Consider the following 111,817-nt stretch of genomic DNA (forward strand, 5'->3'; position numbering starts at 1 on the left):
ATCCGGCATGACGCGAAGGATGTTCTGCGCATGTTCATACTGGCCATTATAGGCAAGCTCCCGCACGGCCTGATACAATTCTTCATCGGTGAAGTTGCTTTTCGACGGTTTCACACATTTCTTGGCGTTGGCGTCCCAGACGCGGCCAAAGAGGCATTTCTTGGTCGTATTGGTCGTTTTCGGCGGGCTTGATCCTCCGCCTCCGGCGGCGTCAACATTCGCGGGAGCCATGGACAGGCTCATGGCGGCAATTGCGGCTGAAATCAAAAGGCGCATCGAAAAACTCCATCGACTATCGGGCACCCGTGATCATAGTGCATCCAAGAGAAAAGCGAGCCTTTTTCGGCCCGCTTCTCTACAAAACTCGGTGAACGGTGCTTTAGCTGTTTACAGCCTTCACACAGCTTTGGCTTTCGCTGTCCCAGACGGTGCCGGGGGCGCAGGACTGGGTTTGCTTGTGCAATTCGCAGGCCGACGCTGCGGTCGCAAACAACCCGACAGCCACGGCGCAAGCCAGAGTTCTCAGCGTCATCGCGTTTCTCCTGTCTCGCCTTGTCCGGCCATCATAGACGTTTTCGCGGATTCGGGCAAAAAACGAGGCCCGGACCGTTTGCCTGCGGTCCGGGCCTTGCATTCGGTCAGGCGAGGTTTTTCCGGTTACTCGCCGAAAACACGCGAGAAAATGGTATCGACGTGCTTGGTGTGATAGCCGAGATCGAATTTTTCCTCGATCTCCTCGCGGCTCAGGGCGGCGGTCACCTCGGGGTCGCCCAGCAGCTCGGTCTTGAAGTCCTTGCCTTCTTCCCAGACCTTCATCGCGTTGCGCTGAACCAGGCGATAGGCGTCCTCGCGGCTGACACCGGCCAGCGTCAGGGCCAGCAACACGCGCTGCGACATGACGAGGCCGCGGAACTTGTTCATGTTGGCCAGCATGTTCTCGGGGTAGACGACGAGGTTCTCGATCACGCCCGCCAGACGGTTCAGCGCGAAATCCAGCGTAACGGTCGCGTCCGGGCCGATGCCGCGCTCGACAGAACTGTGCGAGATGTCGCGCTCGTGCCAGAGCGCCACGTTTTCCATCGCCGGGATGACCGCCATGCGCACCAGCCGAGCGAGGCCGGTCAGGTTCTCGGTCAGGACCGGGTTGCGCTTGTGCGGCATCGCCGAGGAACCCTTCTGGCCCTTCGAGAAGAACTCTTCGGCCTCCAGCACCTCGGTGCGCTGCATATGGCGGATCTCGACGGCGATGTTCTCGATCGACGATGCGATGACGCCCAGCGTGGCAAAGAACATCGCGTGGCGGTCACGCGGGATGACCTGGGTCGAGATCGGCTCGGGGCGCAGGCCGAGTTTCTCGCAGACATGTTCCTCGACGCGGGGGTCGATGTTGGCGAAGGTGCCCACGGCGCCGCTGATCGCGCCGGTGGCGACTTCCCAGCGGGCTTTTTCCAGACGGTTCTTGTTGCGGTCCATTTCCGCGTAGAAGCGGGCGAAGGTCAGTCCCATCGTCGTCGGCTCGGCGTGAATGCCGTGGCTGCGGCCGATGCGGACGGTTTCCTTGTGCTCGTAAGCGCGTTTCTTGAGCGCGGCCAGCACCTTGTCCATGTCGGCCAGCAGGATGTCTGCGGCGCGCACCAGCTGCACGTTCAGCGTGGTGTCCAGCACGTCCGAACTGGTCATGCCCTGATGGACAAAGCGGGCCTCTTCGCTGCCGATGTGCTCGGCTAGGTGAGTAAGGAAGGCGATCACGTCATGCTTGGTGACGGCCTCGATCTCGTCGATGCGGGCCACGTCGAATTCCACATCCTTCGCTTTCCAGACAGCTTCGGCGTTCTCGCGCGGGATCACGCCCAGATCGGCCATCGCGTCGCAGGCATGGGCTTCGATTTCATACCAGATACGGAACTTGGTCTCGGGCGACCAGATGGCGACCATTTCGGGGCGGGAGTAACGAGGGATCATGGGCAGCGGCACCTTTTTTCGGTTGGCAAGGAGGGTTGGCGGGGTCATAGCTGCGCCAGACGCCATCGACAAGCCGGGAGCGCCCATTTGACACGGTTTGCCCGCCACCAGACACTTGTTGCCAGGATGGGAGGATGCCGATGACGCGGACAGCCGCGCTAGCCGATTTCGTCGGAGACTGGCGGCTGACCCGCCGGATCGACGATGCACGCACCGGGCAGGTGGCGTTGGCCGAAGGGCTGGCGCGGTTCGTGCCATCAGCGACCGGCCTGATCTATGACGAGACCCTGCGTCTGAAGTTGCCGGGACAGGCGCCGATGACCGCGACGCGGCGCTATCTGTGGCAGGCCGACGGCGACGGGATCGCGGTGCTGTTCGACGATGGCCGACCGTTCCACCGCATCGCGCTGGGCGAGGAGGCTTGGGAGGATACGCATTGGTGCGCCCCCGACAACTATAGGGGCAGCTACGATTTCGGCGACTGGCCACGATGGATATCACGCTGGGCCGTGACCGGCCCGCGCAAAGAATATTTCATGGTGACGACCTACGACAGGCCGTGAGCCGGCCTCAGGCCTCGCACAGGGCTTCCAGATCGGCCTTGTTGACGCAATAGTTTGGCGCCTCGTCCAGCCGGTCGTTTGCCTCGAGCAGGCTTTTGCACCCTTCCGGGTTGCGGCAGCCGGTGCATTTCATCACCATGCTGCGGTAATGTGCGGCCTCGGTATCGGGGTTGCGCAGGATCATCTCGCCCAGATCGGCGCCCAGACGCGAGGCCATCCCCGTGACCAGATCGGTGTGCGAGGTCAGTTTCGAAAAGAGCTTCATATATGTTACTCCAGAGGCGTTGATTCGGATTTCGTGTAACATTTGCCACGTCGCCGACCCCGGCGGTTTGATTTCGGTCAAACGGGAGGCGGCGGGCGCCGCCAAAACCTATTCGCCCATCAAGGCAGGATCGAAGGGGTAGGTGGTCAGGTTTTCATAGCCGTCTTCGGTGATCAGCACCTGATCCTCGAGCTTGATCGAGAAATCGCCGCCGACCTCTCCGACACAGGCCTCGACGCACAACACCATGCCGGGCTCGAGCGGATAGTCATAGGCGCCTTCGACCGCCTTGTCGGGATAGGCCACCAAGGGCCACTCGTCGCACAGGCCGACCCCATGCATCAGGCAGCCGTATTTCTGCGCCTGGAACTTGTCGTCCAGCTTGTGCGCGTTGGCCGTCAACTCGGGTATCATCACGCCGGGTTTGAGCATCTCCATGTTGGTCATGATATGTTCATGCGCGTGACGCATGGCATAGATCATGTCGGGACGCGGTTTCTCGTCGCCGATCCACCAGGTGCGCGAGATGTCGATGCAGATGCCGTAGGAACCGATCAGGTCGGTATCAAAGGCGATGATCTCGTTCTTCTGCGTGATCCGGGGGCCGCATTCCTGGAACCAAGGGTTCGTGCGCTGCCCCGAGGCCAGCAGGCGCGTCTCGATCCATTCGCCGCCGCGCTTGATGTTCTCGGCATGCAGAACGGCCCAGATGTCATCCTCGCTGGTCTTGCCATCGCCCACGTTTGCACGGGCGAACGTCTCCATCTCGGCCACGGCGGTTTCGCAGGCGTGATGGGCGCAGCGCATGGCCAGGATCTCGTCGGGGCCCTTGATGGCGCGGGTCTTTTCGGTGACTTCCTCGCCTTCCATGATCTCGAAGCCCTGCGCCTCGAGCGCGCGGAGGCCGTGCAGCATGATCTTGTCCACCGCCAGACGCTTGTTGCCGGGGGCATGTTCCTGCATCAGTACGCGCACCTCGTTCGAGAAGACATCGGCCTGCACATCCACCTTGTCGCCCCGGTCGAAATAGAACAGGTCGGCGCCCGAGCGTTGTTCCCGCACCAGCGGGTTGAACTTGGACAGGAAGGGCGAGTTCTTGTAGTCCCAGATCACCATGTAGCCATCGGCGCACAGCAGAACCGCGCGGAACGGATTGTGGGTGTTCCACAACTGCATGTTGGTGCTGTCGGTCGCATAGCGGATGTTGAGAGGGTCGAACATCAGCAGCCCGCCATAGCCCCGATCGACGATCGCCTGGGTCAACCGTTTCCAGCGATACTCGCGCATCCGTTCAAGGTTCGGCAGCCGCAAACCTGCTGCTTCCCATTCGGCAAAGGCCAGCTGTGTGGGGCCGATCTCGATCCGGTCGTTGTCATTCGGCGTGCCGTCGCCCAGCGTCTTGCCGCGGGTGGGGTCGATCTTGCGGGTGTCGCGATAGTGTGTGTTCACGGATTGGCCTCCCTGCTGTTCCGTTCAGGGTGCAGGCCGGGTGACGCAGGGTCGCACAGATTTGCGACTGAATTTTCGTCGTTTTTGGTCTTACTCGGCAAACCGGCCATGCTAATCGCGACATGATGACGGAAATTCTGCAGAAATCGATTCCCTATGACCCGCTGGCCGAACGGCCTCTGCCGGGTATCCAGCCGCTTTCCATCGAGGACTGGCTGCTGCGGGACGACGCATTTGCCGAACAGATGGCTGAACGCGAGCGCCTGCTGGCCGAGCGGCGCGCGGACGTGCTGGCCATGGATGAAAGCGCCATGCCCGCGGCGCAGGAGTTGCTGGACCTCGTGCTTGCCCAATCCTATCCCGGCGCCACAGGGCGGGTGACGCGGCCTGACGGCGTTGAGGTCCAGATAGACCGTGCGCAACCGCTGGATACCTTGTGCCGGCTGGTTCAGGAGGATCTCTGCATCCTGCAGAAGCGCGGCGACGAGCATGTTCTGATGGCGGCGAACCTGTGTTTTCCGGCCAGTTGGAAACTGTCCGAGAAATTCATGCGGCCGCTGATCGCGATTCATGATCCCGTCGTCAGCTATGATGACAATATTGCCCGGCGCGTGCAGCGGCTGTTCGATGGTATTCAGCCGGGTAGGCCGCTGTGGCGATACAACGCCTTGTGGTATGAGGACGCCACTCTGTTCCAGCCGCGCAGCGCCAGCGCGCCGAGGCCGGTGCGCGACCGGGAAGGGGCACACTATCTGCGCAGTGAAAGACAGAGCCTGCTGCGGTTGCCGGAAAGCCGGGCCGTGGTGTTTTCGATCCACACATTCGTTCTGGAGGCCGCGTCACTGAACCGGGGATAGAAAAAGCCCCGCCGATTGGCGGGGCTGCGCAAGGGGGTCGAATGCGCTATAGGTATCAGAGACCCAATGCCGCTGTGACCTCGGTTATCGCGCCGCTGCTTTGCAGCAGAACCAGCGCGGCCGTATAGGACAGTACGTGGGTGTTTAGCCGGAAATCTTCTCCTCTGATCAGGTTCACGGCCGCCATCGAGGCCGCGACCGGAGCGCAGAGAAATGCAACAGCGCCGGTCATGCCCCAACTCGACAGGCGTTGGAGATCGCGTCTCAGCCGGTCTTCGCGCGACAGTTCCTGCTCTGGTTCCTCGTCTTCGCGGAAGGCGAGCGTCAGAAGCACCTGATCCGTGACCTCGATCGGTCGGGTCCCATCGGTGGGCACTGCCGGGGCCGTATGCTGATCGGCGGCCGGCCCCTCTTGGTGCGCGTCGCTTTCCGATCCAGAGAACGGCCCGCTGACCGAGGCGAAAATCTGCTTGCAGCCACGCTGGCGGCCTGGCGTCAGCGTGTCAAACGCGCTCATGAACTGTTCGATGGTCAGAACCGTGTTCGGCGAAAGCCACTCAACCCGCAGAGACGTGCAGATGTCGACCATGCGATAGAGCATGACGACCAGCATCAGTTCCGAAACCTCGTTGTCGTCCAGAAGCTCGGACACCGGAGACATCGTGATGACGAGCCGTTTCTTGCCACGCAGGACCGGCTTTCTGGCAATCGCTCTGAAGCCACCCGCGCTGTTGTTGCCGTCGTCACGGTTTTCCGGCGCAAGAGCCTCGGTTTCGAGGCTCAGTTGCACGAGGTACTGGCTGGAGACAACGCTCGCTTCGGTTTCGGACAGGACGGTCCGGCGTTCGACGAGATGTCCATAATCCTGAAGAGTTGCCGCAACGATCTGGCTGAAGCGCTCCAGCGTTCCGTCATCGTTGCCCAGAAATACCAAGCCGCCATGGTATCTGCTCTTCGAAGTCACAGCGCGAATCCTCCATTGCGTGTGTTTGCAAAACCAACTCTATTTTCGGATATGGGAAAAAATTTGACAGATTTGGAGAATTCCTAACTTTTCCCGAGTCTGGTTACGTATTGGAAACCAAGGAAGAAAAGTCGTTTGAAGTGGATGTCGGCGGTTTTGTGGCGAAATTGCGGCGCGAGGTTGTGCAGGCTGCTTCAAGCGTCAATGCGACTCGCCATGATCGCGATGGCCTTCTGATAGACCGTTGCGCCGTTCCATTGCTGGATGACGGCAAAGTTCGGTTCGCCGGGTTGATAGCCGCGCCCCGGTTTCCACCCCTTTTTGCGCAGGAAATTCGCAGTCGAGGCCAGTGCATCGGTGATGTTGTAGAAATCGACGCGGCCATCCCCGGTTGCATCGACCCCATAGGTCAGCGCGTTGCCGGGCAGGAACTGGGTGTGCCCAAGCTCGCCGTGTTTCGCGCCTTTGGTCGCCATGGTGATGCTGCCTTTGTCCACCAGTTTCAGGGCGCCGATTGCGTGGGGGATGAAGAATTCCGAGCGTCGGCAATCATAGGCCAATGTCGTGATTGCCGAGACGACCTGGCTGTCGCCCATGAAGCGGCCGAAGCCGGTTTCCATCCCGTGAATCGCGATCAGAATACCGGCTGGCACACCATATTGCCGTTCGAGCGCGGCATAGAATTGCGGGTTCGCCGCCTTGCGCTTGCGGCCCTGCGCGACGATGACATCGGCGCCCCGCACCTGCATGAATTTTTCCAGAGAATATCTGAAGCTTTTCTGGTTGCGGTCGGCCGATATCGTGCCGGTCGCATAGCGGGTCTGGGCCAGCGCCTGCAGCCCCTTTTTCTTGACGCCCGACCGCTTGGCGACCTGCGCGAAATCCTTTTTCCAGGCTTCGAACCCCGCGCCGGTATTGCCGCAGGGGGCCGCAAACAACGCTGCGGGGGTCAAAACGAGGGCGAAGGCGAGAACAGTGGAATGAATGCGCATGAAACCGGTCCAGAAAATATGCCCAATCGTATCGGGGCGTGCGCAACGGATAAAGGGAAATCGGACAAGGCGCCTGCCAACGAAAAAGGGCGCCCCAAGGGACGCCCTTCGCATTATTCACGTTTGCCGATCAGCAGCTGTAGTACATTGCGTATTCGACCGGGTGCGGGGTGTGCTCGTAGGTTTCGACCTCTTCCATCTTCAGTGCGATGTAGCCGTCGATCTGGTCCTTGGTGAACACGTCGCCCTGCAGCAGGAAGTCGTGATCGGCGGCCAAGGCCTCGAGCGCCTCGCGCAGCGAGCCGCAGACCGTCGGGATGCCGGCCAGTTCTTCGGCGGGCAGATCGTAGAGGTTCTTGTCCATCGCCTCGCCCGGATCGATCTTGTTCTTGATGCCGTCCAAGCCGGCCATCAGCAGGGCCGCAAAGCACAGGTAGGGGTTGGCCGACGGGTCGGGGAAGCGGGCCTCGACGCGCTTGGCTTTCGGCGATTCAGTCCACGGAATACGGACGCAGCCCGAACGGTTGCGGGCCGAATAGGCGCGCAGAACCGGGGCTTCGAAGCCCGGGATGAGGCGCTTGTAGCTGTTGGTCGACGGGTTGGTGAAGGCGTTCAGGGTCTTGGCGTGCTTGAGGATGCCGCCGATGAACCACAGCGCCTCGTCCGACAGGTCAGCATATTTGTCGCCGGCAAACAGCGGCTTGCCGTCTTTCCAGATCGACATGTTGACGTGCATGCCGGTGCCGTTGTCGCCCGCGATCGGTTTCGGCATGAAGGTGGCCGATTTACCGTAGGCGTGCGCGACGTTGTGGATGACGTACTTGTATTTCTGCAGTTCGTCCGCCTGTTTGGTCAGGCTGTCGAAGATCAGGCCCAGCTCGTGCTGGCACGAGGCCACCTCGTGGTGGTGCTTGTCCACCTTCATGCCCAGACGCTTCATGGTCGAGAGCATTTCCGAACGCAGGTCCTGGGCTTCGTCGATCGGGTTGACCGGGAAGTAGCCGCCCTTGACGCCCGGACGATGGCCCATGTTGCCCATCTCGTACTCGGTGTCGGTGTTCCAGGACGCGTCGGTTGCATCGACTTCGTAGGATACCTTGTTGATGCTGTTCGAGAAACGAACGTCGTCGAACAGAAAGAACTCGGCCTCGGGGCCCATGTAGGCCACGTCGCCGATGCCCGACGCCTTCAGATAGGCTTCGGCCTTCTGCGCGGTGCCGCGCGGGTCACGCTCGTAGGGTTCGCCGGTGTCGGGCTCGACGACCGAGCAGTGGATGCAGATGGTCTTTTCCGCGTAGAACGGATCGACATAGGCGCTCTCGGTGTCGGGCATCAGTTTCATGTCCGATGCTTCGATCGACTTCCAGCCGGCGATCGACGATCCGTCGAACATGAAGCCTTCCTCCAGGAAGTCCTCATCGACCTGATCGGCCATCACGGTCACATGCTGCAGCTTGCCGCGCGGGTCGGTGAAGCGGATGTCGACATATTCGGCCCCCTCTTCCTTGATCAGCTGAAGAACTGCGTCCTTGCTCATACTCTTGGTCCTCTGTTTGAGTTCTCGGTTGTTTCGTTACAGCGCGTCCGAGCCGGATTCACCGGTGCGGATGCGGATGGCTTGTTCGATGGGCGAGACGAAGATCTTCCCGTCGCCGATCTTGTCGGTTCTGGCAGCGCCGATGATGGCTTCGACGGCGGCGTCGACCTGGTCGTCGTCCAGAACAACCTCGATCTTCACCTTGGGCAGGAAATCGACCACGTATTCCGCGCCGCGATACAGTTCGGTATGGCCCTTCTGGCGACCAAACCCCTTGACCTCGATCACGCTCAGGCCCTGGATTCCCACGTCCTGAAGCGCCTCCTTCACTTCGTCCAGTTTGAACGGCTTGATGATCGCTTCGATCTTCTTCATCGGGAGATACCTCACATGCTTGTCAGGCGAGTGCAGATCACGTCTAAGCTGGTGCAGCAACGTGATTGAAAAAAAGCGCTGGCTGCGGCGCGGCGAAAAAAGCTGAATGGTCAAGGAATGGGCGTTTTGCACAAAAAATGCGCAAAAGTGAATCGCTGGGAGGGGTGAGATGGTGGAATTGCTGACAGCCGCGCAGATGCGGGCGATCGAGCAGGCGGCAATCGAGTCCGATCAGGCCAGCGGTCTGGACCTGATGGAGAAGGCCGGGCGAGGTATTTTCGAGGCGATTTTCGAAGAGTGGCCCGAACTCGCCCGTGAACCGCAGCGCGCGGTTGTCTTGTGTGGCCCGGGCAACAATGGCGGCGATGGATTCGTGGTGGCGAGGCTGCTCAGGGAATGGGGCTGGGGGGTTGATGTTTTTCTCTACGGCAACCCGGAAAAGCTGCCGCCGGATGCGAAGGTCAATCACGACAGGTGGAAGGCGCTGGGCGGTGCGGTCCAGCCCATAGAAGCCTTCCAGGACGCGCCCGCGGAACGCCCCGCCTTGGCCCTTGATGCGCTGTTTGGAACGGGGCTGACGCGGGGCCTGGATGAGGTGGCCGCGCAGGCGATCGGGCTGCTGGGGCTCATGCGCAAGTGGACACCGCCCGTTCGGGTGGTCGCAGTGGATATGCCTTCGGGCTATTGCTCGGACAGTGGCCGCCGCCTGTTTGAAGAGCAAACGATCAAGGGCGCCGATCTGACGGTGACGTTCGAGCGCCCCCGGCTGGGGCACCGTCTGGACGAGGCGGCCATCGTCTCGGGCAAGGTGGTCGTCAAGCCGCTGGGGATACGTCACCCGGAAGATGGGGCGCTTCTGGACAGCATAACTCCGGTCGCCCAAGAATGCCGGGTAAATCCGCACTGGCTGGCCAAGAGGGATGACGACCACAAATATTCGCATGGCCACGCCCTGATCCTGTCGGGTGGTTCGGGTAAAACCGGGGCGGCACGGCTGGCGGCGCGCGGTGCGTTGCGGATCGGGGCCGGTCTGGTGACCCTCGGGGTTCCACCTTCGGCTCAGATGGAGGTGGCAAGCCAGATCACGGCGCTGATGCTGCGGCGGATCGACGGGGCGGACGGCCTGACCGAGGTGCTCGGGGACGAGCGCCTGAATGCGGTATGCATGGGGCCGGGGTTGGGGCTGGAGCGCGCGCGGGAACTGGTGCCGGTGGTTCTGGGGCAGGGTGGTGTCACGCCTCGCCCGACGGTTCTGGATGCGGACGCTCTGACGGCCTTTGCCGACGCGCCCGAAAATCTGTTCGGCCTGCTTCACGAGGAATGTGTCCTGACCCCGCATGGCGGCGAGTTCGCCCGCCTGTTCCCGGACGTTGCACGCAAGCTGGCCGAGCTCCCTGTGAAAGGCCCTGCCTATTCCAAGGTCGATGCGGCCCGCGAGGCAGCGGAACGGGCGGGATGCACGGTTCTGTTCAAAGGGCCGGATACCGTCATTGCCGCGCCCGATGGCCGCTGTTTCGTCAACTCGGCGCATCACGACAGGGCGGCTCCCTGGTTGGCGACGGCGGGGGCCGGAGACGTGCTGGCCGGTTTCATCGCCGGCCTTCTGGCACGCGGGCTTTCTGCGCAGGTCGCGGCGGAAATGGCGGCCTGGTTGCATGTGGAATGCGCGCGAGAGTTCGGGTCCGGACTGATCGCCGAGGATCTGCCCGAACAATTGCCAGCCGTTTTCAAACGGCTCACCATATGATTGTTGCGCCAAGACCAGAAGCCTTGAAGGGGCGCCGTTTCGGCGGATTGTCGCCGTCAAGTGTTCCTCGGCGCATAGCGGGTGTTTGCCATATGCATGGCCAAATGGCAGAATTTGCTTGGGGCCTGTGACTGGCTTCCCACAAACGCGCGAACAAGTTCTTGAAAATACGTCTATTTGTCGCCTCCTGGCGGTTTCGGTTGTGGCGAATTTGCAATGCTTGATCAGGATGGATATGGGGCCTCTGGAACCGCATGGTTCCCCTGAACATCTGAGTAGTACCTGAAACCCGAACCTTTCATGGTGAAAGAAATGTCGTTTGATATCAAACTCTCCTCGGCCGCAGCCCTGCTGGCGGCCACCACGGCAATCCCCGCCGCGGCCGAACTGAAATACGAAAACAACTCGGGTGGCTACGTCCTGCTGTATGGACAGCTAAACCCCGCGATCATCTCGGTTGACGATGGTCAGGACAGCGATACCCGCTTGCTGGACAACGACCTGTCCAACAGCCGTGTTGGCTTGTTCCTGATGCAGCCCTATGGGCAGAACGAGTTCACCTTCCGGTTCGAGACCGCCCTGGGCCTGCCGAATTCGACCGAGTGGAACCAGAACGGCACCGACTTCAGCGGCTGGACCCGGTCCGACATCCGTCACGTCGATTTCGCCCTGAAAGGCGACTGGGGCAAAGTTTCGGCCGGTCAGGGCAGCATGGCCTCGGACGGGGCCGCCGAAACCGACCTGTCCTATGTGGGCACCGCGCTGTATTCCTATACGGCCGATGAAAACTCGGGCTTCTTCTACCGCGGAACCAGCGGGGCCCTGAGTGGGATCGCCGTGGGCGACACCACCAGCAACTTCGACGGCGCACGCCGTGGCCGTGTGCGCTATGACACGCCCGTGTACAACGGGTTCTCGGCCAGCTTCGCCTATGGTCAGAACATCCTGTCCAGCAGCGATGACGACGACTATTACGATCTGGCCGTGAATTACGAGAACACCTTCGGCGGTGGCATCGAATTTGCAGCCAGCGTCGCATATGCCGTGCGCGATTTTGACGACGGCTCCGGCGAGCGTGAAGACGTGATCGGTTCGGCGTCGGTCCTGCTGCCCAGCGGGTTCAGCTTCACCGCTGCTGCCGGTTCCCGCGACAATGTCAGCGGCTCGAGCGATCCCAGCTTCTGGTACACCAAGATCGCCTATGAGGGCGAATGGGTGTCCTGGGGCAAGACTGGCGTGGGCCTGGATTACTATGACGGCTCCGACTTCGACAGCGACGGCTCCAGCACCGAGTCCTGGGGCATCGCAGTGGTGCAGCGCATCGACAGCATCAATACCGACGCCTATCTGAAGTATCGCAACCACGACTTCGACGATGGCTCGTCCTTTGAAAAGAACGAAGCATGGGTGCTGGGCGCCCGTTGGAAGTTCTGAGGGCAGTCACCCTGAATGAACAAGCGCCCCGGCACGGTCCGGGGCGTTTTTTTGTGGGCAGGAGAGGTAAAACCGGGCTGATCGGGCACCTTGCCCCTTGCCCTCGGTCGGCTGGGCAAATAGAAGGCCTCAAATTTGCCCGGCGCGCGATTTTGCGCGCCCCGAATCCTATGGGGACTACCATAATGCAGGTTACCGAGACGCTGAACGAAGGTCTGAAACGCGGCTACAACATCGTTGTCACCGCCGCCGAGCTGGACGCGAAGGTCAACGAAAAGCTGGCCGAGGCTCAGCCGGAAATCGAGATGAAGGGCTTCCGCAAGGGCAAGGTCCCGATGGCCCTGCTGAAAAAGCAGTTCGGTCAGCGCCTGCTGGGCGAGGCGATGCAGGAAACCATCGACGGCGCCATGAACAAGCATTTCGAGGAAAGCGGCGACCGTCCGGCGCTGCAGCCTCAGGTCAAGATGACCAACGAGGACTGGAAAGAGGGCGACGACGTTCACGTCGAGATGTCCTACGAGGCGCTGCCGGAAATCCCCGAGGTCGATCTGAAGTCGATCAAGCTGGAAAAGATGGTCGTCAAGGCCGACGACGCAGCCGTTGAAGAGGCTCTGAAGAACCTCGCCGAAACCGCGCAGGACTTCAAACCGCGCCGCAAGGGGTCGAAGGCGAAAGAGGGCGATCAGGTCGTGATCGACTTTGTCGGCAAGGTCGACGGCGAAGCCTTTGATGGTGGCTCGGCCGAAGACTACCCGCTGGTTCTGGGCTCGAACAGCTTCATCCCCGGTTTCGAGGATCAGCTGGTCGGCGTGAAAGCCGGCGAAGAAAAAGACGTCAACGTGACCTTCCCCGAGGAATACGGTGCCGAGCATCTGGCCGGCAAGGAAGCCGTGTTCACCTGCACCGTGAAAGAGGTGAAAGAGCCCGTCGCGGCCGAGATCAACGACGAGCTGGCCCAGAAATTCGGTGCCGAGGATCTGGAAGCGCTGAAAAAGCAGATCGCCGAGCGCCTGGAGGCCGAATATGCTGGCGCCTCGCGCGCAGTCATGAAGCGCGCCCTGCTGGACGCGCTGGACGAGAAAGTCACGTTTGACCTGCCGCCCTCGCTGGTCGAGGCCGAAGCCAAGCAGATCGCACACCAGCTGTGGCATGAAGAGCACCCCGAGGTGCACGATCACAACCACGACGAGATCGAGCCGACCGAAGAGCACACCAAACTGGCCGAGCGCCGCGTGCGTCTGGGCCTGCTGCTGGCCGAGCTGGGCCAGAAGGCCGAGGTCGAGGTGACCGATGCCGAGATGACCCAGGCGATCATGAACCAGGCCCGTCAGTATCCGGGTCAGGAGCGCCAGTTCTTCGAGTTCGTCCAGCAGAACGCCCAGATGCAGCAGCAGCTGCGCGCGCCGATCTTCGAAGACAAGGTCATCGACTACGTGTTCGAACTGGCCGAGATCGCCGAAAAGGAAGTCAGCAAGGACGACCTGCAGAAAGCCGTCGAGGCGCTGGAAGAGGAGTAATTCTCTTCCCGGCTGCCAGGCCGGATTCCGCGTGCGTGCGGGTCCGGCCAACGGATGGTTTTCAGAACCGACGTTGGGGCGCAGCCCCCTTCGGCCCTCTCCGGAGGGCCTTTTTTTGACCCTTTGGCCCTCGGATTGGAAAACCTGCAGGACTGCCTTTGGGTGGGGCAGGCGATCCGGCAGGCCGGCAAGGTTCTCGCCGCAAGAAAAAAACGAGGCGGAGCCGTCGAAAATGCGACGGCTCCGCTTGGGTGGCTTTCTTTCAAAAGGTGAGGGGGTCAGGCCTCTTGAGCAAAAGCACGGGGGGTGTTGAGAAGAGCGTCTTTCTGTTCAGGTGTGAACGTATCCGACAGAGATTCGATCAGCCTTAGAACGTCCTGAACCTCGCTCTCGGTCCTTGCGTCGCGCATCTGCTCGACGAAATACCGTTCCAGGGTGCTGAGAGGCTTGTGGTCCTGGTTCGCCACACTCGGCTTTGGCATCGGCGACTTGGCTTCCTGCCGTTGCGCCATTAATCTCAGTGCGTCTGCCTCGGACAGGAACACGTCGTGCTGGATGCCGGCAAACTCCCGGATCGAGGCGATGCGTTCGTCCGAACAGTCCATCAATGCGGCCATGGCCGTGACCTTGCCCATCGGTTTCGCCGTGCCCAGATAGTCGCACGGCGCGTTGCCCGACCGCTTGAGAACCCGGTTCATGACCGGGTCGATCACCGCGACGGCGTCCAGAACGCCCGCTTTCTGCGCGTATTCGAACGAGCCGATCATCACTTCGCTGGTGACATAAGAGATCGAGTTCTTGGCGCGCCCCTGGCCCAACCGCGAGGTGTCGACGCAAAAGCGGGTGGCTTCCCAGATCTGGGTGCTGCGCAACGGTGGCTCCCCATCCAGAATGCTGCTGAAGACGTCGGCGAGCATGTGCGGTCCAGTAGTCTGCAGCAGGCGCATGCAGCTGACCACTTCGCCCTCATCGTCGATGCTGACGACATGCGCTGGATCGAGGTCATCGAATTGATCGCGTTCGCGGCCGTTGACAACGTTGACCTCCCAACCCAGGCGGCCTTCGAAGACGCGCGCACGCAGCTTGAAAACCTCATCCAAAACGTCGCCGAAAAGGTGCTTGTTAAGTCCGTCGATGACGATAATCATGCCATCCCCCTAAAGTCTTGTTACCGTTATTCGAGGATTAACCAAGATTTGGAACAAGACTATTAGGGGTTTCCCGTAATTTCGGAGATTTCGTAGTATTAACCGGGATGTATGAGGCCAAGTCCGATGGCTCTGCCGATCGCCTGAGGGGTGGTCAGTGCGCCAAGTTTCTCTCGGCCGGACCGCACATGGACCTCGACGGTTCGATGCGAGATGCACAGGATGTCGCCGATGTCCTGCTGAGATTTGCCTTCGGCAACCCACTGAAGAATCTCTTTTTCCCGTGAAGACAACGGCGGGAGATAGAGAGCTTTTCCCAACAGCCCCGATCGCATGACGGAGTCATGCAGATGCACGGCGGCCATTTGCAGTTCACCCATGAAGTTCTTTTTCTGAGCTTCCCATTCGTTATCAGAGCAATCGCGGGTCAGGCTCAAAAGCCCGCACTCGCCGTAGGGGCCCCGGATCGGGATCGTCAGCCCCCGGTCGGTGATGCCGAAATCGCTGGCGTCCCTGAAAACCGCATTGAACTTGTTGTCGTGGTTGAACCGGCCCCAGTCGACCGGCGCCACGCTCTGTGACGAACGATAGAGCGTCGGGTCCACATTGTGAAAACCCTGCCGAGCATAGTGGAGTTTCCATTCATCGGGATAGTTTGCATAGCCCTGGACGTCGCCCTGAACAGAGTTCATGACGGCGTACGATGCGTAGTCAAACCCCAGTTGATCGCAAATCGTATCCAGAAACTCTCCTGCCGAGGTTTCCTGTTGGTCGACTGCGGCCAAGTCGATGAGTTTCACCGCCTCTCCTTCTCGTTCGGACAGCCTCTTTCAGTCAGCATTTCGAATGCAATCAAGGACGCGCCATCCCACAGCGTCAAGCCAACATTGCGACAATTACGCGGATATGTGCAAGTGATTTTGGAAAAGGCCGCTCTACGACGTGCGCTCGGCATGCAACAATGTGGCGCTACCGGCAGGGTTGTCAGCTCTTTGGTTTGGCCAGACCGGTCTCGACCAGCATTCCACGCTTCTTCGCCTCGTAATAGTAGCCCTTGGCGTAGAGATGGATGGCGCGCTGCTGGTCGCCGTCGGACAGAAGCCATGCCCCGCGCAGGTATTTGCCTGCGTATTTCAGGTTGGTGTCCGCGTCCAGCAACCCCTCTGGAGAGCCCTGGTAACCCATCGACCGGGCCGTCGCGGGCAGGATCTGGAGCAAGCCATAGTAGGGGCGGTTCACGGCCCAGGGGCGGTGCGTGCTTTCCCGGATCGCCAGCTTGTGCACCAGTTCCCTGGGCAGGCTGTAGAAGTCGGCCCACTTGTTGATCAACGCCCTCAGTTCCGGCGTTTCGTTCGGATAGAGCGGCGGATCGAAGGGTTCGTTTCGGCTGCTCAGCCGATCATCTGTTTTGGCGCACGCAACAAGCGGTGCGGCCGCAAGCAGCGCGAGTGCAGATCGGCGGGGTAGTTTACGCATTTCAAGCCTCCGTTCTTGCGCGCATGATAGGCGGCTTGTCGGCCGCCGCAAGCCGCGGTGCGCCGTTGTGCCGTTTCCTGCCGAGTGGGTAAGGTGGCCGGCAAGAAAAAGGCCGCACAAGATCGTGCGGCCTTTCCAAGTCTTCAAATCGTAGCCAATCAGGCTTTGGCTTCACCTTCTTCTTCGGCGGCCGGAGTTGCCAGCTCTTCGTCTTCCGAAGCGGCCGAGCCGATGTCGTCGAACAGTTCGGCAATCTCGAAATCGGCGGCTGCCTCTTCCTCGGCTGCCAGTTCCTGAATCGACTTGCCCGAGGCCTGCAGTTCGGCTTCTTCTTGCGAACGGGCCACGTTCAGCTTGATCTCGACCTCGACTTCGGGGTGCAGCTTCACGGCGACGGTGTGCAGGCCCAGTTCCTTGATCGGAGCGACCAGGGCGACCTGTTTCTTGTCGATCGAGAAGCCTGCCTCGGTTGCGGCCTCGGCAGCGTCACGCGGAGTGACCGAGCCATACAGCGCGCCGGCATCCGATGCCGAGCGAATCACGATGAACTGCTGGCCGTCCAGTCTCTCGGCCAGAGCCTCGGCTTCCTTGCGGGTTTCCAGATTGCGTGCTTCCAGCTGCGCTTTCTGGGCTTCGAAGGATGCGATGTTGGCTTCCGATGCGCTCAGGGCCTTGCCCTGGGGCAGCAGGTAGTTGCGGGCAAAGCCAGGCTTGACGTCCACGACGTCGCCCATCTGACCCAGCTTCGCAACGCGTTCCAGAAGGATAACTTGCATGTCAGTCTCTCCTTACTTCACGGCGTAGGGCAGCAGGGCGAGGAAGCGGGCGCGCTTGATGGCGCGGGCCAGTTCACGCTGCTTCTTGGCCGAGACGGCGGTGATGCGCGAAGGAACGATCTTGCCGCGCTCGGAAATGTAGCGTTGCAGCAGGCGGGTGTCCTTGTAGTCGATCTTGGGCGCGTTTTCACCCGAGAACGGGCAGACCTTGCGGCGGCGGAAAAACGGTTTTGCAGCCATGGTTTGGTGTCCTTTCTTCAGGCGGTGATCAACGGCGCTCGCGGCGGTCGCCGCGTTCGTCGCGCTTCTGCATCTGAACCGACGGGCCTTCTTCGTGCTCGTCGACCTTGATGGTCAGAACACGCATCACGTCGTCATGCAGGCGCATCAGGCGCTCCATTTCCTGAACGGCGCCGGCGGGGGCGTCGGTCTTGAGGAAGGCATAGTGGCCCTTGCGGTTCTTGTTGATCTTGTAGGCCATCGTCTTGACGCCCCAGTACTCGCTGTCGACGAGCTTGCCGCCGTTGTCCGCGAGGACGGTGCCGAAATGTTCGATGAGGCCTTCGGCCTGCGCGTTGGACAGGTCCTGACGCGCGATCATGACATGCTCATAAAGTGGCATGTGCTCTCCTGTTTCTATCAAGGCGCATTTCAAAGGCGGGCCATCAGACCTTTCGCGACCCGGCCACGAGAGACTGCGCGGTTCACAAAGCTTTGCGAAAGGATGGCCTCATATACACGCCTGAGCGGCGTGGGCAAGCCCCCTGTCCGAAATCCACGCCTGTGCCGCCCAATTACCATGTGCCTGCCCAAATGCTGACGCTTTTTGGCTAAAAGTTGAACAAGAGCCGGGACTATCCCGAGCGTCAGGCAATCTTGTTTCGGGGTGGGAAGACAGATGACCCTTACTAACGCCAAGACAATCGCGCAACCGATTGCGGAGCCAGCCCAGGGGACGCCGGTACCCGTGAAAATCACGTTCGCGGCAAACTGGCGCGCGCGCCTTATCCTGTTCAGGGCATTGGGGGCCTTTCTGGTCATGAGTGCCTTTGCAATGTGGGTCCTTCCCGGTTCGGTATTCAGCGCCGAGGTGCTGCCGATCAAGGCAGGCGCATCTCTGTTGTATCTCGTGTTCGGGGTCGTTCTGTTGACGCTCGAATTCGTCGGAGAGCGGCCGGACGCCTATTTCGATCCGATCCGCCGCGAAGTGCGTGTCCTGCAGAAGAACGAAAACGGGCGTCCGCAAACCGTCCTGCGCCGCAGCTACGACACCTTGGGCAGCGCCCGGTTCTCGGAGCGGCAGGTAGAACTCTATGACGTGGATGGCAGCCTGTTGATGAAACTGCCACTGCCCTCTCCGGAAGTCAGCCATGCCCTCAAGGGGCAGCTGAGCGGGTCAGTTCCGATTTCCCACTGAATTCGGGATGTTCGCCAGATCACAGACCCTGTGAAGTTTTGAAGATTGCGTGCCGCCCTCGGGCGGCACATTTCGTTTGCGTGTTCCCACAACAGGGGGCGCGCACATTCAGTTCATGGAGCACATCTGATGAAAACCATCCTCGTCGCAGCCGCGTTGGCGGCCGCCTCTTCCGCAGCACTGGCCGCGCCGGTCAAATATGTTCTGGACCCCAGCCACAGCCAGGTGGTGTTCGAATACAACCACCTGGGTTTCTCGAACACGACCGGCATGTTCTCGGGCTTTGAGGGCGAGATCCTGTTCGACCAGGAAAACCCGGCTGCCTCGAGCGTTTCGGTTTCCATGCCGGTCACGTCGATGTTCACCGGCTGGGAGGCGCGCGAGCAGCACTTCATGTCCGAGGATTTCTTTGGCGCCAAAGACGGCGATCTCGTGACCTTCACTTCGACCTCTATCGAGGTGACCGGCGAGAACACGGCCAAGATCACCGGCGATCTGAGCATGAACGGCGTCACCAAGCCTGTCGTACTGGATGCCAAGCTGAACCAGATGGGCGATCACCCGATGGCGGGCAAGCCCTGGGCCGGTTTCGACGCAACCACCACGCTGCTGCGTTCGGATTTCGAGGTTGGCAAATTCGCGCCTTACGTGGGTGATGAGGTCGAAGTCAGGATCTCGGTCGAGGCGATGAAGGCCGAATAAGACGGCCTTCCGAAACAGCTTGATGCCGGCCCCGGGAAGGGCCGGCTTTTGTTTCTTTCGCCGAATATCAAAAAATAGCGTGCTGGCGGGCGGACCGCGCCCGCCAGTTGCTTGTCACGACCCGGTGTGCTCGGGCTGCCGGATCGCGGTCAGTTCGACGCCGACTTCGACGGCAAAGGCCAGCGAGCTTTCATCCGGCATGTTCTGACCGATGCCGAAGTCGAGGCGGTCAAGGACCAGATTGCCCGACATGGTGGCCGTGCCGTCCGCGAGGTCGAGGGTGAACGGCAGCACGATATCCACGCTGCGGTCGCGGATGGTCAGGGGGCCTCGGGCCTCATATCCGGACTCGGTCTTGACGATTTCGCCCTTGAAGGTGGCGGTCGGAAACTCCGAGACGGCAAAGAAATCCGCGCTCATGGCCTGATCCGTCACGGTCCCCAGCGTCAGCGAGCCGATGGCAACGGTCACTTCGACATGGCCCGCCGGGCCGGGAGCGTCAGGCTCGTCAAAGGTGATTGCCGCCGTCCAGTCCGCGAACTGACCGGTGACCGGGGTGCCAAGCTGGCCAACGGTGATCGAGAGCGAGCCGTCTTGAACCTGCCAGTCCGATTGCACCATTTTCAGCGCAACGGTGGCCGGGCTCGAGGTCTGGTGCGTCGCAAAGGTTCCGGCATAAGCCCCGGCGCCCAGGGCCAGACCCCAAACTGCGAGAGCCGCAAGGGCGGGCCCGGCACCGTGCTGTTGCGCGGGCGGCTCGGGTGCGTTCGCATGGCCCGGAAGCATCCGGCGCAGCGTGGCGTCGCGGTCGATCACATGGTGCTTGATGGCGCCGAGGATATGCAGGGCCAGCGAGGCGACGAGCACCCATTGAAACACCCAGTGCAGCCCTGCGGTGATGTCCGCAAGGTTCTGTGACTTGGGCACCAGCGGCAGGTCTTGCCCGATGGGCAGCAGGATCGGCGCGAAGCCTTCGGTTGCGGCGTGGTGCACCCAGCCCGTCAGCGGCACGAGAACCAGCGAACCGTAGAGCAGCCAGTGCACGGCCTCTGCCGCAAGTGCCTCGGGTTTGTTTTCAGCATTCAGCAGGCCGGGCTTGGCCTGCGTCATCGCCCACAGTATTCGGGCCAGCGCGACGAAAAAGATGAGAACGCCCACGGTCTTGTGCAGGGAAAAGACCAGTGCCGTGCGCGAGATTTCCCCAGCCGTTGCCGTGACCGACGGATCGTTGACGGCTTCGGCCATGTTGGTCGCGGCCCAGCCCAGAGGAATCACGGTGAGAATGAGCAGGGCAGTCAGCCAATGAAAGGTCTTGGTGACGCTTCCATAGCTGCTGGCGGTATTGGCAAACGACATTCTGCGGGGCTCCTGTCTGTCTGGTTGTCGTTGCAACCTAGTCGCGCGGGATGACTGCACAATCGCAACGGCTGCACAGGGGACGTGCCCACATGCAGACCTTGTGCCGCGCGCGCGGGCGGTTTACACCGCGCCGCAACCCAACGTCACCTAAGAGGTCGCAATGACAATCGCATTCGTTTTCCCGGGGCAGGGCGCCCAGACGATCGGAATGGGCAAGGCGCTGGCCGATGCCTATCCGGCAGCAAAGGCCGTGTTCGACGAAGTGGATGAGGCATTGGGCGAAAAGCTCAGCGCGCTGATCTGGGAAGGCGAGATCGAGGAACTGACCCTGACCCAGAACGCGCAGCCGGCGCTGATGGCGACCTCGCTGGCGGCCATGCGCGCGCTCGAGGCCGAGGGTGTTTCGATCGACAAGGCGTCCTTCGTGGCCGGGCACTCGCTGGGCGAGTATTCGGCGCTTGCGGCGGCGGGTTCGCTGTCGGTGGCGGATACGGCACGTCTGCTGCGCACCCGTGGCCAGGCGATGCAGAGCGCCGTGCCCGTCGGTAAAGGCGCGATGGCGGCCATTCTGGGCCTTGACCTTGACGCCGTGCGGGCCGTTGCCGAAGAGGCCGCGCAGGGCGAGGTCTGTCAGGCCGCCAATGACAACGACCCGACGCAGGTCGTCGTGTCGGGGGCCAAGGCCGCGGTCGAGCGGGCCGCCGAGATCGCCAAGGAAAAGGGCGCGAAACGCGCGGTCATGCTGCCCGTCAGCGCCCCGTTCCATTGCGCACTGATGCAGCCGGCGGCGGATGTGATGGCCGAGGCGCTCGCGGGCGTCGAGATCAAGACCCCGGCCGTTCCTCTGGTCGCCAATGTGCGCGCCGAGGCGGTGACGGATCCCGACCTGATCCGGCAGTTGCTGGTGGAGCAGGTGACCGGCTCGGTCCGCTGGCGCGAAAGCGTGCAATACATGGCGGCGCATGGCGTGACCGAGGCATGGGAGATCGGCGCGGGCAAGGCTCTGTCGGGCATGATCCGCAAGATCGACCGTTCGATCACCTCCAAGGCGGTCGGCACGCCGGAGGATGTGACGAAAGTCACTGAGGGTGACGCCTGAATTTCGCTAGGAGGTTTGGGCGCGAGGCAATGAAGCAGCGCCCGGAAAGGGAAAGACGATGTTTGACTTGACTGGAAAGAACGCGCTGATCACCGGCGCATCAGGTGGAATTGGCGGCGAGATCGCCCGCGCCCTGCATGCGGCGGGTGCAACGGTCGCGCTGTCGGGCACCCGCGTGGAGCCATTGCAGGCCCTGGCCGACGAGCTGGGCGAGCGCGCCCATGTGCTGCCGTGCAACCTGAGCGACCCGGAGGCGGTCGAGGCGCTGCCGAAACAGGCGGCCGAGGCGATGGGCTCGGTGGACATCCTGGTGAACAACGCGGGCATCACGCGCGACAACCTGTTCATGCGGATGTCGGACGAAGAATGGCAGAGCGTGATCGACGTGAACCTGACCTCGACATTCAAGCTCTGCAAGGGCGTGCTGCGTGGCATGATGAAGGCGCGCTGGGGCCGGATCATCAACATCTCGTCGGTCGTCGGGGCCACCGGCAACCCGGGGCAGGGTAACTATGCGGCCTCGAAGGCGGGGATGATCGGCATGTCCAAGTCGCTGGCCTACGAGGTCGCCAGCCGGGGAATCACCGTCAACGCGGTTGCGCCGGGCTTCATCACCACGGCGATGACCGACAAGCTGACCGAGGATCAGAAGGCAGGTATTCTGCAGCAGGTGCCGGCAGGCCGCATGGGCGAGCCCGCCGAGATCGCGGCGGCGGTTCTGTATCTTGCAAGCCCCGAAGCCGGTTATGTGACCGGTACTACCTTGCATGTGAATGGTGGTATGGCCATGTTGTAGGCGGCGTTCGGGGCAGATGCGAAAGCGTTTGCCTCGCGCGTTCTGTGTGCTATAGGCGGCACATGTTTGAGGAGAGTTTCCCAGTGGGGCGGCTCTCGACTTCCCGGCGATCCGGGACCCAAACCGCCCGGAACGGGCAAAACAAAGCCACCCCGAGCGGGCAAGGGCAGAACCGGGCTCAGCGCCCTGAAGGAATGAGGAAAAGATATGAGCGACGTCGCAGATCGCGTGAAAAAGATCGTTGTTGAACACCTGGGTGTTGAAGAGGGCAAAGTGACCGAGAACGCGTCCTTCATCGACGATCTGGGCGCAGACAGCCTGGACACCGTTGAACTGGTCATGGCTTTCGAAGAAGAGTTCGGCATCGAGATTCCGGACGATGCGGCCGAAACCATCCAGACTTTCGGCGACGCAGTGAAGTTCATCACCGAAGCTTCCTGAGCTTTGACGTGAGAAAAAATGCGGCGCTTCCGGGCAACGGAGGCGCCCATTTTTTTTGTCCAACGGAAATCCGGCTTGCGTAACAGCCGGTTGTTTTGCACCCTGCATGTCGAGGCAGAAATATCGACGCGGGCAGGGCATGATACGATCCACCCCGATATTGAACACGGCGCGGCTGACGTTATGCGCCATGCGCCCCGAGGATTTCACGCGGTTCGCTGAAATCTGGGCGGATCCACGAGTCGTGCGCCAGACCAGGGGCAGGCCGCTGACGCGGGGCGAAGCGTGGGGTGAATTTCTGCGCAATGCGGGCCATTGGAACATGACAGGGTTCGGCCATTGGGCGGTGGTGCAGCAATCGAACCGGCAGATGGTTGGCCAGGCCGGCTTTCTGTATGGGAACCGCTGCCTGGGTGAGGATTTCGACGCATTCCCGGAAGCCGGTTGTGTGCTGGCGCCCGAGGTGCAGGGGGGCGGGCTGGGCTTCGAAGCCGCGCAAGCCGCCCATGACTGGTTTGACCGGGTGATTCCCGGCCCGTTGGTGGCCCTGACGGACGTCTTGAACACGGTTTCGATCAATCTGGCGAACAAGCTGGGCTACAGGCCCATGCGCGAAACCGAGCACGACGGAAGGACCGTGCTTTTGCTTCGACGGGATGGGCCGCCGGTCAGGAATTGAATCACTTTTTTCTCTGCCGCGCCGCAAATGGTGCCGCTCATGCCGAAACCGTGCAATGAGCCCGAATCTGGCCGCTATATGCTAAGCTGAACATCCATGGCGATTGGCGGAGGACCGGGCTCATGATCATTTACCCCACGATGGAACTGCAGAAAGGGCGGTGCGTGTCTCTGGAGATGGGACGGCTGGATTCACCCAATCTGTGGCATGTGGATCCGATCGAAACCGTTCGCGGCTGGGCTGCGGCAGGTGCCGAGTGGATGCACCTGACGGACCTGGATGCCGTCGTCGGATCGAGCGAGAACGAGGAGTTGGTCGAACAGATCATTCGGGCCGCCGAAATCCCGGTGCAACTGGGCGGCGGCATGCGCAGCAGAGAGCATGTCGAATACTGGATCGACAAGGGAGCAGGCCGTGTCGTCATCGGCACGCTTGCGGCGCTCGAGCCGATGTTGGTCAAGGAACTTGCCAAGCTGTATCCAGACCAGATCGTACTTTCGGTCGATGTGTGGGAAGGTTACGTCATGACCGAAGGGTGGCAGAATCAGAGCGCTTACACGCCGGATGCCTTTATCGAAGCCTTTGCCGATACACCGTTCGCCGCAATCATCGTGACGGATATCGAGAGTGACACGGTCCATGTCGAAGCGCAGCTTGGGTTGATCTCGGGGCTGGCGGAGAAGTCGCGTACCCCGATCATCGCCAGCGGTGTCGTGCGGAGCGTCGATGATATTTCACGCATTGCCTACATTCCCAACATCTCCGGGGTCATGGCCGGGCGCGCGCTGTTCCGCAAGACGCTTGATCTGGCCGAGGCGATCGAGGTTGCCAAGGGAGCGCACGAAAGGGTCGCGCAACTGCAATAGGGTTTGGTTTTGCCTGCTACCTTCGGCGAACCAATTCATTCGCCGAGGCGAGGGGGCTTGGTCCTGATCGAGGGGCTCCGTTCCGCGGGCGGGAGCCCCTTGCAATTTTCTGTCCCGGTCTTCCGCAAGGCAGGAAGGAAAAGAGCTGTGCCTGCGGGCGTGGGCTTGGCCCTCGTGGGTTTCGCAACCCGCGTTTCATGGCAAGTCGCCGGCCAAGCGGTCGCATGGCGCTGAGATTGAATGCCCCCTGCTCTTGCCCCCGCACCCTTGGCCGGGGTAAGAGCGGTTCTTGAACAGCAAGCAGGCAAGAGGCACTTCATGCGCAGAGTCGTTGTAACCGGTCTTGGATTGGTCACTCCACTGGCCAGCGGGGTCGAGGAAACCTGGTCGCGGCTGCTGGCCGGAGAGTCAGGTGCCGGCCCCATCACCTTGTTCGATGCCGAGGCCGCAGGCGTCACCACGACCTATGCCTGCGAAGTACCGCGTGGCGACGGAAGCGATGGCACCTTCAATCCAGATGACTGGATGCCGCCCAAGGAACAGCGCAAGATCGAGGATTTCATCCTGTATTCGATCGCCGCGGCCGAGATGGCCTGCAAGGATGCCAACTGGCTGCCCGAAGACGAGGAAGAGCGTCTGCGCACCGGCGTTCTGATCGGGTCGGGCATCGGCGGTCTGGGCTCGATCGCCGACACCGCCAACCTGATCCGCGACAAGGGTCCGCGTCGGGTGTCGCCGTTCTTCATCCCCGGCGCACTGATCAACCTGGCCTCGGGTCAGGTCTCGATCCGCTTCGGCTTCAAGGGGCCGAACCATTCGGTCGTGACCGCTTGTTCGACCGGCGCGCACGCGATCGGGGATGCCAGCCGCATCATCCGGTCGGGCGACGCCGACGTGATGATCGCCGGCGGCGGAGAGGGCTGCATCTGCGAGATCGGCATTGCCGGCTTCAACGCCTGCAAGGCGCTGTCGACCAAATTCGCCGACAACCCCAAGGCCGCCAGCCGCCCCTATGACGCCGACCGAGACGGTTTCGTGATGGGCGAGGGCGCCGGCATCGTGGTGCTGGAAGAATACGAGCATGCCGTGGCCCGTGGCGCCAAGATCTATGCCGAGGTTCTGGGCTATGGCATGTCGGGCGACGCCTATCACATCACTGCCCCCTCCGAGGACGGTGACGGGGCCGAACGCTCGATGAAGGCCGCGCTGCGCAATGCCGGGCTTGAACCCAAGGACATTGACTACATCAATGCGCATGGCACCTCGACCATGGCCGACACGATCGAACTGGGCGCGGTCGAGCGGCTGTTGGGCGAGCATGCCAGCAAGGCGACGATGAGTTCGACCAAATCCGCCACCGGCCACCTACTGGGCGCGGCGGGCGCGATCGAGGCCATCTTCTCGATCCTGGCGATCCGCGACCAGGTGGCGCCGCCGACGATCAACCTGGACAACCCGGCGGTTGAAACGCCGGTGGACCTGGCGCCGAACGCCAAGCGCGAGCGAGAGATCAACGTGGCGCTGTCGAACTCGTTCGGATTTGGCGGCACCAATGCGAGCGTGATCTTCGGAAAGGCGCGCTAGATGTTTCGGGCCTTTGCCTCGAACATGCTGACCATTCTGGTGGTGGGCCTGTTCCTTGTGGGCGGACTCATCCTGTGGGGCAAGTCGCAATACACGGCTGAGGGTCCGCTGGAAACGGCGATCTGCCTGCAGGTCAAACCCGGCGCCACCATGACACGCGTCAGCCGCGATCTGGAAGAGCAGGGCGCGATCAGCAGCAGCACGATCTTCCGGCTGGGCGCGCAATATGCCGACAAGACGCAGGCCCTCAAGGCGGGGAGCTTTCTGATCGAGGAAGGCGCCTCGATGGAGCAGATCGTCGAGGACATCACCAGCAGCGGGGCCAGCACCTGCGGGACCGAAGTCGTGTATCGCATCGGCGTGACCCGCAACCAGACGCAGGTTCGCGAGTTGAACCCGGCGACGCTGGAGTTCGAAGAAGTCGCCTCGTTCAACCCGGACGAGGACGCGGTGCCTGACGCCTATACCGAGGTGCGCGGGCAGGCCGACACCCGTTATCGTATTGCTTTGGCCGAGGGTGTTACCAACTGGCAGGTCGTGGAAGCCCTTGAAAACATGGACTTTCTGATCGGTGAGATCGGAGAGATTCCGCCCGAGGGAATGCTGGCGCCGGACAGTTACGAAGTGCGCGCGGGCACCCCGAGATCGGAGGTCTTGGCGACCATGCAGGAGCGCCAGTTGCAGCGCGTCAGCGCCGTGTGGGAGAAACGCCAGGAAGGGTTGCCGCTGAACAGTCCCGAAGAGATGCTGATCCTGGCCTCGATCATCGAGAAGGAAACCGGGATTCCCGACGAGCGTGGCACCGTGGCCAGTGTGTTCATCAACCGTCTTGAGCGCGGGATGAAGCTGCAGACGGACCCGACGGTGATCTACGGCATCACCAAGGGGCAAGGGGTGCTGGGGCGCGGCCTTCGCCGGAGTGAGCTTCGCCGGGCAACGCCTTACAATACATACCTGATCGACGGCTTGCCGCCGACGCCGATCGCCAATCCCGGGCTTGCCAGCCTGGAGGCCGCCGTGGCGCCGGAAGATACGGATTACGTGTTCTTCGTCGCGGATGGATCGGGTGGGCATGCCTTTGCCGAGACCTTGCAGGAGCACAACCGCAACGTCGCCAAGTGGCGTCAGGTCGAGGCGGAACGGCAAAACTCAGGCGACTGAGCTGTTCGGACGGATGGTCCGTTTTGTACTGGCCGGACGACGCGGTTCGTCCGGATTGTACAAACTGAAATCGGCGGTTCAGGGTTGAATTGACCCGGCAAGGGCGCGTGGGCACCTTGCCGGGTCAGTGCTCAGGCCGCCGTCTTTCGGCGCGGGCGGCGTTTCTTGTTCATGGGCTTGGGGGCGTCCGCTTTCCTCTGCGGTCCACGCCCGCGCTGCGAACGGTTGCCAGACCGCCGTGCCGGCTTCTTGGGCTCGGCAAATTCCGGCGCGGTTCCGCCGGCCACGGGGATCTCGATCTTCATCAGCTTCTGGATCTGGCGCAGCAGGTCGAACTCGTCAGAGGCGCAGAACGCGATCGCTTCGCCCTCGCGCCCGGCGCGGGCGGTGCGGCCGATGCGGTGGACGTAGTTGTCGGGCACGTTCGGCAGGTCGTAGTTGATGACATAGGCCACGCCGGGAATGTCGATGCCGCGCGCGGCCACGTCAGTGGCGACCAGCACGGTGATCTCGCCCTCGCGGAAGGCCTTGATGGCGCGGTCGCGCTGGCCCTGGCTTTTGTTGCCGTGGATCGAAGCAGCGTTGTAGCCATCGGCCACCAGCCCCTTCATCAGCTTTTCCGCGCCGTGCTTGGTGCGCGAAAACACCAGCGTCAGGGCGTCGGTGTCGCGCGAAAGGATCTCGCGCAGCTTGGCGGGTTTGTCCGGCTTTTCAACGAAATGCACCGACTGGGTGATCTTGTCGGCTGCCTTGCCCGGGGGCGAGACCTGCACCCGTTGCGGATTGGTCAGGTAGGCGCGGCTGAGTTCCTCCATCTGTTTCGGCATGGTGGCCGAGAACAGCATGGTCTGGCGCGGGGTGCCCAGTTCGGGCGCGATCCGGCGCAGGGCGTGGATGAAGCCCATGTCGAGCATCTGGTCGGCCTCGTCCAGCACCAGATGCCGGACCTGGCCGAGATCGACCGCGCCGCGCTCCATCAGGTCGATGAGGCGGCCGGGGGTGGCCACAAGGATGTCGGTGCCACGCGACAGGAACATGACCTGCTTGTTGATCGACTGCCCGCCGACGACGGTGGCCACGCGCAGTTTCGTCTTTTTGGTGAGCGTGCGCAGGCTGTCGGCGATCTGGTTCACCAGTTCGCGTGTTGGGGCGAGGATCAGCGCCTTGGCGGTTTTCGGCGCCGGTTTGCCGGGCTGCGCCAGCAGGTGGTCGGTCAGCGGCAGGCCGAAGGCCAGCGTCTTGCCGGTGCCGGTCTGGGCCAGGCCCAGGATGTCATGACCTTCCATGGCCAGCGGGATGGCCTGGTTCTGGATCGGGGTCGGTTGGGTGAAATTGGCGCGTTCAAGCGCATCGTTCAGGGCTGGCGCAAGGCCAAGCATGTCGAAATCGAACAAGTAGTCTTCCTTTGTGGTCCGCGCCTGCGTCTGCAATGCGCGAACGAGAGTCACTGATCGCGCGGGATGCGCGACCGGCAGGGGTTGTGCGTGGCCTCGGGAGCAGCAGGCGAATCCTGCGGCATCCGGCCGACGCGTCAAGAACCCTGCGTGAATGGGAACTGGAGATATGGGGCGCTGTCGGACCTCGGTTCTGGTCCGTGTGCTCACGCGGCAGCGCTGGAGGGACACATGAGGGCTGCGGCGTGGAATGTCAAGCCACCTCGGCAGATTGGTGCGGAACGGCGGCTTGTGCGGTATCCGGGCCGGGCCGTGTGAGTGGGTGGAAATTGAGATTTTATTAACCTCGACAGTGCGTTGCCCGTTGCGCGCTGTTGCGCGGAGCCTTGACTTGGCGCACGGTTTCGCGTATAAGTTGTGTCATGCTAGAAGAAGTGGGCAACGGCCCCGGGGCGACCCGGTGGCCGTTTTTCGTTTCTCTCGTGCGGAGATCACTCACGCATGAGGTCAAAAGGCAAACATGACTTTGATTACCCCGGAAGAGCGGGTGTCCCGGACGGCCGAGCTGTTGCAGTCGTTGGAGGTGTCCATTCGCGGTTTGCGGCAAGCGGCGGAAGACCTGCGCAGGCGGATCGAGACCGGGGAGGATGCAGACCTGGCGGGTTCAGCCAGACAACTCGGGCAGCTAGAGGGGCTGATCCGAAGTTGCCAGAAAGTGGAGACTAGCTTTGTCGAAAAATGTCACAGACAAGCGGGAATCGCCCAGGGGGGCTATGCGCTCGACCTGGAACGCGCCCGATCTGAGATCGGGTGCCGATTGGCTCGCCTCCGCGCCTGCTGCGGTGCGGGACAGGTTCCTGAGTGAAATCGGGGAGGGGGGGCTGTGTGCCCTCCCTTTCCTGTTCGAGTTCTGGGCGCTGCCGCATCAGTTGCCGCCCGAGGGCGACTGGCGGTCCTGGGTCATCATGGGCGGGCGCGGCGCGGGCAAGACGCGAGCCGGGGCCGAATGGGTGCGGTCGATGGTCGAAGGGGCCAAGCCGTTTGATGAGGGCGAGGCCCGGCGCGTGGCGCTGGTGGGCGAGACCTTTGACCAGGTGCGCGACGTGATGATCTTTGGCGACAGCGGGATCATGCAGTGCTCGCCCCCCGACCGGCGGCCACAGTGGAAGGCATCGGAACGCAAGCTGGTCTGGCCCAACGGGGCCGAGGCGCAGGCCTTTTCGGCGCATGATCCCGAGGGGCTGCGAGGGCCGCAGTTCGATGCGGCCTGGGTGGATGAACTGGCCAAGTGGAAGAAGGCGGGCGAGACCTGGGACATGCTGCAATTCGCGTTGCGGCTGGGCGAGCGGCCGCGGGTCTGCGTCACGACCACGCCGCGGAACGTGAAGGTTCTGAAGGATCTGCTGGCGGCGCCGTCCACGGTGATGACCCATGCGCCGACCGAGGCGAACCGGGCCAACCTGGCGGAGTCCTTTTTGCAGGAGGTGCGCGCGCGCTATGCGGGCACGCGGCTGGGGCGGCAGGAGTTGGACGGGGTGCTGCTGGCCGATGCCGAGGGGGCGCTGTGGACCGGCTCGATGCTGGATGCGGCGCGGGTCGAGGCGGTGCCCGAGCTGGACCGTGTTGTGGTGGCGCTGGACCCGGCGGTGACGGGCGGATCGGGCGCGGATGCCTGCGGGATCGTGGTGGTCGGCGCGCAGGTGCAGGGGCCGCCCGAGGCGTGGCGGGCCTATCTGCTGGCCGACCGGACCGTGCAGGGCGTTGGCCCGGCGGGCTGGGCGCGGGCGGCGATCGACGCGATGGACGAATTCGGGGCCGAGCGGCTGGTGGCCGAGGTCAACCAAGGCGGGCAGTTGGTGGAAGAGGTGGTGCGGCAGGTGGACCCTCTGGTCCCGTTCCGGGCGGTGCGGGCCTCGCGCGGCAAGGTGGCGCGGGCCGAGCCGGTGGCGGCGCTGTATGAGCAGGGTCGGGTGTTCCATGTGGCCGGGCTGGACGCGCTGGAGGAGCAGATGTGCCAGATGACCGCGCGCGGGTTCGAGGAGCAGGGCTCGCCCGACCGGGTCGATGCGCTGGTCTGGGCGCTGCATGAGCTGGTGGTGGGGCCGGCGGCGGCCTACCGGCGGCCGAGGGTGCGGGTTTTGTGATCAGTCGTCCGGCTTTTCGAACTTCGCGAAGGCCTCGGCATAATCGGGGTGCCAGCGCGAGAGGGCGGGGCGGTTGTGGATGATGTCCTCGGCAGCCCATTGAACGCGCCGGCGATCGCGTTCGGCGTCGACGTCGTTGTCGGGGCAGAGGATGTAGAAATCGCCTTGGGCCATGTGGCCCAGGAAATAGTCGACGGTCTGTTCGCTGGTCCAGGCGGCGGCTGGTTTTTCCGGCAGGAATGACGCGACCATGCCGGTATAGGTAAAGCCCGGAACGAACAGATGCGCCGAGATTGGCGCGCCGGCTTCGCGCAGCTCGTGCGCGAGCTGCTCGGTCAGCGTTTTGACGGCGGCTTTTGAGACATTGTAGCCGGGGTTTCCGGGCGGGGTGGTGATCCCCTGCTTTGACCCTGTGTTGATGACGACGGCCGGGCGGTCAGCCTCGATCATGCGGGGTAGGAAGGCGTGGACGCCGCGAAGAACCCCCAGAAAGTTCACGTCGAGAATTTTCTGCCAGTTGTCGAATGACTCCCATGTCTTCGTCGGCAGGCTGATCCCTGCGTTGTTCATCAACACGGCAACCTGCCCGGCAGCGAAAGCGGTGTCGGCGAGGTTTTCGATGTCGCCAAGAGAGGTGACATCCGTCGGCACCGCGGTGATGTTCACCGTGTCAAAGCCTGCTTTGAGGTCTTCCGTTGTCGCGTCAAGCGCCGGTCCCGGCAGATCGGCCAGTATCACGTCCAGCCCGGCTTGGGCAAAACGCAGGGCTGCGGTGCGCCCGACTCCGCTGGCGGCTCCGGTCACGACGGCGATGCCGCCGGTTTTCACTGCGCGTTCATACATGGCTGGTTCCTCCTGACACTCAAATCCAGAGGGTAGCGCATTTCGGTCGGATGCCGAGGTTTATCCTAAGGGCACACTTTCCAAAGCCGTTGCGCAACCGCCGTACGCCCCATTCCGGGGGCTTAAAGACCTTTCCGTCATAACTCCTTTCAACAAGCCGGGCAGAGCGGCGGCAGAAAGGAGCATCTGGACATGGTATTCGATTTCTTGCGTCGTGGAGCGGCTGAGAAAGCCCCCGAGGCCAAGGCGAGCGCCGCCGGGAAGGTGGTCGCCTGGCAGACTGGCGGGCGCGTGGCCTGGAGCCCGCGGGACACCGCCTCGCTGACACGCACGGGGTTTTCGGGCAACCCGGTGGGGTTCCGGTCGGTCAAGCTGATTGCCGAGGCGGCGGCGGCGCTGCCCCTGGTTCTGCAGGACGACGCGCAGCGGTACGAGACGCACCCGGTTCTGCGCCTGATGCGCCGCCCGAACGCGGCGCAGGGCAAGGCCGAGCTGCTGGAGGCTTTGTTCGGGCAGCTGCTGCTTTCAGGCAACGCCTATGTCGAGGCGGTGCAGGCCGAGGGCGGGCTGCCGGTGGAGCTGCATGTGCTGCGCTCGGACCGGATGAGCGTGGTGCCGGGGGCGGATGGCTGGCCCAGGGCCTATGACTATACCGCCGGGGGCAAGACGCACCGATTCCCGGCCGAAGCCATCTGCCACATCAAGTCGTTCCACCCGCAGGATGACCATTACGGGTTCTCGCCCCTGCAGGCGGCGGCCATGGCGATCGACGTGCACAACAGCGCCTCGCGCTGGTCGAAATCGCTGTTGGACAATGCCGCGCGGCCCTCGGGCGCGCTGGTGTGGAAGGGCGGCGACGGGCAGGGTGTGATGGCCGAGGAGCAGTTCCGCCGCCTGAGCGACGAGATCGAGGCGAACTATCGCGGGGCGCGCAATGCCGGGCGTCCGATGGTTCTGGAAGGGGGGCTGGATTGGAAGCCGATGGGCTTTTCCCCCTCGGACATGGAGTTTCAGAAGACCAAGGAAGCCGCCGCCCGCGAGATCGCGCTGGCCTTCGGTGTCCCGCCGATGCTGCTGGGGATCCAGGGTGACGCGACCTATTCGAACTACCAGGAGGCCAACCGGGCGTTCTATCGCCTGACCGTTCTGCCCCTGGTGACGCGGGTGGCGGCGGCGTTGTCGGACTGGCTGTCGGGCTTTATCGGCGAGAACCTGGTGCTGAAGCCCGATCTGGACCAGGTGCCGGCGCTGGCGGCAGAGCGTGACGCGCAATGGGCGCGGGTGGCCAATGCCGATTTCCTGACCGATGCCGAGAAGCGTGCTCTGCTGGGCCTGCCGGCGCTGGCGGAGACGGCGGATGGCTGACACGCCGGGATATCCGCCCTTTGACTGCGCGCCGGGCCTGCGTCTGGCCGCGCATGAGAGGGTGGCCGAGATCCAGCACGCGCATCTGTGCCGACGGCTGGATCAGATCGAAGAGATGATGGAACGGCTGGAGCGCCGGTTGTGGCTGACGGTCTATGGCGTGGCGGCGGTGATCCTGGCGCAGGCGTTCCAGTCTTTTCTGACGGTGACGCCATGAATTCAGTGGCTTACGAGGAGTTGTTCATGGATTTGGAACGCAAGTTCGCGCGGTTCGGCGATGGGCTGTCGGTGACCGAGGACGCGGTGATCGAGGGCTATGCCAGCCTGTTCGGCCAGGTCGATCAGGGCCGCGACGTGGTGCAGAAAGGCGCCTATGCCGCCTCGCTGGCCGGGCTGAAGGCGGCCGGACAGCGGGTCAAGATGCTGTGGCAGCACGACCCGGCCCAGCCCATCGGCGTGTGGGACGAGGTGCGCGAGGACGAGCGCGGGCTGTGGGTCAAGGGGCGGTTGCTGGAAAGCACCCAGAAGGGCCGCGAGGCGGCCGAGTTGATCCGCGCGGGTGCTCTCGACGGGCTGTCGATCGGCTATCGCACCAGGCGGGCCGTTAAGGATGACAAGGGCCGGCGGCTCTTGACGGAACTGGAGCTGTGGGAGGTGTCGCTGGTGACCTTCCCGATGCTGCCCAGTGCGCGGGTGGCGGCAAAGGGGACGGACCCTGATGCCGAGAATACCTGGCGCAGTATCGCCGAGGTGTTCCAGAGCGCCCGGCTGGAGCTGGCGCGAAGGTAGCGCGCCGAAATCTCACCCCAAGAAGGATGTGCTGATGAGCAAGACCGAGACCGCGGCCTTGACCGGAGAAGGTGTGCCCCTGGTTCAGGAGGTGAAGCGGGCGATGACTGACTTCGTGAATGAATACAAGGGCCTGAAGGCTGAAGTTCAACAGAAACTGCAACAGACAGAAGAGCGACTGACCATGCTGGATCGTAAATCAACCATCGCGGCGCGCCCGCATCTTGCGGCCTCGACCCTAGAGGAGGCGCCGCACCAGAAGGCCTTTGACGCCTATGTACGCTCGGGCGACGACGATGCCCTGCGCGGGCTGGAGATGGAGGCCAAGTCGCTGTCGACCGCCGTCAACAGCGATGGCGGCTACCTGGTCGATCCGCAGACCGCCGAGATGATCAAGTCGGTGCTGAAATCCACCGCCTCGATCCGCTCGATCGCGTCGGTCGTGAATGTCGAGGCGAACTCGTTCGACGTGCTGATCGACCATACCGACGTGGGCGCGGGCTGGGCCGACGAAAACGCGGCCGCCACCGAGACGGGCACCCCGTCGATCGACCGCATCTCGATCCCGCTGCACGAGCTGAGCGCCCTGCCCAAGGCCTCGCAGCGGCTGCTGGATGACAGTGCCTTCGACGTCGAGGGCTGGCTTGCCGGCCGTATCGCAGACAAGTTCGCCCGCGCCGAGGCTGCGGCCTTCATCAACGGCGACGGAATCGACAAGCCGAAGGGCATTCTGAACCATGCCAAGGTGGACAACGACGTCTGGACCTGGGGCAATCTGGGCTATGTGCCCACCGGTGTCGCGGGCGGCGTCGATGCCGATGCGATCGTGGACGTGGTCTATGCGCTGGGCGCGCAGTACCGCGTGAACGGCACCTTCGTGATGAATTCGAAAACCGCGGGCGTGATCCGCAAGCTCAAGGACAGCGACGGCCGCTTCCTGTGGTCGGACGGCCTGGCCGCAGGCGAGCCCGCGCGCCTGATGGGCTATCCGGTGCTGATCGCCGAGGACATGCCCGACCCGGGCACCGACAGCTACTCGATCGCCTTCGGTGACTTCTCGGCCGGCTACACCATTGCCGAGCGCCCCGACCTGCGCGTGCTGCGCGATCCGTTCAGCGCCAAGCCGCATGTGCTGTTCTACGCCACCAAACGCGTGGGGGGCGATGTCAGCGACTTTGCCGCCATCAAGCTGGTGAAATTCGGCACCGCCTAATCGGTGCCGGATCCGGGGCGGGCAGACCGCCTCGGGTCGCGGGCGCGGGCCGGGCTGAGATCCCCCGCGTTGTCTAGCTGCTCCCCTCCGTCCGAGCAACGTGGGGCGGCGCGCGCCCGCATTTTCTGAAGAAACGGCTCTGACGGGGCCGAGCTTGCGGAGTGAGTTGATGATGCTGATGGAAGAAACCTCGGTTCCGGACGCCGCGCTGCCGGTGGAGCAGTTCAAGGCGCATTTGCGATTGGGCTCCGGGTTTGCCGAGGACAATGTTCAGGACGAGGTGTTGAAGGGGTTTCTGCGGGCCGCCATCGCGGCGATCGAAGCGCGGACCGGCAAAGTCCTGATCGAGCGGATGTTCTCCTGGAGCCTGAACGGGTGGCGGAACCGGAGCGGCGAGGTGCTGCCCGTCGCGCCGGTGCAGAGCGTGGCTTCGGTGACGCTGACGGACGCGGCCGGCCAGGAGGTCGTCGTGGATGCGGCCGCCTACCGGCTGGAGCGCGACGGGCAGCGCCCGCGATTGCGCCCGACGGCGACGTGCCTGCCGGCGGTGACGACCGGAGGGTCGGTCAAGATCACCTTTTTCGCCGGGATGGCCGCCGACTGGGGCGGGCTGCCGGCGGATCTGGGGCAAGCGGTGCTGCTGCTGGCGGCGCATTACTACGAATACCGCGACGAGACGGCGCTTGGGGATGGCTGCATGCCCTTCGGCGTGACCAGCCTGATCCAGCGGTATCGCATGGTGCGCTTTGGCGCGGGGGTGGTGCAATGAAGGCCCCGCGACTGAGCCGCAGGCTGGTTCTGGAGGCGCCGGTACGGATTGCCGACGGTGGAGGGGGCTTTGCCGAAGACTGGCAGGCCGTCGGCACGCTCTGGGCCGAGGTGACCGCCCGCAGCGGGTCCGAGCGGCAGGTGGCCGGCGTGCCGGTTTCGCGCGTCAGTCACCGCATCGTGGTGCGGGGCGCGCCCGAGGGGTCGCCGATGCGCCCGACGCCAAACCAGAGGTTTCGGGACGGATCCCGGATCTTTGCGGTTCGCGCGGTGAGCGAGCGCGACCCGGCTGGGCGTTACTTGGTCTGTTTCGCCGACGAGGAGGTGGCGGCATGAGTTACGCGGTTTCGGCGGCGCTTCAGGAAGCGGTGTTCCAGTGTTTGTCGGCAAATGCCGAAGTCCAGGCCCTGTCGGGCGGCGCGATACATGATGCCGTGCCCTCGGGGGCGGTGCCCCGGACCTATGTGGCGCTGGGGCCGGAAGAGGCGCGCGAGGCGTCCGACGGGACCGGCACCGGTGCGCTGCACCGGTTCACGATTTCCGTGGTCACGGATGCGGCGGGCTTTTCGACGGCCAAGACGCTGGCCGGGGCGGTATGCGACGCGCTGCTGGCGGCGCCGCTGATCCTGTCGCGGGGCCGGCTGGTGGGGCTGTGGTTCGAGCGGGCCTCGGCCCGGCGCACCGGAACGGGCGGCGCGATCCGCCAGATCGACCTGAGATTCCGCGCCCGCGTGGAAGACGACTGAGCAATCAATATTCGGAGAAAAGACATGGGTGCCCAGAACGGTAAGGACCTGCTGGTCAAAGTGGACATGAATGGCAGCGGTCTGTTCGAGACCATCGCGGGGCTGCGCGCCACGCGGATCAGCTTCAACGCGGAAAGCGTGGACGTGACCAGCCTGGAAAGCCAGGGCGGCTGGCGCGAGCTGCTGTCGGGGGCGGGGGTCAAGTCGGCCTCGATTTCCGGATCGGGCGTGTTCAAGGACGCCGGCACGGATGAACGCGCGCGGCAGCTGTTCTTTGACGGCGAAACGCCCGCCTTCCAGGTGATCATCCCCGATTTCGGCATCGTCGAGGGCCCGTTCCAGGTCACGGGGATCGAGTATGCCGGCTCGCACAACGGCGAGGCGACCTATGAGATGAGCCTGGCCAGCGCCGGCGCCCTGACCTTCGTGGCGTTGTGATGGCCAATCCGTGGGCGGGTGAGGTGGCGCTGACCATCGACGGTCAGCGCCGGGTGCTCAAGCTGACGCTGGGGGCGTTGGCCGAGTTGGAGCAGGACCTGGGTGCGGGGTCGCTGGTGGAACTGGTGCAGCGGTTCGAGGGCGGTGCCTATTCCAGCGGCGACGTGCTGGCGCTGATCGTGGCGGGCCTGCGGGGCGGCGGAGCGGATGTGACCCGCGCCGAGATGCTGCGGGCCGAGATCGAGGGCGGGCCGATGGCCGCGGCACGGGCGGCGGCGGAATTGCTGGCGCGGGCCTTCATGGTGCCGGGCGAGCCATGAGCGGGTTCGACTGGCCCGCGCTGATGCGGGCGGGGCTGTCGGGGCTGCGGCTGACGCCGGATCAGTTCTGGAACCTGACCCCGGCGGAGTTCCGACTAATGCTGGGGCAGGGGGCGGGTTCCGTGCCGATGGACCGGGCGGGGCTGGATGCGCTTCTGGCCGCGTATCCCGACAGGACGAAAGGAGAGAGCGATGGCGGAGCATGACGGGTTCGATGACCTGCAATACAGGGGAGAGGCGCTTGGAGATGCCCTGGGGGACGCGGCGGCCATGGCAGCGGGGTTCGACGCCGAATTGCGGCGCGTCCGGGCGGCCTTCGCCGAAACCGGCAAGGATGTCGCGACGTTGGAGCGGGGGTTGTCCAAGGGGCTGCGGCGGGCCTTTGACGGTGTGGTCTTTGACGGGATGAAACTGTCGGACGCGCTGGAAACCGTTGCGCGCTCGATGATCCAGACCACCTATTCGGCTGCGATCAAGCCCGTGACGGATCATTTCGGCGGGGTGCTGGCCAAGGGTGTGGGCTCTCTTGTCCAGGGCATTTTGCCCTTTGCCGACGGCGGCAGCTTTTCCCAGGGGCGGGTGATGCCCTTTGCCAATGGCGGTGTCATCAGCGGGCCCACGACCTTTCCCATGCGGGGCGGGATCGGGTTGATGGGCGAGGCGGGCCCCGAGGCGATCATGCCGCTGGCGCGCGGGCCGGACGGCAAGCTGGGGGTGCGCAACTCGGGCGGGGGGCGCGCGGTCAACGTGGTGATGAACATCACGACGCCGGACGTGCAGGGCTTCCGCCGCAGCCAGGGGCAGATCGCCGCCCAGATGAGCCGTGCCCTGGGGCGCGGCAGCCGCAACCGATAAATCAGAGAGAAAGCCATGAATTTTCACGAGGTGAGGTTTCCCGCCAATCTGAGCTTTGGGTCGGTGGGTGGGCCCGAGAGGCATACCGACATCGTCACGCTGGCCAATGGCTATGAAGAGCGCAACACGCCCTGGGCCCATTCGCGCCGGCGCTATGACGCGGGGCTGGGGATGCGGTCTCTGGACGATGTGGAGACCCTGATTTCGTTCTTCGAGGCGCGGCGCGGGCAGATGTTCGGGTTCCGCTGGAAGGACTGGTCGGATTTCAAATCGGGCGCGGCTTCGGCCGAGATACGCTTTGACGATCAGGTAATCGCGCGGGGCGACGGGGCCACGACGGTGTTCCAGCTGATCAAGACCTATGCCTCGGGCGGGTTCAGCTATGAGCGGCCCATCGTGAAGCCGGTCTTGGGCACGGTCCGCGTGGGCGTCGAGCAGGACGAGATGAAGGAGGGCGTGGATTACGAGGTGGACCTGACCAAGGGGTTGATCACCTTTGCCAATCCGCCCGTCGAAGACGCTCAGATCACCGCCGGGTTCGAGTTCGACGTGCCGGTGCGCTTTGACACCGACCGGATCCAGGTCAGCGTGGCCAGTTTCCAGGCCGGCGACGTGCCCAATGTTCCGGTCGTGGAGGTGCGGGTCTGATGGCGGGGATGAGCGAGGCGTTTCGCGCCCATGTGGAAACCGGGCTGACCACGATCTGCCGCTGCTGGGCGATCACGCGGGCCGATGGCGTGACCTATGGTTTCACGGATCATGATCTGGACATGGCCTTCGAGGGGGTGACCTTCAGGGCGAATACGGGGCTGACGGCCATGGCGCTGGAACAATCGACGGGTCTGTCGATCGACAACAGCGAGGCCATGGGCGTGCTGTCGGACGCGGCCGTGACCGAGGAAGACATCGAGGCCGGCCGTTTCGACGGCGCCGAGGTGCGCGCCTGGCTGGTCAACTGGGCCAAGCCGGATGAGCGGTGGTTGCAGTTCCGGGGCTCGATCGGGGAATTGCGCAGGTCCGGTGGAGCGTTTCACGCCGAGATCCGCGGGTTGACGGATGCCCTGAACCAGCCGCAGGGGCGGATCTATCAGAAGCCCTGCACGGCGGTTCTGGGGGATGGGAACTGCCGGTTCGACCTGTCTCGGCCGGGATACTCGGCCGAGATCGATCTGCTTTGGTCCGAGGATGGTCGTGCGTTCTATTTCGAAGGGCTCCAGGGGTTTGAGCCGGGGTGGTTCCAGCGCGGGCGCCTGACGGTCGAGGGCGGCAAGGCCCAGGGGCTGTGGGGTGTCATCAAGGACGATTTTTTCGAAGGCGATTACAGGGTCGTCGAGCTGTGGCAAGCCATTCCCGGCGGGATCGCCGGAGGCGACCGGATCAAGCTGGAAGCCGGTTGCGACAAGCGGACGGAAACCTGTCGGCTGAAGTTCAACAACTTCCTCAACTTCCAGGGCTTTCCCGATCTGCCCAGCGAAGACTGGGCAATGGCCGTGCCGAAGAAGAGCGGCGCGAACAAGGGGGGCAGTCGGAGATGACGATAGCCCGTGAGCAAATCGTGGAGGCGGCCCGGGCATGGCTGGGAACGCCCTATAGGCATCAGGCGTCGGTGCGTGGCGCGGGGGCTGATTGCCTGGGCCTGTTGCGGGGCGTGTGGCGCGAGCTGGTCGGCGATGAGCCCGAGGCAGTACCGGCCTACAGCATGGACTGGTCCGAGCCTCAGGGTGAGGAACGGATGTGGGCGGCGGCGCGGCGGCATCTGGTCGAGAAGGACCTGACCGGCCTCGCACCGGGCGACGTGCTGCTGTTCAGGATGCGGGCACACGCGGTGGCCAAGCATGTGGGGATCGTCTCGGCGGTCGGAGAGGCCCCGCGCTTCATCCATGCCTATTCCGGGCGCGGCGTGGTCGAGAACTCGCTGAGCGAGCCCTGGAGACAGCGCATCGTCGCGCGGTTCGAATTTCCCTTGGAGGTGATCTGATGGCAACCATACTCTTGTCGGCGGCGGGCGCGGCAATCGGAGGCTCGATCGGCGGAACGGTGGCCGGGCTGTCCACCGCCGTCATCGGACGGGCGGTCGGCGCGACGCTGGGCAGTGTCATCGACCGGAAACTGCTGGACCAGCGGGTGATGGGCGGCGGCAGTGAGGTCGTCGAAACCGGCAAGATGGACCGGTTCCGCCTGACAGAAACGGGTGAGGGCGCGCCGGTCGCGACGGTCTATGGGCGGATGCGCGTGGGCGGGCAGGTCATCTGGGCCTCGGATTTTCTGGAAACCACGACGACCACGGTCAGCGAAACCGGCGGTGGCGGCGGTGGCGGAAAGGGCGCGCCGCGTCAGCCGACGGTCACGACGACCACCACGAGCCACAGCTACTCGATTTCGCTGGCCATCGCGGTCGGCGCGGGTGAGATCGCGGGGGTCACCCGCGTCTGGGCGGATGGCGAGGAAATCCCCTATGCCGATCTGAACATGCGCGTCTATCGCGGCACCGCGACCCAGCTGCCCGATCCTCTGATCGAGGCGATCGAGGGGGCGGGGACCGTTCCGGCCTATCGCGGGACGGCCTATGTGGTGATCGAGGATCTGCAGTTGGAGCGGTTCGGCAACCGGGTGCCGCAGTTTTCCTTCGAGGTCGTCCGGCCGGAGCAGAAGGGCCTGCCGGATTATTCCGAGCGTCTGCCGAAGATCGTCAAGGGCGTCGCCCTGATGCCGGGAACGGGGGAGTATTCGCTGGCGACGACGCAGGTGAACTATTCCAACGGCCCCGGCAGCCATTGGGCGGCGAACTCGAACGCGCCGTCGGGCAAGACGGATTTCCTGACCTCGATGGATCAGCTGGAGACCGAGCTGCCCGGTGTCGGCGCGGCCTCGTTGATCGTGTCGTGGTTCGGCAGCGATCTGCGCTGCAACACGTGCCAGATCCGGCCCAAGGTCGAGCGGGCCAATGTCGATGGCGCGAACATGCCTTGGCGCGTAGCGGGGCAGACGCGGGCCACCGCGCCTGAAATCGCCCGGGTCGATGGCCGCCCGATCTACGGGGGCACCCCGGCAGACGCGGCGGTGGTCGAGGCGATCCGGCATCTGAAGACATCGGGCAAGCGGGTGATGTTCTATCCGTTCATCCTGATGGAGCAGCTGGAGGGCAACGGGCTGCCCGACCCCTGGTCGGACGCGGACAGCCAGCCGCATCTGCCGTGGCGGGGCCGGATCACCCTGAGCGTCGCGCCGGGGCGCAGCGGCTCTCCGGACGGGACGGCAACGGCCGATGCGCAGGTGGCGAGTTTCTTTGGCACGGCCTCGGCCTCGGATTTCCAGGTGGGTGATGGGGTCGTCACCTACAACGGCCCCGATGAGTGGGGTCTGCGAAGGTTCATCCTGCACTATGCCGCGCTGTGCGCTGCGGCGGGCGGGGTCTCGGCCTTTTGCATCAGTTCCGAGATGCGCTCGCTGACGCAGATCCGGGGCGCCTCGGGCTTTCCGGCTGTGGCGCAGCTGCGGGCGTTGGCGGCCGAGGTGCGGGCGCTGCTGGGGCCGCAGACCAGGATCGGCTATGCGGCCGACTGGTCGGAATATTTCGGCTATCAGCCGCAGGACGGCAGCAACGACCGGTATTTCCACCTCGACCCGCTTTGGGCCGACGACAATATCGACTTCGTGGGCATCGACAACTACATGCCTCTGTCCGACTGGCGCGATGGGGACGAACATCTGGACGCCAAGTCCGGGGCCGAGTCGATCTATGACCTGTCCTATCTGCGTGGAAACATCGAAGGCGGCGAGGGGTATGACTGGTACTACCATTCGCAGGAGGCGGCGGATGCGCAGATCCGCACGCCGATCGAGGATCGCGAGCACGGCGAACACTGGATCTGGCGCTACAAGGACCTGCGCAACTGGTGGTCAAAGACCCATCACGAGAGGATCGGTGGGATCCGTCAGCCCGACCCCACCGCGTGGGTGCCCAGGTCAAAGCCGATCTGGTTCACCGAACTGGGATGCGCGGCGATCGACAAGGGCACCAACCAGCCGAACAAGTTTCTCGATCCGAAATCCTCGGAATCGACCCTGCCGAAATACTCGGACGGATCGCGCGACGACCTGATCCAGGCGCAGTATCTCAAGGCGGTGCTGGGGTATTGGGACGACCCTGAAAACAACCCGGTCTCGCCGCTTTACGGCGGGCGGATGATCGATATGTCCAACGCCTATGTCTGGGCGTGGGACGCGCGCCCGTTCCCGGACTTTCCGAACCGCCGTGGATTGTGGAGCGACGGTGTGAACCAGGCGCGTGGTCACTGGCTGAACGGGCGCTCGGGCAGCCGTTCGCTGGCCTCGGTCGTCACCGAGATCTGCCATCGGTCCGGGGTGACGGCGCTGGACGTGTCGCAGCTGTGGGGCACGGTGCGGGGCTATGCGGTCGAGGACGTCTCGGACGCCCGGTCGCAGCTGCAACCGCTGATGCTGCGCTATGGGTTCGACGCTATCGAGCGGGACGGGGTGCTGCAGTTCCGGATGAGGGACGGACGCCGCGAGACTGTTCTGGAACCTGACCAGTTCGCCAGAAGCACCGAGATGGAGGGCACGGTCGAATACCGCCGCGAGGCCGAAGCGGAAATGACCGGGCGGGTTCGGCTACGCTTCGTGCAGTCGGATGCCGACCACGACATCGTGGCCGAAGAGGCGGTTCTGGGCGACACCGAGACACATGCGGTCGCCGGAAACGAGATGCCGCTGTCGATGACGCGGGCCGAAGGCCGACAGACGGTGGAACGCTGGCTGAGCGAGGCGCGCGTTTCGCGCGAGACGGCCCGCTTTGCCCTGCCGCCCTCGTTGATGGCGCTGGGCGCGGGGGATGTGGTGCGCCTGCCGGGGGCCGATGGCGCTGCCGGTCAGCTCTACCGCATCGACAGGATCGAGCAGGCCGAGATGCAGATCGCCGAGGCGGTGCGGATCGAGCCGAATGTCTACCAGCCGGTGGATATTCCTCTGGATCAGGTCAGCGTGAAGCCATTCGTCGCGCCGACGCCCGTCTTGCCGGTGTTTCTGGACCTGCCGCTGATCACCGGCGACGAGGCCCCACACGCCCCTTACCTTGCAGTTTCGGCCGAGCCCTGGCCGGGGACCGTCGCGGTTTACCGCTCGGACAACGACGAGGACTACGCGCTGGGCGAGATCATCGCGGAGCGCGCGGTGATCGGGTTTACCGAGACCGCCCTGCCGCGCGCGTCCGCGGGGCTGTGGGACGAGGGGCCGGCCTTGCAGGTCAAGCTGATTTCGGGGGCGCTGGAATCCCGCACGCGGGATGCGGTTCTGAACGGGGCCAACCTGGCCGCGATCGGGGACGGGACGCCCGGAAACTGGGAGCTGTTCCAGTTTAGCGTGGCCGATCTGGTGGCGCCGGAGGTCTACGCCCTTTCCGGACGTTTGCGCGGACAGCTGGGAAGCGACGCGCTGATGCCCGATGTCTGGCCTGCGGGCTCGATGTTCGTTCTGCTGGATGCGCGGGTCGTCCAGACCGGCCTGACGCGATCGGAGCGCCGGGTGGCCAAGCATTATCGCATCGGTCCGGCAAGGCGTGGTTATGACGACCCGTCCTATACCCATTTGATCGAGGCATTCGATGGCAACGGCTTGCGACCGTATTCCCCGGTGCATCTGACGGCCAAGACGGATGCGAGCGGGACCGTGTTTTCCTGGGTCCGGCGCACGCGGATTGACGGGGACGGCTGGGGCGGTCTGGACGTTCCGCTGGGCGAGGAAAGCGAGACCTACCTTCTGCGCGTCCGGCAGGGCGGCAGCATCCTCCGCGAGGTGGCGCTGGCCGCGCCGAATTGGACATATGCGGCCAGCGCGCAGGCAGCGGACGGGATCGTCGGGGCCTACGAGGTCGAAGTGGCGCAGGTTTCGGCGGCCTACGGGCCGGGGCCGTTTGCCTCCGTCGCGGTCGGGTAATCGCCCCATGCGTCCGGTTCTGCACGGAGATGTCAGCTCGGCGGCGCGGGCCCTGCTATGGGCACCGCCCGACGAGCGCGAGGGCCTGTGCCTGCGCATGATCGAAGAGGCCGAGGCTGCCGACCGTCATGTGATCGCGACGGGCAGGGTGCATCCGCAGTTCGGAAACGGCTCGCTGATGTCGGCGGCCCGCAAGCGGCCGCTGGCGGACGAGCCGAGTTTCGACGATCTGCACTATTGCAGTTGCTTCGAAATGGTTCTGCGCCTGCTGATCCAGTCCAGGCTCAGCCCGATGCGCAGCTGACGCAGCGGCTGGCGGCGAGGTCGAGTTCCAGGCGACCACGCGCGATTTCCTCGCCGCAATCCTCGCAATAGCCGTATTCGCCCTCGGCGATGCGGTCCAGCGCGGCCCTCAGGCGTCTTGCCTCGAGGTCGCGTCGGGCCTGCTGCGCCTGTGCCATGGCCTGGTTCTGCAGCGCGTCCATCCTGCTGAGACGGCCCACGGCCTGTTGATCCAGCTCGACAATGGAACGGGCCTCGCGCCCGGCCTCGGACCCCTGTTCCAGTTCGGCCAGTTTCGCGCGGATCAAGTGCTCGAAATGGTTCAGTGCAGTCTCATTCATTCCCGTTGTGTCGCGTATCAGGGGTTTGCGTTTGGCAATTTGAGGTCTAGATGGGTATTCTATGCCCAGCAAAGGACGAAACGCCATGGCTGAAACGCGCAGAAAACTGAGTACCGTGGACCCCGTGTGGGATCGGATCACCATCGAGGCCCAGGCGGCCGTCGAGACAGAGCCGCTGATGGGGGGGCTGGTCCATGCCTGCATCCTGCATCACAAGAGCCTCGAGCGGGCGCTGTCCTACCGCATTTCTGCCAAGCTGTGTTCGAACGAGATGTCGATGATGGTCCTGCGGGAGATCGTCGAAGAGGCCTATGCCAAGGATTCAAGCCTGATCGAGGCGGCGCGGGCCGATCTGATGGCCGTTTACGAACGCGATCCGGCCTGCCACCGGCTGCTGCAGCCGATTCTCTATTTCAAGGGCTACCAGGCGATGCAGGCCTATCGAGTCGCGCATTGGCTGTGGACGCAAGGCCGCCACGACCTGGCCTATTTCTTCCAGATGCGCAGTTCCGAGATCTTCGGAATCGACATCCATCCGGCGGCGCGGATCGGCAAGGGCATCATGATCGACCACGCCCATTCCATCGTGATCGGTGAAACGGCGGTCGTGGGCGACAATGTCTCGATGCTGCATTCGGTGACGCTGGGCGGCACCGGCAAGGAAGAAGAGGACCGCCACCCCAAGATCGGCGATGGCGTGCTGATCGGGGCGGGGGCCAAGGTTCTGGGCAACATCAAGGTTGGCAATTGCAGCCGGATCGCGGCCGGATCGGTGGTTCTGTCCGAAGTGCCGCCCTGCAAGACGGTAGCCGGCATCCCGGCAAAGGTCGTCGGCGAAGCCGGATGTGATCAGCCTTCGGTTCAGATGGACCAGACCCTCCGGAGCTGAGCCGGTATTTTCTGCGGACAACTTTCAAGGAAATCCTTGCTCTGGCGCGAGCAGGGATTTTCTGTCATATTCTAGGCATTGAATATTACCGGCTTTTGCCGGATCGTTTTGACAGGAGAACATGATGAAAGCACTTTCCGTTCTGACCGCAGCGGCGCTGGCTGTGTCAGGAAATCTTGCGATGGCGCAGGACAAGGCTGCGCTGGCCGAAGAGGGCAAGGCCCTGATGCAGGAGTTTGGCGGAGCGTTGAAGGCCGAGCTGCAGGCGGCGATGAAGTCGGGCGGGCCGGTTGACGCGATTGCCGTGTGCAACGTGAAGGCCCCGATGATCGCGGAAAAGGTTTCCAAGGAAAGCGGCTGGACCGTGGCCCGGTCCAGCCACAAGCTGCGCAATCCCAAGAATGCGCCGGATGATTACACGGCGGCTGCCATCGAGGAATTCCTGAAACGGCAGGAAAGCGGCGAAAAGGCAGACCAACTGGTCAAGGCCGAGATCGTGGAAGAGGACGGCCAGCAGGTCTTTCGCATGGTCAAGGCCATTCCGACCGGCGAGGTTTGTCTTGCCTGTCACGGCGGAGACAACGTGGAGCCGCCGGTCGTCGAGGCGCTGGCCGAGCTTTACCCAGAGGACAAGGCGCGCGGGTTCGAAATGGGTCAGATGCGGGGTGTGTTCACGCTCCGCAAGCCACTGAATTGATTTATGAAAAAAAAGGGGCGCTGGACGGCGCCCCTTTTCCGTTGGTTGATTTCGAGATCAGGCCAGCATGACCATCGGGTTTTCAAGGTTGTCCACGATGGCCTGCAGTAACTGAGCCCCAAGCGCGCCGTCGATCACCCGGTGATCCACCGACATCGTGACGGACATGACGGTGGCCACGGTCAGTTCTCCGTCCTCGCCCACGACCGGCTTCTTGGCGCCGGTGCCGACGGCCAGGATGCCCGCGTGCGGCGGGTTCACGATGGCGTCGAAATTGTCGATGCCATACATGCCCAGGTTCGAGATCGCGAAGGTGCCGCCCTGGTATTCATGCGGGGCCAGCTTGCGCTCGCGGGCGCGGGCGGCGAGATCCTTCATCTCGGTCGAGAGCGCGGACAGCGACTTGCTGTCGGCATCCTGCAGGACCGGGGTGAACAGGCCGCCTTCGATCGCCACGGCCACGGCCACGTCCGAGGGTTTCAGCTGCAGCACCCGGTCGCCCGCCCAGACGGCGTTGCACTCGGGCACCTGCTGCAGCGCGTTGGCGACGGCCTTGATGATGAAGTCGTTGACGCTCAGCTTCACGCCGCGGGATTCCAGCTGCTTGTTCAGCTGGCTGCGGAACTTCAGCAGCGCGTCCAGCTTGATGTCGCGGCGCAGGTAGAAATGCGGGATGGTCTGTTTGGCCTCGGCCAGACGGGCGGCGATGGTCTTGCGCATGCCATCCAGCTTGACCTCCTCGTACGCGCGGCCTTCATACATGCGGGCCACCATGTCGGCCGAGGGGCCGGCGGGGGCTGCGACAGGGGCCGGTGCGGCGGTTGCCGCAGCGGCCGGTGCCGGTGCCATGGCCGGAGTTGCGGTCGCACCTTCGACATCCGCCTTGACGATACGGCCATGCGGACCCGAGCCCTTGATCTGCGCCAGGTCCAGTCCTTTCTGCGCGGCGATCCGGCGCGCCAGCGGCGAGGCGAAGATGCGCCCGCCATCGGCCTTGACCGGTGCCGCCGGTGCCGGGGCAGGGGCGGGCGCCTCGGATGCCGCGGGGGCGGCAGCCTCGTTGCCCGCGTCGGCTGCGGGGGCAGCCTCGGGCGCCTTGGCCGGGGTTGCGGCGATGTCGTCGGCGCTTTCGCCTTCTTCCAGCAGCACGGCGATGGGGGTGTTGACCTTGACCCCCTCGGTGCCCTCGGGGATCAGGATCTTGCCGACGATGCCTTCATCGACGGCTTCGAACTCCATCGTGGCCTTGTCGGTCTCGATCTCGGCCAGCAGGTCACCCGAGGAGACGGTGTCGCCTTCCTTGACCAGCCATTTGGCGAGCGTGCCTTCCTCCATGGTCGGCGAAAGGGCGGGCATCAGGATTTCGGTGGGCATCTGTCAGTCGCTCCTTACCGATAGGTCACTTGTTTGACGGCGGCGATCACCTCGTCGGTGGTTACCAGCGCCAGTTTTTCCAGGTTCGCGGCATAGGGCATGGGCACATCCTTGCCGGTGCAGTTGATGACGGGCGCGTCGAGATAGTCGAACGCTTCTTGCATCACCACCGAGCTGATGTAGCTGCCGACCGAGCCCTGCGGCCAGCCTTCCTCGACCGTGACAAGGCGGTTGGTCTTCATCACAGAGTTGATGATGGTGCCGGTGTCCATCGGGCGCAGGGTGCGCAGGTCGATCACTTCGGCGCTGATGCCGTCCTCGGCCAGCTTGTCGGCGGCTTCGAGCGCGTATTGCATGCCGATGCCGAAGCTGACGATGGTCACGTCGGTGCCTTCGCGCCAGATGCGGGCCTTGCCCAGCGGCACGGTCAGGTCATCGACCTGCGGCACGTCAAAGGACCGGCCGTAGAGGATTTCGTTTTCCAGGAAGATCACCGGGTTGGGATCGCGGATCGCTGATTTCAGCAGGCCCTTGGCGTCTGCGGCCGAGTAGGGCATCGCCACCTTCAGGCCGGGGATCTGCATGTACCAGGCGGCATAGTCCTGGCTGTGCTGTGCGGCCACGCGCGCCGCTGCGCCGTTGGGGCCGCGGAACACGATCGGACAGCCCATCTGACCGCCGGACATGTAAAGCGTCTTGGCGGCCGAGTTTATGATCTGGTCGATTGCCTGCATCGCGAAGTTGAAGGTCATGAACTCGACGATCGGCTTCAGCCCGCCAAAGGCAGACCCCACGGCGATGCCGGCAAAGCCGTGCTCGGTGATCGGCGTGTCGATCACGCGCTGGGCGCCGAATTCGTCCAGCAGACCCTGAGAGACCTTGTAGGCGCCCTGATACTCGGCGACTTCCTCGCCCATCAGGTAGACGTCCTCGTCGCTGCGCATCTCTTCGGCCATCGCGTCGCGCAAGGCTTCGCGGACGGTCTGTTGTTTCATCGGCGCGTCGGCCGGCCAGTCGGGCGAGAGATCCACCACGGGCGCGGCCGGTGCCGCCGCAGGGGTGGGTGCGGGTGCCTCAACCGCCGCCGGCGCGGCGGCCTCGTTGCCCGCGTCGGCCGCGGGCGCAGCCGACGGCAGGGCGGAGACGTCTTCGCCCTCTTCGACCAGCACGGCGATGGGGGTGTTCACCCGGACCCCTTCGGTGCCCTCGGGGATCAGGATCTTGCCGATGATGCCCTCATCAACGGCCTCGAACTCCATCGTCGCCTTGTCGGTTTCGATCTCGGCCAGAATGTCGCCGGAGTTTACGGTGTCGCCTTCCTTGACCAGCCACTTGGCAAGGGTGCCCTCTTCCATCGTGGGCGAGAGTGCAGGCATCAGAATTTCGGTTGCCATGTCTTGTTCGTCCTCTCAGGCGTAAATGTCGGTCCAGAGCTCTTCGACGGGCGGCTCGGGGCTTTCCTTGGCGAAATCGGCGGCCTTGTTGACGATCTCCTTGATCTCCTTGTCGATCGCCTTGAGGTCGTCCTCGGACGCGTGCTTGCCGGACAGCAGCAGTTCGCGCACATGTTCGATCGGGTCGCTCTGTTCGCGCACCTTCTGCACCTCTTCGCGGGTGCGGTACTTGGCCGGGTCCGACATCGAGTGGCCGCGATAGCGGTAGGTCTTGACCTCGAGGATGTAGGGGCCCTTGCCTGCGCGGCAGTGCGCCACGGCCTTTTCGCCGGCCTCCTTCACCGCCAGCACGTCCATGCCGTTGACGATTTCGCCGGGGATGCCGAACGCCTCGCCGCGGTGGTAGATGTCCTTGGTCGAGGTCGAGCGCGACTGCGCCGTGCCCATGGCGTACTGGTTGTTCTCGATGACGAAAACGACGGGCAGGTTCCACAGGGCGGCCATGTTGAAGGTTTCATAGACCTGGCCCTGGTTGGCCGCGCCATCGCCGAAATAGGTGAAGGTCACGCGGCCGTTGTCCTTGTACTTGTCGGCAAAGGCCAGACCCGCGCCCAGCGGCACCTGCGCGCCCACGATGCCGTGGCCGCCATAGAAATGCTTTTCCTTCGAGAACATGTGCATCGAGCCGCCCTTGCCCTTGGACAGGCCGCCGATGCGCCCGGTGAGTTCGGCCATCACGCCGCCCGGGTCCATGCCGCAGGCCAGCATGTGGCCGTGGTCGCGATACGAGGTGATGCGCTTGTCGCCGTCCTCGGCAGCGGCCTCGAGCCCGACGACGACGGCCTCTTGCCCGATATAGAGGTGGCAGAAGCCGCCGATCAGACCCATGCCATAGAGCTGACCTGCCTTTTCCTCGAATCGGCGGATCAGCAGCATTTCGCGGTAGTAATGTTTCAGCTCATCGGCCGAAACATTTGGTTTCTTTGAACTCTTTCGCGTGGCCATTGCGGCGCTCTCCCCCTTTCGGCAAGATAGTTTAGCGTTAAACTATCTCATAAACCATTTGCGCCGATCTGGCGAGAGGAAATGTGACGCAGCGTCGGGAGGGGCTGTTTCCGGCTCAGCGGATGACGATTTCGTCGGCGCGCAGCAGGCCTAGGACCGAGCGGGCCTGCTGGTCGAGAAGATCCAGATCCAGATAGGTATCGGACAGGCGAAGGGTCAGGTTTTCCATTTCGGCGATTTCGGCCTGCAGTTTTGCCAGGTCGCGCTCCAGGATGTCCCGTTCCGCTGCGATCTCGACCCTGCGGAACAGGCCGTAGTCGCCCTGCACGGCTGCGAAGGTGAAATACACACCCAGCATGAAAGCCACCGCAAAGAAGAGAATTGAGCCCACACCGGGCCGGTTGGAACGGGACACCTGGTTACTGCCGTATGAATACTGCCTCAATGAACGTGCCCTTGGCGGGCATCTGAAATCACTATGTCACAGGTGATTCGGCTTGTGAATCCCCAAAAGACACGCGGCGGGAAATTCCTTGCAATGAAACAGAAACGCCCCGTCGGAGGGGCGTTTCAAAGTGCCGTGACAGAGCGGCAGCCTTATTGTTCAAGCGCCGCGACGCCGGGCAGGGTCTTGCCTTCCATCCATTCCAGAAAGGCGCCGCCCGCGGTCGAGATATACGAGAAGTCACCGGCCGCACCCGAGGCGTTCAGCGCCGCGACGGTATCGCCGCCACCGGCGACCGAGGTCAGCTTGCCGGCGCGGGTCAGCGCGGCCGCCTTGAGGGCCGCGGCATTGGTGGCGGCGTCGAACGGCTCCAGCTCGAAAGCGCCCAGCGGGCCGTTCCAGATCAGCGTCTGGCTTTGTTCAAAGATCTTGACGATCTCGGCCACGCTTTCGGGGCCGGCGTCCAGGATCAGCCCGTCCTCGGGGCACTGGTCGGCGGGCAGGATCTCGTGCGGGGCGTGGGATTCGAACTTTTTCGCCACCACGATGTCCTTGGGCAGGACTATCTTGCAGCCCTTGCCCTCGGCCTTTTCCATGATCTCGGCGGCGGTGTCCTTCATGATGCGCTCGGCCAGCGACTTGCCGACCGGATAGCCCTTGGCCGCCAGGAAGGTGTTGGCCATTCCGCCACCGATCACGAGGTAGTCAACCTTCTCGATCAGGTTGCCCAGCAGTTCCAGCTTGGTCGAAACCTTGGCGCCACCGACAAGGGCGGTCACCGGGCGTTTCGGGTTGCCGAGCGCGCTTTCCAGCGCCTCGAGCTCGGCCTGCATCAGGCGGCCCGCGCAGGAGGGCAGCAGGTGGGCAATCGCCTCGGTCGAGCTGTGCGCCCGGTGCGCAGCGGAAAAGGCATCGTTGCAGTAGATGTCGCCCAAACGCGCCATTCCGGCGGCCAGTTCGGGGTCGTTCTTGGTTTCAGCGGCGTGGAAGCGGGTGTTCTCCAGCAGCAGAACCTCGCCCGGTTGCAGGGATTCCGCGGCCAGTTCCGCCGCCGGGCCGACGCAGTCGGCTGCAAACTGGACGGTGGTTTCGAAGGCGCGCTCCAGCGTGGGAATCAATTGTTTCAGCGACAGGTTCTCGCGGCGCTCGCCGCCGGGGCGGCCGAAATGCGCCAGCAGGATCGGCTTGCCGCCCGCGGCCAGAATGTCGCGAACGGTGGGCGCAATCCGCCGGATGCGGGTCGAGTCCGTTACCACGCCATCCACGATCGGCACGTTGATGTCCACGCGAACCAGCACCCGTTTGCCGTTCAGGTCCATGTCGTCCAGTGTTTTCCAGCCCATGCGCTTCGCTCCGCCGCTATTATTGGATTTGGGCGGTTCTTTTCCTGCATTTTGCCCTCAGGTCAATGCGTCACTTGGCATTCGCGCGGCCGCGGCATAGGTATTTGCGCAATATCCAACGACAGGAGGGCCAAATGGCCGAGATCAAGGATCCCGAAAACACCATCATCATCGAACTCAAGGACGGCCCCGTCGTCATCGAGCTGCTGCCCGACGTGGCACCCCAGCATTGCGAGCGCATGAAGGAACTGGCGCGCGCAGGCGAGTATGACAACGTGTGCTTTCACCGCGTGATCGACGGCTTCATGGCCCAGACCGGCGACGTGCAGCACGGCGACATGGAGGACGGCTTCAACATCCGCATGGCGGGCACCGGCGGGTCGTCGCTGCCGAACCTGCCGGCCGAGTTTTCCAAGCTGCCGCATGACCGCGGCACGCTGGGCGCGGCGCGGTCGGCCAACCCGAACTCGGCCAACTCGCAGTTCTTCATCAACTTCAAGGACAACCACTTCCTCAACGGCCAATACACCGTCTACGGCCGCGTGATCTCGGGGATGGAGCATATCGATGCCATCACCCGCGGTGAGCCGCCCGCGAACCCCGACCGCATGATCAGCGTCAAGGTGGCCGCCGATGTATAAGCTGGCCGCCGCTTTTGCCCTGCTGGCCAGCCCCGCGCTGGCCACGGGCCTGCAGATCGAGGTCGAGGGCGAGGCCAACGGCACCATCACCATCGACCTGTTCGAGGACGTGGCGCCGAAGCATGTCGAGCAGATCACCGCTCTGGCCGACGAAGGCCAGTATGACGGGGTGGTCTTTCACCGCGTGATCGACGGCTTCATGGCACAGACCGGCGACGTGCAGTTCGGCAAGCTGGGCGGCGACATGCGCTATGCGGGCAGGGGTGGGTCCGATCGGCCCGACCTGCCGGCCGAGTTCTCGGATATCACCTATGACCGTGGCATCGTCGGGATGGCGCGCTCGCAGGATCCCGACAGCGCGAACTCGCAGTTCTTCATCATGTTCGCGCCGGGCCCCTTCCTTGACGGGAAATATACCGTGGTCGGCAAGGTGACCGGCGGCATGGACGTGGTTGACGCGATCAAGCGCGGCACCGGTCCGAATGGCGCGGTGATCGGCCAGCCGGACGTGATGAAAAAGGTCACCGTTACCGACTGACGGCCTGCCCGGCGCCGTCACTCGGCGCCGGGCCAGCATTGGGCGCACGCGGCTTCACGACTGCGTGCAGGGGGCTGTTGCGGCGGCCCGCATCGCTCCATCATCTGCGCGTTGGATACGAAACGGATGATCCATGCGTCTACTCTCGTTTCTTTTGTTGCTGGTCACGGCCACCGCGCTGCAGGCGAATCCGGATTTCTGGCGCCACGAGTGGCCCGAGACCGATTTCAGCCGCACGAGCGTAGAAAACTGGGCCGAGATCCTGTCCGGCGGGCCGCCCAAGGATGGCATCCCGGCGCTGGACGATCCGCAATTCATTGCCGTGAGGGACGAAACGCGCATCGGGAAACGCGAACCGGTCATCACGGTGGAAATCGGCGGGCAGCAGCCGCGCGCCTATCCGATCCGCTACCTGATGTGGCATGAGATCGTGAATGACAGCGTTGGAGACGTCCCGATCGCGGTGACCTATTGTCCGCTGTGCAACTCGGCCATCACCTTTGACAGGCGCACCCGCCGCGGCGTGCTGAGTTTCGGCGTCAGCGGCAAGCTGCGCCATTCGGACATGGTGATGTATGACCGTGAGACCCAAAGCTGGTGGCAGCAGGCGCTTGGCGAGGCCATTGTCGGGGAACTGACGGGAACGCAACTCGGGATGTTGCCCTCGTGGATGGAGAGCTGGCAGCAATTCACCGCGCGAAACCCCGACGGGCTGGTCATGGCCGAACCCGCCTACAACCGGTCCTACGGGCGCAACCCTTACCGGGGCTATGACAGCTCGCGCAGACCGTTCCTCTATTCCGGAGAGATGCCTCCGCATGGAATTCACCCGCTGGAACGTGTCGTCCGTGTGGGCGACAGGGCGTGGCCGCTGACACGGCTGGCGCAGGCGGGCGAGGTCAACGAGGCTGGCGTGAGGATCAGCTGGGTTGCAGGACAGGCCTCGGCCCTGGACAGCGGGCAGATCAGCAAGGGCAGGGACGTGGGCTCGATCCGCGTGCGCGACAGCCAGGGGCGCGACGTGGTGCATGACGTGATGTTCGCCTTTGCCTTTCACGCCTTCTGGCCGGACGGCATCTGGATGACCGGGAACTGAGGCCGGCCCGGTCACGCCGCTGGATGTTCAAGCGAAATGTGCAATCCGGTTGCTTCGCGCCGGATTCCGCGAAAATCGCCTGTGGCCCTGAAGAAACGTGTTTGTCCAATTGAAAACGCCGCCGGGCCGGCGGCGCTTCGTTTCGGCTGAACCGCGGTTTCGGTCAGTCGTCGGGCGAAACCAGTTTCCAGACGATGCCGCCGATGGCTCCTCCGATCAGCGGGGCCACCCAGAACAGCCATAGCTGCGCCAGCGCAGGACCGTCTGCAAAAAGCGCCACGCCGGTCGAACGCGCCGGGTTCACCGAGGTGTTGGTCACCGGGATCGAAATCAGGTGGATCAACGTCAGCCCCAGTCCGATGGCGATCGGCGCAAATCCCGGCGGTGCGCCCGCAGAGGTGGCGCCGAGGATGATGAACAGGAAAAAGGCTGTCAGAACAATCTCGGTTACCAGGCCGGCCGTCATCGAATAGCCGCCCGGTGACGCGCTGCCATAGCCGTTCGAGGCGAACCCGCCCACGCCCGAGAAATCCGGCGCGCCGGAAACGATGACATAGAGCACCGCGGCGGCGGCGATCGCACCCACCACCTGCGCGACCCAATAGGGGATCAGCTCTTTGGCCTCGAACCGCCCGGCGATCATCAGGCCCAGGCTGACGGCGGGGTTGAAATGGCCGCCGGAAATATGTCCGACGGTATAGGCCATGGTCAGGACCGTCAGGCCAAAGGCGAAACTGACGCCCAGCCAGCCGATCCCGACATCGGCCACACCGGCCGCGAGAACGGCGCTGCCGCATCCCCCCAGCACCAGCAAGAACGTCCCCAGAAATTCCGCTAAAAGCTTTGAAGTCATCTATTCTCCTCCCGAAATGGATATGGAAATGTAAGCGCCACATGCATGTTTTGAAAAGAAATTTCGGATCGGGCCTTTTGGGTGGGTGCTCGGCGTCAGGCACGACCGCCGATCCGAGGCGCAGTCGGCGCAAAGAAAACGCGCCGCAGAAGGGACCGCGGCGCGCTTTCGATTTGAATGGCCCGTCGTGACCGGTGTCAGGCTTACTGGCTGACGTCGGCCTTGGCCGCGGCGGGGTTGCCGGCGGGCTTGGCTGCCGCACGGCCGGGGTTGAGCGGGTCGTCCTGACGCTGCACCGAACCCTCGAAATGGGCGCCGCTTTCGATCGCGATGGTCTTGTGGATGATGTCGCCTTCGACGCGGGCGGTCGAGGTCAGACGCACCTTCAGTCCACGGACCCGGCCCACGATGCGGCCGTTGATCACGACATCGTCAGCGGTGACTTCGCCCTTGATGGTGGCGGTTTCGCCGATGGTCAGAAGATGCGCGCGGATGTCGCCTTCGACGGTGCCCTCGACCTGGATGTCGCCAGTGGTCTTGATGTTGCCGGTGATGTGCAGATCCGACGACAGGACGGATGCCGGCGGCTTGGGCTTGGGCGCGGCGGCCTTGCTTTCTGCCGGGGCAGGGCTTGCCGGTGCTGCCGGGGCGGCAGGCTTGGCGGTTTCAGGTGCCTTGGATGCGGGCTCGTTGATTTTGCTCTTAGAAAACATTTTTCGCAGCCTTGATGTAAGTCATTGGATTCACGGGTTTTCCATTCACGCGCACCTCGTAGTGCAGATGCGTTCCGGTCGACCGTCCGGTGCTACCCATATCAGCAATATGATCTCCGCGCGAGACCCTTTGGCCGACCTTGACGCGGATCTTGGTGTTATGGGCGTAATAGGTCTCGATCCCGAAGGCATGCTTGATCTTCACGAGGCGCCCGAAACCCGACTGCCACCCGGCATGGGTGACGACGCCGTCCGCCGTCGCAAAGATGTCGGTGCCATGTGCGCCGGCAAAATCCGACCCGTTATGCATGCGCCGTCCACCGGTCTTGGGATCGCGGCGGTAGCCGAAGCCGCTGGTATAGCGGACGGCCGCCCTGACGGGGCTGGCAAAGGGCGCCTTCTCGGCGGCGATCCGATACAGGTTCAGCTGATCCATCTGCTGCAGCAACTTGTTCGCGCGGATCTCGTCCGGGGTCGGTTCCTCGCCACGCGTGCTGAAGGAAATGGGGGTCAGAGGCCCGCCGATACCGCTGTAGCCACGGCGCACTTCCTCGATGATCCGGTCAGTCGGCATCCCGGCCTGGCGGAACATCTTGTCCAGCGGTTCGACCGAGATCGCCATTGCCTCTTCCAACTGGCGGAAGATCTGGTCGTTGCGCTCACGCATCAGCTGGATTTCGAGTTCCAGCTCGGCGCGCTGATCCAATGCCGCCCGCGCGTCGCTTTTGATCGCATCGCGTTGCTCGGCCGTTCGCAACAGCGCCTCGGACATGAAGGCCAGTTGCACGGGGGTAGACGCCGCCGACTCTTTCGCGGCGGCGTCTTCGCCCGTGTCCTGCTCGAGTTTTGCCAACAGCGCCCGGGCGTCTTCGCGCTGCTTCATTGTTTCGCGCAAGGTTTTCTGGATGACCTCGATGCCGGTTTCCAACTCGCGGCGGCGGTTCTCGGACTTGAGCAACTCGGACTGCATTGCCGAAATCTGCGCCAGCGCGGCGTTGAAGCGCGCCTGTGCCGCCAATGCCTCTTCTGCACGGGCATCGCGTTCCTGGGACAGCAGGTTCAGGCGCTCTTGATAAATGGCCTGATCCCGCCGGGCCTGCTCGCGGAAATTCCCCGAGCCGATGCTGTCCATGAGAAGAATCGCCGTGGCGACGATGGTCCAGACGACCATGACCGCAACGCCTGCCACCGCGGCAATCTGGGTTTCGGATCGAAGCCGAATGAACCGTGTGTCAGTGTCGGATTTGAGAAAAACCCTGCGTTCGGGAAACTGTTTCTCGAGCAGAGCGTGAATTCTGATCCCCAGACGTGTTCGCACGCGTCTATCCTTTACTGTCATCCCCGTCCAAGGCCAGTTTCGAGTGGTCGGCTGGCCCTTGGGCCGTTTGAATAGCGGCGAGGTGGCATTTGGGCAAGTTTGTTAACCATTCGGTCCAAAACTGGAGTGATTTCACGCTCATGCTGAGCAAAAATCCGCCGATCGCCCGGAGGTTTCGGTCGACTTTCGGAGGGCTCAGGCTTTCCCCGGCAGCGGCATGTCCTCGGCCAGGGGCCAATAGAAATCCGGCGGCAGTCCTGCTTCGGCGCGTTTTTCCTCGTTGAACGGGGGTTTGAGCGCGCCGTGGAAGTATTTCCGCACAAGCTGATGGAACACGTCCTTGGGGTCGGCGTTCTCGCGGCCGCAGAGGAAGTGGAACCATTTCGAACCATAGGCGACGTGGCCGACCTCTTCGGCATAGATCACCTCGAGCGACTCGACGGCCTTTTGCGCCCCGGCCTTGCGGAAAATCTCGATCATGCCGGGGGTTACGTCCAGGCCACGGGCCTCGAGCACCATCGGCACGACCGCCAGCCGGCCCATCAGGTCCTCGGCCGTGTCCTCGGCCGCGCGCCACATGCCCGCGTGGGCGGGCAGGGCGCCGTAATGGCTGCCCATCGACTCGAGGCAGTCGCAGATCATCTCGAAATGGCGCGATTCTTCCTCGGCGCATTTCACCCAGTCGTCGTAGAAGCCAACCGGCATCGGCACATGCCCGAACCGTGCGACGATGTCCCAGTGCAGGTCCACCGCGTTCAGCTCGATATGCGCCACGGCATGCAGCAAGGCGATCCGGCCGGCCTCGGAGCCGGGGCGGCGTTTCGGCACGTCACGCGGCGACAGGAGTTCCGGCTTGTCCGGGCGGGCCGGGTGCATCGGGGGATTGGCGGTGCCGATCTCGATCTCGGGGGCCTCGCCATTCCGCGAGGCAAACCACTCGGCGGCGTATTTGCGCGACAAGGCGGTCTTGGCGCGGCCGTCCCCGGTCGTCAGCACTTCGGTCGCCATCTGGGTCAGGGTCTTGGGCACGCGCAGGCTCCGTTCCTTGTATCCGTTGCCGCCTGATAGCGCGGACGGGCGGCCGGGTCGAGAGAACCCGCGGTCAGCCCAGCTCGCGCACCGCCGCCAGCACCTCGTCCACATGGCCGGGCACCTTGACCTTGCGCCAGATGCGCGCGATCCGGCCCTCGGGGTCGATCAGGAAGGTCGACCGCTCGATCCCCATGGATTTCCGGCCATACATGTTCTTTTCCACCCACACCCCGTAATCCTCGCAGACGGTGGAATTCTCGTCGGACAGCAGCGGCGTGGTCAGCCCGTGCTTGGCCACGAATTTGTCATGCCTGGCGACGCTGTCGCGAGAGATGCCGAACACCTTGGCGCCGGATTCGGCAAATGCGTCAAGCTGTTCCGAGAAACCGATGGATTCCTTCGTGCAGCCCGGGGTATCATCGCGGGGATAGAAGAACAGGACGACGGCATGACCACGCAGGTCCGACAGGGTCACTTCTCCGCCGCCGTCGCGGGGAAGGGTGAAATCAGGGGCGAGGTCGGAAATTTCGGGCATTGGTTTTCTCCGGCGGAATCATGATTTTGGTTGCTGCGCATATTAGGCCGGGGCCTGCGAGTTGAAAGGCGCGGGAAGGAAATTTCTTCGGCGTGACAAGCTCAAGGCCAAGCCGGCGCGCGACAGGCCGGTCCGCAGATCGCGCCGCCGCACCGCGGGGCTGTGGGCCATGCGTGGCGTGTTCATCCTGTTGTTCCTCGGAGCCGTCACCGCCCTGATGGTGATCGGGCAGACGATGCATGCCCCCGACTGGCTGCGCGATCGGGTCGAGGCCCGGCTCGAGCAGGTTCTCGGAGGGCTGCAACTGCGCTTTGGCGATGTCAGTTTCGTCATACACGAAGGCTGGCGCCCACGGCTGCGGTTGCAGGACGTGACCATCAGCGATGCCGAAGGGCGGCAGATCGCGCAGGTGTCGGACATGCGGGCCAGCCTGGCGATGCGGCCGCTTCTGCGGGGCGAGGTCCGGCCCAAGCGCATTTTCCTCAGCGGGGCCAATGTGTTCCTGCTGCGGGATGAAGAGGGCACGGTCTCGCTGACGGTCGGCACCGACAGTGCACCGGTGAACCGGGCGCCGAACCTTGCGGGGCTGATCGAGCAATCCGACAACCTGTTTCTGTCACCGGCCCTGTCGGCGTTGACCGCCTTTGAGCTTGATGGCGTCACGCTCGATTACCGGGATCTGCGGCAGGGGCGGTCGTGGACGCTGGACAGTGGCCGGGTGCAGGTGACCCGCAGCGGGGGCGACATCCGGGTCGCCACCGGATTCTCATTGCTCGGCGGCCGTGACTATGTCAGCGAGATCGAAGCGAATTATTCGAGCACACTCGGATCTCCCGAGGCGCGGTTCGGCATTACCGTGACCGATCTGGCGGCCGAGGATATCGCGGGCCAGAGCCCGGCGCTGGCCTGGCTCGAGGTGCTGCGCGCCCCGATTTCCGGGGCCCTGCGGGGCAGCATCGACGAGGACAGGGCCCTGGGGCCGCTCTTTGCCACTTTGCAGATCGGCGAAGGCGTGTTGCAACCCAACGCCGAAACCCGGCCGATCCCGTTCGAATCCGCCCGGACCTATTTCACCTATGATCCGTCCGCGCAGGCGCTGCTTTTCGATGAGGTTTCCATCGTTTCGGCCTGGGGCTCGGCGCTGGCCGAAGGGCGGGCGTCGCTGGAAGGGGTCGAGGCGGGGGCGTTGCAGTCCCTCACGGCACAGTTCCGTTTGTCGGGCATCCGGGTGAATCCCGCCGATGTCTTTCCCGAGCCGCTGGAACTGTCCGGCGCCGAGGTCGATTTCCAGATGAAGCTGGCGCCGTTCCGGTTGCAACTTGGTCAGATGGTCGTCGAACACGAAGGGCGCCGGTTGAGAGCGACGGGGAGCCTGACGGGTGCCGCCGACGGCTGGGACGTGAGGGTGGATGCCGGAATGGACCGGATGACGCCGGAACAATTGCTTGGATACTGGCCCGAAGCGGTGGCGAAGAAACCGCGCAAATGGGTCAGCGAGAACCTGGCCGAGGGGCTGCTGAAGGATCTGGACCTTGCCCTCCGGCTGCGGCCCGGGGAGGCGCCAAACATCTATGCCGACTTTGATTTCGAAAGGGCGCGGATCAGGTTCGCGCGCACCCTGCCGCCGCTGGTCGATGCGCGGGGACAGGCCAGTCTGGTCGACCGCCGCTTCTCGGTCACGGCACAGCGCGGATGGGTCGTGCCGGATCAAGGCGGGGCGGTGAATGCGGCTGGCACGTCCTTCATCATTCCCGACATCTCCATCAAGGGCTTGACGCCCGCCATCGCGCGCATTCGCGCAAGCGGCAGCGTGACGGCGGCGCTTTCGCTGCTGGATCGCCCGCCGCTCGCGCTGATGACCAAGGCCAACCAGCCAGTGGACCTGGCCGAAGGGTTCGCTCGCCTTGAGGGGACGTTGGCCCTGCCGCTGAAGAAGGGCCTCAAGCTCGAGGATACCGAGTTTCACTTTGCCGGCAGCGTGGAAGATGTGCGCAGCGACAAGCTGGTGCCGGGCACCACCGTCAGCGCCGACCGGTTGCAACTGCAGGGGGACCACACGCAGGTCGTTCTGTCTGGCTACGGCCTGTTCGGCGAGGTTCCGATGACGGCGACATGGCGCCAGCCGGTGGGCAAGAAAAGCGCACGCAGCCGGCTGACGGGGCAGATAGAACTGTCGCCGCGTCTGATGGAGGAAATCCGGGCCAACCTGCCCGACGGCATGTTGACTGGAGAGGGCCTCGCCGATGTGACGGTGGACATCGGGGGCGGCCAGGAGCCTTACCTGTCCGCCCGGTCCGACCTCGTGGGCGTTGGCTTGTCCGTCCCGGAACTCGGCTGGAGTAAATCCCCCGACAGCGCGGGCGAGATGGCGATCGAAGTGGCCCTCGGGGAGGACATGCAAGTCGATGACCTGCGGATCACTGCGGCCGGACTGCGCGCCAACGGGGAAATAACCTTTTCGGACGACCGGCAGATGGAGCGCATCTCGTTCTCATCGCTCGAAGTGGGCAACTGGCTGGCGGTTCCGGTCGATCTGGTGGCGCGGGGGCGGCCGGTGCCGGATATTCGGGTTCTGGGCGGCGTCCTTGACATGCGCGGCGCGACGTTCGGTTCGGGAGGCAGCGGCGGTGGCGGGGCCGGGCCATTGCTGCAGGTGCGGCTCGACCGTTTGCAGGTCACCGACACGATAGCGATGACCGGTTTCCGGGGCGAGTTCACGACGACGGGCGGGATTCAGGGTGGTTTTACCGCGCAGGTGAACGGTGGGGCCTCGGTCGCGGGCGAGGTATCGCCGCGCGGAGGGCGCAGCGCCGTTGTCCTGCAGTCGTCGGACGCGGGCGGCGTCGTGCGGTCCGCCGGTATTCTGAACCAGGCGCATGGCGGCGATTTCTGGCTGGCGCTGGAGCCGGTGATCGGGCCGGGCCACTATGATGCGGTTCTGAAAGTCTCGAACACACGGATCAAGGATGCGCCGGCGATGGCCGCGCTGCTCAACGCCATCAGCGTCGTCGGGCTGCTGGATGAAATGGCTGGGCAGGGCATTTTCTTCAACACGATCGACAGCAAGATGCGGCTGTCTCCGAACGAGGTCACGGTTCTGAGCGGCAGCGCGGTGGGCCCGTCGATCGGCCTGTCCTTCGATGGCCGGATCGACACCGAGCAGGGGTGGCTGGACATGCAGGGCGCGATTTCACCGATCTACCTGGTGAACGCGATCGGCAGCGTGCTGACGCGCAAGGGCGAAGGGGTCTTCGCGTTCAACTACACACTCCAGGGGCCGCTGGACGATCCACAGGTCGCTGTGAACCCGCTGTCGGGCCTGGCGCCGGTCTTTCTGAGGGATCTGATGCGCGCGCCGCCACCCAACGTGCCCGAAGGCGGATCGGGCATCACTGCGCCGGAGGCACCCGAAAACGAACGTTCCTTCGAACTCGGCAATGGCGATCGTTAAAGCCGGTGTGGCCGAATCTCTCGGCTCGGGGTAATGCGCGCCCATGAAACTCAGCGATTTCGATTTCGACCTGCCCGAAGACCTGATCGCCACCCGCCCGGCAAGCCCGCGCTCGTCGGCGCGGTTGTTGGTGGCACAGGGCGATGCGATCACGGATGCCACCGTCATCGACCTGCCGGACTGGCTGCGCCCGGGCGACCGGCTGGTTCTCAATGACACCCGCGTGATTCCGGCGCGGCTGAGCGGGCGGCGTCATCGGCAAAGCGCGCAGGGTCCGGTTTCCGCCGCGATCGAGGCAACCTTGCTGGACCCACAGGCCGACGGCACATGGGCTGCGCTACTCAAGCCGCTGAAAAAGGTGAAAACGGGTGAAGAGATCGTGTTTTCGGATCAACTGAGCGCGACGCTCGAGCGGGTCGAGGACGGGCAGGCCTATCTGCGCTTCAACCTGTCCGGAGAGGATTTCGACAGCGCGCTGGAAGCGGCAGGCGCGATGCCGCTGCCACCCTATATCGCGGCCAAACGCCCGGCGGACGAGCGCGACAAAACCGACTATCAAACTATTTGGGCGCGCCATTCGGGTGCCGTCGCGGCCCCGACCGCCTCTCTGCATTTCGACGAGGCGCTGCTGGCGAAACTGGCCGAGCGCGGTGTCGCGTTCACGCATGTCACCCTTCATGTGGGGGCAGGCACGTTCCTGCCGGTCAAGGTCGAGGACGTGACCACCCACAAGATGCATGCCGAGTGGGGGCGGGTGAGCGAGCAGGCCGCCGAAGAAATCCGCGCGACAAGGGCGGCGGGCGGGCGCGTGATCCCGGTCGGAACCACCGCGCTGCGCCTGATCGAAAGCGCCGCGCGCGGGGGCGAGATCGAGGCTTGGGAGGGAGAGACCGACATCTTCATCTATCCCGGTTTCGAGTTCCACGTCACCGATGCCCTGATGACGAATTTCCACCTGCCCAAGTCCACGCTGCTGATGCTGGTGTCGGCCCTGATGGGGCAGGATCGCGTGCGGCGCATCTATGCCCATGCCGTCGCCGAACGGTACCGCTTCTTCTCCTACGGGGACGCGTCGCTTTTGATCCCCTGAATGGCGCGTTTTCAGGATCGAATCCCTCAAATGTAATGGACAAGCGCGACCAAGCCGGTGTCAGATCGTTTCTGACGCCGAATTCTGACACCCGGTTGCGGAGGCCCATATGCTTCAGGTTCTTTCCAGCGCTTGGGCGCTTCTTCTCGGGATGGGGTTCCTGATGGTGGGCAATGGCCTGCAGGGGACGCTGCTGGGCGTTCGCGGCGAGATCGAAGGCTTTTCCACCTTCCAGATGTCCTTCGTGATGTCGGCCTATTTCGTGGGCTTTCTGGGTGGGTCCAAGCTGACCCCGGAAATGATCCGGCGCGTGGGGCATGTGCGGGTCTTCGCGGCTCTGGCGTCGTTCATTTCGGCGGTGATGATCATGTATCCGATGCTGACCGACCCGATCGCCTGGTCGATCGGGCGGGTCGTGATCGGCTTCTGTTTCTCGGGCGTCTATGTGACCGCCGAGAGCTGGCTGAACAACGCGGCCAGCAACGAGAACCGGGGGCAGGCCCTGTCGCTCTACATGATCGTGCAGATGATGGGGATCGTGAGCGCGCAGGCGTTGATGCTGGTCGGAGATCCCGCAGGTTATGAAACCTTCGTGATCGCCTCGATTCTTGTTTCGGTGTCCTTCGCACCGATCCTGCTGTCGATCTCACCAACCCCTGCCTTCGACACCACCCAGCCGATGTCGCTGAAAGAGTTGATGAACACCTCGCCCCTGGGTTGCGTCGGCATGTTCCTGCTGGGCGGCATTTTTTCGGCGCAGTTCGGCATGAGCGCGGTCTATGGCGCGAAGGCCGGACTGTCTCTGAAAGAGCTGTCGCTGTTCGTTGCGACTTTTTATGTCGGCGCATTGCTTCTGCAATATCCGATCGGATGGTTGTCGGACCGCATGGATCGGCGAATCCTGATCCTGTTGGTGTCGGTCCTCGGTGGTGCGGGCGCCCTGATGGGCATGGTCGTGGGGTGGAAATACGAGTTTCTTTTGATCGCGGCCTTTGCCATCGGCGGAATGTCGAACCCCCTCTATTCGCTGCTGATTGCCTATACCAACGACTATCTTGATCACGAAGACATGGCCGCGGCGTCGGGCGGGTTGATCTTCATCAACGGGTTGGGCGCGATCGCAGGGCCGCTGGTTACTGGCTGGTTGATGGGAGATGAGATTTTCGGCCCGGCGGGATTTTTCCTTATTATTGCGGCACTTCTGCTGGTTTTGGCGGTTTATGCGCTCTACCGGATGACCCAGCGCGCGTCGATCCCGGTGGACGAAACCGGGCACATGTCGCCGATTTATCCCACGGTATCTCCTGTAGCGGTCGAGGTCGCGCAGGAATACGTCATCGAGACCGAGCAGGAAGAGCAGGAAGCTCAAGATGTCGTGTAGAGGTTAATTTTATGTCGCCAATGTAGTAAGATGTTACTGTTATAGATCTTAAAATCGGATTTTAATGACGTTACGTCCCTTGGGGGGGAGTTTAGACGGAGTAAAGGACAATGGTTGGTCCTGAAGAAGTATTGAGTTTCTGGTTGGAAGAAGTCGGTCCCGAGGGCTGGTATCTGCAGGACGAAGAACTGGACGCGCAGATCCGCAATCGTTTCCTGAGAACCTGGGAAGCTGCTCGTGAAGGCAAGTTGTCGCTCTGGTTGACCTGCCCGAGCGGATCGCTTGCCTACATCATCCTGACGGATCAGTTCCCGCGCAACATGTTCCGGGGCGACGCACGCGCCTTCGAGACGGATCGCGCGGCGCTGGCGGCGGCGAAGCGGGCGGTGGACCGGGGCTGGGATCTCAAGATCGACGAACCGGCGCGGCAGTTCTTCTATCTGCCGATGATGCATTCGGAAAATCTGTGCGACCAGGAGCGCTGCGTGCGTCTGATGTGCCAGAGGATGCCGAATTCCGGCGCCGGCAATCTGCTGCATGCGCGGGCGCATCGCGAGGTGATCCGCAAGTTCGGCCGGTTCCCGTACCGAAACGAGGCGTTGCGCCGCGAGATGACCGAGCAGGAAGCGGACTACGTCAGCGGTGGCGGCTACGGTCAGACCGTTCGTGAAATGCAGGCCGCCGGCTAGGACGTCGGCGTACAGCCCCGGATTTCCATGACGCTATCGGCGATGGCGTCGGTCGAAGTTTCGATGGCGTGCTCGATCAGTTTTTCCGGCGCCTCTGACAGGTCAGAGATGCCTGCCTGCGCCGTTTCGAGCCTCTGCTCGGCAGCCTCCAAGCGCGTCAGGATCGCCTGAATGCGCTGCTGCGAAGCTTCGGACAACTGCTCGCCTTTCTCTTGCAGCGCATCGCCGAGATCACTTCTCATCGCTTGCAACTCGCTGCGCAACCCGGCCGCTTCGTCGCGCAACGGCGCAACAAGTTCCAGGTTCTGGGCGAAAGTGGCGGCCAGCCCGTCTACGGTCGAGGCTACTTTCCAGGCCAGAAACAGACATAAAGCCATCAGCAGCAGCGTGGCGTTCAAGAGGGCAAGCAGAAGATCCTTGAGCGTTCTGGCCATGGCAAGTCTTTCAATTCATTGATGCGAAACAGGATATCTTACGCCGAAAGGGCGGCGATGCCATAGTTTTAGACATTCCCTCGGGTCGCGTATAGGCTGAAACCCGCGCAAAGTCCGCTGTATTACCTGGCGTCAAATTTGTCGCGGAACGCCGTGGTTGATGCGCGGAAGGAGTTAGTTTAATGGTAAACTAGTTTTCCAATCCACCGGCGCCGAGGGGTACTCATGGCTGCACAATCCTTTGATCTGATCGTTATCGGCGCGGGCCCCGGCGGCTATGTCGCCGCCATTCGCGGGGCGCAGCTGGGCCTCAGGACGGCAGTGGTCGAGCGCGAGCATCTGGGCGGCATCTGCCTGAACTGGGGCTGCATCCCGACCAAGGCGCTGCTGAGGTCCTCCGAGGTGTTCCATCTGATGGAACGCGCCAAGGAATTCGGCCTCAGCGCGGACAAGATCGGCTACGATCTGGATGCAGTGGTCAAGCGCTCGCGCGGGGTAGCGAAGCAACTGGCCAGCGGTGTCGGGCATCTGCTGAAAAAGAACAAGGTCACCGTGGTGATGGGCGAGGCGACGATCCCCGCCAAGGGCAAGGTCAGTGTCAAGACGGACAAGGGTACCGAGGAACTCACGGCCAAGAACATCATCCTGGCCACCGGTGCACGCGCACGCGAGCTGCCCGGTCTCGAGGCCGACGGAGACCTGGTCTGGACCTACAAGCACGCGCTGCAGCCCCCTCGGATGCCCAAGAAGCTGCTGGTCATCGGTTCGGGCGCGATCGGCATCGAGTTTGCCAGCTTCTACAACACGTTGGGTGCGGACACGACCGTTGTCGAGGTCATGGACCGGGTCCTGCCGGTCGAAGATGCTGAAATCAGCGCCTTTGCCAAGAAAGCGTTCGTCAAGCAGGGCATGAAGATCATGGAGAAGTCCATGGTCAAGCAGCTGGACCGTGGCAAGGGCAAGGTGACGGCCCATATCGAGACCGGCGGCAAGGTCGAAAAGCTTGAGTTCGACACGGTGATCTCGGCCGTGGGCATCGTCGGCAATGTGGAGAACCTCGGGCTCGAAGCTCTGGGAGTCAAGATCGACCGCAGCCATGTCGTTACAGATGAATTCTGCCGCACCGGTGTCGATGGTCTCTATGCCATCGGCGACATCGCCGGTGCGCCCTGGCTGGCACACAAGGCCAGCCACGAAGGCGTCATGGTCGCCGAGCTGATTGCGGGCAAGCACGCACACCCGGTCAAGCCCGAAAGCATCGCCGGCTGCACCTATTGCCACCCGCAGGTGGCCTCGGTCGGCTATACGGAAGCCAAGGCAAGGGAACTGGGCCATGAGGTCAAGGTCGGCCGCTTCCCCTTCATTGGCAACGGCAAGGCGATTGCCTTGGGTGAGCCGGAAGGCATGATCAAGACGGTCTTCGATGCCAAAACGGGCGAGTTGCTGGGAGCTCATATGGTGGGCGCCGAGGTGACCGAGTTGATACAAGGCTATGTGGTGGGCCGCCAGTTGGAAACCACCGAGGAAGACCTCATGAATACAGTCTTCCCGCATCCGACCTTGTCCGAAATGATGCATGAGAGTGTATTGGACGCATATGGCCGCGTCATACACATGTAAGCGCGTATCACATATTGGCTGATCGCGGGCGGGGGCTCTGCCCCCACCGCGCTGCGCGCGGCTCCCCCGGGATATTTTGGGCCAGATGAAGTGCGGACGTGTCCTTCATCTGGCTGCAAATATCCCGGAGCGCGAGGCAGAGCCTCGCAAAATACTCTGATCAGCGGGTCAGAGCATCCAGAATCCGGGCCCAGGATCGGATGCCTTTGTGGAAGCTTTTCACGTCGTATTTTTCGTTGGGCGAGTGGATCGCGTCGTCATCGTTGGCAAAGCCGACCAGCATGGAATCCAACCCCAACACGGTAGTGAAGTAACCCACGACCGGGATCGAACCGCCCATGCCGGTGAATACTGCCTCGCGGTTCCATTCGTCGGACAGCGCGCCCCGCGCGGCCTCGAATTCCGGGCGGTCCAGGTTCATCACGGATGCGGGTGAGCCTTCCAAGTCATTGTCCCATACGACCTTGGCGTCCGGTGACAGGCGGTCCTCGACGTGCTTGCGGATCTTGTCCCGCAGTTTGTCGGGGTCCATGTCGCCGACCAGTCGGCAGGTGATCTTGCAATGGGCTTCGCTGGGGATCACCGTCTTTGAGCCGGCACCGTTGTAGCCGCCCCACAGCCCGTTGATTTCCAGCGTCGGCCGGGCCCATTGCTGTTCGAGCGTGGAGTAGCCCTTTTCGCCATGCGGCTGTGTGTAGCCGACGGAATTGAGGTATTCGGCTTCGTCGAAACCGCAGTTTTCCCATTGCCGCAGCTGGTCGGCGGGAACCTCGTGCACGCCCTCGTAGAATCCTTCGACGGCCACGCGGCCGGTCTCATCGTCATAGAACGAGGCGACGATACGGGACATCTCGCGCAGCGGGTTCAGGCCGGGGCCGCCGTAGTGGCCCGAATGCAGGTCGATCCGCGGACCGATGATGGTGAACTCGTCCTTGAGCATGCCACGCAGCTGCGACGCGATCGACGGCACGCCGCGCGATACCATCGACGTGTCGCAGACCAGCGCCAGGTCGGCCTTCAACTCGTCTTTGTGGGCCTCGAGGAACGGGACCAGCGAGGGGGAACCGGATTCCTCTTCACCCTCGAAGAAGAAGGTGATCCGGCAGGGCAGTTTGCCATGCACGGCCTTCCAGGCGCGGCAGGCCTCGACGAAGGTCATCAGCTGCCCCTTGTCGTCGGACGCACCGCGGCCACGGATGACCTGACCGTTTTCGGTCTCTTCGAGAGCCGGATCGAAGGGGTCGCGGTTCCACAGTTCCAGCGGGTCGACGGGCTGGACGTCGTAGTGGCCATAGAACAGCAGATGCGGTGCGTCGGCGTCCTCGCCAACACGGCCAACGACCATGGGGTGGCCGGGGGTCGGGCGTTTCTCTGCAGAAATCCCCATGCTTTGAAGGTCGGCGACCAGCCAGTCGGCGGCGTTGTCCACGTTCTCCTTGTAGGCCGGGTCGGTCGAGATCGAAGGAATTCGCAGAAACTCCATCAACCTGTCAATGGCGGTGGGAAGACCGCTGTCGATCTTGTTCAGAACGGCGTCGAGTGACATTGGGGGCTCCTGAGTGGGTCTGGGTTTCTCGCGAAACCTATCAGCGGCGGCGGGACAGTCCAGTGTGCCCGGGCAAGAAAAAGTGATATTATCGGAAACAACTGCCGCGACGTGATGCGCCCTGCGTCGTTTACTCGCGTCCGTTGGCCGGAACTATGCTTGAGGGGCGGTGCCTAAATAGATATTTGATGCAAATCAATGCCGCCGCGTCGGGCGTGGATATAGGCAGTTGATCTGAAGGCACACAGAAGTTATTCATTCAGGAATGTGAATTTATTCACATCGACGAATGGGGTCCTGCCGCCGCAGGGAAAGATGGCGGAGGGACGATAAAGGAGGACCCGGTGGACTACACTGCTCAGCTCGATTCCGCGATTGCCAAGCTGCATGAAGAAGGACGTTACCGGACCTTCATCGATATCGAACGCCGCAAGGGGCATTTCCCGCATGCAGTCTGGACCCAGCCAGACGGAACCGAACGGGATATCACCGTATGGTGCGGCAACGACTATCTGGGCATGGGCCAGCACCCGTTGGTGCTCGAGGCCATGCATGAGGCGATCGAGGCGGCTGGGGCAGGATCGGGCGGCACCCGCAACATCTCGGGCACGACCATCTATCACAAGCGGCTCGAGGCCGAACTGGCCGACCTGCACGGCAAAGAGGCTGCGCTGCTGTTCACCAGCGCCTATATCGCCAATGACGCCACGCTCAGCACGCTGCCCAAGCTGTTTCCGGGGCTGATCATCTATTCCGACGAGTTGAACCACGCTTCGATGATCGAAGGCGTGCGCCGCAACGGGGGCGCCAAGCGCATCTTCCGCCACAATGACGTGGCCCACCTGCGCGAACTGCTGCAGGCTGACGACCCGGCCGCGCCCAAGCTGATCGCCTTTGAATCGGTCTATTCGATGGATGGCGATTTCGGCCCGATCGAGGAGATCTGTGACTTGGCCGACGAATTCGGCGCACTGACCTATATCGACGAGGTGCACGCGGTCGGCATGTACGGCCCTCGCGGTGGCGGCGTGACCGAGCGTGACCGTCTGGCGCACCGGATCGACATCATCAACGGCACGCTGGCCAAGGCCTATGGCGTGATGGGCGGCTATATCGCGGCCAGCGCGAAAATGTGTGATGCAGTGCGCTCTTATGCGCCGGGCTTCATCTTCACCACCTCGCTGCCGCCGGCGGTTGCGGCGGGGGCGGCGGCCTCGGTCGCCTTCCTCAAGCGCGCGCCGGAGCTGCGCGAGCAGCATCAGACACAGGCCAGCATCCTCAAACTGCGCCTGAAAGGGCTGGGCTTGCCGCTGATCGATCACGGCAGCCACATCGTGCCGGTGATCGTGGGCGACCCGGTGCACACCAAAAAGTTGAGCGACATGCTGCTGGAAAACTACGGCATCTATGTCCAGCCGATCAATTTCCCGACCGTTCCGCGCGGAACCGAACGCCTGCGGTTCACTCCGTCGCCCGTCCACGGACCGGACGAGATGAACCGCCTGGTCCAGGCGATGGACGAACTTTGGTCACATTGTGCGCTGAATCGCGCCGAACTTGCGGGGTAACGTAAGGCCTTGGTGTGCAACTCGCTTGCAGCGTGTTAAGCTTTTTCTAACAAAAGAGGCGGGCGAGTCGGGAATGAAACGATTCGCCGCATCGCGGAACACACGCGGCGGGCAGAATGGGACGGCAGGCATGATTAGGCGCAAGGCACAGCGCGAATCCGAAGAGGCGGATAAGGTCAGGCCAAAAGGATTCGACGATTTCGAACTTCGGCTCGGAGACATCATGCGAGGCGAGCGGGCGACGATGGGCAAGTCGCTGCTGGATGTTCAGAGAGAGTTGCGGATCAAGGCCAACTACATCGCCGCCATCGAAAATTGCGACCCCAGCGCGTTTGACACACCCGGTTTCATTGCCGGGTATGTTCGTTCTTACGCCCGCTACCTGGGCATGAATCCCGACGAAACCTTTGCCACATTCTGCAAGGAAAGCGGCTTTCAGGTCGCGCATGGCATGTCGTCCGAGGCCTCGGTGGTCAAGAAGTCGGAAAGTGGCCTGCCGGCGCAGGGCCCCATGGGGCGGGATCCGTTCATTTCCCCCCACACGCCTTTCGTGCCCGGTCGGGAGTCGGTCCTCAACCAGATCGAACCGAGGGCCATCGGGTCGTCGCTGGTTCTGCTGGCCCTGATCGCCGGTATCGGCTACGGCGGCTGGACCGTGTTGAAAGAGGTGCAGCAGGTTCAGGTCGCTCCGGTCGAGCAAGCACCTCTTGTCCTGTCGGATCTCGACCCTCTGGACGAGGCGCGCAACCGGGAGGCCGATGTTCAGACCGCCGGAATGACAAGCCCGGATGCCGATGCGCTGGACCGGTTGTACCGGCCGCAGGCTCTGGACGTTCCGGTTCTGGTGGCCCGCGATGCGCCGATATCGACTCTGGATCCGAGAACCGTGGGGGCATTCCGCGCCCCGGCCTTGCCCGAGGTCCAGATCGCGGAAACCCAGCGCGAGCCCGAGCCCATGCCGCCGCAGGTGCTGGAGGAAGTCGCGCCTTCGCTGGTGATGGTGGCGGTACGGCCGTCTTGGGTGCGCGTGACGGCCGCCGATGGATCGACGATCTTCGAAAAGATCATGGAATCGGGTGAAACCTACGAAGTGCCGCTGACGGAAGAGCCGCCCTTGCTGCGCGCCGGCGAAAGCGGCGCGATCTATTTCGCCACGAATGGCGAACACTACGGCCCGGTCGGGGAACGCGGTGTCGTGACCAAGAACGTACCGCTTTCGATCGACGCGGTGACCGGGACTTATCAGGTTGCCGATCTCGAACAGGATGACGATCTGGCACGGATGGTGGCCGAGGCTCGGGCAGAGATCGAGTCGCCCGAAACCCCGGTCGAGTAAGACCGGCATTGAAGGGCCTGCGCGACCGGCCTATGTATCGGGCAGAACCGGAACCCACGCGGACCTGACCTTCATGTCTCTCAATCACGTGCGCCCGTGGCGCGATATCTACCGCCGGAAATCCCGTCAGATCATGGTCGGCAACGTGCCCGTGGGCGGCGACGCCCCGATTGCGGTGCAGACCATGACCAACACGCCGACGACCGATGTCGCCGCGACCGTGGCACAGGTGCAGGCCGCGGCCGAGGCGGGGGCGGATATCGTGCGTGTCTCGGTTCCTGACGAGGCCTCGTCAAAGGCGCTGAAAGAGATCGTCAAGGAAAGCCCGGTGCCGATCGTGGCCGACATCCATTTCCACTACCGCCGCGGTATCGAGGCTGCCGAGGCCGGCGCCGCCTGCCTGCGCATCAACCCGGGCAATATCGGTGACGAGAAGCGGGTGAAAGAGGTCATCCAGGCGGCGCGCGATCACAACTGCTCGATCCGGATCGGCGTGAACGCGGGCAGCCTGGAAAAGCACCTGCTGGAGAAATACGGCGAACCGTGCCCCGAGGCGATGGTGGAAAGCGGGTTGGAACATATCCGCATCCTGCAGGACAACGATTTCCACGAGTTCAAGATCAGCGTTAAGGCCAGCGACGTATTCCTGTCTGCCGCCGCCTATCAGGGTATTGCCGAGGCCACGGACGCGCCGATCCATCTGGGCATTACCGAGGCCGGCGGGCTGGTCAGCGGCACGATCAAATCGGCCATCGGGCTGGGCAACCTGCTGTGGATGGGCATCGGGGACACGATCCGCGTCAGCCTGTCCGCCGATCCGGTGGAAGAGGTGAAGGTCGGCTATGAAATCCTCAAGTCGCTGGGCCTGCGCCATCGCGGGGTCAACATCATCTCGTGCCCGTCCTGCGCGCGGCAGGGGTTCGACGTGATCAAGACGGTCGAGACGCTGGAAAAGAGGCTGGAACACATCAAGACGCCCATGAGCCTGTCGATCATCGGCTGCGTCGTGAACGGCCCGGGCGAGGCGCTGATGACCGATGTCGGCTTTACCGGCGGTGGTGCCGGCTCGGGCATGGTCTATCTGGCGGGCAAGGCCAGCCACAAGATGTCGAACGACCAGATGATTGACCACATCGTCGAGCAGGTCGAGAAGAAGGCCGCCCAGATCGAGGCCGCAGCCGAGGCGGCCGAGTAGCGGTCGTGGAAGGGCTGCGGATATCCCGGGCAACGCCGGAAGACTTGGCGCCGGTTCAGGCCATCGCGCGCGAGACGCTGCGGAAAACCGCGTCGGTCTTTCTGGGAGAGGAGACGGTCGCCGGTTTCATCGAAAGCGGGCAGTCAGACGCCGAGATTGCCGACCATATCTCGAACCTTTACGTGGCGCGGCTGAACGGCCGGATCGTCGGGTTCGCGATCTATTGGGAGGGGTTCATCCACCTGATGATGGTGGACGTGACCCTGCACCGCGAGGGCGTGGGCACTGCCATACTGGACTGGTGTGAGAACCAGATGCGGGCCGAGGGCCATGAGCAGGCGCGGCTTGAAACCTTTGTCGGCAATGCGCAGGCGATCGGGTTCTATCTTGCGAACGGCTGGACCGAGGTTCACCGCGACGGTCCCGAGGCCGGGGATTTCGCCAAGGCGACCTTCGAAAAATCCCTGGTCTGAAGAAAAAGGGGCGGATCACCGCCCCTTGATCATTCAGCTTTTTCCGTCGCGAAGGCTGTCGGCGATATGAAGCAGTTGCTCAGCCGGCAGGTAACCGCGCAGAAGTTCGGTTTCGAATACGAAGGTCGGCGTGCCCGAAATCTGCAGCCGCTGCGCCAGCGCGCGGTTTTCCGCGATCTGCCGGGTCACTTCGTCACTGTTCATCTCGCTCAGGATGGCGTCGCTATCCAAGCCAAGCCCGTCAGCGATGCGGCGCAGGGTGACCTCGGTGACATCGCCGCCAAACTCGATCAGGGCATCGTGCGCCTGCTTGTAGGCATCATCCCCGGCCACGATCTTGGTGGCCACCGCGAACCGCGACGACAGAACCGACGCTTCGCCGAGAATGGGGAACTCCTTGATGATGAGCCGGATGTTGCCGTCTTCTTCCAGCAGCTTCGCCACCTCGGGCACCGCCTTGCGGCAATAGCCACAGCGATAATCCATGAATTCGACCAGCGTGATGTCGCCATCCGGGTTGCCGCCCACCCAGCTGTAGCCGTCATCGAACAGGGCGTCGGCGTTGGAGGCGACCAGTTCCAGGTCCGCCTGCGCCTGCGCCTCGGCCTGTTTCTGTTCGAGCACCTCCACCGCTTCGAGGATCACCTCGGGGTTTTCCATGAGGTATGCGCGCACCTGCGCACCAAAGGCGGCCTTCTCTTCGGCGCTCATCGCGTCGAGGTCCAGCGCCGAAGCGGGGCCAGAGGCCAGTGTCAGGCCCAACAGGGCAGGGGCGGCAAATCGGAGCATCATCTCTTCCTTTTCTGCATTCGTTCCGAGGCAATCAACACATCCTGGGCCCGTTGCCAACCCGGAGATCCCTCGGGCAGCAGGCCGATGGCCCGTTTGGCGTGGATTCCGGCATCCGCAAAGCGGGCCTGCATGGCGTATCTTTCGGCGGTGACGACCGAGGCCATGCCGTTGTTTCCTGTCTGCGCATAGGCCAGCCCGAGATCCTGCATCAGGCGCGCGTTGCGATAATCGCGGGCGCGGGCCGCTTCCAGCACCTCGAGCGCCTCTTTCGCCCGACCGGCACCCAGCAGCGCGCGTCCGTATCCCGCAAGGATCAGGGAATCGCGCGGGGCCAGTTCTACCGCTCGCTTGTAAGCGGCGACAGCCTGCTCGACCCTGCGGTTTTCCAGCAGGATCTGCCCTTTCAGTTCATGGTAGAACGGGTCGTCGGGGCGGATTTCCAATGCGCCGTTGATCGCGGCCAGAGACTTTTCAAGGTTTCGGTTCTGGTGATGGGCGGCGGCTTCGCGCATCAGGCGGATGTCGCGCTCTTTTTCTTCGGGTGCGCGGCGGAACGTCCAGGACGGCGCGCGGGTAAAGGCCGACAGCTTGCCCTTGACGCGTGCGAACCAGTAATCGGCGTTGGGGTTCGGGGGTGATGGATCCCCGTTTGCCTTCAGAAAGGCCTCGGCCGCCCGCAGCCGATCCCGGCTCATGGGGTGGGTGCGCATGTAGGGGTCCTGCAGGCTGTGGCTCAGCAATTCCTGCCCGGCAAAGGACCGCTGCAGATCGACCATCCCCTTCGGAGAGATGTCGGCCCATCGCAGGTAGCTGGCGGCAGACTGGTCGGCCGAGGATTCCTCGGCCCGGGTGTGGCTGAGAAAGCTGCGCAGCGCCGAGCTGCTGGTTCCGGCCGCGATCCCTCCGGCAGCCTCTCCGGCGCCGGCTGCGGCGGCAACTATGGCCAGGGCCGTCCCAAGCGTTGCAAATCGTTGCGCACTTTGAAAATTCGCGGCGCGACGGGCCAGATGGCCATTGGCGATATGGGCGGCCTCGTGGGCGATGACGGCCTGCAGCATGTCGGCGCGCTCGACCTGCAGGATCAGGCCGTAGTTGATGAAGATCGTGTTGTAGTCGATGACGAACGCGTTGAAGCTGCTGTCGTTGACCACCAGAACCTTGACGCGGTTGGTGTTCAGCCCGGCCGCACGCAGGATGGGGAAGGCCAGTTCGCGCAACCCATGCTCGATATCCGGATCCCGCAACAGCCCGACCGCGGCGGCGGGCAGGGCCGTCACGAGCCATGCTGCCGTCGCAAGAATGAGTGCCGGGATTGACGCCAGCCGGGATACGCGCTCAAAGGCCATGATCGCAACATGGGAGATGGTCATGCGAAACTCAAGCCGGTCCAACGTAGATCCCTTTATCGTGATGGACGTGATGGAGGCCGCGCGCAAAGCCGAGGAATCCGGTCGCCGCATCATTCACATGGAGGTCGGCCAACCGGGTACTGGCGCGCCGAAAGGGGCGATCAAGGCCTTGCAAAAGGCGATGGAGCAGGGTGCGTTGGGGTACACCGTTGCGCTGGGCCTGCCCGAGTTGCGGCAGCGCATCGCGCGGCTTTATGGCGAGTGGTACAACGTGGATCTGAATCCCGAGCGCGTCGTCGTCACTTCCGGGTCCTCCGGCGGTTTTCTGCTGACCTTCACAGCCCTGTTCGACACCGGCGACCGTATCGGCATCGGCGCGCCGGGTTATCCCTCTTACCGGCAGATCCTCAAGGCGCTGGATCTGGTGCCGGTGGACCTGCCCACCGCGCCCGAAAACCGGCTGCAACCGGTGCCGGCGGATATCGCGGGGATGGATCTTGCGGGGCTGATGGTGGCCTCTCCTGCCAACCCCACCGGCACGATGCTGGATCACGCCTCGATGGGGGCGCTGATCGAGGCGGCGCAGGCGCAGGGGGCCGCGTTCATCAGCGACGAGATCTATCACGGGCTGGAATACGAGGCCAAGGCCGTGACCGCGCTGGAACTGACCGACGAGTGCTATGTCATCAACTCGTTCTCCAAGTATTTCTCGATGACCGGCTGGCGCGTCGGCTGGATGGTGGTGCCCGAGGATCAGGTGCGCGTGGTCGAGCGCATCGCCCAGAACATGTTCATCTGCGCGCCCCATGCCAGCCAGGTCGCGGCGCTGGCCGCGATGGACTGCAAGGACGAGTTGCAGGCCAATCTGGACGTCTATCGCGCCAACCGCGCGCTGATGCTCAAGGGGCTGCCCGAGGCCGGGTTCACCAACATCGCGCCGCCCGATGGGGCGTTTTACGTCTATGCCGATGTCTCGGACCTGACCGATGACAGCCTCGCCTTCGCGGCCGAGATACTGGACAAGGCCGGGGTTGCGGCCACCCCGGGGCTCGATTTCGACCCCGCGCGCGGCCACAAGACGCTGCGGTTCTCCTATGCCCGTTCGACCGAGGACATCGAAGAGGGCCTCGCAAGGCTCAAGGCATTCATGCGCGAGCGTGGGGCACAGAACCGTTGACCCCGCGGAGGGCAAAGCCCTGCGTTCACAAGGAGGCCGGTGTGGTGTAGGGTTCTGCCAAACGATCTCGGGCTATCTGAGGCAATGAGCAGGATCTTCATCATTTTTACGCTCCTGTGGGCGTGGACTTCTGGCGTGATCGCGCAAGAGTTCGGTGGCCTTGCGCGGATCGACGCGGAAAAGAGCCATATCACCGATGCGGGGCGCGACGGCGTTCAGCTGCAACTGGCGCTGAGCCAGGGGGTGCCCTACCGCCTGTTCACTTTGTCAGACCCGCCTCGTCTGGTTCTGGATTTTCAGGAGGTGGAGTGGAGCGGCCTGACCTCCGAGGCGTTGTTGCGGACCGACCGGATCGCCGGCGTGTCCTATGGGGCCTACGTGCCCGGATGGTCCCGGATGGTGTTGGATCTGGGCCGCCCCCGGGCCATCGAGCAGGCGGGGCTCGATATTGATCAGGCGACCGGCGTCGCGACACTGGCTGTTCAGCTTCGGCCGGTCGGCGCCGAGCAGTTTCGGGCACAAGCCGGTGCGCCACATGATCCCCGCTGGGATTTGCCCGAACCCGCCGCCGTTCCGGCCGCGCGCGGGGGCGGCGCCCCGTTGCATGTGGTGCTCGACCCCGGGCATGGCGGCATTGATCCGGGGGCCGAGACGGAACGCACCAACGAGAAAACCCTGATGCTGACCTTCGCCCGTGAACTGCGCGAAGTTCTGCTTCGGTCGGGCGACTTCAAGGTGACGCTGACACGGAACGAGGACCGGTTCGTCTCGCTCGAACGGCGCGTGGCGCTTGCGCATCGGGCTGGCGCGGATGTTTTCATTTCGCTGCACGCAGACGCGCTGGCCGAGGGGCTGGCCCACGGCGCCACGATCTATACCCTCTCGGAAGAGGCCTCGGACGCGGCCAGTGCCAAACTCGCCGAACGCCATGACCGCAGCGACATCATCGCCGGGGTCGATCTGAGCCACTCGGACGATCAGGTGGCGGATGTTCTGTTGGACCTTGCCCGGCAGGAAACGCAGCCCCGAACGGCGGCCCTGGCGCAGGCCCTGGCCGAGGGCATGGCCGCGCAGGGTGGGCCGATGCACCGCAGGCCCCTGCGGGAAGCCGCGTTTTCGGTTCTGAAGGCGGCCGATATTCCGTCGGTGCTGGTGGAACTGGGGTTCCTGTCCAGTCCGCGCGACCTGAAGAACATTGAGAATCCTGAGTGGCGAGCCGGCATGGCGCGCGGAATCCTGACTGGTTTGCGGGCGTGGCGAAAGGCCGATCTGATGCAGCGGTCTTTGGTTCGGAAGTGAATGGGTTCCGGCGGGACGCCGGCATCGCCGGCCAATTTATGCCATGTGTTTTGACCCCGCCATTGGGTGCTACTATATAGACGGCAACGCGAAGCAAGGGCAGTCACGTGATCAGGTTCGTTCTTTCCATTTTCGGGGCACTCTTCAGCCTTTTTACACTGGGTGTGCTCATGGTGGCGCTGACCATCGGCGGGGTGTTCTGGATCTATGGGCGCGACCTGCCCAGCCACGAGTCGCTGGCTCAGTACAAGCCGCCCACGATCAGCCGGATCTATTCCGGCGAGGGCCACCTGATCGACGAATTCGCCCATGAACGTCGACTGTTCACCCCGTCCGAGGAAATCCCGGATCTGGTCAAGCAGGCCTTCATCTCGGCCGAGGACAAGAACTTTTATTCTCACCAGGGCTATGACCCGCGCGGCATCGCGGTGGCCGCGTTCGAGGCGGTCAGGTCCAGGGGCGAGAACGTGCGTGGGGCGTCAACCATCACGCAGCAGGTGATGAAGAACTTTCTGCTGTCGGGTGACCGGCGCATCGAACGCAAGATCAAGGAGATCATCCTTGCGACGCGCCTGGAAGAAACACTGAACAAGGAACAGATTCTCGAACTTTACCTCAACGAGATCTTCCTGGGTCAGAATTCCTACGGGGTGGCGGCGGCTGCCCAGACCTATTTCAACAAGACCCTGCAGGAGTTGGAGCCGCACGAGGCGGCAACCTTGGCCTCGATGCCCAAGGCCCCGTCGGATTACCACCCGGTGCGGCAGAAGGACCGCCTGCTGGCGCGGCGCAACTATGTGCTGCGCGAGATGTACCAGAATGGCTACATCGACAAGGCCACCTACGAGGTCGAGGTCGAAAAGCCGCTGCGCTCGGTTCAGAACGGCGATTTCGAGAGCTTCCGCACCGCGTTGCCACCGCGCGACTACTTCACCGACGAGATTCGCCGCCAACTGAGCGAAGATTTCGGCGAGGGCGAGTTCTTTACCGGTGGCTTCAGCATCCGCGCCTCGGTCGACGAGGAAATGCAGGTCGAGGCCGCGCGCGCCCTGCGTGAGGCATTGGAGAAATACGACCGCTCGCGTGGCAAGTGGCGCGGCACCGGCAAGGTGATCGCCGAAGAACTGCTGGAGGACGAGCCCGCGTGGCGCCAGGCCCTGGCAGACACCGAAGTGCCGCGCGACGTGGTCCTGCCGACCCGGTGGTATCCCGCCGTGGTGCTGAAGGTCGCCGATCAGCAATTGACGGTCGGTATTGAAGACGGCCCCGCCGATGGCATCATTCCGCGCTCGGACATCAAGTGGATGCAGGGTGACTTCGCCAAGAACTTCAAGCGCGGCGATGTCATTCTGGTGCGCGAGGGCGAAGGTGGCCAATGGTCCGCCCGGCAGGTGCCCGAGGTTCAGGGCGCGTTCATGGCGATGGATGTCCACTCGGGTCGCGTTCTGGCGATGCAGGGCGGGTTCTCGTATCAGGATTCGGTGTTCAACCGCGCCACGCAGGCGCTGCGTCAGCCGGGTTCCAGCTTCAAGCCCTTCGTCTATGCAGCCGCGCTGGACAGCGGCTACAGCCCCGCGACCATCGTGGTGGATGCGCCGATCGAGGTGAACACGCCGCAGGGCCTGTGGCGGCCCAAGAACGCCTCGAACAAGTTCTATGGCCCGACGCCCCTGCGGACCGGGATCGAGCGGTCGCGGAACCTGATGACCATCCGTCTGGCACAAGAGGTCTCGATGCCCGTGGTTGCCGGCTATGCCGAGCGTTTCGGTGTGTATGACAACATGGGGCCCTACCTGGCCAACGCTCTGGGCGCCCAAGAAACGACGCTGTACAAGATGGTGGCGGCCTATGCGATGTTCGCCAACGGCGGCGAACGGGTGAAGCCAACGCTGGTCGACCGGATCCAGGACCGTTACGGCAAGACCATCTATCGGCATGACGACCGGCAATGCGTGGACTGCAACTCGGACCGGATCGCCCCGAACAGAGGCCCCCGCATCGTCACCGATCGGCCGCGCGTGATGGATGCGATCACGGCCTATCAGCTGACGTCGATGATGCGTGGCGTTGTCGAACGCGGAACGGCCGCTGGGGTCATCAACCTGCCGGTGCCGACGGCCGGCAAGACCGGCACCACGAACGATGCCAAGGATGTCTGGTTCATCGGCTTTACCTCGAACATCGTCGCCGGCTGCTACATCGGCTATGACCGCCCGCGACCGATGGGGCGGGGGGCCTATGGCAGCTCGATGTGCGGCCCCGTGTTCCAGAGCTTCATGGAAAAGGCCGTGGCAAAGTATGGCGGCGGCCCGTTCGACGTGCCTCCGGGCGGGCATTTCATCAAGATCGACCGTTTCAGCGGCGCGCGCCTGCCGGATGATGCGACCGGGGATTACGTTGTGGCCGAGTATTTCCGCGATGGCGTCGATCCGATCTTTGGTCTGACCTATGACGGCGGATTTGCCATGGGTTCGAACCTGCCGCTGTTCGAAGAGGTCCAGCAAGCCGGCCGGCAGGTGCAGACATCCACCGGGGAAACCACGACCGTCGGACCCAAGGCCAACTTTGGCACGGTCAGTTCCGGAGGCCTGTACTGACCGCTTGCCCAGCGGTCGGTGCTGGTCTATCAGAGCCCCTCGAAAGACCCGAAATTGCAGGAAACACCATGCGCGCCGAGACTCAGAACATCGTGGCGGATATCCGCAAGTCGCTGGACCTCCTGGCCCAGCGGATGGACTACGAGACCGCGCCGCACCGGCTCGAGGAGTTCAACGCCCGGGTCGAGGATCCGAACCTTTGGGACAATCCCGAAAAGGCTCAGAAACTGATGCGCGAGCGTCAGGTGCTGGTCGATGCGATCGAAACTTACGAGTCGATCAAGACCGATCTGAACGACAATGTCGAACTGATCGAACTGGGCGAGATGGAAGACGACGAAGAAGTCGTCAAGGACGCCGAAGAGGCGTTGAAAAAGCTCAAGGAAAAGGCCGCCGAAAAGGAACTCGAGGCGCTTCTGGATGGCGAGGCGGATGCCAACGACACCTTCCTTGAAATCAATGCCGGTGCTGGCGGCACCGAAAGCTGCGACTGGGCGGCGATGCTGGCGCGGATGTATGTCCGCTGGGCCGAGAAAAAGGGCTACAAGGTCGAGTTGCAGTCGGAAACCCCGGGCGAAGAGGCCGGGATCAAGTCGGCCGCCTACAAGATCTCGGGCCACAACGCCTATGGCTGGCTGAAATCCGAAAGCGGCGTTCACCGTCTGGTGCGGATCTCGCCCTATGACGCGGCGGCCAAGCGGCACACCTCGTTCTGCTCGGTCTGGGTCTATCCGGTGGTGGACGACAATATCGAGATCGAGGTGAACCCGGCCGACATCCGGGTCGATACCTATCGCTCGTCCGGCGCGGGCGGTCAGCACGTCAACACGACGGACTCGGCGGTGCGGATCACGCACATTCCGACGGGTATCGTCGTGACCTCATCCGAGAAGTCGCAGCACCAGAACCGCGACATTGCGATGAAGGCGCTGAAATCGCGGCTCTACCAGATGGAACTCGACCGCCGGAACGCCGAGATCAACGCCGCGCACGAGGCCAAGGGCGATGCGGGCTGGGGCAACCAGATCCGCTCTTACGTTCTCCAGCCCTACCAGATGGTCAAGGACTTGCGGACGGGCTATGAGACGTCCGACACCAAGGGGGTTCTGGACGGTGATCTCGACGGGTTCATGGCCGCGACCCTGGCGATGAATGTGGCCGGCAAGAGCCGCTCCGAGGCCCAGGCCGACACCTGATTTCCCGACGATGACGGATCACAGTGACGCCCCGTGGCTGGACCGCGGGGCGCTGTCGTTGTGCCGGGCGCGAAAAATTCAAAAGATACATCCAAACAGTGGGTTTAAATGATTTGGGGCCGCCGCTAGGGTGAACGCGACCATCAGATGTTGAGCGCCCATGGACCTGATCCGTTCTGCGACAGACCTCGTTTCAGCAATCGCCTCGGGGCAGTTGACCGCCGCCCAACTGATGCGAGCCACGCTTGACCGGATCGAAACGGTCAACGGAGACGTGAACGCGGTTGTTGCGCTGCGGGACGCAGATTCCCTGACGGCAGAGGCCGAGGCGATGGATGCAGCGCCGCATACCGGGCCGCTGCACGGGCTGCCGATCGCCGTGAAGGATCTGGTGAACGTGGCTGGAATCCCCACGACCCAAGGGTCGCCGATCTTTCGGAATTTCATACCGAAATCAGATGATCTGATCGCGGCGCGGATGCGGGCGGCGGGGGCGATCCTGATCGGCAAGACGAATGTGCCCGAATTCGGTCTGGGCTCGCACACGTTCAACCCGGTCTATGGCGCGACCTGCAACCCCTATGATCCGGCGCGCTCGTCGGGCGGGTCGTCGGGCGGCGCGGCGGTGGCGCTGGCAACCGGGATGACCGCGCTTGCCGACGGGTCCGACATGATGGGCAGCCTGCGCAACCCGGCGGCGTGGAACAACGTCTACGGCTTTCGCCCAAGCTGGGGCCGGGTTCCGTCCGAGCCGGTGGGTGACACCTTTCTACACCAACTGTCCACCCTCGGTCCGATGGCCCGCAGCCCCCAAGACATCGGTCTGTTGCTGGACGTCATTTCCGGCCCCGATACCCGTCAGCCCCACTCCTGCGCCAGCACGCCGGTCTCGCCCGTCCTGCCAGCCAATACAAAGGGGCTTCGGATCGGCTGGTTGGGCGACTGGGATGGCGCCTTTCCGATGGAGGAAGGGATTCTGGCCATTTGTGAAAAGGCGCTGGAGGTATTCCGGGACATGGGCTGCCAGGTCGAACCCGTGGCCCCGCCCTTTGACGCCGAGCGGATCTGGAACAGCTGGATCACCCTGCGCTCATGGGCCGTGGCCGCCGGGCTGGCCCCTTTGGTTGATCAGAGGGAAATGCTGAAGGACAGCGCGCGGTGGGAACTCGACCGCGGGCTAGCGATGAGCGCGATGGAGGTTCACAACGCCAGCGTGATCCGGTCGGCCTGGTATCGCCGGGCGGCCGCGCTGTTCGAGGAATACGACGCGCTGGTGCTGCCTGCCGCACAGGTCTGGCCCTTTGATGTCACGCAGCCCCATCCGACGGAAATCAACGGCGTCGAAATGGATACCTATCACCGCTGGATGCAGGTGGTCGTGCCGGTCAGCCTGCTGGGCCTGCCATGCCTCGCGGCCCCGGCCGGGTTCGGTGCGGCGGGTTTGCCGATGGGCATTCAGATCTTCGGGCCGCGCGGCAGCGACGCGGCCTTGCTGTCCTTGGGGGCGGCCTATCATGACAGGACACGGTGGCCACAGAAGCGACCGGCGATGTGAAAGACCCAATTGCAGGGGAGGGAGAGTATGGAAAAACCGTTTGGTGTTCCGAAACTGAAGTCGGCCAGCTTTGACATGCTGCGCGAGGCCTTGCGGCGCGGGTGGCGGGATTTCATGCGCGCCCCCAGGTTCGGTCTGGTTTTTGCCGGGATTTACGTTCTGGCCGGCTGGGCGATGGCCTGGGTCACGATGCAGACCGGGACCACATTCTGGCTGGTGCTCGCGGCCATCGGCTTTCCCCTGATCGGCCCCTTCGCGGCGGTGGGGCTGTACGAAGTCTCTCACCGTCTGGAACATGGCGAACCGCTGGACTATGGCGAGATCTTCGGTGTCGTGATTCACCAGAGCCGCCGCCAGTTGCCCTCGATCTGCGCAATCATCGTCGTCGTGTTCCTGTTCTGGTTCTTTCTGGGCCACATGATTTTTGCCCTGTTCCTGGGGCTGGCCACGATGACGAACATCTCGTCCTCGCTCGAAGTGTTTCTGACGCTCAACGGCGTCGCGATGCTGGCCTTCGGCACGGCGGTGGGGGCGGTATTCGCGCTGCTGCTCTACATGATCACGGTCCTGTCCATTCCGTTGCTGCTGGACCGGGAACTGGACTTCGTGACCGCGATGATTTCCAGCTATGCCTATGTTCTCAACAACGCCAGGGTGATGTTGGTCTGGGCGGCCTTCATCGCGATCGTTACCTTTCTTGCGTTGTTGCCCTGGTTCCTGGGGCTGTTCGTGGTGCTGCCCTGGCTGGGCCATGCCAGCTGGCACCTGTATCGGCAGATCGCTGTCGAGGACGAACCCGGTTCGCAACAGGAGATGCCCGAGACGGCCTGAAAGGGTCAGCCTTCCGGTGTTTCGCGCCCCATCCTGACCAACCGCGCGCGCAGGGCGGCGGCCTTTGCCAGCCCCGCCTCCAGCGCATAGACATAGGCTTGGGTCAGGTAGAATCCGCAAGCCACCTCATCGGATGCCGCATCGGCCGCCTCTTCGTAGAGATCGGCCAACGCGGCCCGGTCGCCAGCCGCATGGGCGGCCACCAGCCGGGCGTCGAGGTCGTTCATTCCGCGGCCAGCCTGCTGCGATGCGCTTGCAAACGCCGGGCCACCCAGTCGTGAAACAGATGCGTCGGCCCGTCCATCGCGGGCGAGAACCGCCCGCCGTCAAAGCCGGGCGCGGCCCGCCCGCGCTGCATTCCTTCGACCACGAACACATCCTCTTCGAAGACGAGTTTCCACTGTTCGGCATTCTTCTGGCGCAGCGCCGGATCGGTTTGAGGCGCGGCATAGAACAGGTGAATATGCTCCGAGGTCCGGTCCTGCGCCTCGGGCCGGAGGATGATCGCGAATGCATGGTCGCGATGCACACCCAGCAGCACGTTCGGAAAGACGGCGATATACTCGGCGGCCGTGTTCCACCTGTTGCTCAACCCGTCGAAATCCGGGAAGACCTTGCCGCCTTCTCCGGCCAGTTGCCGATAGACCAGCGTGCCCTGGCCGGAAAACAGCCCCGGTTCCTCGATGTGATAGTGATCCTCCAGCCGGGAATAGCTGTTCAGGCCGGGATGGACCCAGGGCAGGTGGTAGCTTTCACAGTAGTTCTCGACCGCCAGTTTCCAGTTGCAGTTCACGTCCAGCCGGAAACGGCTGTCCTCGCCCCCGTGATACAGCGGCTTTTCGAACTCGGCCCAGCGTTCCATCAGCTTGGCGTTGGCCTCTTCAAAGGCCGGTGCCTCGCCCGAGACGTTGATCCAGACGACCTCGCGCCAGATATGGCTGCGCACCTCGATCAGGCCAAGCTCGTCGCGCTTGATGCCTTCGTGGCTGTTCTGGCCCGGCCCGCCCACATGCGGGGTCGAGACCAGCCGACCTTGGGTAGAGTAGCACCAGCTGTGATAGGGGCAGCGGATCGCGCCTTCGATCTTGCGCGGTTCTTCGACCAGGATCATGCCACGATGGCGGCAGATGTTCTGAAAGACGCGCACCTGTCCTTCGCGGTCGCGGATCAGCAGCAGGGGAATCCCCATGAACTCCATCGGTGCCGCATCGCCCGGTTCGGGAACATCGGCGGTCACCGCAAGCCCCGCCCATCCGTTCAGAAGCAACGCCTCGGTTTCCTCGGCATGAACGGCCGGGTCCGTGTAGTGGGCGTTCGGCAGACCGTGGGCGCGTTCGATCGGTTGCCGGACCTCGGAAAGATCGTCCAGGGGTTTGGCCATGCGTTTCCTCCTTCGCTTGCGGGAAAAAGGACATATTCGTGATGGGTTGGCTTTGATCCGAACGACGCCGATCTTTCCGGCAGCGACATTCCGTCCTCAGGCGGTTGCCGTGTCCAGCCGAAGAAGGTGGCGGTGCGGATCGGTAAGTTGCTCGACCGGCGCAATCCCCGCGCGGCGGGTGACGGCAAGCGCCGCGCCCAGATCGTGCCCAAGGTGCTCGAGCGCCGCGCGCATAGGTGGTTCGTGGTCCGTACTTCTGATGACATGACCGGCCCAGAACTGGCCGGTCTCGGAAAGCGCGGGCTTTGCAAGAACGAAGAACCCGTCCTTTGCCGAATGGCGGGCGGCATGAAGGCAGATACCGTCGCCGAGACGGGACACATAACCACGAACTTCGCGTTCCTCAGCGGGCGCCCCGCTTTCCGGATCGGAGGAAACATAGCCGCGAACAAAGGTGCAAGCGCCCCGGCGGAGCACGTAAAGCAACTCTTCGGCGTAATTCGACGTATCCGGATGGCACCGGCGCAGGTAGCGAAAGAAGCCGCTGGGAAAGGTCTCTTTGCTCAGGTCGGTCACGCCGGCGCCGAGATAATCGTGCAGGAACTCGCCGGTCAAAACGTGCCCCGCAACCGGGATCTCGTCGACCGGTTGCAGCAGGATGCGCGCGTCCACGCCGAAGAACCGGCAGATCCGGTCGAGAACGTCGGGGCGGGGGAAGCTTTCGCCGGCAAGGTAGCGATTGAACTGGGTCCGGTTGATCCCCAGTTCTCTGGTCAGCCCGACCACCGTAGGGTGTTTGCTGGCGAGACGCCGAAGATTCGCGCCGAACATGCGGCGAAGTTCTGCCGGACTGCGAATGGGGTCGGTCATGTGAGTCCCGGATTTCGGAAAGGGAAGAAACGGGACCGACGCGGCGCTGCCACCTGACGCCAGCCGACAATCACACTGTCACATCAATCCGCGTCGTCGACGCCTGATTTCTGTTCATTAGCTAGCGGAAAACGTCGCAATTGCAATAACAAAACAGGGTTTTGTGCATTCAATTTTGCGCCGAGGGCGAAATCGGCAGAAGCGGCTTTCCTCTGTCGTCGAGAGGAAAGCCGGAGGTTTTGGGGTGACACGAAGCAGCGGTCCTCGGGTCCGGTCCTTCTTCGTCAATCGCCGCGCAGCAGGGCGGCCACGCCCGTCCGGGCAATCTCGGCCAGTCCCAGCGGGCGCATCAGATCGGCGAAGGCGTCGATCTTGTCTGGCGCGCCGGTGATCTCGAAGATGAACGAGTTGAGCGTGCTGTCCACGACATTGGCGCGGAAGATGTCGGCCAGACGCAGCGCCTCGACCCGCTTGTCGCCTTCTCCAACCACCTTGAGAATCGCCAGTTCGCGCTCGACCGACGGCCCTTCGACGGTCAGGTCATGCACGTCGCGCACCGATACGATGCGGCCCAGCTGCGCCTTGATCTGCTCGATCACCTGCGGGGTGCCGGTGGTGACGATCGTGATGCGGCTGAGGTGGCCGGTATGGTCCACCTCGGCCACGGTCAGGCTTTCGATGTTGTAGCCGCGGCCCGAGAACAGGCCGATGACACGGGCCAGAACGCCGGGTTCGTTCTCGACCAGAACCGCGATCGTGTGGCGTTCCTGCACGTCGGAAAATGTCGGGCGCAGGTTGTAGGCGGAATGGCTGGTAGAGCCTTTCTTGATATGTAGGGCAGACATTTACGTCCCTTTCCTGAAGTCGCGTCCGGGGCCGCGCCCCGGCGTCTGTTTCTTTCTTCGTCCGGCTCAGACCAGAACGGCGCCGCCGGCCTGGATGACGCCCTGCGTCTCGGCTTCGCCCAGCAGCATCTCGTTGTGCGCCTTGCCCGAGGGGATCATGGGGAAGCAGTTCTCGTGCTTTTCCACCACGCAGTCGAAGAGCACCGGCCCGTCATATTCGATCATCTCCATGATCGCGTCGTCCAGATCAGCCGGGTCCGAGCACATGATGCCCTTGGCGCCAAACGCCTCGGCCAGTTTCACGAAGTCAGGCAGCGCCTCGGACCACGAATGCGAGTAGCGTTCACCGTGCAGCAGCTCCTGCCACTGGCGCACCATGCCCAGACGTTCGTTGTTCAGGATGAACTGCTTGACCGGCAGGCGATACTGCGCGGCGGTGCCCATTTCCTGCATGTTCATCAGCCACGACGCCTCGCCGGCGACGTTGATGACCAGCGCATCCGGGTGTGCCATCTGCACCCCGATCGAGGCCGGGAAGCCGTAGCCCATTGTGCCCAGACCGCCCGAGGTCATCCAGCGGTGCGGGTCCTCGAAGCCGAGGAACTGCGCCGCCCACATCTGGTGCTGGCCGACCTCGGTGCAGACATAGCGGTCGCGATCCTTGGTCAGGGCCTCGAGGCGTTGCAGCGCGTATTGCGGTTTGATCGTCTTTTCGCTGCCCGTGTAGGCAAGGCAGTTCACCTTGCGCCATCCGTCGATCTGGGCGTGCCACTGCTTGACCGCTTCGGCGTCGGTCTTGCGGCCGCGAGACTTCCAGACTTTCAGAATGTCCTCAAGCACATGGGCGACATCGCCGACGATCGGAATGTCGATCTGGATCACCTTGTTGATCGACGAGGGGTCGATGTCGATATGCGCCTTTTTCGAATGCGGGCTGAAGGCGTCGATGCGGCCGGTGATCCGGTCGTCGAAACGGGCGCCGATATTGATCAGCAGGTCACAGTCATGCATGGCCATGTTGGCCTCGTACAGCCCATGCATGCCCAACATGCCCAGCCAGTTCTTGCCGCTCGCCGGGTAGGCGCCCAGACCCATCAGGGTCGAGGTGATCGGAAAGCCGGTTGCATCCACCAATTCGCGCAGCAGCTGGCTGGCGGCCTGGCCCGAATTGATCACGCCGCCACCGGTGTAGAAGACCGGCTTCTTGGCGGTCTCCATCGCGGCAACCAGTTCGGTGATCTCCTCCAGATCGCCCTTGAGCACCGGCTGGTAGTGTGAAGACGACGGGTTCGGGCGGCTATAGGTTCCGGTCGCGAACTGCACGTCCTTGGGAATGTCGATCAGCACCGGGCCGGGGCGGCCGGAGGTGGCCACATGGAACGCCTCGTGAATGGTCGCGGCCAGCTTGTCGGTGTCTTTAACCAGCCAGTTGTGCTTGGTGCAGGGGCGGGTGATGCCGACGGTGTCGGCCTCCTGGAAGGCGTCCGAGCCGATCATGAAGGTCGGAACCTGACCGGTCAGAACCACGATCGGGATCGAATCCATCAGCGCATCGGTCAGTCCGGTCACGGCATTGGTCGCGCCGGGCCCCGAGGTCACCAGCACGACGCCGGGCTTGCCGGTCGAGCGCGCATAGCCTTCGGCGGCGTGAACGGCTCCCTGTTCGTGACGGACAAGGATGTGACGGATGTCGTTCTGCAGAAAGATCTCGTCATAGATCGGCAGCACGGCGCCACCGGGATACCCGAATACCGTGTCCACGCCCTGATCCTTGAGGGCCTGGACCACCATCTTTGCGCCGGTCATCTCACTTGTCATCTGCTTTGCTCCATTGGCGTCATCCGTGTCAGCATAAAAAAAAGCCCCCGAATTTTCGGAGGCGCATGGGTTCGATTATGGTCTACCGTCACCGGCCCATGCGCTTGGTTCCTACGATTACGACTAGCGTGGTCATCGCCACCGGCTCCTTCTTGCGTGAGGCGGACATTATGGGCGGGGGCAGGGGGCGTCAACAGCCAATCAAGCCAATCCGTGTCTCTGTGCCATGATTTTCGGACATTTTGTTGCGCAGATTGCCGCATGCCGGGAACTTCCGGCAATTGACACGAGGGGAAAAAAGGTCGGAAACCGGCAACCATGTCTGAAACAGAACTGAACCATCCGAGTCGCGGTGCCAACGTGGCCTCATGAGATGAGGTGAAGGTTTAAAAGCATGAAGTTGAGAGATTTGATCGATTTGGGCCGCTACCCTTTGGACAGGCCGGATTCCCGCGCCTACCGCTGCCTGATAGACGACCTGCGCCGCGACCTCGACGACGAGGGCTGCGCGATCCTACCGGGCTTCGTCCATCCCAAAGGGGTCGAGCGGCTGGTGGCAGAGGCCGAGCGCGTGGCGCCCAGGGCGCATCGTTCATTCAACCGGACCAACGCGTATTTCACCAAGGATGACCCCAAGCTTGATGTTTCCCACCCGGTCCGTCAGTTCTTTGACCGCTCCAACGCCTTTGTGCCGGCCGACAACTTTCCGAAATCCGGGCCGCTGCGGAGCATCTATGAATATCCCGGTTTCATGCCCTTCATCCGCGAGGCGCTGGACGAGCGCGAAGACCGCTTCTTTCGCTATGACGACCCGCTGGCGGACGTGATCCTCAACGTGGTCGAGGAAGGGCAGGGGTTTCCCTGGCATTTCGACACCAACAATTTCACGGTGACGCTGGCCATCCAGAACGGCGAAAGCGGCGGCGAGTTCGAATATGTCCCGAACCTGCGCAGTGCGACCGACGAGAATTTCGACGGCGTCGCGGCGGTTCTGAACGGCAGTACCCCGAGGGTCCGGCAACTGGTGCTGCAACCGGGTGACTTGCAGATCTTCAAGGGGCGATATTCCCTGCACCGCGTGGCGCCGGTCAGGGGCAGCCGCAGACGCTATGTCGGGATCTTCTCATTCGTCGAGACCGAGGGCATGTGCGGCGGCGTCGAGCGGACGAAGCAGCTCTATGGCCGCGTGCTGCCGCGCCACTACGAACGCGAGGGGCTCAGGGCGGATCAACTGCTGGATTGAGCGGGCAGGTGGGTCAGAACCCCACGCCAGTCCCTTGCAGGACGCCGTGTTCCAGCGCATAGCGAGTTAGCCCGGCGGTCGAGGAGATGCCCAGCTTGCGCTTGATGTTCTTGCGGTGGGTTTCGACCGTGCGCACCGAGATGTCGAGCGCAATGGCGACTTCCTTGTTCGACTTACCCTGCGCCAGTTGCAGCAGGATGGTCTGCTCGCGCCCCGTCAGCGCCTCGCGCGCTTCGCCGTCCTTGGGTTCCAGAGAACCGCTGGCCCCGGTGCACAAGTAACGCTCGCCGCGCATGACCGCGTCGATGGCCTGCTTGATCTCTTCGGTCGGCACGTCCTTGAGCACGTATCCCTTGGCCCCGTGGCTCAGCGCGGTCGAGATATATTCCGGGCTGTCATGCATCGACAGGATCAGGATGCGGGTTTCGGGCAGGCGTTCGAGGATGATTTCGGTCGCGCTGAGGCCGCCGAGCCCGGGCATGTTCAAATCCATCAGGATCACGTCCGGCCGCAGCGCCGTGACCTGATCCACCGCGTCCTGCCCGTTGCCGAGCGTGCCGACGACCTCGACGTCGTCATAGCTTTCGAGGATCGACTGGATGCCTTCGGCGACCATCGGGTGATCGTCCACGATCAGAACTCGGACAGCTTCGGTGCTCATGAGCCGGCCTTTCTCTTGGGCGTCGCCTCTTCCTGAGGCGGCAGCAGGTGGCTGAGCGGCAGGCTGACTTCGATCACCGTGCCGCTCTGCGCGCCGCGTGATGACAGAATGCGCAGGGTTCCGTCAAGTTGTTCGATCCGTTCCTGCATGTTCCGCAGGCCGATCCCCGGCGTGACCTGGCCGGGTCGAGAGCGCAGCCCGCACCCGTTGTCGGCGATCCGCATCGTCGCGCCCTTCTTGTGCCCGCGCAAGTCGATCGAGACATGCGTTGCGCCCGAGTGGCGCTCGATATTCGTCAGCGCCTCCTGCGCGATCCGGTAGAGGGCGATCTTGCTGTCCTGATCCAGTCGGTTTCGGAAGACCACGGTTGAGAACTCGGTCTCGATGCCCGTGCGCTCGCGGAAATCGTCGGTCAGCGCCTTGAGCGCCGGGCCAAGACCCAGATCGTCCAGCACGCCGGGCCGCAGGTCGCGGCTGATCCGCCGCACTTCGGTGATCGCCGAGCCGAGGTTTTCGATGCCCTTGTCCAGCGGCGCCTGCGCGCCCTCATGATCACCGCGCACCAGCCTGCGGCGGGCATTGTCCAGCGCATAGCGCACGCCCACCAGGATCTGGCTGATCCCGTCATGCAACTCTCGTGCCACGCGGCCGCGTTCTTCTTCCTGCGCGTCGAACACGCGCTGGGTCAGTTCCTTCAGCTTGGCATCCGCCAGCCGGCGCTCGCGGATGTTCAGCAGCATCCCCGACACGAAAACGATCAGCAGGGCGGCCAGAACGATGGCGCCGATGTAGAAAAAGGTGCGCTGCACCCGCGCCTCGACTTCGGCCCGGGCGTTGGCCACGGTGGCCAGAATGTCGTCGATGAACACCCCGGTTCCGACGGCCCACTGCCAGTCCTGCAGGCCGACGACATAGGCGATCATCATCGCCTCTTCCCCGGTCGAGGGCTTTTGCCACATGAAGCTGTGCCATCCGGCGCCCCGCCGCGCGAGGCGGACGAACTCATCGACGATAGGAGTGCCGCTGCTGTCGGTCAGGTCTTTCCAGTTGCGGTTGATGTATTCCGTCTGGCGCGGGCTGACTAGGTTCGTTCCATCATAGTCATAGACGAAAAAGAACCCGTCCTTGCCATAGATCATCGCCGAGAGGATCTGTGCGACCTGATCCTTGGCGTCCTGATCGTCGGGGGCGGCGCGGCCGTAGATATGGGAAAAGCCGTTGCGCGCCTGCGTGACGTAGTTGCGCAACTCCTGCTTCTTGGCTTCGATCAGCCGCTGCTCGAGCGCCTTGATTTCCCGATCGGCGGTTGCGCGGGCCTCGTAGGCCACCATCGCGGCGATGGCCGCCACCGCCACGACCAACGGGATCGCGGCGATCAGCGACAGTTTCTGCGCGTAGCTGAACTTGAACTGGGGGCGGAGTGAGCGCATGAACGAATCGTTACGCAAAGGCGCGGGGAAAATCAAAAGGATTGAAGGCGCAACGGGGCGCGGGCCTTTGGATTCTCTGGCGTTTTCGCTTGGGCTGTTTCCCGGAAACCGGTGTTTCCATGCCAAAAAACAATGCCGCCTACGTAGTAGTAGGTATTCACATTGAAATCCGCTTCGCTAGGCTATCGCCACCGCAAACGATCCGCCCGGGCCAACGGGCTTGGGCAAAACTGCAATAGGGGAGGATCACTCGAATGGATCGTCGTTCATTTCTGAAAACGTCGGCACTTGGTGGCGCGGCTGCAGCCACGACCGCTCTGGCGGCACCGGCCTATGCACAGGGCAAGCGCACCCTGACCATGGTTACCTCGTGGGGCCGTGGCCTCGCAGGTGTGTTTGACAGTGCGCAGCGCTGCGCGGACAGCATCAACGCAATGTCCGATGGCAGCCTGAATGTCGAAATCAAGGCCGCCGGCGAACTGGTTGGCGCGTTCGAGGTCTTTGACGCCGTGTCGTCGGGCCAGGCCGACATGTACCACGCCGCTGACTACTACTTCGTCGGTCAGCACCCGGGCTATGCCTTCTTCACCGCCGTTCCGTTCGGCATGACCGCGCAGGAACTGGTGAACTGGTACTACCAGGACGGCGGCATGGAGTTGCATGACGAGCTGGGCCAGATCTTTGGCCTCAAGTCGTTCATCGCGGGCAACACCGGCGCGCAGGCAGGTGGCTGGTTCTCGAAAGAGATCAACAGCCCCGAGGACTTCAACGGTCTGAAGTTCCGTATGCCGGGCCTGGGCGGCAAGGCGCTGGGCAAGCTGGGCGCATCGGTCCAGAACATTCCGGGTTCGGAAGTGTATCAGGCGCTGTCGTCCGGCGCGATCGACGGCACCGAATGGATCGGTCCGTGGGCCGACGAAAAGGCCGGCTTCCAGGAAATCACCAAGATCTACTACACCGCTGGCTTCCACGAGCCGGGTGCAGGCCTGTCGCTGGCGACCAACCGCGAGGTCTTTGAAAGCCTGACTCCGGGTCAGCAGAAGATCATCGAGATCGCGGCGGCCGAATGTCACCAGTGGAACCTGGCGCAGTTCCTGGCCAACAACGGTGCGGCGCTGCAGCGTCTGCAGGCCGGTGGCGTCAAGATCATGGAGTTCCCGGACAGCGTCTGGGATGCCTTTGGCAAGGCCAGCAAGGAAGTCCTGGAAGAGAACATGGGCGACGAGCTGTTCAAGAAGATCCACGACAGCGCGATGGCTTCGATGAAGTCGTCCTCGGCCTGGCTGAACATGTCGTCGGGTGTCTACACGGCACAGCGCGACCGCGTTCTGGGCTGATCAAGCTCTGTCTGAAACACTGGTTCCCCCGCATCGCGCGGGGGAACTTTCCTGTTGCAAAAGCGCGGGCAGGTGGGGTCCGATAGAACAGCTTTGCAACTGATGCGACCTGGGGATGACATGCAGGACGACAACGGTACCTCCTTCTTCGGCGCGCTGTGGAACGGCCTGCTGTGGCTGGTTCAGAACATCGCCGAGGCTTTCTACAACTTCGGATACGCCATAACGCACCCGCAGCTCTGGCTGGACTGGTCGGACAAGGAAGCGATCATGCGCTTCGTCTATTACGGCGGTTCGGTCGAGTTCTTCTTCGTGGTGTTCACCATCTTCCTGGTGCTGACCGCGATCGGCGTCTATTACCGCAACTTCATGTGGGCGATGGTGCGCGGGCTCGAGGGGTTTGCCAACACGACCGGGCGCTTCTTTGCCTGGGCCGGTCTGCTGATGGTGATCCAGCAGATCGTCATCGTGTTCATGCAGCGGGTCTTTGCCCGTCCCGACATGTCGTTCGGTCTGGGAATTCCGTTCCAGATGGACATCAGCTGGTTTGCGGAAGAGCTGAAGCTCTACAACGCCATGGTCGTCTGCCTGTGCGCCACCTACACCTTCGTGCAGGGCGGCCATGTGCGGGTTGACCTGATCTATTCGGGCCTCAGCCACCGTGGCAAGCGGGTGGTGGACATGTTCGGTTCGCTGTTCTTCATGATGCCCATCGCGGTGCTGACCTGGATGTATGGCTGGTATTTCATGTGGCGTCACCTGATCGTGCCGAAACCCTCGGCCAGCGACACGCTGGACCGGCTGGTGATGAAGGCCCGTGCGCTGCGCTGGAATGTCGAGACCATCGGTTTCAGCCCCAACGGCTTCAACGCCTATTTCCTCTTCAAGATCCTGCTGGTGGCCTTTGCGGCCATGGTGTTCCTGCACGCCATCGCCTTCTTCTACCGGTCGTATCTGGAATTCGTGGAAGGGCCGGGAAGCGCAGGAAAATACCTCGACAAGGACAGCCTTGGCGAGGGCGAAGAAGCCTATGAAGGCGCTCATTAAGCACGGGGACTAGGGACTATGCTATTCGGTCTTGATGGCGTCGAAATCGGCCTAATTATCGTATTCTTCTGCCTTTTCGGAGGCATCCTGAGCGGCTTCCCGGTGGCCTTTGCCATCGGTGGCGCCGGTATCATCTCGTTCGGGATCATCGCTGCGCTCGACAGCGCGGGGCTGCTGATCCATCAGGCGATCGACACCGGGTCGCAGATGTATCGCGATCTGGTCAACTCGGGCGTGAACCCTGAAAAGATCTCGATCTTCCGCTACCCGGATCTGCCAAGGGTGGGCGAGCCCGTCTTTGCCTCAGGTTGGGAAACCGCGCTGGACCGCAACGTGTCGTTCATCGTCAACCGCATGAACGAGCGGGTTCTGGCGGGGCAATCCATCGAAACCCTGCTGGCGGTGCTGATGTTCGTGCTGATGGGCATCACGCTGGAGCGGTCCAAGATCGCCAACGACCTGCTGACCACGATGGCGCGCGTCTTTGGCCCGCTGCCGGGCGGTCTGGCCGTATCGATCGTGGTGGTGGGTGCGTTCCTTGCGGCCTCGACCGGAATCGTGGGCGCGACGGTGGTAACGATGGGCCTGCTGGCCCTGCCGACCATGCTGCGCAACAACTATTCGCCGGAACTGGCCACGGGTGTGATCGCCGCGTCGGGCACGCTGGGGCAGATCATTCCGCCCTCAATCGTGATCGTTCTGTTGGGCACGCTGGCGGGCGACCTCTACTCGACGGCTCAGGAATCGCGGGCCGTGGCCGCCGGCTGTACCGACGCGCTGACCTATCTGGGTGAACCAGCGGTGGTGTCGGTGGGCACGCTGTTCCAGGCGGCCTTGCTGCCCGGGATCATGCTGGCGTTGCTCTATGCGCTCTATGCCTTTGGCTATGCGCTGCTGAACCCGGAAAAGGCACCCGCCGTGGCCCTGTCCGGTGGCAGCGGTGAGCCGATCACCCGCGCCGAAGGGTTGACATGGCTGCTGGCCGCTCCGCTCGGCCTGATCGGCGGCGCGCTTCTGATGGGCAGCGTCGGTTTGATCGGCAGTCAGAGCATCACGGTGTCGGGCTTCTCGGATATTTCCGAGGGCGCATCGCTGCGCACCAACGTGTCCGAGCAGTGCAAGGCCTCGATGATCGAACTGCACGGGCAGGAGGCCTGGGACAAGGCCGTGGCCGAGCAGGAGGCGATCGACGCGGCCGGTGGCGTCACCGAATCGCAGAAGCTGAGCGAGGAAGAAATCGCTGCCGCGCGTGACGCCAAGATTGCAGCCGCCGCGCCGATCGGCACAGGTGTTGCCGTGATGGTTGTTCTGCTGGGGCTGACGCTGGTGTTCGGGCGCGGCATTGCCCCGTCGCAATCGCCGCAACCTCTGATCCTGGGGGCGGTCGGTCTGTTGCTTGTTCTTCTGGTTGACGTGCTGCTGATCGCACCCACGACGACCTCCGGTCAGACCTTCCTGCTTCTGGCGCTGCCCATGGCGCTGGCGCTTTATGGCTGCAAGGAGGCTGCGGCGCGTTGTGCGACCAACGATCTGATCCGGGTGGTGTTCCCGCCGCTGGTTCTGATCATCGCAGTGCTGGGCTCGATCCTTGGCGGCATCACCAACCCGACGCCCGCGGCGGCGCTGGGGGCCGGTGGCGCCATCATGCTGGCCGCCTATCGCAAGCTGCAGGACGAGGGGCGTTCGGGCAAGGTGATCATCTGGTCCACCTTCGCGATCATCATCTGCCTGCTGATCGGCGTGAACTTTGACCTGCGCGTCAATCAGGGCGTCGTGACGGCCGAAACCTGGATCGCCTTCGTGATGGCCTATGCCACCTACCTGTATGCCCTTTTCGGGCTGCTGTATGGCTGCTGGGTTCTGTTCGCCAGCGGCGTTCTGACGCCGGTGGTGCGGGAAACCGCCAAAGTGACCTCGATGGTCTTTACCATCCTGATAGGCTCGCAGTTGCTGAACCTGGTGGTGATCTCGTTCGGTGGGGAACATTACATCCAGCAGTTCCTCAAGAGCTTCGACAACGAGTTCACGGTGTTCCTGATCGTGATGCTGGTGCTGTTCATCCTGGGCTTCGTGCTGGACTTCCTCGAGATCATCTACATCGTGATCCCGATCGTGGGGCCGGTGATCTATGGCGGCTCGTTCGACCCGAAATGGGTGACGATCATGGTGGCGGTGAACCTGCAGACCTCGTTCCTGACGCCGCCATTCGGGTTCGCGCTGTTCTACCTGCGCGGCGTGGCGCCCAAAGAGGTCACGACGGGTCACATCTACCGCGGGATCATTCCCTTCGTGATCATCCAGGTGGTGGGGATCGGGATCCTGTGGTTCTTCCCGTCGATCGTGACCATCGTTCCGGACCTGATCCCGAACTGACCGTTCGGACATTCTTGAAACGAAAGGGGGCCGAAAGGCCCCCTTTGCTTTTGTCCCGGCCGTGCCGGTTTTCCCATGTAATGGATCAACCTTTGGTCGGGTGAATGTCCGGCAGCTGAATATTGGCGACCTGTTCGGCAATCGGATCGGTCGACAGGGGGTGATGAGACATCCCGTCGAAATCCCTTGGGTTCTTCACCTTTTGCCAGCGGCGCTTGTAGTAGATTTCCAGCCCCGAAAACTTGGCCTTGTATCCCATCTTGGAACTGCCCGGAACCCAATAGCCCAGATAGACATAGGGCAGGCCCGCCTCGCGGGCGATCTCGATGTGATCGAGGATCATGTAGGTTCCCAGCGAGCTCTGCGGCTGGTGCGGGTCGTAGAAGGAATAGACCATGCTCAGCCCGTCATCGAGCACGTCGGTCAGGCTGACGGCCGTCAGGTTGCCCGTGCGAGCGTCAGAATACTCGACCACGCGGCTGCGGATCGGGGTTTCCTCGATCATGGCGGCGAACTCGAACACATCCATGTCGGCCATGCCACCATCTGCGTGGCGGGTGTCGAGGTATCGGCGGAACAGTTCGAACTGATCGTCGGTGGCCCAGGGCGAGGTGGCGCGGCGCTCCAGATGTTCGTTGCGTTTCACCGTGCGTTTCTGGCTCTTGCTCGGGCGGAAGGCCGAAACATCTATGCGGGCGGACAGGCATGCCGAGCAATCCGAGCAGGATGGCCGGTACAAAACGTTCTGCGACCGGCGAAACCCCTGCTGGGACAGGGAATTGTTCAGCCGTTCCGCGCCTTCACCCTGCAGCGCGGTGAACAGTTTGCGCTCGAGCCGGTCCGCAAGATAGGGGCAGGGCTGAGGTGCAGTTACGTAGAATTGTGGCGTTATCGGCAGCGTGTGGCGCATGCGGGTCCCGTGTTTACTCCGAAAGGGATGATAGCAACCGATCCGGGACCCGCCAAGGGTTCAGTAAGACGCTCAGGCCGTCACGCGGCGGTTCAGGGCAACAGTTCCCAAAAGCACGTCGGTCAGGCCCTGGCAACGGGCACTTGTCAGCATCATGATGACCGAGATCACCTGAAGCACCGGGAAGGCCATGCTGACCGTGTAGCCCGCAGTGTGCGCAAGCGCGAGGCCGGTGTCCAGACGTGCGCCATAGGCGTCGCGCAGCTCGATCCCGACAAAACGCATTCCCCAGGTCGCCGAGCCGTTGGCAATGGTCACGACCCGATAGATGAAACCCACGGTCAGATACAGGATCGGCCAGACGAAGGCACCGACGAAGGCCGTCAGCAGAACGATGACCAGGCTCAGCACCAGGATGACGATGGTGTCGAACAGCCAGGCAAAGAACCGTTTCACCGCGACGGTCTGGTAGAACTCGGGCTGGCGGTCCGGGTCGGGAAGATGTGACATTTCCGAGATTTCCGTTTTCGGGTGTTGCGAAACCCTACACCCCGAAAGGTGTAGGGCAGAAGGCAAATCAGGCTTTGCCGGTGTCGTCGTCCTGCGCCTCTTCGCGGTTGGCACGGGCGCGTTCTTCCATGAACTGGTCGAACTCGGCCTTGTCCTTGGCATCGCGCAGACGTTTGAGGAAGGCTTCGAAATCATGCTGTTCCCGTTCCAGCCGGGCCAGCGTGTCGGCCTTGTAGGCGTCGAACGCACTATTGCCCGAGGGCTTCATGGCGCTCATGTGGCTGTGCCAGGTTTTGCGGCGGCTGCAGGATTTTCCGAACATGCGTTTGCTCCAGATCATGTAGGCGAGAAGGGCCAGGCCGATGGGCCAGAAAAAGACAAAGCCAAGGACCATTACGGCGATCCACGCGCCCTTGCCTTTGCTGTCAAGCCATGCCTCTGCGCGGTAGAGCCATCCGGGGTGGGACGGCGCGGCGGGGTCGGACAATGCGGTCATTTGGTGCCTCCAGGTAGATGTAAATCCTTTTCACATTACAGTAGATGGGGTGTGGCGAGGCAGTTGCAAGGGGCAATGTGAAAAAGATTTACATTCGGGCCGCATCGATCCGGTCGGCCGACACGTTGCCAAGCCACGCGGCCCGCCGGCCAAGACTGCTCGGATCAGGTAAAACCCTCACCGCCGCAGGTCGAACAGCGGATCGTCTTGATGCCGAAACAGCCGTCGCATCGTTCGAACTGCGGGTTGCCGTAGACGTCCTTGCGCTTCATCACCTTGCCAGCACCGCCGCAGATCTGGCACGGCGCCCGGCCTGATCCGTGGCACCGATGGCATCGCCGCTTGGCATGGGGCTGCGGACTGTTTCTTGGAGAGGGTCTCTTCATGCGTCAGCGTGGTCAATTCCAAAGCTACGGAGAATACGCCGTCCAACAGAGCACAAGTGGCCGCTCTTGTCACCGTTTCCGAATCCGGCCCGTGCGGATTGCATGATGTGAGCGACCAGAGTGGTCACTCCGACATCGGTCGGTTTCGCGCCCGGGTTGTTCCGCGAAAGCAAGGCGAGGCTGTGAGGCACGCCACCACTACGGGGAATCCCTAATTTCTCGTCCCTGTTGAATTCGGTAAGCTGGTAATAGGCAACAAGGTGATTTTGAACAGGCAATTGACCCCTTTGAGAGGCCGGCATCCCCCCCTCGGGCCGGCCTCTCGCATTTTCCTTTGGCCAGAAATGGGACATCCGCATCCTCTGTCGGCGCTGGTTTCATCTCAAGCGCCTTGAATAGCCACGGCCCCTGCGGCACAAACTAGCAATGTCTGGTAAGTCTCGAGGGTGAGTGACACCGGTGAAGCGCGTATCGTCGAATATCCTGGCCTTGTTCGACCGTTTCGGGCTTGTCCTTACCCTGGCACTCATGGTGCTGATCACGGCCGCGAGCCTGTTGCCGAAAGAAAGCGCCGCTGGTCCGGGCGCTGTGGACAAGCCCATGCACGTCATCGCTTATGCGGTCGCGGTTCTGCCTGCGGCCGTGGTGCCATCGGGGCCGGTGCTCTGGCTGGCCGCTTGGGTTGTCGCCTGGGGCGGTGCGATCGAATTGCTGCAACCCTTGGTCGGCCGCAGCATGAAGCTCAGCGACATGGCTGCGAACGCGGTCGGAGTGCTGGTCGGGTTGCTGGTCGCTTTCCTCGTTCAGCGTCTGTTGAACAGGATGTCCGAGTGACCGCAGGCATCTGGCGAACGGCGTGGTTCGGGCTATTCGGTAAAGTCCGCCTCTGTGGCGCCGCACAATTCCGCCAGGTCAACCGGAGAGATCGCAAAGACATGCCTGGGCGTTCCGGCCGCCGCCCAGACGGTTGCAAACGCCGTCAGGCGCGGGTCGAGAAAGGCGCGCACGGGCGACAGGTGTCCGACCGGAGCCACACCGCCGATCGCGAAGCCGGTCTGCGCGCGCACCAGTTCGGCGTCGGCCTTGCCCAACGGCTCGCCGGCAGCGACTGCGGCCTTTTCGGCGCTGACCCGGTTGCCGCCAGCAGTCAGAAACAGGATTGACTTGCCGGATCGCTCGCCCCGGAAAATGATCGACTTGGCGATCTGGTCCACCTCGCAGCCCACGGCAGCAGCTGCGTCCCGAGCCGTTCGCGCGTTGTCGGTCTCGCGAATCTCGATCTTCAGCCCCGCCTGTTCCAAGGCATTGCGGACGCGCTTCAGGCTCTTGCTCATTGTCCGATCCGTTTCGTTGCCAGGCGATGATGTGGAAAGCTATTCGGGGCCGCCAGAGGGCGCAACGCCTGTTGCGCAATTGCGGAACGATGCCCCATTGACCTTGCCGACTTCCGATGCACACCCTGCGCCCATGACAGCATCTCTTGCCATCACCCGCTTGCCGCGCCCTTTCGATCCGTCTCTTGGAGCGGAAACCCGCGCCTCGGTGCCTGACCTGACGCCCGAGCAGGGCGAACTGATCGCGGGCACCGCGGGGTCCAGCCCCTATCTGAAGGGGCTGATCGAACAGGAGGCTGATTGGCTTGCTCCTGCCTTGTCGGACCCGGATGCCGCTCTGGGCGGGATCATGCAGGACGCCCGAGGATTGGCGCCCGACCAGTTGAAACCGGGGCTGCGGCTGGCCAAGCGGAGGCTGGCCCTGCTGACGGCGCTGGCGGATCTTTCGGGGGCATGGCCGCTGGAAAAGGTGACGTCGGTGCTGACCGATTTCGGGGCACTGGCCGCCGACCTCGCGGCAAAGGCCGAGATCGCGGCGCTGATCCGCCGCAAGAAGCTGCCGGGAATGACCGAAGATGACGTCGAGACCGCCGGCGGGATGGTGATCCTGGCGATGGGCAAGATGGGCGCACACGAGCTGAACTACAGCTCGGATATCGACCTGATCGTGCTGTTCGACGAAACCCGATTCGACCCGGATGATTTCTACGAGGCGCGGCAGGGCATGGTGCGCGCCACGCGGAATTTCTGCGCCACGCTCAGCGACAAGACGGCGGATGGCTACGTGTTCCGCACCGATCTGCGGCTGCGTCCCGACCCTGCGGTGACGCCGGTCTGCATGGCGATGGAGGCCGCCGAACGGTACTACGAAAGCCTTGGCCGTACATGGGAACGCGCCGCCTATATCAAGGCGCGGCCCTGCGCCGGGGACATCGCCGCCGGACAGCGGTTCCTGGACACGTTGCGCCCCTTCGTCTGGCGCAGGCATCTGGATTTCGCCGCCATTCAGGATGCCCACGACATGCGCCTGCGCATTCGCGAGAGCAAGGGCACGGGGGGTGCGCTTTCGATCCCGGGGCATGATATGAAGCTGGGGCAGGGTGGCATCCGCGAGATCGAGTTCTTTACCCAGACCCGCCAGTTGATCGCCGGCGGGCGCGACCCCGATCTGCGCGTGCGCGGCACGGTCGAGGGGCTGGCCGCGCTGGCCTCCAAGGGCTGGGTGCCGCAGGACGTGACCGACAGGCTGACTGACCATTACCGCGCCCATCGCGAGGTCGAACACCGCATCCAGATGGTTCATGACGCGCAGACCCACAAGGTTCCGCAGTCGCCCGACGGGATCGAGCGAGTGGCGTGCCTCATGGGGATTGGCGCCGACGAGTTGACGGCGGACCTGACCCGTCGGCTGACCGAGGTTCACGAACTGACCGAAGGGTTCTTCGCCCCCGGACCGGGCCCGGCCCCGGCGCCAGTGGAAGAGGTCGAGTTCGACGCCAGCGTACTGGCCCGCTGGCCGACCTATCCGGCCCTGCGCTCGCAACGCGGGGCGCGGATCTTCGAACGCCTCAAGCCCGAGCTGCTGTCGCGTCTGGCCAAGACCGCCAAGCCCGAAGAGGCTCTGGTGGCGCTCGACGGCTTCCTTGCCGGGTTGCCGGCGGGCGTTCAGTTGTTCTCCCTGTTCGAGGCCAACCCGCAGCTGATCGACCTGCTCGTGGATATCGTCGGCACCTCTCATTCCCTGGCCACGCACCTGTCGCGCAATGCTTCGGTTTTCGACGCCGTGATTGGCGGCGGGTTCTTCTCGGAATGGCCCGGCCGCGAGGCGCTGCAGGCCGAACTGGCCGACAGGCTGGCCGAGGAGGACGACTATGAAACCCAACTCGACATGGCGCGGCGCTGGTGCAAGGAATGGCACTTCCGCGTAGGCGTCCATCACCTGCGCGGCCTGATCGACGGAGCCACCGCCGGGCGGCAATACGCCGAACTGGCCGGCGCGGTCATCGCGGCGATCCTGCCTTGCGTGACGGCGCAGTTCGCCCGTAAGCACGGCCCAGCCCCCGGGCGCGGGGCGGCGGTTCTGGGGATGGGCTCGCTGGGGGCCGGGCGGATCAACTCGCAATCCGATCTGGACTTGATCGTGATCTACGACCCCGAGGGGCAGGACATGTCGGACGGCCCGAAACCGCTGCCCTCCCGGGCCTACTACGCGCGCCTGACGCAGGCCCTGATCACCGCCCTCTCGGCGCCGATGTCGCAGGGGCGGCTCTACGAGGTGGACATGCGCCTGCGCCCCTCGGGCAATCAGGGGCCGGTGGCGACCAGCTGGGCCAGCTTCACCCATTACCAGCAGGAGCAGGCCTGGGTGTGGGAGCACCTGGCCCTGACCCGTGCGCGCGTGGTGGCAGGCGACCCGGGGCTTGGTGCGGATATCGAGGCGTTCCGCGCCGAATTCCTGTCCCGCCCCCGCGACAAGCAGAGGGTGCTGCGCGAGGTGGCCGAGATGCGTGCCCGTCTGGCCGCCGCCAAATCACCTGCGGGCGTCTGGGATGCCAAGACGGGTCCCGGCCGGTTGCTGGATATCGAACTCATGGCCGAAACCGGCGCCCTGCTGGCCGGCCGCCCCGAGCGCGACGTCCACTCGGGGCTGGACGGCGCGGTCGCTGCCGGGCTTTTCGATGTCGCAGACGCCCAGACGCTGAAGGATTGCCATGACCTATGCTGGTCGGTGCAGACCGCGGCGCGATTGCTGTCAGGTGAGGCTATTCGTGGGGACGAACTGGGCGAGGGCGGCGCGGCCTTCCTGTGTCGCACCACAGGGTTCGAAACGATCGGCTCGCTACAGGCCGCGCTGGAGAAAAGCTATGCCGCTGCCGAGGCGCTGATCGGCGCGGTGGTCGGAGAAGAGGGTGATGGTGCGCAGCAATGATCCGAACGACCCCAAGGGGCTGATCCGCGAAGCCTATCGCATCGAGGGCATCGGCATGCCGGAATGCCGTAGCATCTTCCTGGATTGGGCGCTCAGCCTGCCGGCGGGACAGGATCAGGCCGAGGCACTGCGCGCGCTCCACGCAACCTATGCGCCTGACGCACCGGAACATCCTATGACCGAAGTCCTGAATGCGGGGCTCGAGGCCGCGAAAGCCCCCCGGCGCCGCGGCGGCTGGAGATCTCGCCCGCGCGATTGAGCGGGGCAGGGCGCACGGCAGGGCTTTCCCCGGCCACGCAACCGGATTATGAGGGCGGCCATGACAGCGCCCAGTTCTACCCCCGATCGCCCTCGTGTCCGGCTGAAACCCAAGGCGAACGCCCGCGTCCTGCGCCACGGGTTCCCGTGGGTCTATGCCAATGACATCGTAACCGACCGCCGCACCCGCAAGATCGCACCGGGATCACTGGCGGTGCTCGAGGATGACAAGCGCAGCCCTCTCGGGCTGGTCGCGGTCAATCCGAACTCCAAGATCATGTGCCGGATGCTCGATCGAGACCCGGCCTCGGACCTGACACCGGAATGGTTCGAAACCCGTCTTGGCCGCGCGCTCGAACTGCGCGAACGCTTGTTCGATGCGCCCTATTACCGCCTGATCCATGCCGAGGCCGACGGTTTCCCGGGCGTCATCATCGACCGCTTCGGCGACGCCAGCGTGATCCAGCCCAACGCGGCCTGGGCCGAGGCGCACCTGGACACCCTGACCGACGCTCTGGTCAAGGTCACAGGCGTGTCCTGCGTGCTCAAGAATGCCTCGGGCCGGACGCGCACGCTGGAAGGGCTGGACGACCGGAATGCAACCCTGCGTGGGCAAGCGCCCGCCGCGCCGCTGCCGGTGCCGATGAACGGCGCCACCTACATGGCCGACCTGACCGGCGGGCAAAAGACCGGGCTTTTCTATGACCAGCGCCCCAATCACGCCTTCGCCGCGCGTCTGGTGCATCCCGAGGCGCAGGTGCTGGATGTTTTCAGCCATGTGGGCGGCTTTGCGCTGGCCATGCTTGCCGGCGGTGCCGCCAGCGCCCTGTCAGTCGATGGCTCGGCCGCGGCTCTGGAACTCGCACAGAAAGGGGCCGAAGCATCGGGCGTCGGCGACAGGTTCGCGACGCGTCAGGGTGACGCCTTCGAGGTTCTCACCGCGCTGGGGCAGGAGGGCGCCACCTTTGATGTGGTGATCTGCGACCCGCCCGCCTTCGCGCCCTCGAAACAGGCGCTTGATGCCGGCCTGCGCGCCTACGAGCGCGTCGCGCGCCTGGCTGCGCCCTTGGTCAAGCCCGGCGGGTATCTGGGCCTGTGCTCCTGTTCGCACGCCGCCGACCTGGGCCGGTTCCGCGAGGCGTCGTCCCGTGGCATCGGACGGGCAGGGCGGCAGGCCCAGCTGATCCATACGGGCTTTGCCGGGCCCGACCACCCGCAGCTGCCACAACTGGCCGAGAGCGGCTATCTTAAGGCCGTGTTCTTCCGGTTGTGAGGGCGGTTCTCGACACCTGCGTCATCTACCCGACGGTGATGCGAGAAATGCTGCTGGGCGCGGCCGAGCTGGGCCATTTCACGCCGCTGTGGTCGTCACGCATCCTCGGCGAATGGGCGCGCGCGGCCCGCAAACTCGGTCCGGAAGGCGAGGCGCAGGCCGAGGCGGAAATCGCCCTGACCCGCGCCAAATGGCCCAAGGCCGAACTTGAGCCTGCTCCCGGTCTGGAACGCCGCCTGTGGCTGCCCGACGCGGCTGACATTCACGTTCTGGCCGTCGCGATCGCCGGATCGGCCGACGCGATCATCACGGTGAACGCCAGGGATTTCCCCAAGCACATTCTGGCCGAAGAGGGGCTGGCGCGCCTCGACCCGGACAGCCTGCTGCACGGCTTCTGGGCCAAAGACCCGGAAGGCATCAGGGCCGTTGCAGAACGGGTACTCTCCGAGGCGAACCGTCTGTCCGGAGATCAATGGAGCATGCGCGGGCTGATGAAAAAAGCCCGTCTGCCGCGCCTCGGCAAAGCCTTGGAGAGATAGCCCTCTTCATCTTTTCTCAAATACTCCGGGGAGCGCGAGGGGCAGGCCCCTCGCATCCTCACGTCAACCCCGCTCCCAACGCCGTTCCAACGCCTCCAGCGCCTCAATCCGCTCCTGCGTCTTTGGATGGCTCATCAACCACGCCGGCACCACTCCCGCGCGCTGCTGTGTCAGCCCTTCCAGTTTGCGGAACAGCGACTTCTGCGGCGCCACCCCGATCCCGGCCTTGGTCAGCAAGGCTGCGGCGTATGCGTCGGCCTCGTATTCATCCGTCCGCGACAGGCGCGAGGCCAACAGGGCCGTCAACCCGTTTGCGATCCACACGCCGATCAGTGGAACGAAACGGTTCAACAGGATGATCAGCGCCGTGCGCAACGCGTTCTGGCCGGAAAAGTCGATCATCCGCCGTCGCGCATGCCCCAGCGCCACATGGCCCAGTTCGTGCGCGATGACCGAGGCCATTTCCTCGGCCGTGACTTCCCCGTTCCGGAACTTGCGGTAAAAGCCGCGGGTGATGAAGATCCGCCCGTCCGGGGCCGCCAGCCCGTTCACCGGGTCGATCTCGTAGATGAAGACCGGGATCCGCGCCAGATCCAGCGCGGCGGCCAGTCGGTCAGTGATCTGTTTGAGTTGCGGATCGGCCAGTTCAGTGGATCGCGCGTCCAGTTCCCGATTGGTGCGCCATACGGAAATTCGGTACATCACCAGCGCGTAGAGAAGCGCCAGCAGGATCGGTGTCAGTCTGAGCATGCCTCAGATATGGACCGGGGCCGGGGCAGAGGCAAGGGTACTCCGCTCCGGCGAGAACATCCCATTACCCTTCCGGGTTGTACCAGATCGGAGAGGTATAGGCACGTTCCTGACCGACCAGAACCGCGTCTTCCGGGATTTCCGCGCCCAACCGCACCTTGTCATAAACCACCCAACGCGGCGTCGGGATTTCCAGGACGCGAGCGTAGTAGAAGGCGTTCTCGGCGGTGTCGAAGTCCGGGTCGGTCCAAACCGTCATGAGCTCCGAGGCGCCGATGGTGTTGGTGTAATTCGCGGCCTCCAGATCGACCGTGTTGCCAACGGGCGGCAGCTTGCCGTCTGCGTCAGGCTCGCGTCCGTCGGACCAGGCGACGTCATAGACCTTTTCGTGCAGCTCGCCATCTGCATCCATCCAGCCCTTGACGATCTGGATGCGATCGAGATTGGCCCCGATCGGGTCGCGCAGCGCATAGACCATGAAGGTCGGCGCATCCGAGGCAGCCGGCCGCAGATCGCCGCCCATGGGAACGCCCTTTTCGTAACCGGCAAAGGCGGGCGACCGAGAGCGCAGGTCGTTTTCGTCGAATTCCCAGCCGCCAAAGAACCGCACGGTGATGCGCGGGCCGGTCGTGGCATAGACCTCGCGCCGCACCATCGCGTCCCACAAGGCCTCGCGCGTGTTTTCGGTGGCCCAGATACCGGTATAGCCTGAGGCCACGAGAGACCAGCCGGGGAAAATCCCGTTTTCAGATTCGGCAAACGGATGTTTCGCGCGTGTCAGCGATGGCTCGGCCGAGGCGGCCTTGCCCCAGTAGTTGTCGCTGTCGGCGGTCGCCAGAGACGTGTGGCTGTCGGTGGCGCCCGAGAAACCGAACTTGTAAGGATTCACGCCGAGTTTCTTTTGCAGCATGAAACCTTGCTTAAGCGCCTCGCGGGCGTATTCACCCTTGAGCATGTCGTCGGTTTTGGCTTCGCTGAGGTCGAGGTTCCCCGCGTCCCAGGTTTCGTAATCGGCAAATTCGTCGTCGGGGCTGAGAACCGGGTGCGTTTCTCCGTCGCCCTTGATCTGGGTGATCTCGTACAGGGGCTCCCAACGCGCGCGCAGCTTGACATAGTTCTCGTCCACCTTGCCGCCGTGGTAGGTATCCTCGGTTGGGAACATCCAGCCATTGGACAGGTTGCCGTTGTGCGAAAGTGCAAATGCCTTGCCGCCGGTGCGCTGCTCATATTCTTCGAGATAGGAATATAGATCGAGCGGATCCGTCGAACCCACCGGGGCCAGCGTCACCATCGGCACCACCTGCAGCGCCCGGTCGGCGTCGTCCCGGAACACCACGTTTCGGTGCAGGTTGAACCCCTTGGGAACCGAGGTCCATTCGAAGCCGATGAAAGCGGTGAAGCGACCGGGCTCGTTGTAACGTTCCGCGGCATCTACCGTGGCCTCCCAGACCGTCGAATAGACCGAAGATCCGGGGCTGTAATCGGTGACCAGCTTTTCGGGCAGGGTGCCCTGCGAAAACTGACTGATCAGTTCCAGCGCGGCATTCGAGGCATCCTCTCCGCCCTTCTGCAACGCGTCGTACCAAGCCTGGCCTTGCGGATCCTCCAGGATGTTCGGTGCGCCTTTTCTAAGGTCGGGCGCAAATCCCATCATGTCCGAATGGTCCGTCAGCACCAGCCAGTCCAACGGGCGGGCCAGCTTGACCGGCAGGCCGGTGGCCGATGTCACCTGCTCTCCGCGCGCGAATTGATAGGCCTCGTCCAGACCCAGCGTGTTGCCGAACAGTCCGGCATCCGGCGAGTTGGCCGTATGCAGGTGGGTGTCACCCCAAAAGACATGGGTGGGAAAGGCGCGATCGGCATAGGGCGAATAGGTCTTGCCGGGGTAAAGGCCCTCCAGCGATTCCTTCGATGGCTTGAATTGAGCCGTGGCCGGCGCTGCAAGAGCGACGGCAACCGCAAAAATACTGACGGTTCGTAGCATTGGAGAAACCTCTTTGAAATGGGCTTGGAAAAATTCTGAAAGAAAACTAACCGAGAAGCCCGTTTTTCGAAAGGTTTAATAAAAGGTTTTATCAAGTCACATCTGTTGTCGGAGTTTGGGGAGCTCGCGTCTCAGCGCGTCAGGTGGCGCATGCCCTGTTCCAGGCCGGCCAGCGTCATGGGCACCATGGCGCCTTCGAAGATCTCGCGGATCATGCCGATGGAGTGGGTGTAGTCCCAGTATTTCTCGGGCACCGGGTTGATCCACAGGTTCGAAGTCCACTGCTCGCGGGCACGCTGCAGCCAGACCTGACCCGCCTCCGAGTTCCAATGCTCATTGGCCCCGCCTGGATAGGCGATCTCGTAGGGGCTCATCGAGGCGTCACCCACGAAGATGCACTTGTAGTCCGGGCCATAGGTGCGCAGCACTTCGTGGGTGGGGGTCTGTGCATCCCAGCGGCGGCGGTTGTCGCGCCAGACGCCTTCGTAAAGGCAGTTGTGGAAATAGTAGTATTCCAGGTGCTTGAACTCGGCCCGCGCGGCCGAGAACAACTCTTCGACCACTTTCACATGCGGGTCCATCGAGCCGCCGACGTCCAGAAACAGCAGCACCTTCACGGCGTTGTGCCGCTCGGGGCGGGTCTTGACGTCGAGATAGCCGTGCTCGGCCGTGGCGCGGATGGTGCCGTCGAGGTCCAGCTCTTCGGCGGCGCCCTCGCGCGCCCAGCGGCGCAGGCGTTTCAGCGCGACCTTGATGTTGCGCGTGCCCAGCTCGACCGTGTCGTCGAGATTGCGGAATTCGCGCTTGTCCCAGACCTTGACCGCGCGCCGGTGGCGGCTTTCCTTCTGGCCGATGCGCACGCCCTCGGGGTTGTAGCCATAGGCGCCGAAGGGCGAGGTGCCCGCCGTGCCGATCCATTTGTTGCCGCCCTGGTGGCGGCCCTGCTGTTCCTTGAGCCGCTCGCGCAGCGTCTCCATCAGCTTGTCAAAGCCGCCAAGCGCCTCGATCTCGGCCTTTTCCTCGTCCGAGAGGTGTTTCTCGGCCATCTTGGCCAGCCATTCGGCGGGAATGTCCACGGCTTCGAGCACCTGCTCGAAACTGATTTCCTCAAGCCCCTCGAAGCTGGCGGCAAAGGCGCGGTCGAACTTGTCGATGTTGCGCTCGTCCTTCACCATCGACACGCGGGCGAGATAGTAGAACGCCTCGATGTCATAGGTGGCAAGGCCCCGCTTCATCCCCTCGAGAAAGGTCAGGTATTCCCGCAGCGAAACGGGAACGCCGGCTTTTCTGAGGTTTTCGAAGAAGGGCAGAAACATGCGATCAGACCAATACCCGGTGGACTATCAAGGTTGCTATCATCCCCAGCAACCCGAAGGCAATCGCGTATCCCGCCGCGTATTGCGCGATATCGGCCTTGCTGCCATTGCGTTTCCGGGCCGTCAGGCCGCCCACCACCGCGCCGATCAGGGCCATCACCAGCACTATCATATGTTCTTATCCGCTCGTTCTGTTGCGGGGGTTCAACAGCGCGATGTCCTGCATCACCGAGCGAACCGCCCAATCCGAGCCGAAGCCGTAGCGCGCCCATCCAAGGCTGTCCAGCCTGACGGCGCGTGCCTGGTCGGGTTTGCCGACAAGCTCCAGCGCCTCGGCCTTGAGCATCATCAGGGTCGCGAGCATGGCGGCGTTTTCGGCGCGGGCCATCACGTCAAGGTTGGGGTTGATCTGGCGCAGCGCCTCGGTCCCGTTGCCCAGCGCCACCGCGTAGGCGGCCGTCTGGGTCGCGATGTAGGCGCGATGGAGGTCGGTCGCCGGTGTCTGGGCGAGGAAATGCAAGGCGGTCGCGTAGTGTTGTTGGGCCAGTTCCGGATCGTCCAACTGCACCATCCGTCCGAGTATGTAGTGCGGGAAGGCGCGCCGGTGATCGGTCCAGCCGGATCGCGCTGCGATGCTGGCGGCCCGGTTTGCGGCCCTGTGACGCTGCGCGGTGCCTGCGCCGGGTCCCAGCGCCGTCTGCACCGCATCGACCCAACTGCGCGGGGTTTCAGAGTAAGGGACGGCGGCGATCCGCTCTCCTCGCGGGTTCAACCGGCGCAGGATCGCGGGCAGGGCGGCGGCAACCTGTGGCCGGGTCATGCCGCTGTGCAGTTCCGGGGCGTATGTGGCCCGCAGCACCAGCATGTCGAAGCCGGTCAGAACCGTATGGACGTTGTCGTCGTTGAAGACCGAATCCGGCAGGCGGTAGAGGTCGTTCAAAGGCCCGAGCGCCTGAGCCACCTCTTCGTGCAGGCAGTCCCGGATCTCTTGCGGGCTGACGTCATTGGGTACGAAAATTCCCAGACGTTCCCGGCTGGTCAGCAGCGACCAGTTGCTTTTCTGCTTGCGCCGGTCCCGGCGGAATTCGGCAAGGCTGGATGCGTTGGGGACGACGAAACATGCGGCGTGCGGCAGCACCCGCCGGATCTGATCGCGGCTGACCGCCTCGATGGTGATGTTCGCGGCACCGCCCTTGACCTGGCGGATGTCGATCCTGGCCTCGCGCCGCAGCCGTTCCAGCAGCCGCTTCAGATCGGCCTTCATCGTCGGTGGCGGCGACCCGGTCAGGCGCACGGTGACAGGCGTTTCGAACCGGGTGAAGACGGGCAGTTCACGGCCGCTTTCCAGCTCGAAATGGAGCGACAGAAAATCGGCGGCGATGTTGGCGTTGGATCGAACCGGAGGCGTGGGGCGCGGTGCGGTAAACCGCTTCATCGGCGGCAAGGTGCTGTCGGAATACTGCGCGCGCGTCGGTGTGTCGATTGCCTGCGTGGTGCTGCAACCCGCCAGGACCAGGGCCAGTATGATCGCGCCGCGCCGGATCATGGGCGTTGATACCGGATGAACGGGGTGAGCTTGCCGACGCGGTCATAAAGCCGCCGCGCGGTCGCGTTGAACTCCTGCGTCAGCCAATAGACCGAGGGCGCGCCCTGCCGGTCCGCCTCGGCATAAACCGCTTCGATCAAGGCCCGTCCCACACCGGTACCCCGCGCCTCGGGGCGGGCATATAGATCCTGAAGGTAGCAGGTATTCTCGATCTTCCAGGCGTGACGGTGGAACAGGTAATGGGTCAGGCCCAGCAGGCGGCCCGACTGTTCCGCGACGAAGCACGAAAAATCCTGTGGATCATTACCCAGAAGCCGTCCGTAGGTCGAATCATAGACCTCCTCCGGCACAGAGGTTTCATAGAATGCCAGATAGTCGCGCCACATCTCGGCCCATTCGGGCCGGTCCTCGGCGCGCAACTCACGGATCACGATTTTATCGCTCATGGGCGACAGCCTTGGCTGATGGCGGGTTGACCCGGTCTGCAGGCCGGGCGTCCGATCATGGTCGCAT

The 111,817-nt window shown here is 63.4% G+C and carries 110 protein-coding genes (1 of these 110 running past the window's edge); 60 read left to right on the forward strand and 50 right to left on the reverse strand.

The window, feature by feature from the left end; all coding sequences use genetic code 11:
* The 3 genes from AVO45_RS09460 to purB form a co-directional block, all read right to left on the reverse strand.
* On the reverse strand, positions 1-276 hold the 5' portion of the coding sequence (locus tag AVO45_RS09460; RefSeq protein WP_068346261.1) for a tetratricopeptide repeat protein. It extends 273 nt beyond the left edge of the window; only the first 276 of its 549 coding nucleotides appear in the window; the start codon lies at positions 274-276; its stop codon lies off the left edge, out of view.
* A gap of 103 nt (positions 277-379) precedes the next feature.
* Complete coding sequence (locus AVO45_RS19710; protein ID WP_157770132.1) at positions 380-532, reverse strand: hypothetical protein; 153 nt, start codon at positions 530-532, stop codon at positions 380-382.
* Positions 533-657: 125 nt separating this feature from the next.
* A complete protein-coding gene (purB, locus tag AVO45_RS09470; RefSeq protein WP_068346266.1) occupies positions 658-1,962 on the reverse strand; it encodes an adenylosuccinate lyase in 1,305 nt (434 codons plus the stop codon).
* Between the two features lie 140 nt (positions 1,963-2,102).
* Between purB and AVO45_RS09475 the strand changes: the two genes are divergently transcribed.
* Positions 2,103-2,525 carry a DUF6314 family protein gene (locus AVO45_RS09475; protein ID WP_068346268.1) on the forward strand — a complete coding sequence of 141 codons (423 nt, stop codon included), beginning with the start codon at positions 2,103-2,105 and terminating at the stop codon, positions 2,523-2,525.
* A gap of 7 nt (positions 2,526-2,532) precedes the next feature.
* On the opposite strand, the gene AVO45_RS09480 is transcribed toward AVO45_RS09475, so the two are convergent.
* The gene (locus tag AVO45_RS09480) at positions 2,533-2,790 is read right to left on the reverse strand and encodes a DUF6455 family protein (RefSeq protein ID WP_068346270.1); all 258 of its coding nucleotides are present in this window, start codon (positions 2,788-2,790) and stop codon (positions 2,533-2,535) included.
* 108 nt (positions 2,791-2,898) lie between these two features.
* The gene (gene dddP, locus AVO45_RS09485; RefSeq protein ID WP_068346272.1) at positions 2,899-4,239 is read right to left on the reverse strand and encodes a dimethylsulfonioproprionate lyase DddP; all 1,341 of its coding nucleotides are present in this window, start codon (positions 4,237-4,239) and stop codon (positions 2,899-2,901) included.
* Positions 4,240-4,364: 125 nt separating this feature from the next.
* On the opposite strand from dddP, the gene AVO45_RS09490 reads away from it, so the two are divergent.
* Positions 4,365-5,096 carry a heme-dependent oxidative N-demethylase family protein gene (locus AVO45_RS09490; RefSeq protein ID WP_068346727.1) on the forward strand — a complete coding sequence of 244 codons (732 nt, stop codon included), beginning with the start codon at positions 4,365-4,367 and terminating at the stop codon, positions 5,094-5,096.
* A gap of 55 nt (positions 5,097-5,151) precedes the next feature.
* On the opposite strand, the gene AVO45_RS09495 is transcribed toward AVO45_RS09490, so the two are convergent.
* The 4 genes from AVO45_RS09495 to AVO45_RS09510 form a co-directional block, all read right to left on the reverse strand.
* Entirely contained in the window at positions 5,152-6,060 is a 909-nt protein-coding gene (locus tag AVO45_RS09495; RefSeq protein WP_240482106.1) for a hypothetical protein, read from the reverse strand.
* A 194-nt stretch (positions 6,061-6,254) separates the two neighbouring features.
* A complete protein-coding gene (locus AVO45_RS09500; RefSeq protein WP_068346276.1) occupies positions 6,255-7,052 on the reverse strand; it encodes a lytic murein transglycosylase in 798 nt (265 codons plus the stop codon).
* A 130-nt stretch (positions 7,053-7,182) separates the two neighbouring features.
* Positions 7,183-8,589, reverse strand: coding sequence for a type I glutamate--ammonia ligase (gene glnA, locus AVO45_RS09505; RefSeq protein WP_068346279.1), 1,407 nt, complete (start codon positions 8,587-8,589; stop codon positions 7,183-7,185).
* Between the two features lie 36 nt (positions 8,590-8,625).
* Positions 8,626-8,964, reverse strand: a complete 339-nt coding sequence (locus AVO45_RS09510; RefSeq protein ID WP_068346729.1) for a P-II family nitrogen regulator — start codon at positions 8,962-8,964, stop codon at positions 8,626-8,628.
* A gap of 169 nt (positions 8,965-9,133) precedes the next feature.
* On the opposite strand from AVO45_RS09510, the gene AVO45_RS09515 reads away from it, so the two are divergent.
* The 3 genes from AVO45_RS09515 to tig all read left to right on the forward strand — a co-directional run bounded on the left by AVO45_RS09515 (position 9,134) and on the right by tig (position 13,662).
* Positions 9,134-10,711: a bifunctional ADP-dependent NAD(P)H-hydrate dehydratase/NAD(P)H-hydrate epimerase gene (locus AVO45_RS09515; protein WP_068346281.1), complete on the forward strand. Its 1,578-nt coding sequence runs from the start codon at positions 9,134-9,136 to the stop codon at positions 10,709-10,711.
* A 312-nt stretch (positions 10,712-11,023) separates the two neighbouring features.
* Positions 11,024-12,145 (forward strand): porin, encoded by a 1,122-nt coding sequence (locus tag AVO45_RS09520; protein WP_068346731.1) that lies wholly within the window; start codon positions 11,024-11,026, stop codon positions 12,143-12,145.
* Positions 12,146-12,330: 185 nt separating this feature from the next.
* Entirely contained in the window at positions 12,331-13,662 is a 1,332-nt protein-coding gene (gene tig, locus AVO45_RS09525; RefSeq protein WP_068346283.1) for a trigger factor, read from the forward strand.
* Positions 13,663-13,940: 278 nt separating this feature from the next.
* Here the strand turns inward: tig and AVO45_RS09530 are convergent, their stop codons facing one another.
* From AVO45_RS09530 to rpsF, 6 genes are all read right to left on the reverse strand, one after another.
* Positions 13,941-14,810: an acyl-homoserine-lactone synthase gene (locus AVO45_RS09530; protein WP_068346285.1), complete on the reverse strand. Its 870-nt coding sequence runs from the start codon at positions 14,808-14,810 to the stop codon at positions 13,941-13,943.
* Positions 14,811-14,908: 98 nt separating this feature from the next.
* Positions 14,909-15,610: a helix-turn-helix transcriptional regulator gene (locus AVO45_RS09535; protein ID WP_068346287.1), complete on the reverse strand. Its 702-nt coding sequence runs from the start codon at positions 15,608-15,610 to the stop codon at positions 14,909-14,911.
* A 184-nt stretch (positions 15,611-15,794) separates the two neighbouring features.
* Positions 15,795-16,286, reverse strand: a complete 492-nt coding sequence (locus tag AVO45_RS09540; protein WP_068346289.1) for a lytic transglycosylase domain-containing protein — start codon at positions 16,284-16,286, stop codon at positions 15,795-15,797.
* A 158-nt stretch (positions 16,287-16,444) separates the two neighbouring features.
* Complete coding sequence (gene rplI, locus AVO45_RS09545; protein WP_068346290.1) at positions 16,445-17,062, reverse strand: 50S ribosomal protein L9; 618 nt, start codon at positions 17,060-17,062, stop codon at positions 16,445-16,447.
* A gap of 12 nt (positions 17,063-17,074) precedes the next feature.
* Positions 17,075-17,302 carry a 30S ribosomal protein S18 gene (gene rpsR, locus AVO45_RS09550; protein ID WP_005608650.1) on the reverse strand — a complete coding sequence of 76 codons (228 nt, stop codon included), beginning with the start codon at positions 17,300-17,302 and terminating at the stop codon, positions 17,075-17,077.
* A 28-nt stretch (positions 17,303-17,330) separates the two neighbouring features.
* On the reverse strand, positions 17,331-17,684 hold the full coding sequence (rpsF, locus tag AVO45_RS09555; protein WP_068346292.1) for a 30S ribosomal protein S6: 354 nt from the start codon (positions 17,682-17,684) through the stop codon (positions 17,331-17,333).
* A gap of 345 nt (positions 17,685-18,029) precedes the next feature.
* Here rpsF and AVO45_RS09560 point away from each other — a divergent pair, with 345 nt between their 5' ends.
* A complete protein-coding gene (locus tag AVO45_RS09560; RefSeq protein WP_240482107.1) occupies positions 18,030-18,479 on the forward strand; it encodes a hypothetical protein in 450 nt (149 codons plus the stop codon).
* A 129-nt stretch (positions 18,480-18,608) separates the two neighbouring features.
* Positions 18,609-19,181: a YceI family protein gene (locus tag AVO45_RS09565; RefSeq protein ID WP_068346297.1), complete on the forward strand. Its 573-nt coding sequence runs from the start codon at positions 18,609-18,611 to the stop codon at positions 19,179-19,181.
* 114 nt (positions 19,182-19,295) lie between these two features.
* On the opposite strand, the gene AVO45_RS09570 is transcribed toward AVO45_RS09565, so the two are convergent.
* Entirely contained in the window at positions 19,296-20,537 is a 1,242-nt protein-coding gene (locus tag AVO45_RS09570) for a cytochrome b/b6 domain-containing protein (RefSeq protein ID WP_068346299.1), read from the reverse strand.
* 163 nt (positions 20,538-20,700) lie between these two features.
* On the opposite strand from AVO45_RS09570, the gene fabD reads away from it, so the two are divergent.
* The 7 genes from fabD to mltG all read left to right on the forward strand — a co-directional run bounded on the left by fabD (position 20,701) and on the right by mltG (position 27,166).
* Positions 20,701-21,639: an ACP S-malonyltransferase gene (fabD, locus tag AVO45_RS09575; RefSeq protein WP_068346301.1), complete on the forward strand. Its 939-nt coding sequence runs from the start codon at positions 20,701-20,703 to the stop codon at positions 21,637-21,639.
* A gap of 58 nt (positions 21,640-21,697) precedes the next feature.
* The gene (gene fabG, locus AVO45_RS09580; protein ID WP_068346303.1) at positions 21,698-22,435 is read left to right on the forward strand and encodes a 3-oxoacyl-ACP reductase FabG; all 738 of its coding nucleotides are present in this window, start codon (positions 21,698-21,700) and stop codon (positions 22,433-22,435) included.
* A 207-nt stretch (positions 22,436-22,642) separates the two neighbouring features.
* The gene (locus AVO45_RS09585) at positions 22,643-22,876 is read left to right on the forward strand and encodes an acyl carrier protein (protein WP_068346305.1); all 234 of its coding nucleotides are present in this window, start codon (positions 22,643-22,645) and stop codon (positions 22,874-22,876) included.
* 139 nt (positions 22,877-23,015) lie between these two features.
* Complete coding sequence (locus AVO45_RS09590) at positions 23,016-23,555, forward strand: GNAT family N-acetyltransferase (protein ID WP_068346307.1); 540 nt, start codon at positions 23,016-23,018, stop codon at positions 23,553-23,555.
* Between the two features lie 122 nt (positions 23,556-23,677).
* Positions 23,678-24,421: a 1-(5-phosphoribosyl)-5-[(5-phosphoribosylamino)methylideneamino]imidazole-4-carboxamide isomerase gene (locus AVO45_RS09595; protein WP_068346310.1), complete on the forward strand. Its 744-nt coding sequence runs from the start codon at positions 23,678-23,680 to the stop codon at positions 24,419-24,421.
* Between the two features lie 318 nt (positions 24,422-24,739).
* Complete coding sequence (gene fabF / locus AVO45_RS09600; protein ID WP_068346312.1) at positions 24,740-26,005, forward strand: beta-ketoacyl-ACP synthase II; 1,266 nt, start codon at positions 24,740-24,742, stop codon at positions 26,003-26,005.
* On the forward strand, positions 26,006-27,166 hold the full coding sequence (mltG, locus tag AVO45_RS09605; RefSeq protein ID WP_068346314.1) for an endolytic transglycosylase MltG: 1,161 nt from the start codon (positions 26,006-26,008) through the stop codon (positions 27,164-27,166).
* Positions 27,167-27,297: 131 nt separating this feature from the next.
* On the opposite strand, the gene AVO45_RS09610 is transcribed toward mltG, so the two are convergent.
* Positions 27,298-28,560 carry a DEAD/DEAH box helicase gene (locus AVO45_RS09610; RefSeq protein ID WP_068346315.1) on the reverse strand — a complete coding sequence of 421 codons (1,263 nt, stop codon included), beginning with the start codon at positions 28,558-28,560 and terminating at the stop codon, positions 27,298-27,300.
* Between the two features lie 773 nt (positions 28,561-29,333).
* Between AVO45_RS09610 and AVO45_RS09620 the strand changes: the two genes are divergently transcribed.
* Entirely contained in the window at positions 29,334-30,704 is a 1,371-nt protein-coding gene (locus tag AVO45_RS09620; RefSeq protein ID WP_240482108.1) for a DNA-packaging protein, read from the forward strand.
* Here AVO45_RS09620 and AVO45_RS09625 read toward each other — a convergent pair whose 3' ends face one another.
* Complete coding sequence (locus tag AVO45_RS09625; protein ID WP_068346318.1) at positions 30,705-31,547, reverse strand: SDR family NAD(P)-dependent oxidoreductase; 843 nt, start codon at positions 31,545-31,547, stop codon at positions 30,705-30,707. It abuts the gene before it with no gap.
* A gap of 192 nt (positions 31,548-31,739) precedes the next feature.
* On the opposite strand from AVO45_RS09625, the gene AVO45_RS09630 reads away from it, so the two are divergent.
* The 16 genes from AVO45_RS09630 to AVO45_RS09705 all read left to right on the forward strand — a co-directional run bounded on the left by AVO45_RS09630 (position 31,740) and on the right by AVO45_RS09705 (position 44,297).
* Complete coding sequence (locus AVO45_RS09630; protein ID WP_068346320.1) at positions 31,740-32,912, forward strand: phage portal protein; 1,173 nt, start codon at positions 31,740-31,742, stop codon at positions 32,910-32,912.
* Positions 32,905-33,129 carry a GTA head formation protein, RCAP_rcc01685 family gene (locus AVO45_RS09635; protein ID WP_068346322.1) on the forward strand — a complete coding sequence of 75 codons (225 nt, stop codon included), beginning with the start codon at positions 32,905-32,907 and terminating at the stop codon, positions 33,127-33,129. The genes AVO45_RS09630 and AVO45_RS09635 overlap by 8 nt, the downstream gene beginning before the upstream one ends.
* A gap of 26 nt (positions 33,130-33,155) precedes the next feature.
* The gene (locus AVO45_RS09640; RefSeq protein ID WP_068346324.1) at positions 33,156-33,701 is read left to right on the forward strand and encodes an HK97 family phage prohead protease; all 546 of its coding nucleotides are present in this window, start codon (positions 33,156-33,158) and stop codon (positions 33,699-33,701) included.
* A gap of 34 nt (positions 33,702-33,735) precedes the next feature.
* Positions 33,736-34,914, forward strand: coding sequence for a phage major capsid protein (locus AVO45_RS09645; protein ID WP_068346327.1), 1,179 nt, complete (start codon positions 33,736-33,738; stop codon positions 34,912-34,914).
* Positions 34,915-35,083: 169 nt separating this feature from the next.
* Entirely contained in the window at positions 35,084-35,683 is a 600-nt protein-coding gene (locus AVO45_RS09650; protein ID WP_068346735.1) for a head-tail connector protein, read from the forward strand.
* Positions 35,680-36,018 (forward strand): head-tail adaptor protein, encoded by a 339-nt coding sequence (locus tag AVO45_RS09655; RefSeq protein WP_068346328.1) that lies wholly within the window; start codon positions 35,680-35,682, stop codon positions 36,016-36,018. Before AVO45_RS09650 ends, AVO45_RS09655 begins: the two co-directional genes overlap by 4 nt.
* A complete protein-coding gene (locus AVO45_RS09660; protein WP_068346331.1) occupies positions 36,015-36,428 on the forward strand; it encodes a DUF3168 domain-containing protein in 414 nt (137 codons plus the stop codon). Before AVO45_RS09655 ends, AVO45_RS09660 begins: the two co-directional genes overlap by 4 nt.
* Positions 36,429-36,452: 24 nt before the next feature.
* Entirely contained in the window at positions 36,453-36,866 is a 414-nt protein-coding gene (locus AVO45_RS09665; protein WP_068346333.1) for a phage major tail protein, TP901-1 family, read from the forward strand.
* Positions 36,866-37,186 (forward strand): gene transfer agent family protein, encoded by a 321-nt coding sequence (locus AVO45_RS09670; protein ID WP_068346336.1) that lies wholly within the window; start codon positions 36,866-36,868, stop codon positions 37,184-37,186. Before AVO45_RS09665 ends, AVO45_RS09670 begins: the two co-directional genes overlap by 1 nt.
* The gene (locus tag AVO45_RS09675) at positions 37,183-37,392 is read left to right on the forward strand and encodes a rcc01693 family protein (protein WP_068346339.1); all 210 of its coding nucleotides are present in this window, start codon (positions 37,183-37,185) and stop codon (positions 37,390-37,392) included. Before AVO45_RS09670 ends, AVO45_RS09675 begins: the two co-directional genes overlap by 4 nt.
* Complete coding sequence (locus AVO45_RS09680) at positions 37,379-38,041, forward strand: phage tail tape measure protein (RefSeq protein ID WP_068346342.1); 663 nt, start codon at positions 37,379-37,381, stop codon at positions 38,039-38,041. The genes AVO45_RS09675 and AVO45_RS09680 overlap by 14 nt, the downstream gene beginning before the upstream one ends.
* Positions 38,042-38,056: 15 nt before the next feature.
* Positions 38,057-38,689, forward strand: coding sequence for a DUF2460 domain-containing protein (locus AVO45_RS09685; protein ID WP_068346343.1), 633 nt, complete (start codon positions 38,057-38,059; stop codon positions 38,687-38,689).
* Entirely contained in the window at positions 38,689-39,576 is an 888-nt protein-coding gene (locus AVO45_RS09690; protein ID WP_068346345.1) for a DUF2163 domain-containing protein, read from the forward strand. Before AVO45_RS09685 ends, AVO45_RS09690 begins: the two co-directional genes overlap by 1 nt.
* Complete coding sequence (locus AVO45_RS09695; protein WP_068346347.1) at positions 39,573-40,019, forward strand: C40 family peptidase; 447 nt, start codon at positions 39,573-39,575, stop codon at positions 40,017-40,019. The genes AVO45_RS09690 and AVO45_RS09695 overlap by 4 nt, the downstream gene beginning before the upstream one ends.
* Positions 40,019-43,993, forward strand: coding sequence for a baseplate multidomain protein megatron (locus AVO45_RS09700; protein WP_068346349.1), 3,975 nt, complete (start codon positions 40,019-40,021; stop codon positions 43,991-43,993). The genes AVO45_RS09695 and AVO45_RS09700 overlap by 1 nt, the downstream gene beginning before the upstream one ends.
* Positions 43,994-44,000: 7 nt before the next feature.
* Positions 44,001-44,297, forward strand: coding sequence for a DUF7742 family protein (locus AVO45_RS09705; RefSeq protein WP_068346351.1), 297 nt, complete (start codon positions 44,001-44,003; stop codon positions 44,295-44,297).
* Here AVO45_RS09705 and AVO45_RS09710 read toward each other — a convergent pair.
* Positions 44,278-44,616, reverse strand: coding sequence for a TraR/DksA family transcriptional regulator (locus AVO45_RS09710; protein WP_068346353.1), 339 nt, complete (start codon positions 44,614-44,616; stop codon positions 44,278-44,280). The two genes, AVO45_RS09705 and AVO45_RS09710, sit on opposite strands and share 20 nt — an antisense overlap.
* Positions 44,617-44,701: 85 nt before the next feature.
* Here AVO45_RS09710 and cysE point away from each other — a divergent pair, with 85 nt between their 5' ends.
* Both cysE and AVO45_RS09720 read left to right on the forward strand, forming a co-directional pair.
* A complete protein-coding gene (gene cysE / locus AVO45_RS09715; protein ID WP_068346356.1) occupies positions 44,702-45,505 on the forward strand; it encodes a serine O-acetyltransferase in 804 nt (267 codons plus the stop codon).
* A gap of 124 nt (positions 45,506-45,629) precedes the next feature.
* Positions 45,630-46,202, forward strand: coding sequence for a Tll0287-like domain-containing protein (locus AVO45_RS09720; RefSeq protein WP_068346358.1), 573 nt, complete (start codon positions 45,630-45,632; stop codon positions 46,200-46,202).
* A gap of 57 nt (positions 46,203-46,259) precedes the next feature.
* Here AVO45_RS09720 and AVO45_RS09725 read toward each other — a convergent pair whose 3' ends face one another.
* The 5 genes from AVO45_RS09725 to AVO45_RS09745 all read right to left on the reverse strand — a co-directional run bounded on the left by AVO45_RS09725 (position 46,260) and on the right by AVO45_RS09745 (position 51,763).
* On the reverse strand, positions 46,260-47,576 hold the full coding sequence (locus AVO45_RS09725; RefSeq protein ID WP_068346360.1) for a pyruvate dehydrogenase complex dihydrolipoamide acetyltransferase: 1,317 nt from the start codon (positions 47,574-47,576) through the stop codon (positions 46,260-46,262).
* A 14-nt stretch (positions 47,577-47,590) separates the two neighbouring features.
* A complete protein-coding gene (locus tag AVO45_RS09730) occupies positions 47,591-48,970 on the reverse strand; it encodes a pyruvate dehydrogenase complex E1 component subunit beta (protein WP_068346362.1) in 1,380 nt (459 codons plus the stop codon).
* A gap of 15 nt (positions 48,971-48,985) precedes the next feature.
* Positions 48,986-49,975, reverse strand: a complete 990-nt coding sequence (pdhA, locus tag AVO45_RS09735) for a pyruvate dehydrogenase (acetyl-transferring) E1 component subunit alpha (protein WP_068346364.1) — start codon at positions 49,973-49,975, stop codon at positions 48,986-48,988.
* A 115-nt stretch (positions 49,976-50,090) separates the two neighbouring features.
* Positions 50,091-50,390, reverse strand: a complete 300-nt coding sequence (locus tag AVO45_RS09740) for an FtsB family cell division protein (RefSeq protein WP_068346366.1) — start codon at positions 50,388-50,390, stop codon at positions 50,091-50,093.
* A 182-nt stretch (positions 50,391-50,572) separates the two neighbouring features.
* Positions 50,573-51,763, reverse strand: coding sequence for a phosphoglycerate kinase (locus AVO45_RS09745; protein ID WP_068346368.1), 1,191 nt, complete (start codon positions 51,761-51,763; stop codon positions 50,573-50,575).
* A 134-nt stretch (positions 51,764-51,897) separates the two neighbouring features.
* Between AVO45_RS09745 and AVO45_RS09750 the strand changes: the two genes are divergently transcribed.
* The 3 genes from AVO45_RS09750 (at position 51,898) to AVO45_RS09760 (ending at position 54,038) form a co-directional block, all read left to right on the forward strand.
* Positions 51,898-52,404, forward strand: coding sequence for a peptidylprolyl isomerase (locus tag AVO45_RS09750; RefSeq protein WP_068346370.1), 507 nt, complete (start codon positions 51,898-51,900; stop codon positions 52,402-52,404).
* Positions 52,397-52,942, forward strand: coding sequence for a peptidylprolyl isomerase (locus AVO45_RS09755; protein ID WP_068346372.1), 546 nt, complete (start codon positions 52,397-52,399; stop codon positions 52,940-52,942). Before AVO45_RS09750 ends, AVO45_RS09755 begins: the two co-directional genes overlap by 8 nt.
* Before the next feature lie 133 nt (positions 52,943-53,075).
* Positions 53,076-54,038 (forward strand): DUF3179 domain-containing protein, encoded by a 963-nt coding sequence (locus AVO45_RS09760; RefSeq protein WP_068346374.1) that lies wholly within the window; start codon positions 53,076-53,078, stop codon positions 54,036-54,038.
* A 163-nt stretch (positions 54,039-54,201) separates the two neighbouring features.
* On the opposite strand, the gene aqpZ is transcribed toward AVO45_RS09760, so the two are convergent.
* The 5 genes from aqpZ to AVO45_RS09785 form a co-directional block, all read right to left on the reverse strand.
* Positions 54,202-54,891 carry an aquaporin Z gene (aqpZ, locus tag AVO45_RS09765; protein WP_068346376.1) on the reverse strand — a complete coding sequence of 230 codons (690 nt, stop codon included), beginning with the start codon at positions 54,889-54,891 and terminating at the stop codon, positions 54,202-54,204.
* 203 nt (positions 54,892-55,094) lie between these two features.
* Positions 55,095-55,604: a bactofilin family protein gene (locus AVO45_RS09770; protein WP_068346378.1), complete on the reverse strand. Its 510-nt coding sequence runs from the start codon at positions 55,602-55,604 to the stop codon at positions 55,095-55,097.
* On the reverse strand, positions 55,594-56,922 hold the full coding sequence (locus AVO45_RS09775) for a M23 family metallopeptidase (protein WP_068346380.1): 1,329 nt from the start codon (positions 56,920-56,922) through the stop codon (positions 55,594-55,596). Before AVO45_RS09775 ends, AVO45_RS09770 begins: the two co-directional genes overlap by 11 nt.
* 195 nt (positions 56,923-57,117) lie before the next feature.
* Positions 57,118-57,930, reverse strand: a complete 813-nt coding sequence (locus AVO45_RS09780) for a ferritin-like domain-containing protein (RefSeq protein WP_068346737.1) — start codon at positions 57,928-57,930, stop codon at positions 57,118-57,120.
* A gap of 94 nt (positions 57,931-58,024) precedes the next feature.
* Positions 58,025-58,489: a peroxiredoxin gene (locus AVO45_RS09785; RefSeq protein ID WP_068346382.1), complete on the reverse strand. Its 465-nt coding sequence runs from the start codon at positions 58,487-58,489 to the stop codon at positions 58,025-58,027.
* 61 nt (positions 58,490-58,550) lie between these two features.
* On the opposite strand from AVO45_RS09785, the gene AVO45_RS09790 reads away from it, so the two are divergent.
* From AVO45_RS09790 to AVO45_RS09805, 4 genes are all read left to right on the forward strand, one after another.
* Complete coding sequence (locus tag AVO45_RS09790) at positions 58,551-61,940, forward strand: YhdP family protein (protein ID WP_068346384.1); 3,390 nt, start codon at positions 58,551-58,553, stop codon at positions 61,938-61,940.
* Between the two features lie 43 nt (positions 61,941-61,983).
* Positions 61,984-63,030, forward strand: a complete 1,047-nt coding sequence (gene queA / locus AVO45_RS09795) for a tRNA preQ1(34) S-adenosylmethionine ribosyltransferase-isomerase QueA (RefSeq protein ID WP_068346386.1) — start codon at positions 61,984-61,986, stop codon at positions 63,028-63,030.
* A gap of 109 nt (positions 63,031-63,139) precedes the next feature.
* Entirely contained in the window at positions 63,140-64,411 is a 1,272-nt protein-coding gene (locus AVO45_RS09800) for an MFS transporter (protein WP_068346388.1), read from the forward strand.
* 110 nt (positions 64,412-64,521) lie between these two features.
* Entirely contained in the window at positions 64,522-65,100 is a 579-nt protein-coding gene (locus tag AVO45_RS09805; protein ID WP_068346390.1) for a DUF924 family protein, read from the forward strand.
* Here AVO45_RS09805 and AVO45_RS09810 read toward each other — a convergent pair.
* Positions 65,097-65,534 carry a hypothetical protein gene (locus AVO45_RS09810; protein WP_068346392.1) on the reverse strand — a complete coding sequence of 146 codons (438 nt, stop codon included), beginning with the start codon at positions 65,532-65,534 and terminating at the stop codon, positions 65,097-65,099. The two genes, AVO45_RS09805 and AVO45_RS09810, sit on opposite strands and share 4 nt — an antisense overlap.
* Positions 65,535-65,759: 225 nt before the next feature.
* On the opposite strand from AVO45_RS09810, the gene lpdA reads away from it, so the two are divergent.
* Entirely contained in the window at positions 65,760-67,154 is a 1,395-nt protein-coding gene (gene lpdA, locus AVO45_RS09815; RefSeq protein ID WP_068346395.1) for a dihydrolipoyl dehydrogenase, read from the forward strand.
* Between the two features lie 160 nt (positions 67,155-67,314).
* Here lpdA and AVO45_RS09820 read toward each other — a convergent pair whose 3' ends face one another.
* Positions 67,315-68,700: a dipeptidase gene (locus tag AVO45_RS09820; RefSeq protein WP_068346397.1), complete on the reverse strand. Its 1,386-nt coding sequence runs from the start codon at positions 68,698-68,700 to the stop codon at positions 67,315-67,317.
* Positions 68,701-69,044: 344 nt separating this feature from the next.
* On the opposite strand from AVO45_RS09820, the gene hemA reads away from it, so the two are divergent.
* From hemA to AVO45_RS09840, 4 genes are all read left to right on the forward strand, one after another.
* On the forward strand, positions 69,045-70,268 hold the full coding sequence (gene hemA / locus AVO45_RS09825) for a 5-aminolevulinate synthase (RefSeq protein WP_068346399.1): 1,224 nt from the start codon (positions 69,045-69,047) through the stop codon (positions 70,266-70,268).
* A 130-nt stretch (positions 70,269-70,398) separates the two neighbouring features.
* Complete coding sequence (locus AVO45_RS09830; protein ID WP_068346401.1) at positions 70,399-71,604, forward strand: helix-turn-helix domain-containing protein; 1,206 nt, start codon at positions 70,399-70,401, stop codon at positions 71,602-71,604.
* Positions 71,605-71,677: 73 nt separating this feature from the next.
* Positions 71,678-72,799 carry a flavodoxin-dependent (E)-4-hydroxy-3-methylbut-2-enyl-diphosphate synthase gene (gene ispG, locus AVO45_RS09835; RefSeq protein ID WP_068346403.1) on the forward strand — a complete coding sequence of 374 codons (1,122 nt, stop codon included), beginning with the start codon at positions 71,678-71,680 and terminating at the stop codon, positions 72,797-72,799.
* Between the two features lie 44 nt (positions 72,800-72,843).
* Entirely contained in the window at positions 72,844-73,272 is a 429-nt protein-coding gene (locus AVO45_RS09840) for a GNAT family N-acetyltransferase (protein WP_068346405.1), read from the forward strand.
* Positions 73,273-73,305: 33 nt separating this feature from the next.
* On the opposite strand, the gene AVO45_RS09845 is transcribed toward AVO45_RS09840, so the two are convergent.
* Together AVO45_RS09845 and AVO45_RS09850 are read right to left on the reverse strand one after the other, a co-directional pair.
* Positions 73,306-74,064 carry a DsbA family protein gene (locus AVO45_RS09845; protein ID WP_082688737.1) on the reverse strand — a complete coding sequence of 253 codons (759 nt, stop codon included), beginning with the start codon at positions 74,062-74,064 and terminating at the stop codon, positions 73,306-73,308.
* Positions 74,061-75,434, reverse strand: a complete 1,374-nt coding sequence (locus AVO45_RS09850) for a M48 family metalloprotease (RefSeq protein ID WP_068346408.1) — start codon at positions 75,432-75,434, stop codon at positions 74,061-74,063. Before AVO45_RS09850 ends, AVO45_RS09845 begins: the two co-directional genes overlap by 4 nt.
* Here AVO45_RS09850 and AVO45_RS09855 point away from each other — a divergent pair.
* The 6 genes from AVO45_RS09855 to AVO45_RS09880 all read left to right on the forward strand — a co-directional run bounded on the left by AVO45_RS09855 (position 75,433) and on the right by AVO45_RS09880 (position 84,068).
* Complete coding sequence (locus tag AVO45_RS09855; protein ID WP_068346739.1) at positions 75,433-76,590, forward strand: pyridoxal phosphate-dependent aminotransferase; 1,158 nt, start codon at positions 75,433-75,435, stop codon at positions 76,588-76,590. The genes AVO45_RS09850 and AVO45_RS09855 overlap by 2 nt on opposite strands.
* A gap of 84 nt (positions 76,591-76,674) precedes the next feature.
* Positions 76,675-77,889: an N-acetylmuramoyl-L-alanine amidase gene (locus AVO45_RS09860; RefSeq protein ID WP_068346410.1), complete on the forward strand. Its 1,215-nt coding sequence runs from the start codon at positions 76,675-76,677 to the stop codon at positions 77,887-77,889.
* A 107-nt stretch (positions 77,890-77,996) separates the two neighbouring features.
* Positions 77,997-80,486: a penicillin-binding protein 1A gene (locus tag AVO45_RS09865; protein ID WP_068346412.1), complete on the forward strand. Its 2,490-nt coding sequence runs from the start codon at positions 77,997-77,999 to the stop codon at positions 80,484-80,486.
* 68 nt (positions 80,487-80,554) lie between these two features.
* Positions 80,555-81,682 (forward strand): peptide chain release factor 2, encoded by a 1,128-nt coding sequence (gene prfB / locus AVO45_RS09870; RefSeq protein WP_068346414.1) that lies wholly within the window; start codon positions 80,555-80,557, stop codon positions 81,680-81,682.
* 160 nt (positions 81,683-81,842) lie between these two features.
* A complete protein-coding gene (locus AVO45_RS09875; protein WP_068346417.1) occupies positions 81,843-83,237 on the forward strand; it encodes an amidase in 1,395 nt (464 codons plus the stop codon).
* A gap of 27 nt (positions 83,238-83,264) precedes the next feature.
* Positions 83,265-84,068 (forward strand): DUF2189 domain-containing protein, encoded by an 804-nt coding sequence (locus AVO45_RS09880; RefSeq protein WP_068346418.1) that lies wholly within the window; start codon positions 83,265-83,267, stop codon positions 84,066-84,068.
* 5 nt (positions 84,069-84,073) lie between these two features.
* Here AVO45_RS09880 and AVO45_RS09885 read toward each other — a convergent pair whose 3' ends face one another.
* From AVO45_RS09885 to AVO45_RS09905, 5 genes are all read right to left on the reverse strand, one after another.
* Positions 84,074-84,295 (reverse strand): hypothetical protein, encoded by a 222-nt coding sequence (locus AVO45_RS09885; RefSeq protein ID WP_068346420.1) that lies wholly within the window; start codon positions 84,293-84,295, stop codon positions 84,074-84,076.
* Entirely contained in the window at positions 84,292-85,449 is a 1,158-nt protein-coding gene (locus AVO45_RS09890; RefSeq protein WP_068346421.1) for an aromatic ring-hydroxylating oxygenase subunit alpha, read from the reverse strand. The genes AVO45_RS09885 and AVO45_RS09890 overlap by 4 nt, the downstream gene beginning before the upstream one ends.
* Positions 85,450-85,545: 96 nt before the next feature.
* Complete coding sequence (locus AVO45_RS09895) at positions 85,546-86,319, reverse strand: helix-turn-helix domain-containing protein (protein WP_157770133.1); 774 nt, start codon at positions 86,317-86,319, stop codon at positions 85,546-85,548.
* Positions 86,320-86,603: 284 nt separating this feature from the next.
* Entirely contained in the window at positions 86,604-87,164 is a 561-nt protein-coding gene (ilvN, locus tag AVO45_RS09900; RefSeq protein WP_068346425.1) for an acetolactate synthase small subunit, read from the reverse strand.
* Positions 87,165-87,230: 66 nt separating this feature from the next.
* Complete coding sequence (locus tag AVO45_RS09905) at positions 87,231-88,982, reverse strand: acetolactate synthase 3 large subunit (protein WP_068346427.1); 1,752 nt, start codon at positions 88,980-88,982, stop codon at positions 87,231-87,233.
* A 394-nt stretch (positions 88,983-89,376) separates the two neighbouring features.
* Here AVO45_RS09905 and AVO45_RS09910 point away from each other — a divergent pair, with 394 nt between their 5' ends.
* A complete protein-coding gene (locus AVO45_RS09910) occupies positions 89,377-90,225 on the forward strand; it encodes a HalD/BesD family halogenase (RefSeq protein ID WP_068346429.1) in 849 nt (282 codons plus the stop codon).
* Between the two features lie 13 nt (positions 90,226-90,238).
* Here the strand turns inward: AVO45_RS09910 and AVO45_RS09915 are convergent, their stop codons facing one another.
* Together AVO45_RS09915 and AVO45_RS09920 are read right to left on the reverse strand one after the other, a co-directional pair.
* The gene (locus AVO45_RS09915) at positions 90,239-90,886 is read right to left on the reverse strand and encodes a response regulator transcription factor (RefSeq protein WP_068346431.1); all 648 of its coding nucleotides are present in this window, start codon (positions 90,884-90,886) and stop codon (positions 90,239-90,241) included.
* Complete coding sequence (locus AVO45_RS09920; RefSeq protein ID WP_068346740.1) at positions 90,883-92,316, reverse strand: cache domain-containing protein; 1,434 nt, start codon at positions 92,314-92,316, stop codon at positions 90,883-90,885. Before AVO45_RS09920 ends, AVO45_RS09915 begins: the two co-directional genes overlap by 4 nt.
* A gap of 254 nt (positions 92,317-92,570) precedes the next feature.
* Here AVO45_RS09920 and AVO45_RS09925 point away from each other — a divergent pair, with 254 nt between their 5' ends.
* The 3 genes from AVO45_RS09925 (at position 92,571) to AVO45_RS09935 (ending at position 97,073) form a co-directional block, all read left to right on the forward strand.
* Positions 92,571-93,653 carry a TRAP transporter substrate-binding protein gene (locus AVO45_RS09925; RefSeq protein ID WP_068346432.1) on the forward strand — a complete coding sequence of 361 codons (1,083 nt, stop codon included), beginning with the start codon at positions 92,571-92,573 and terminating at the stop codon, positions 93,651-93,653.
* A gap of 120 nt (positions 93,654-93,773) precedes the next feature.
* Positions 93,774-94,700: a TRAP transporter small permease subunit gene (locus AVO45_RS09930; protein ID WP_068346434.1), complete on the forward strand. Its 927-nt coding sequence runs from the start codon at positions 93,774-93,776 to the stop codon at positions 94,698-94,700.
* Positions 94,701-94,718: 18 nt separating this feature from the next.
* Complete coding sequence (locus AVO45_RS09935) at positions 94,719-97,073, forward strand: TRAP transporter large permease (protein ID WP_068346436.1); 2,355 nt, start codon at positions 94,719-94,721, stop codon at positions 97,071-97,073.
* An 85-nt stretch (positions 97,074-97,158) separates the two neighbouring features.
* On the opposite strand, the gene AVO45_RS09940 is transcribed toward AVO45_RS09935, so the two are convergent.
* From AVO45_RS09940 to AVO45_RS09950, 3 genes are all read right to left on the reverse strand, one after another.
* Entirely contained in the window at positions 97,159-97,983 is an 825-nt protein-coding gene (locus AVO45_RS09940) for an arginyltransferase (RefSeq protein WP_068346438.1), read from the reverse strand.
* 72 nt (positions 97,984-98,055) lie between these two features.
* Entirely contained in the window at positions 98,056-98,493 is a 438-nt protein-coding gene (locus tag AVO45_RS09945; RefSeq protein WP_068346440.1) for an RDD family protein, read from the reverse strand.
* A 67-nt stretch (positions 98,494-98,560) separates the two neighbouring features.
* The gene (locus AVO45_RS09950) at positions 98,561-98,989 is read right to left on the reverse strand and encodes a DUF2852 domain-containing protein (RefSeq protein WP_068346441.1); all 429 of its coding nucleotides are present in this window, start codon (positions 98,987-98,989) and stop codon (positions 98,561-98,563) included.
* 836 nt (positions 98,990-99,825) lie between these two features.
* On the opposite strand from AVO45_RS09950, the gene AVO45_RS09955 reads away from it, so the two are divergent.
* Entirely contained in the window at positions 99,826-100,209 is a 384-nt protein-coding gene (locus tag AVO45_RS09955) for a VanZ family protein (protein ID WP_205627869.1), read from the forward strand.
* Positions 100,210-100,241: 32 nt separating this feature from the next.
* On the opposite strand, the gene AVO45_RS09960 is transcribed toward AVO45_RS09955, so the two are convergent.
* Positions 100,242-100,709, reverse strand: a complete 468-nt coding sequence (locus tag AVO45_RS09960) for a YbaK/EbsC family protein (RefSeq protein ID WP_068346445.1) — start codon at positions 100,707-100,709, stop codon at positions 100,242-100,244.
* A gap of 133 nt (positions 100,710-100,842) precedes the next feature.
* Here AVO45_RS09960 and AVO45_RS09965 point away from each other — a divergent pair, with 133 nt between their 5' ends.
* From AVO45_RS09965 to AVO45_RS09980, 4 genes are read left to right on the forward strand one after another with little or no spacing between them, the layout of a single operon-like run.
* Positions 100,843-103,638 carry a [protein-PII] uridylyltransferase family protein gene (locus tag AVO45_RS09965; RefSeq protein ID WP_068346447.1) on the forward strand — a complete coding sequence of 932 codons (2,796 nt, stop codon included), beginning with the start codon at positions 100,843-100,845 and terminating at the stop codon, positions 103,636-103,638.
* Positions 103,622-103,897, forward strand: coding sequence for a hypothetical protein (locus AVO45_RS09970; protein ID WP_068346449.1), 276 nt, complete (start codon positions 103,622-103,624; stop codon positions 103,895-103,897). Before AVO45_RS09965 ends, AVO45_RS09970 begins: the two co-directional genes overlap by 17 nt.
* 60 nt (positions 103,898-103,957) lie before the next feature.
* On the forward strand, positions 103,958-105,169 hold the full coding sequence (locus AVO45_RS09975; RefSeq protein ID WP_068346450.1) for an RSP_2647 family RNA methyltransferase: 1,212 nt from the start codon (positions 103,958-103,960) through the stop codon (positions 105,167-105,169).
* Positions 105,166-105,708 (forward strand): RSP_2648 family PIN domain-containing protein, encoded by a 543-nt coding sequence (locus tag AVO45_RS09980; RefSeq protein ID WP_068346452.1) that lies wholly within the window; start codon positions 105,166-105,168, stop codon positions 105,706-105,708. The genes AVO45_RS09975 and AVO45_RS09980 overlap by 4 nt, the downstream gene beginning before the upstream one ends.
* 63 nt (positions 105,709-105,771) lie before the next feature.
* Here AVO45_RS09980 and AVO45_RS09985 read toward each other — a convergent pair whose 3' ends face one another.
* The 6 genes from AVO45_RS09985 to AVO45_RS10010 form a co-directional block, all read right to left on the reverse strand.
* The gene (locus AVO45_RS09985; protein WP_068346454.1) at positions 105,772-106,458 is read right to left on the reverse strand and encodes a M48 family metalloprotease; all 687 of its coding nucleotides are present in this window, start codon (positions 106,456-106,458) and stop codon (positions 105,772-105,774) included.
* Positions 106,459-106,522: 64 nt separating this feature from the next.
* Positions 106,523-108,442 carry a DUF3604 domain-containing protein gene (locus AVO45_RS09990; RefSeq protein WP_068346456.1) on the reverse strand — a complete coding sequence of 640 codons (1,920 nt, stop codon included), beginning with the start codon at positions 108,440-108,442 and terminating at the stop codon, positions 106,523-106,525.
* Between the two features lie 131 nt (positions 108,443-108,573).
* The gene (locus AVO45_RS09995) at positions 108,574-109,758 is read right to left on the reverse strand and encodes a vWA domain-containing protein (RefSeq protein WP_068346459.1); all 1,185 of its coding nucleotides are present in this window, start codon (positions 109,756-109,758) and stop codon (positions 108,574-108,576) included.
* Between the two features lie 4 nt (positions 109,759-109,762).
* A complete protein-coding gene (locus AVO45_RS10000) occupies positions 109,763-109,930 on the reverse strand; it encodes an apolipoprotein acyltransferase (protein ID WP_068346461.1) in 168 nt (55 codons plus the stop codon).
* Between the two features lie 6 nt (positions 109,931-109,936).
* Entirely contained in the window at positions 109,937-111,304 is a 1,368-nt protein-coding gene (locus AVO45_RS10005) for a DUF2927 domain-containing protein (protein WP_068346462.1), read from the reverse strand.
* On the reverse strand, positions 111,301-111,750 hold the full coding sequence (locus AVO45_RS10010; protein WP_068346464.1) for a GNAT family N-acetyltransferase: 450 nt from the start codon (positions 111,748-111,750) through the stop codon (positions 111,301-111,303). The genes AVO45_RS10005 and AVO45_RS10010 overlap by 4 nt, the downstream gene beginning before the upstream one ends.
* Positions 111,751-111,817: the final 67 nt, after the last annotated feature.

Source organism: Ruegeria marisrubri, from assembly GCF_001507595.1.
GTDB lineage: Bacteria > Pseudomonadota > Alphaproteobacteria > Rhodobacterales > Rhodobacteraceae > Ruegeria > Ruegeria marisrubri.

Coding starts and splice junctions, on each gene's coding strand:
- AVO45_RS09830 (WP_068346401.1), top strand. CDS start 70,399: ATGATTAGGCGCAAGGCACAGCGCGAATCCGAAGAGGCGGATAAGGTC.
- AVO45_RS09490 (WP_068346727.1), top strand. CDS start 4,365: ATGACGGAAATTCTGCAGAAATCGATTCCCTATGACCCGCTGGCCGAA.
- AVO45_RS10000 (WP_068346461.1), bottom strand. CDS start 109,930: ATGATAGTGCTGGTGATGGCCCTGATCGGCGCGGTGGTGGGCGGCCTG.
- AVO45_RS09625 (WP_068346318.1), bottom strand. CDS start 31,547: ATGTATGAACGCGCAGTGAAAACCGGCGGCATCGCCGTCGTGACCGGA.
- AVO45_RS09940 (WP_068346438.1), bottom strand. CDS start 97,983: ATGCGCCACACGCTGCCGATAACGCCACAATTCTACGTAACTGCACCT.
- AVO45_RS09650 (WP_068346735.1), top strand. CDS start 35,084: ATGATGCTGATGGAAGAAACCTCGGTTCCGGACGCCGCGCTGCCGGTG.
- ilvN (WP_068346425.1), bottom strand. CDS start 87,164: ATGTCTGCCCTACATATCAAGAAAGGCTCTACCAGCCATTCCGCCTAC.
- AVO45_RS09860 (WP_068346410.1), top strand. CDS start 76,675: ATGAGCAGGATCTTCATCATTTTTACGCTCCTGTGGGCGTGGACTTCT.
- AVO45_RS09930 (WP_068346434.1), top strand. CDS start 93,774: ATGCAGGACGACAACGGTACCTCCTTCTTCGGCGCGCTGTGGAACGGC.
- AVO45_RS09660 (WP_068346331.1), top strand. CDS start 36,015: ATGAGTTACGCGGTTTCGGCGGCGCTTCAGGAAGCGGTGTTCCAGTGT.
- AVO45_RS09920 (WP_068346740.1), bottom strand. CDS start 92,316: ATGCGCTCACTCCGCCCCCAGTTCAAGTTCAGCTACGCGCAGAAACTG.
- AVO45_RS09990 (WP_068346456.1), bottom strand. CDS start 108,442: ATGCTACGAACCGTCAGTATTTTTGCGGTTGCCGTCGCTCTTGCAGCG.
- tig (WP_068346283.1), top strand. CDS start 12,331: ATGCAGGTTACCGAGACGCTGAACGAAGGTCTGAAACGCGGCTACAAC.
- AVO45_RS09675 (WP_068346339.1), top strand. CDS start 37,183: ATGAGCGGGTTCGACTGGCCCGCGCTGATGCGGGCGGGGCTGTCGGGG.
- AVO45_RS09570 (WP_068346299.1), bottom strand. CDS start 20,537: ATGTCGTTTGCCAATACCGCCAGCAGCTATGGAAGCGTCACCAAGACC.
- AVO45_RS09895 (WP_157770133.1), bottom strand. CDS start 86,319: ATGACCGACCCCATTCGCAGTCCGGCAGAACTTCGCCGCATGTTCGGC.
- AVO45_RS09995 (WP_068346459.1), bottom strand. CDS start 109,758: ATGTTTCTGCCCTTCTTCGAAAACCTCAGAAAAGCCGGCGTTCCCGTT.
- AVO45_RS09950 (WP_068346441.1), bottom strand. CDS start 98,989: ATGACCGCATTGTCCGACCCCGCCGCGCCGTCCCACCCCGGATGGCTC.
- AVO45_RS09800 (WP_068346388.1), top strand. CDS start 63,140: ATGCTTCAGGTTCTTTCCAGCGCTTGGGCGCTTCTTCTCGGGATGGGG.
- AVO45_RS09475 (WP_068346268.1), top strand. CDS start 2,103: ATGACGCGGACAGCCGCGCTAGCCGATTTCGTCGGAGACTGGCGGCTG.
- AVO45_RS09750 (WP_068346370.1), top strand. CDS start 51,898: ATGGCCGAGATCAAGGATCCCGAAAACACCATCATCATCGAACTCAAG.
- AVO45_RS09655 (WP_068346328.1), top strand. CDS start 35,680: ATGAAGGCCCCGCGACTGAGCCGCAGGCTGGTTCTGGAGGCGCCGGTA.
- AVO45_RS09935 (WP_068346436.1), top strand. CDS start 94,719: ATGCTATTCGGTCTTGATGGCGTCGAAATCGGCCTAATTATCGTATTC.
- AVO45_RS09540 (WP_068346289.1), bottom strand. CDS start 16,286: ATGCGTAAACTACCCCGCCGATCTGCACTCGCGCTGCTTGCGGCCGCA.
- rpsF (WP_068346292.1), bottom strand. CDS start 17,684: ATGCCACTTTATGAGCATGTCATGATCGCGCGTCAGGACCTGTCCAAC.
- AVO45_RS09905 (WP_068346427.1), bottom strand. CDS start 88,982: ATGACAAGTGAGATGACCGGCGCAAAGATGGTGGTCCAGGCCCTCAAG.
- AVO45_RS10010 (WP_068346464.1), bottom strand. CDS start 111,750: ATGAGCGATAAAATCGTGATCCGTGAGTTGCGCGCCGAGGACCGGCCC.
- AVO45_RS09880 (WP_068346418.1), top strand. CDS start 83,265: ATGGAAAAACCGTTTGGTGTTCCGAAACTGAAGTCGGCCAGCTTTGAC.
- AVO45_RS09700 (WP_068346349.1), top strand. CDS start 40,019: ATGGCAACCATACTCTTGTCGGCGGCGGGCGCGGCAATCGGAGGCTCG.
- AVO45_RS09500 (WP_068346276.1), bottom strand. CDS start 7,052: ATGCGCATTCATTCCACTGTTCTCGCCTTCGCCCTCGTTTTGACCCCC.
- AVO45_RS09925 (WP_068346432.1), top strand. CDS start 92,571: ATGGATCGTCGTTCATTTCTGAAAACGTCGGCACTTGGTGGCGCGGCT.
- AVO45_RS09565 (WP_068346297.1), top strand. CDS start 18,609: ATGAAAACCATCCTCGTCGCAGCCGCGTTGGCGGCCGCCTCTTCCGCA.
- AVO45_RS09645 (WP_068346327.1), top strand. CDS start 33,736: ATGAGCAAGACCGAGACCGCGGCCTTGACCGGAGAAGGTGTGCCCCTG.
- queA (WP_068346386.1), top strand. CDS start 61,984: ATGAAACTCAGCGATTTCGATTTCGACCTGCCCGAAGACCTGATCGCC.
- AVO45_RS09945 (WP_068346440.1), bottom strand. CDS start 98,493: ATGTCACATCTTCCCGACCCGGACCGCCAGCCCGAGTTCTACCAGACC.
- AVO45_RS09845 (WP_082688737.1), bottom strand. CDS start 74,064: ATGATGCTCCGATTTGCCGCCCCTGCCCTGTTGGGCCTGACACTGGCC.
- rpsR (WP_005608650.1), bottom strand. CDS start 17,302: ATGGCTGCAAAACCGTTTTTCCGCCGCCGCAAGGTCTGCCCGTTCTCG.
- AVO45_RS09855 (WP_068346739.1), top strand. CDS start 75,433: ATGCGAAACTCAAGCCGGTCCAACGTAGATCCCTTTATCGTGATGGAC.
- prfB (WP_068346414.1), top strand. CDS start 80,555: ATGCGCGCCGAGACTCAGAACATCGTGGCGGATATCCGCAAGTCGCTG.
- cysE (WP_068346356.1), top strand. CDS start 44,702: ATGGCTGAAACGCGCAGAAAACTGAGTACCGTGGACCCCGTGTGGGAT.
- aqpZ (WP_068346376.1), bottom strand. CDS start 54,891: ATGACTTCAAAGCTTTTAGCGGAATTTCTGGGGACGTTCTTGCTGGTG.
- AVO45_RS09975 (WP_068346450.1), top strand. CDS start 103,958: ATGACAGCGCCCAGTTCTACCCCCGATCGCCCTCGTGTCCGGCTGAAA.
- fabF (WP_068346312.1), top strand. CDS start 24,740: ATGCGCAGAGTCGTTGTAACCGGTCTTGGATTGGTCACTCCACTGGCC.
- AVO45_RS09705 (WP_068346351.1), top strand. CDS start 44,001: ATGCGTCCGGTTCTGCACGGAGATGTCAGCTCGGCGGCGCGGGCCCTG.
- mltG (WP_068346314.1), top strand. CDS start 26,006: ATGTTTCGGGCCTTTGCCTCGAACATGCTGACCATTCTGGTGGTGGGC.
- AVO45_RS09910 (WP_068346429.1), top strand. CDS start 89,377: ATGAAGTTGAGAGATTTGATCGATTTGGGCCGCTACCCTTTGGACAGG.
- AVO45_RS09760 (WP_068346374.1), top strand. CDS start 53,076: ATGCGTCTACTCTCGTTTCTTTTGTTGCTGGTCACGGCCACCGCGCTG.
- AVO45_RS09960 (WP_068346445.1), bottom strand. CDS start 100,709: ATGAGCAAGAGCCTGAAGCGCGTCCGCAATGCCTTGGAACAGGCGGGG.
- AVO45_RS09690 (WP_068346345.1), top strand. CDS start 38,689: ATGGCGGGGATGAGCGAGGCGTTTCGCGCCCATGTGGAAACCGGGCTG.
- AVO45_RS09770 (WP_068346378.1), bottom strand. CDS start 55,604: ATGTTTTCTAAGAGCAAAATCAACGAGCCCGCATCCAAGGCACCTGAA.
- AVO45_RS09875 (WP_068346417.1), top strand. CDS start 81,843: ATGGACCTGATCCGTTCTGCGACAGACCTCGTTTCAGCAATCGCCTCG.
- AVO45_RS19710 (WP_157770132.1), bottom strand. CDS start 532: ATGACGCTGAGAACTCTGGCTTGCGCCGTGGCTGTCGGGTTGTTTGCG.
- AVO45_RS09590 (WP_068346307.1), top strand. CDS start 23,016: ATGATACGATCCACCCCGATATTGAACACGGCGCGGCTGACGTTATGC.
- pdhA (WP_068346364.1), bottom strand. CDS start 49,975: ATGGCCACGCGAAAGAGTTCAAAGAAACCAAATGTTTCGGCCGATGAG.
- fabD (WP_068346301.1), top strand. CDS start 20,701: ATGACAATCGCATTCGTTTTCCCGGGGCAGGGCGCCCAGACGATCGGA.
- AVO45_RS09730 (WP_068346362.1), bottom strand. CDS start 48,970: ATGGCAACCGAAATTCTGATGCCTGCACTCTCGCCCACGATGGAAGAG.
- AVO45_RS09710 (WP_068346353.1), bottom strand. CDS start 44,616: ATGAATGAGACTGCACTGAACCATTTCGAGCACTTGATCCGCGCGAAA.
- AVO45_RS09680 (WP_068346342.1), top strand. CDS start 37,379: ATGGCGGAGCATGACGGGTTCGATGACCTGCAATACAGGGGAGAGGCG.
- AVO45_RS09685 (WP_068346343.1), top strand. CDS start 38,057: ATGAATTTTCACGAGGTGAGGTTTCCCGCCAATCTGAGCTTTGGGTCG.
- AVO45_RS09670 (WP_068346336.1), top strand. CDS start 36,866: ATGGCCAATCCGTGGGCGGGTGAGGTGGCGCTGACCATCGACGGTCAG.
- AVO45_RS09595 (WP_068346310.1), top strand. CDS start 23,678: ATGATCATTTACCCCACGATGGAACTGCAGAAAGGGCGGTGCGTGTCT.
- AVO45_RS09620 (WP_240482108.1), top strand. CDS start 29,334: ATGCGCTCGACCTGGAACGCGCCCGATCTGAGATCGGGTGCCGATTGG.
- fabG (WP_068346303.1), top strand. CDS start 21,698: ATGTTTGACTTGACTGGAAAGAACGCGCTGATCACCGGCGCATCAGGT.
- AVO45_RS09665 (WP_068346333.1), top strand. CDS start 36,453: ATGGGTGCCCAGAACGGTAAGGACCTGCTGGTCAAAGTGGACATGAAT.
- purB (WP_068346266.1), bottom strand. CDS start 1,962: ATGATCCCTCGTTACTCCCGCCCCGAAATGGTCGCCATCTGGTCGCCC.
- AVO45_RS09520 (WP_068346731.1), top strand. CDS start 11,024: ATGTCGTTTGATATCAAACTCTCCTCGGCCGCAGCCCTGCTGGCGGCC.
- AVO45_RS09780 (WP_068346737.1), bottom strand. CDS start 57,930: ATGGCGACCGAAGTGCTGACGACCGGGGACGGCCGCGCCAAGACCGCC.
- AVO45_RS09635 (WP_068346322.1), top strand. CDS start 32,905: ATGGCTGACACGCCGGGATATCCGCCCTTTGACTGCGCGCCGGGCCTG.
- AVO45_RS09510 (WP_068346729.1), bottom strand. CDS start 8,964: ATGAAGAAGATCGAAGCGATCATCAAGCCGTTCAAACTGGACGAAGTG.
- AVO45_RS09785 (WP_068346382.1), bottom strand. CDS start 58,489: ATGCCCGAAATTTCCGACCTCGCCCCTGATTTCACCCTTCCCCGCGAC.
- ispG (WP_068346403.1), top strand. CDS start 71,678: ATGTCTCTCAATCACGTGCGCCCGTGGCGCGATATCTACCGCCGGAAA.
- AVO45_RS09820 (WP_068346397.1), bottom strand. CDS start 68,700: ATGTCACTCGACGCCGTTCTGAACAAGATCGACAGCGGTCTTCCCACC.
- AVO45_RS09530 (WP_068346285.1), bottom strand. CDS start 14,810: ATGATTATCGTCATCGACGGACTTAACAAGCACCTTTTCGGCGACGTT.
- AVO45_RS09515 (WP_068346281.1), top strand. CDS start 9,134: ATGGTGGAATTGCTGACAGCCGCGCAGATGCGGGCGATCGAGCAGGCG.
- AVO45_RS09915 (WP_068346431.1), bottom strand. CDS start 90,886: ATGAGCACCGAAGCTGTCCGAGTTCTGATCGTGGACGATCACCCGATG.
- AVO45_RS09985 (WP_068346454.1), bottom strand. CDS start 106,458: ATGCTCAGACTGACACCGATCCTGCTGGCGCTTCTCTACGCGCTGGTG.
- AVO45_RS09885 (WP_068346420.1), bottom strand. CDS start 84,295: ATGAACGACCTCGACGCCCGGCTGGTGGCCGCCCATGCGGCTGGCGAC.
- AVO45_RS09695 (WP_068346347.1), top strand. CDS start 39,573: ATGACGATAGCCCGTGAGCAAATCGTGGAGGCGGCCCGGGCATGGCTG.
- AVO45_RS09810 (WP_068346392.1), bottom strand. CDS start 65,534: ATGGCCAGAACGCTCAAGGATCTTCTGCTTGCCCTCTTGAACGCCACG.
- AVO45_RS09725 (WP_068346360.1), bottom strand. CDS start 47,576: ATGCCCACCGAAATCCTGATGCCCGCCCTTTCGCCGACCATGGAGGAA.
- AVO45_RS09720 (WP_068346358.1), top strand. CDS start 45,630: ATGAAAGCACTTTCCGTTCTGACCGCAGCGGCGCTGGCTGTGTCAGGA.
- lpdA (WP_068346395.1), top strand. CDS start 65,760: ATGGCTGCACAATCCTTTGATCTGATCGTTATCGGCGCGGGCCCCGGC.
- AVO45_RS09630 (WP_068346320.1), top strand. CDS start 31,740: ATGGTATTCGATTTCTTGCGTCGTGGAGCGGCTGAGAAAGCCCCCGAG.
- AVO45_RS09745 (WP_068346368.1), bottom strand. CDS start 51,763: ATGGGCTGGAAAACACTGGACGACATGGACCTGAACGGCAAACGGGTG.
- AVO45_RS09965 (WP_068346447.1), top strand. CDS start 100,843: ATGACAGCATCTCTTGCCATCACCCGCTTGCCGCGCCCTTTCGATCCG.
- AVO45_RS09805 (WP_068346390.1), top strand. CDS start 64,522: ATGGTTGGTCCTGAAGAAGTATTGAGTTTCTGGTTGGAAGAAGTCGGT.
- AVO45_RS09480 (WP_068346270.1), bottom strand. CDS start 2,790: ATGAAGCTCTTTTCGAAACTGACCTCGCACACCGATCTGGTCACGGGG.
- glnA (WP_068346279.1), bottom strand. CDS start 8,589: ATGAGCAAGGACGCAGTTCTTCAGCTGATCAAGGAAGAGGGGGCCGAA.
- AVO45_RS09970 (WP_068346449.1), top strand. CDS start 103,622: ATGGTGCGCAGCAATGATCCGAACGACCCCAAGGGGCTGATCCGCGAA.
- AVO45_RS09640 (WP_068346324.1), top strand. CDS start 33,156: ATGGATTTGGAACGCAAGTTCGCGCGGTTCGGCGATGGGCTGTCGGTG.
- AVO45_RS09585 (WP_068346305.1), top strand. CDS start 22,643: ATGAGCGACGTCGCAGATCGCGTGAAAAAGATCGTTGTTGAACACCTG.
- AVO45_RS09850 (WP_068346408.1), bottom strand. CDS start 75,434: ATGACCATCTCCCATGTTGCGATCATGGCCTTTGAGCGCGTATCCCGG.
- AVO45_RS09890 (WP_068346421.1), bottom strand. CDS start 85,449: ATGGCCAAACCCCTGGACGATCTTTCCGAGGTCCGGCAACCGATCGAA.
- AVO45_RS10005 (WP_068346462.1), bottom strand. CDS start 111,304: ATGATCCGGCGCGGCGCGATCATACTGGCCCTGGTCCTGGCGGGTTGC.
- rplI (WP_068346290.1), bottom strand. CDS start 17,062: ATGCAAGTTATCCTTCTGGAACGCGTTGCGAAGCTGGGTCAGATGGGC.
- AVO45_RS09755 (WP_068346372.1), top strand. CDS start 52,397: ATGTATAAGCTGGCCGCCGCTTTTGCCCTGCTGGCCAGCCCCGCGCTG.